The 115343-nt window shown below is 63.9% G+C and carries 90 protein-coding genes and 1 pseudogene (2 of these 91 running past the window's edge); 54 read left to right on the top strand and 37 right to left on the bottom strand.

The genetic code is table 11. From position 1 onward, the window contains the following. Together fusA and RP6297_RS22075 are read right to left on the bottom strand one after the other, a co-directional pair. On the bottom strand, positions 1 to 892 hold the 5' portion of the coding sequence (fusA, locus tag RP6297_RS22080; RefSeq protein WP_009241868.1) for an elongation factor G. It extends 1211 nt beyond the left edge of the window; the window shows 892 of its 2103 coding nt (coding positions 1-892); the start codon lies at positions 890 to 892; the stop codon falls past the left edge of the window. Between the two features lie 137 nt (positions 893 to 1029). Next, the gene (locus RP6297_RS22075; protein WP_009241867.1) at positions 1030 to 1752 is read right to left on the bottom strand and encodes a Crp/Fnr family transcriptional regulator; all 723 of its coding nucleotides are present in this window, start codon (positions 1750 to 1752) and stop codon (positions 1030 to 1032) included. A gap of 147 nt (positions 1753 to 1899) precedes the next feature. Between RP6297_RS22075 and RP6297_RS22070 the strand changes: the two genes are divergently transcribed. After that, entirely contained in the window at positions 1900 to 2433 is a 534-nt protein-coding gene (locus RP6297_RS22070; RefSeq protein WP_009241866.1) for an Mpo1 family 2-hydroxy fatty acid dioxygenase, read from the top strand. Positions 2434 to 2461: 28 nt separating this feature from the next. Here RP6297_RS22070 and RP6297_RS22065 read toward each other — a convergent pair whose 3' ends face one another. Together RP6297_RS22065 and fdxA are read right to left on the bottom strand one after the other, a co-directional pair. Further along, positions 2462 to 3283: a crotonase/enoyl-CoA hydratase family protein gene (locus tag RP6297_RS22065; protein WP_009241865.1), complete on the bottom strand. Its 822-nt coding sequence runs from the start codon at positions 3281 to 3283 to the stop codon at positions 2462 to 2464. 29 nt (positions 3284 to 3312) lie between these two features. Next, the gene (gene fdxA / locus RP6297_RS22060; protein WP_009241864.1) at positions 3313 to 3651 is read right to left on the bottom strand and encodes a ferredoxin FdxA; all 339 of its coding nucleotides are present in this window, start codon (positions 3649 to 3651) and stop codon (positions 3313 to 3315) included. Between the two features lie 211 nt (positions 3652 to 3862). Here fdxA and acnB point away from each other — a divergent pair, with 211 nt between their 5' ends. After that, positions 3863 to 6448 (top strand): bifunctional aconitate hydratase 2/2-methylisocitrate dehydratase, encoded by a 2586-nt coding sequence (acnB, locus tag RP6297_RS22055; protein WP_009241863.1) that lies wholly within the window; start codon positions 3863 to 3865, stop codon positions 6446 to 6448. A gap of 154 nt (positions 6449 to 6602) precedes the next feature. Here the strand turns inward: acnB and RP6297_RS22050 are convergent, their stop codons facing one another. Then, positions 6603 to 8306 carry a M30 family zinc metallopeptidase gene (locus tag RP6297_RS22050; protein ID WP_009241862.1) on the bottom strand — a complete coding sequence of 568 codons (1704 nt, stop codon included), beginning with the start codon at positions 8304 to 8306 and terminating at the stop codon, positions 6603 to 6605. A gap of 333 nt (positions 8307 to 8639) precedes the next feature. Between RP6297_RS22050 and RP6297_RS22045 the strand changes: the two genes are divergently transcribed. The 6 genes from RP6297_RS22045 to RP6297_RS22020 all read left to right on the top strand — a co-directional run bounded on the left by RP6297_RS22045 (position 8640) and on the right by RP6297_RS22020 (position 15726). Continuing rightward, positions 8640 to 9506 (top strand): LysR family transcriptional regulator, encoded by an 867-nt coding sequence (locus RP6297_RS22045; RefSeq protein ID WP_009241861.1) that lies wholly within the window; start codon positions 8640 to 8642, stop codon positions 9504 to 9506. A 78-nt stretch (positions 9507 to 9584) separates the two neighbouring features. Then, positions 9585 to 10727 (top strand): putative 2-aminoethylphosphonate ABC transporter ATP-binding protein, encoded by a 1143-nt coding sequence (locus RP6297_RS22040; RefSeq protein WP_009241860.1) that lies wholly within the window; start codon positions 9585 to 9587, stop codon positions 10725 to 10727. A 7-nt stretch (positions 10728 to 10734) separates the two neighbouring features. Further along, positions 10735 to 12498: a putative 2-aminoethylphosphonate ABC transporter permease subunit gene (locus tag RP6297_RS22035; RefSeq protein WP_009241859.1), complete on the top strand. Its 1764-nt coding sequence runs from the start codon at positions 10735 to 10737 to the stop codon at positions 12496 to 12498. Positions 12499 to 12542: 44 nt separating this feature from the next. Further along, entirely contained in the window at positions 12543 to 13421 is an 879-nt protein-coding gene (phnX, locus tag RP6297_RS22030) for a phosphonoacetaldehyde hydrolase (RefSeq protein ID WP_009241858.1), read from the top strand. A gap of 55 nt (positions 13422 to 13476) precedes the next feature. Further along, on the top strand, positions 13477 to 14502 hold the full coding sequence (locus RP6297_RS22025; protein ID WP_009241857.1) for a putative 2-aminoethylphosphonate ABC transporter substrate-binding protein: 1026 nt from the start codon (positions 13477 to 13479) through the stop codon (positions 14500 to 14502). Continuing rightward, positions 14503 to 15726 (top strand): TIGR03364 family FAD-dependent oxidoreductase, encoded by a 1224-nt coding sequence (locus tag RP6297_RS22020; RefSeq protein ID WP_009241856.1) that lies wholly within the window; start codon positions 14503 to 14505, stop codon positions 15724 to 15726. It begins immediately after the preceding gene. A gap of 60 nt (positions 15727 to 15786) precedes the next feature. Here RP6297_RS22020 and RP6297_RS22015 read toward each other — a convergent pair whose 3' ends face one another. Beyond that, positions 15787 to 16470: an HAD family hydrolase gene (locus RP6297_RS22015; protein ID WP_009241855.1), complete on the bottom strand. Its 684-nt coding sequence runs from the start codon at positions 16468 to 16470 to the stop codon at positions 15787 to 15789. A gap of 45 nt (positions 16471 to 16515) precedes the next feature. Then, positions 16516 to 17451, bottom strand: a complete 936-nt coding sequence (locus RP6297_RS22010) for a LysR substrate-binding domain-containing protein (protein ID WP_009241854.1) — start codon at positions 17449 to 17451, stop codon at positions 16516 to 16518. A gap of 237 nt (positions 17452 to 17688) precedes the next feature. On the opposite strand from RP6297_RS22010, the gene RP6297_RS22005 reads away from it, so the two are divergent. From RP6297_RS22005 to RP6297_RS21980, 6 genes are all read left to right on the top strand, one after another. Next, on the top strand, positions 17689 to 18108 hold the full coding sequence (locus tag RP6297_RS22005; protein ID WP_004633929.1) for a F0F1 ATP synthase subunit epsilon: 420 nt from the start codon (positions 17689 to 17691) through the stop codon (positions 18106 to 18108). Positions 18109 to 18366: 258 nt separating this feature from the next. Next, positions 18367 to 20382 carry a TonB-dependent receptor plug domain-containing protein gene (locus RP6297_RS22000; protein WP_009241853.1) on the top strand — a complete coding sequence of 672 codons (2016 nt, stop codon included), beginning with the start codon at positions 18367 to 18369 and terminating at the stop codon, positions 20380 to 20382. Then, positions 20379 to 20951 carry a YfiR family protein gene (locus RP6297_RS21995; protein WP_009241852.1) on the top strand — a complete coding sequence of 191 codons (573 nt, stop codon included), beginning with the start codon at positions 20379 to 20381 and terminating at the stop codon, positions 20949 to 20951. The genes RP6297_RS22000 and RP6297_RS21995 overlap by 4 nt, the downstream gene beginning before the upstream one ends. Further along, positions 20948 to 22960 carry a putative bifunctional diguanylate cyclase/phosphodiesterase gene (locus tag RP6297_RS21990; protein WP_009241851.1) on the top strand — a complete coding sequence of 671 codons (2013 nt, stop codon included), beginning with the start codon at positions 20948 to 20950 and terminating at the stop codon, positions 22958 to 22960. Before RP6297_RS21995 ends, RP6297_RS21990 begins: the two co-directional genes overlap by 4 nt. Before the next feature lie 72 nt (positions 22961 to 23032). Beyond that, a complete protein-coding gene (locus RP6297_RS21985; RefSeq protein WP_009241850.1) occupies positions 23033 to 23332 on the top strand; it encodes a type II toxin-antitoxin system MqsR family toxin in 300 nt (99 codons plus the stop codon). Between the two features lie 2 nt (positions 23333 to 23334). Then, entirely contained in the window at positions 23335 to 23736 is a 402-nt protein-coding gene (locus RP6297_RS21980) for a type II toxin-antitoxin system MqsA family antitoxin (RefSeq protein ID WP_009241849.1), read from the top strand. Positions 23737 to 23798: 62 nt separating this feature from the next. On the opposite strand, the gene RP6297_RS21975 is transcribed toward RP6297_RS21980, so the two are convergent. The 4 genes from RP6297_RS21975 to RP6297_RS21960 all read right to left on the bottom strand — a co-directional run bounded on the left by RP6297_RS21975 (position 23799) and on the right by RP6297_RS21960 (position 28655). Beyond that, positions 23799 to 24686 (bottom strand): EamA family transporter, encoded by an 888-nt coding sequence (locus tag RP6297_RS21975; protein ID WP_009241848.1) that lies wholly within the window; start codon positions 24684 to 24686, stop codon positions 23799 to 23801. A gap of 394 nt (positions 24687 to 25080) precedes the next feature. Beyond that, the gene (locus tag RP6297_RS21970) at positions 25081 to 26730 is read right to left on the bottom strand and encodes a rhodanese-related sulfurtransferase (protein WP_009241847.1); all 1650 of its coding nucleotides are present in this window, start codon (positions 26728 to 26730) and stop codon (positions 25081 to 25083) included. Further along, the gene (locus RP6297_RS21965; protein WP_004633942.1) at positions 26727 to 27386 is read right to left on the bottom strand and encodes a cysteine dioxygenase family protein; all 660 of its coding nucleotides are present in this window, start codon (positions 27384 to 27386) and stop codon (positions 26727 to 26729) included. The genes RP6297_RS21970 and RP6297_RS21965 overlap by 4 nt, the downstream gene beginning before the upstream one ends. A gap of 60 nt (positions 27387 to 27446) precedes the next feature. Further along, positions 27447 to 28655, bottom strand: a complete 1209-nt coding sequence (locus RP6297_RS21960; protein ID WP_037028908.1) for an acyl-CoA dehydrogenase family protein — start codon at positions 28653 to 28655, stop codon at positions 27447 to 27449. A gap of 197 nt (positions 28656 to 28852) precedes the next feature. On the opposite strand from RP6297_RS21960, the gene RP6297_RS21955 reads away from it, so the two are divergent. The 7 genes from RP6297_RS21955 to RP6297_RS21925 are packed head-to-tail and all read left to right on the top strand — an operon-like array spanning position 28853 to position 35882. Continuing rightward, positions 28853 to 29944, top strand: coding sequence for an LLM class flavin-dependent oxidoreductase (locus RP6297_RS21955; protein ID WP_009241845.1), 1092 nt, complete (start codon positions 28853 to 28855; stop codon positions 29942 to 29944). Positions 29945 to 29953: 9 nt separating this feature from the next. Further along, positions 29954 to 30793, top strand: coding sequence for a class II aldolase/adducin family protein (locus RP6297_RS21950; protein WP_009241844.1), 840 nt, complete (start codon positions 29954 to 29956; stop codon positions 30791 to 30793). A 58-nt stretch (positions 30794 to 30851) separates the two neighbouring features. Further along, the gene (locus tag RP6297_RS21945; RefSeq protein ID WP_009241843.1) at positions 30852 to 31859 is read left to right on the top strand and encodes an ABC transporter substrate-binding protein; all 1008 of its coding nucleotides are present in this window, start codon (positions 30852 to 30854) and stop codon (positions 31857 to 31859) included. 43 nt (positions 31860 to 31902) lie between these two features. After that, positions 31903 to 32940 carry an ABC transporter permease gene (locus RP6297_RS21940; RefSeq protein WP_009241842.1) on the top strand — a complete coding sequence of 346 codons (1038 nt, stop codon included), beginning with the start codon at positions 31903 to 31905 and terminating at the stop codon, positions 32938 to 32940. Beyond that, the gene (locus tag RP6297_RS21935; RefSeq protein ID WP_009241841.1) at positions 32934 to 33734 is read left to right on the top strand and encodes an ABC transporter ATP-binding protein; all 801 of its coding nucleotides are present in this window, start codon (positions 32934 to 32936) and stop codon (positions 33732 to 33734) included. The genes RP6297_RS21940 and RP6297_RS21935 overlap by 7 nt, the downstream gene beginning before the upstream one ends. Before the next feature lie 14 nt (positions 33735 to 33748). Continuing rightward, positions 33749 to 34915 carry a c-type cytochrome gene (locus RP6297_RS21930; RefSeq protein WP_009241840.1) on the top strand — a complete coding sequence of 389 codons (1167 nt, stop codon included), beginning with the start codon at positions 33749 to 33751 and terminating at the stop codon, positions 34913 to 34915. A gap of 25 nt (positions 34916 to 34940) precedes the next feature. Then, complete coding sequence (locus RP6297_RS21925) at positions 34941 to 35882, top strand: ABC transporter substrate-binding protein (RefSeq protein ID WP_009241839.1); 942 nt, start codon at positions 34941 to 34943, stop codon at positions 35880 to 35882. Here the strand turns inward: RP6297_RS21925 and RP6297_RS21920 are convergent. Further along, entirely contained in the window at positions 35879 to 36244 is a 366-nt protein-coding gene (locus RP6297_RS21920) for a hypothetical protein (RefSeq protein WP_009241838.1), read from the bottom strand. The genes RP6297_RS21925 and RP6297_RS21920 overlap by 4 nt on opposite strands. 55 nt (positions 36245 to 36299) lie before the next feature. Next, a complete protein-coding gene (locus RP6297_RS21915; protein WP_009241837.1) occupies positions 36300 to 37196 on the bottom strand; it encodes a LysR substrate-binding domain-containing protein in 897 nt (298 codons plus the stop codon). A gap of 338 nt (positions 37197 to 37534) precedes the next feature. Here RP6297_RS21915 and kdgD point away from each other — a divergent pair, with 338 nt between their 5' ends. From kdgD to RP6297_RS21870, 9 genes are all read left to right on the top strand, one after another. Next, positions 37535 to 38473, top strand: a complete 939-nt coding sequence (gene kdgD, locus RP6297_RS21910; protein ID WP_009241836.1) for a 5-dehydro-4-deoxyglucarate dehydratase — start codon at positions 37535 to 37537, stop codon at positions 38471 to 38473. A gap of 27 nt (positions 38474 to 38500) precedes the next feature. Next, complete coding sequence (locus RP6297_RS21905) at positions 38501 to 40072, top strand: aldehyde dehydrogenase (NADP(+)) (protein WP_009241835.1); 1572 nt, start codon at positions 38501 to 38503, stop codon at positions 40070 to 40072. Between the two features lie 100 nt (positions 40073 to 40172). Then, positions 40173 to 41525 (top strand): MFS transporter, encoded by a 1353-nt coding sequence (locus RP6297_RS21900; protein WP_009241834.1) that lies wholly within the window; start codon positions 40173 to 40175, stop codon positions 41523 to 41525. Positions 41526 to 41543: 18 nt separating this feature from the next. Then, a complete protein-coding gene (locus RP6297_RS21895) occupies positions 41544 to 42953 on the top strand; it encodes an enolase C-terminal domain-like protein (RefSeq protein ID WP_009241833.1) in 1410 nt (469 codons plus the stop codon). Between the two features lie 35 nt (positions 42954 to 42988). Next, positions 42989 to 44590, top strand: coding sequence for a galactarate dehydratase (garD, locus tag RP6297_RS21890; RefSeq protein WP_009241832.1), 1602 nt, complete (start codon positions 42989 to 42991; stop codon positions 44588 to 44590). 1 nt (position 44591) lies between these two features. Continuing rightward, the gene (locus RP6297_RS21885; RefSeq protein ID WP_009241831.1) at positions 44592 to 45437 is read left to right on the top strand and encodes an NAD-dependent epimerase/dehydratase family protein; all 846 of its coding nucleotides are present in this window, start codon (positions 44592 to 44594) and stop codon (positions 45435 to 45437) included. A gap of 4 nt (positions 45438 to 45441) precedes the next feature. Next, positions 45442 to 46344 carry an SMP-30/gluconolactonase/LRE family protein gene (locus tag RP6297_RS21880; protein ID WP_009241830.1) on the top strand — a complete coding sequence of 301 codons (903 nt, stop codon included), beginning with the start codon at positions 45442 to 45444 and terminating at the stop codon, positions 46342 to 46344. Positions 46345 to 46396: 52 nt separating this feature from the next. Beyond that, positions 46397 to 47698, top strand: a complete 1302-nt coding sequence (locus tag RP6297_RS21875) for an MFS transporter (RefSeq protein WP_009241829.1) — start codon at positions 46397 to 46399, stop codon at positions 47696 to 47698. Between the two features lie 149 nt (positions 47699 to 47847). Next, entirely contained in the window at positions 47848 to 50580 is a 2733-nt protein-coding gene (locus RP6297_RS21870) for an FtsK/SpoIIIE family DNA translocase (RefSeq protein ID WP_009241828.1), read from the top strand. A 26-nt stretch (positions 50581 to 50606) separates the two neighbouring features. Here RP6297_RS21870 and RP6297_RS21865 read toward each other — a convergent pair whose 3' ends face one another. The 9 genes from RP6297_RS21865 to tssJ all read right to left on the bottom strand — a co-directional run bounded on the left by RP6297_RS21865 (position 50607) and on the right by tssJ (position 61255). Beyond that, positions 50607 to 51125: a hypothetical protein gene (locus tag RP6297_RS21865; protein WP_009277645.1), complete on the bottom strand. Its 519-nt coding sequence runs from the start codon at positions 51123 to 51125 to the stop codon at positions 50607 to 50609. Beyond that, the gene (locus RP6297_RS21860; RefSeq protein ID WP_009241826.1) at positions 51122 to 51832 is read right to left on the bottom strand and encodes a hypothetical protein; all 711 of its coding nucleotides are present in this window, start codon (positions 51830 to 51832) and stop codon (positions 51122 to 51124) included. Before RP6297_RS21860 ends, RP6297_RS21865 begins: the two co-directional genes overlap by 4 nt. A 76-nt stretch (positions 51833 to 51908) precedes the next feature. Beyond that, complete coding sequence (locus tag RP6297_RS21855) at positions 51909 to 52967, bottom strand: hypothetical protein (protein ID WP_009241825.1); 1059 nt, start codon at positions 52965 to 52967, stop codon at positions 51909 to 51911. Positions 52968 to 53026: 59 nt separating this feature from the next. Continuing rightward, positions 53027 to 54094, bottom strand: coding sequence for an Imm71 family immunity protein (locus RP6297_RS21850; protein WP_009241824.1), 1068 nt, complete (start codon positions 54092 to 54094; stop codon positions 53027 to 53029). Then, entirely contained in the window at positions 54091 to 55632 is a 1542-nt protein-coding gene (locus RP6297_RS21845) for a hypothetical protein (protein ID WP_009241823.1), read from the bottom strand. Before RP6297_RS21845 ends, RP6297_RS21850 begins: the two co-directional genes overlap by 4 nt. 20 nt (positions 55633 to 55652) lie before the next feature. Further along, a complete protein-coding gene (locus tag RP6297_RS21840) occupies positions 55653 to 58448 on the bottom strand; it encodes a type VI secretion system Vgr family protein (protein ID WP_009241822.1) in 2796 nt (931 codons plus the stop codon). Between the two features lie 69 nt (positions 58449 to 58517). Next, positions 58518 to 59303, bottom strand: coding sequence for a type IVB secretion system protein IcmH/DotU (gene icmH / locus RP6297_RS21835; RefSeq protein ID WP_009241821.1), 786 nt, complete (start codon positions 59301 to 59303; stop codon positions 58518 to 58520). After that, positions 59300 to 60646, bottom strand: a complete 1347-nt coding sequence (gene tssK, locus RP6297_RS21830) for a type VI secretion system baseplate subunit TssK (RefSeq protein WP_009241820.1) — start codon at positions 60644 to 60646, stop codon at positions 59300 to 59302. The genes icmH and tssK overlap by 4 nt, the downstream gene beginning before the upstream one ends. 15 nt (positions 60647 to 60661) lie before the next feature. Further along, positions 60662 to 61255 carry a type VI secretion system lipoprotein TssJ gene (gene tssJ, locus RP6297_RS21825; RefSeq protein WP_223293326.1) on the bottom strand — a complete coding sequence of 198 codons (594 nt, stop codon included), beginning with the start codon at positions 61253 to 61255 and terminating at the stop codon, positions 60662 to 60664. A gap of 439 nt (positions 61256 to 61694) precedes the next feature. Here tssJ and RP6297_RS21820 point away from each other — a divergent pair, with 439 nt between their 5' ends. The 14 genes from RP6297_RS21820 to tssA all read left to right on the top strand — a co-directional run bounded on the left by RP6297_RS21820 (position 61695) and on the right by tssA (position 81220). Then, on the top strand, positions 61695 to 62324 hold the full coding sequence (locus RP6297_RS21820) for an outer membrane protein assembly factor BamD (RefSeq protein WP_009241818.1): 630 nt from the start codon (positions 61695 to 61697) through the stop codon (positions 62322 to 62324). A 35-nt stretch (positions 62325 to 62359) separates the two neighbouring features. After that, positions 62360 to 62872, top strand: a complete 513-nt coding sequence (gene tssB / locus RP6297_RS21815; RefSeq protein ID WP_009241817.1) for a type VI secretion system contractile sheath small subunit — start codon at positions 62360 to 62362, stop codon at positions 62870 to 62872. Next, a complete protein-coding gene (tssC, locus tag RP6297_RS21810; RefSeq protein WP_009241816.1) occupies positions 62865 to 64349 on the top strand; it encodes a type VI secretion system contractile sheath large subunit in 1485 nt (494 codons plus the stop codon). Before tssB ends, tssC begins: the two co-directional genes overlap by 8 nt. A gap of 105 nt (positions 64350 to 64454) precedes the next feature. Continuing rightward, positions 64455 to 64958, top strand: coding sequence for an Hcp family type VI secretion system effector (locus RP6297_RS21805; protein WP_009241815.1), 504 nt, complete (start codon positions 64455 to 64457; stop codon positions 64956 to 64958). 68 nt (positions 64959 to 65026) lie between these two features. Next, entirely contained in the window at positions 65027 to 65500 is a 474-nt protein-coding gene (gene tssE / locus RP6297_RS21800; RefSeq protein ID WP_009241814.1) for a type VI secretion system baseplate subunit TssE, read from the top strand. A gap of 78 nt (positions 65501 to 65578) precedes the next feature. Beyond that, the gene (gene tssF / locus RP6297_RS21795) at positions 65579 to 67429 is read left to right on the top strand and encodes a type VI secretion system baseplate subunit TssF (RefSeq protein WP_009241813.1); all 1851 of its coding nucleotides are present in this window, start codon (positions 65579 to 65581) and stop codon (positions 67427 to 67429) included. Then, positions 67393 to 68484: a type VI secretion system baseplate subunit TssG gene (gene tssG, locus RP6297_RS21790; RefSeq protein ID WP_009241812.1), complete on the top strand. Its 1092-nt coding sequence runs from the start codon at positions 67393 to 67395 to the stop codon at positions 68482 to 68484. Before tssF ends, tssG begins: the two co-directional genes overlap by 37 nt. A 39-nt stretch (positions 68485 to 68523) precedes the next feature. Continuing rightward, complete coding sequence (gene tssH / locus RP6297_RS21785; protein WP_009241811.1) at positions 68524 to 71247, top strand: type VI secretion system ATPase TssH; 2724 nt, start codon at positions 68524 to 68526, stop codon at positions 71245 to 71247. A 21-nt stretch (positions 71248 to 71268) separates the two neighbouring features. Beyond that, positions 71269 to 74028 (top strand): type VI secretion system Vgr family protein, encoded by a 2760-nt coding sequence (locus RP6297_RS21780; protein ID WP_009241810.1) that lies wholly within the window; start codon positions 71269 to 71271, stop codon positions 74026 to 74028. Continuing rightward, positions 74025 to 75161: a DUF4123 domain-containing protein gene (locus tag RP6297_RS21775; RefSeq protein ID WP_009277642.1), complete on the top strand. Its 1137-nt coding sequence runs from the start codon at positions 74025 to 74027 to the stop codon at positions 75159 to 75161. The genes RP6297_RS21780 and RP6297_RS21775 overlap by 4 nt, the downstream gene beginning before the upstream one ends. Before the next feature lie 12 nt (positions 75162 to 75173). After that, positions 75174 to 77810, top strand: a complete 2637-nt coding sequence (locus tag RP6297_RS21770; protein WP_009241808.1) for a T6SS effector BTH_I2691 family protein — start codon at positions 75174 to 75176, stop codon at positions 77808 to 77810. 10 nt (positions 77811 to 77820) lie between these two features. Next, complete coding sequence (locus RP6297_RS21765; protein ID WP_009241807.1) at positions 77821 to 78948, top strand: DUF6708 domain-containing protein; 1128 nt, start codon at positions 77821 to 77823, stop codon at positions 78946 to 78948. A 754-nt stretch (positions 78949 to 79702) separates the two neighbouring features. Further along, positions 79703 to 80110 (top strand): hypothetical protein, encoded by a 408-nt coding sequence (locus tag RP6297_RS21760; RefSeq protein ID WP_171924799.1) that lies wholly within the window; start codon positions 79703 to 79705, stop codon positions 80108 to 80110. A 33-nt stretch (positions 80111 to 80143) separates the two neighbouring features. Then, positions 80144 to 81220, top strand: coding sequence for a type VI secretion system protein TssA (gene tssA, locus RP6297_RS21755; RefSeq protein WP_009241805.1), 1077 nt, complete (start codon positions 80144 to 80146; stop codon positions 81218 to 81220). Positions 81221 to 81225: 5 nt separating this feature from the next. Here the strand turns inward: tssA and RP6297_RS21750 are convergent, their stop codons facing one another. The 7 genes from RP6297_RS21750 to RP6297_RS21720 are packed head-to-tail and all read right to left on the bottom strand — an operon-like array spanning position 81226 to position 91231. Next, positions 81226 to 82764 (bottom strand): TIGR04222 domain-containing membrane protein, encoded by a 1539-nt coding sequence (locus RP6297_RS21750; protein ID WP_009241804.1) that lies wholly within the window; start codon positions 82762 to 82764, stop codon positions 81226 to 81228. Further along, positions 82761 to 83579: an OmpA family protein gene (locus RP6297_RS21745; RefSeq protein WP_009241803.1), complete on the bottom strand. Its 819-nt coding sequence runs from the start codon at positions 83577 to 83579 to the stop codon at positions 82761 to 82763. The genes RP6297_RS21750 and RP6297_RS21745 overlap by 4 nt, the downstream gene beginning before the upstream one ends. 2 nt (positions 83580 to 83581) lie before the next feature. After that, positions 83582 to 84577, bottom strand: coding sequence for a type VI secretion system-associated protein TagF (gene tagF / locus RP6297_RS21740; protein ID WP_009241802.1), 996 nt, complete (start codon positions 84575 to 84577; stop codon positions 83582 to 83584). Next, the gene (gene tssM / locus RP6297_RS21735) at positions 84574 to 88524 is read right to left on the bottom strand and encodes a type VI secretion system membrane subunit TssM (RefSeq protein ID WP_009241801.1); all 3951 of its coding nucleotides are present in this window, start codon (positions 88522 to 88524) and stop codon (positions 84574 to 84576) included. Before tssM ends, tagF begins: the two co-directional genes overlap by 4 nt. Before the next feature lie 58 nt (positions 88525 to 88582). Beyond that, a complete protein-coding gene (locus RP6297_RS21730) occupies positions 88583 to 90067 on the bottom strand; it encodes a hypothetical protein (RefSeq protein ID WP_037028687.1) in 1485 nt (494 codons plus the stop codon). A gap of 11 nt (positions 90068 to 90078) precedes the next feature. Further along, complete coding sequence (locus RP6297_RS21725; protein WP_009241799.1) at positions 90079 to 90348, bottom strand: PAAR domain-containing protein; 270 nt, start codon at positions 90346 to 90348, stop codon at positions 90079 to 90081. A gap of 25 nt (positions 90349 to 90373) precedes the next feature. After that, positions 90374 to 91231 carry a M15 family metallopeptidase gene (locus RP6297_RS21720; RefSeq protein WP_009241798.1) on the bottom strand — a complete coding sequence of 286 codons (858 nt, stop codon included), beginning with the start codon at positions 91229 to 91231 and terminating at the stop codon, positions 90374 to 90376. A gap of 261 nt (positions 91232 to 91492) precedes the next feature. Here RP6297_RS21720 and RP6297_RS21715 point away from each other — a divergent pair, with 261 nt between their 5' ends. The 4 genes from RP6297_RS21715 (at position 91493) to RP6297_RS21700 (ending at position 98889) form a co-directional block, all read left to right on the top strand. Beyond that, positions 91493 to 92251: a hypothetical protein gene (locus RP6297_RS21715; RefSeq protein WP_009241797.1), complete on the top strand. Its 759-nt coding sequence runs from the start codon at positions 91493 to 91495 to the stop codon at positions 92249 to 92251. A 149-nt stretch (positions 92252 to 92400) separates the two neighbouring features. Further along, a complete protein-coding gene (locus RP6297_RS21710) occupies positions 92401 to 95253 on the top strand; it encodes a type VI secretion system Vgr family protein (RefSeq protein ID WP_009241796.1) in 2853 nt (950 codons plus the stop codon). 393 nt (positions 95254 to 95646) lie between these two features. After that, positions 95647 to 97554, top strand: coding sequence for a lysozyme family protein (locus tag RP6297_RS21705; RefSeq protein ID WP_223293299.1), 1908 nt, complete (start codon positions 95647 to 95649; stop codon positions 97552 to 97554). Between the two features lie 1059 nt (positions 97555 to 98613). Beyond that, on the top strand, positions 98614 to 98889 hold the full coding sequence (locus RP6297_RS21700) for a hypothetical protein (RefSeq protein ID WP_009241794.1): 276 nt from the start codon (positions 98614 to 98616) through the stop codon (positions 98887 to 98889). A gap of 40 nt (positions 98890 to 98929) precedes the next feature. Here the strand turns inward: RP6297_RS21700 and fliD are convergent, their stop codons facing one another. From fliD to RP6297_RS21670, 6 genes are all read right to left on the bottom strand, one after another. Further along, a complete protein-coding gene (gene fliD, locus RP6297_RS21695) occupies positions 98930 to 100966 on the bottom strand; it encodes a flagellar filament capping protein FliD (protein ID WP_009241793.1) in 2037 nt (678 codons plus the stop codon). Positions 100967 to 101162: 196 nt separating this feature from the next. Continuing rightward, complete coding sequence (uvrA, locus tag RP6297_RS21690; RefSeq protein ID WP_009241792.1) at positions 101163 to 107012, bottom strand: excinuclease ABC subunit UvrA; 5850 nt, start codon at positions 107010 to 107012, stop codon at positions 101163 to 101165. Between the two features lie 243 nt (positions 107013 to 107255). Continuing rightward, positions 107256 to 108149, bottom strand: a complete 894-nt coding sequence (locus RP6297_RS21685; RefSeq protein ID WP_009241791.1) for a class II glutamine amidotransferase — start codon at positions 108147 to 108149, stop codon at positions 107256 to 107258. A gap of 79 nt (positions 108150 to 108228) precedes the next feature. Beyond that, positions 108229 to 108546 carry a hypothetical protein gene (locus RP6297_RS21680; RefSeq protein ID WP_139181129.1) on the bottom strand — a complete coding sequence of 106 codons (318 nt, stop codon included), beginning with the start codon at positions 108544 to 108546 and terminating at the stop codon, positions 108229 to 108231. 59 nt (positions 108547 to 108605) lie between these two features. Next, entirely contained in the window at positions 108606 to 109061 is a 456-nt protein-coding gene (locus RP6297_RS21675; RefSeq protein WP_004633994.1) for a universal stress protein, read from the bottom strand. 80 nt (positions 109062 to 109141) lie between these two features. Next, entirely contained in the window at positions 109142 to 110152 is a 1011-nt protein-coding gene (locus RP6297_RS21670) for a zinc-dependent alcohol dehydrogenase family protein (RefSeq protein ID WP_009241790.1), read from the bottom strand. A gap of 153 nt (positions 110153 to 110305) precedes the next feature. Between RP6297_RS21670 and RP6297_RS21665 the strand changes: the two are divergent. After that, positions 110306 to 111433: pseudogene (locus tag RP6297_RS21665) on the top strand (MgtC/SapB family protein); the annotation flags it as partial. A gap of 99 nt (positions 111434 to 111532) precedes the next feature. On the opposite strand, the gene RP6297_RS21660 reads toward RP6297_RS21665, so the two are convergent. Both RP6297_RS21660 and RP6297_RS21655 read right to left on the bottom strand, forming a co-directional pair. Continuing rightward, positions 111533 to 111658, bottom strand: coding sequence for a YgaP-like transmembrane domain (locus RP6297_RS21660; RefSeq protein WP_370452732.1), 126 nt, complete (start codon positions 111656 to 111658; stop codon positions 111533 to 111535). An 89-nt stretch (positions 111659 to 111747) separates the two neighbouring features. Next, entirely contained in the window at positions 111748 to 112215 is a 468-nt protein-coding gene (locus RP6297_RS21655) for a CBS domain-containing protein (protein ID WP_004634000.1), read from the bottom strand. 286 nt (positions 112216 to 112501) lie between these two features. Here RP6297_RS21655 and RP6297_RS21650 point away from each other — a divergent pair, with 286 nt between their 5' ends. The 5 genes in view from RP6297_RS21650 to RP6297_RS21630 are tightly spaced (at most 47 nt apart) and all read left to right on the top strand, a layout consistent with a single transcriptional unit that may run on beyond the window. Then, complete coding sequence (locus tag RP6297_RS21650) at positions 112502 to 113002, top strand: universal stress protein (protein ID WP_009241788.1); 501 nt, start codon at positions 112502 to 112504, stop codon at positions 113000 to 113002. A 40-nt stretch (positions 113003 to 113042) separates the two neighbouring features. Continuing rightward, positions 113043 to 113882, top strand: a complete 840-nt coding sequence (locus tag RP6297_RS21645; RefSeq protein WP_004634004.1) for a universal stress protein — start codon at positions 113043 to 113045, stop codon at positions 113880 to 113882. Between the two features lie 33 nt (positions 113883 to 113915). Then, complete coding sequence (locus RP6297_RS21640) at positions 113916 to 114569, top strand: BON domain-containing protein (protein ID WP_009241787.1); 654 nt, start codon at positions 113916 to 113918, stop codon at positions 114567 to 114569. Between the two features lie 46 nt (positions 114570 to 114615). Further along, positions 114616 to 115146, top strand: coding sequence for a flavodoxin family protein (locus tag RP6297_RS21635; RefSeq protein WP_004634007.1), 531 nt, complete (start codon positions 114616 to 114618; stop codon positions 115144 to 115146). Between the two features lie 47 nt (positions 115147 to 115193). Beyond that, positions 115194 to 115343, top strand: partial view of a TraR/DksA family transcriptional regulator gene (locus RP6297_RS21630; protein WP_009241786.1) — the beginning only. Its footprint extends 213 nt past the window's final position; the window shows 150 of its 363 coding nt (coding positions 1-150); it begins with the start codon at positions 115194 to 115196; its stop codon lies off the right edge, out of view.

Genomic DNA, 115343 nt, shown 5'->3' with positions numbered 1-115343 from the left:
GGCCTTCGATGGCGGGAATGTCCACTGGCGAGGGCAGGTAATCGACCACCGCATCGAGCATCGCCTGCACGCCCTTGTTCTTGAAGGCGGAGCCGCACAGCATCGGCTGGATTTCGCCGGCGATGGTGCGTTTGCGCAGGGCGCGCTTGATCTCTTCCTCGGTCAGCTCTTCTCCGCCGAGGTATTTGTTGAGCAGTTCTTCATCCGCCTCTGCGGCGGCTTCGACCATCTTTTCGCGCCATTCCTGCGCGATGGGCAGCAGCGCCGGGTCGATGTCGGTGTACTCGAACTTCACGCCCTGCGAGGCATCGTCCCACAGGATCTCTTTCATCTTGACGAGGTCGACCACGCCGCGAAAGCCGTCTTCGGCGCCAACGGGAATCTGGATCGGCACGGGGTTGCCCTTCAGTCGCTCGCGCATCTGGCGCTCAACGCGGAAGAAATCCGCGCCAATGCGGTCCATCTTGTTGACGAACGCGATGCGCGGCACCTTGTATTTGTTGGCCTGGCGCCAGACGGTTTCCGACTGCGGCTGCACGCCGCCCACCGAGTCGTAGACCATGCAGGCGCCATCCAGCACGCGCATGGAGCGTTCCACTTCGATGGTGAAATCGACGTGGCCCGGGGTGTCGATGATGTTGATGCGGTGCTCGGGGTAGTTGCCGGCCATGCCACGCCACATGCAGTGCGTGGCCGCCGACGTGATGGTGATGCCGCGCTCCTGCTCCTGCTCCATCCAGTCCATCGTGGCCGCGCCGTCATGCACCTCGCCTATCTTGTGATTGACCCCGGTGTAGAACAGGATGCGCTCGGTCGTGGTGGTTTTGCCGGCGTCGATGTGCGCCGAGATGCCGATGTTGCGATAGCGCTCGATGGGGGTCTGGCGGGGCATGATGTTTCTCTTCCGTTGAAGGACACTCGCATCGCCAACTCCGCACCATGCGAAGGGCGAATGTGCGAGTGGGAACACATTATAGGATCGGTCCTATCCCATCGCATGTAGGGGTATTGGATGAAATTTCACCCCTTTCACATCTCATATCCGAGCTGGTGGAGGCGCGAAAAATCCAGCACTTCGATTTCTCCGTAAGCCAGCTTGAGGATGCCGCGTGCCTCGAAATCCTTCAAAACCTGGTTCACGGTCTGACGCGACAGAGACAGCAATTGCGCAAGCTGCTCCTGTGGCACGTGCAGCACACGCCGCGTGCCCAGGCGCAGGTCGCCGTAGCCGTCCGCCATCAGTAGCAGGCGCCGCGCCACACGTACGGGGGCGGGCAGGAGCGCGGTTTCTTCCAGCACGATGAATGTCAGGCGCAGCTTGTGAGTCAGCAGCAGGGCAAATGCATGCAGCAGCGCGGGCGAGCCATCCAGCAAGGCGATCAGCGCCGCCTGCGGCATATGCAGCAACGTCGTATGGCCGTCGGCGCGGGCGTCATGCGTGCGGGGCTGGCGGTCGAACACGCCGATTTCGCCAAACCAGTTGACCGGTTCCAGCACGGCCAGCAGGGCTTCCCGCCCGTCTGCGCTGGTGGCGCCGATCCGGATCGTGCCTTCCACCACGCAGTACAGGCCGTCGGGCGCGTCGCCACGCTGGAAGAGAAGTTCCCCGGCCCCCAGGCGCCGGACGGCGGCAATGTCGATCAAGGCGTCCTGCAGGGCCGCGTCAAGCGTGCCGAACCAGCTGCTGGCGTGCAGCCGTTCGCGGAAGGAGCGGGCGTCCAGCGTGCCGGAGCTGGCGACGGGGTGGTCCATGGGGGCGGCTGAAGAGCGCTTCGGAAACGTCGAATGTGTCGGCTACGCGACAGAGCGGCATGCCGTGCACTGACTAGGATGAAATGATCATAACGAGCGTGCGGCAGGAGCGTCCATGCTGCAAACGCACAAAATCCGGAGGCCCTCATGCGCACCCTGTCTGACCATCTTTCCAACTACGCCGCTTACCACCAGGACGGCCGCAATATCGCCACGCACTTTGTCGGCATTCCGGCGATTGTGCTGGCGGTTGCGGTGTTGCTGTCGCGGCCCGTGCTGGCAGACCTGTCTGGCGTGGCCGTAACACCGGCACTGCTCGTGCTGGCGCTGGCGACGCTGTTCTACCTGCGTTTGGACGCGATGTTCGGCGTGGTGATGTTTGCGCTGATTGCCGTGTGCGTGTGGGCGGGCAACCACGTGGCCGCACATTCGACGGCGGCCTGGTTGTCAGTGGGCATCGGCCTGTTCGTGATCGGCTGGATCATCCAGTTTGTCGGCCACTACTACGAAGGACGTAAGCCGGCGTTCGTCGACGATCTGGCGGGCTTGGTGATTGGGCCGCTGTTCCTGGTGGCCGAGACAGCGTTTGCCCTGGGTTTGCGCGCGAAGCTGCGTGACGAGGTGGTCAGCCGCTCGCACGCCATGCGCGCCGCGATGGCGGTCAAGCACGCCACCGCCTGAGCTGCCAGCCCCAGGCTATTTCTAATTTCTATTCAGACTTCGCGGCCGGTTGAAAAACCGGTGCGCGATTCTGCATGCCGGCCAGCACCGCCTCGCGCTGATTGTCCGTGCCGATCAGCCGGTCCTGCTCGACCGACTCGGCCAGCAGAATGGCAGCGGTGTCGCCGTCTTCCGCAACTCGCATCAAGCGCTTGCCGGCGCGGATGGCGTCGGGGCTCTTCAGCGCAATGTCGCGCGCTGCCGCCAGCGCCGCCGCGCGCGGATCGTCCACAACGTGCGTCGCCAGCCCCAGGGCGAACGCTTCTTCGCCGTTGACGACACGACCGCTGTAGATCAGCTCGCGCAGCCGATCCGGGCGGACCAGGCCGCGCGTGAGCGCCATGCCGCCCATGTCGGGCACCAGACCCCATTTGATTTCCATGACCGACAGGCGCGTGTCGGCCGCTACGTAGCGCACGTCGGCGCCCAGCGCGATCTGCAGACCGCCGCCGTAAGCGACACCATGCACTGCAGCCAGCACCGGCACCGGCAGATCACGCCATACCGTGCAGGCGTACTGCGGCAGATTGGCTGCCCCATGCGTGCGCTTGGCAAGACGGCCGGCGCTGATGTCCGAACCCGCATCGTTGCTGCCCAGGCTCGCCATGCTTCCCATGTCGAGGCCCGCGCAGAAGGCGCGCCCCTCTCCGGACAGCACTACGGCGCGCAGATCGGCCTCGTTCATCAGGCGTTTACCAACGGTCACGAGCGCTTCGAACATGGCCGGGTCGATGGCGTTCATTTTCTCGGGGCGGTTGAGCCGGACTTCAGCCACGCCGGCGTCGATGCTGAGCAGGATGCGGTCAGTCATGAAGAGGTGTTCTGTGCGAGAGAGTCGAATCAATCGGGAGCGATGACCAATGCATCGCGCTTGTCCTTCACCTGTGCCCAGTGCGCATGATCTTGCAGAGGCGCTTGCACCTTCGTCAGGCGGGGCCAGTCGGCGCGGCGCGAGAGCTGTGCATTCAGTGCAATGAAGTCCTGCTGATCGGCCGGCACTTCGGCAGCCGGATAAATCGCGCCCACCGGGCACTCCGGCACGCAGATCGAGCAATCGATGCATTCATCCGGATCAATCACCAGAAAATTCGGACCGGCATGGAAGCAGTCCATGGGACAGACGGCGACGCAGTCGGTGTATTTGCATTGGATGCAGGATTCGGTGACTACATATGGCATTGCGGGCGAGGGTGGGGACCGGTTGGGAACTCGCCCGCAATTATGCGGCATCGGATCCAAAGAGGACGGTTTGCCCGTTTAACTCTTATATAAGATATAAGACATTTGACCGTCTGGGGTATTGCGATTAGAATCGCGCCCAAGCGGCGCCCGGAACACCTTCGGGATGCCCGAAAAGATTCCCCTGTAACGTCATCTCAGCAGGTCTTCCATGCTTGAAAACTATCGCGCTCACGTGGCCGCTCGCGCCGCGCTCGGTATTCCCCCGTTGCCGCTGACGGCTCAACAGACCGCCGAACTGGTCGAACTGCTGACCAATCCGCCCGCTGGCGAAGAACAGACCCTGGTCGACCTGATCACCCATCGTGTGCCCGCAGGCGTGGACGAAGCCGCCCGGGTGAAGGCCGGCTTCCTGGCCGCCGTGGCCAAGGGCGAGACCGGCTGCGCGCTGATTTCGCGTGCCCACGCCACGGAGCTGCTCGGCACGATGCTGGGCGGCTACAACATCCAGCCGCTGATCGAACTGCTGTCTGACGCCGAAGTGGGCGCGGCGGCCGCAGAAGCGCTGAAAAAGACGTTGCTGATGTTCGACCAGTTCCACGATGTAAAGGAACTCGCCGACAAGGGCAACGCGAACGCGCGCGCCGTGCTGCAGAGCTGGGCTGATGCCGAGTGGTTCACGAGCCGTCCGGAAGTGCCGCAAAGCCTGACCATCACCGTGTTCAAGGTCACGGGCGAAACCAACACCGACGATCTGTCGCCGGCACCGGACGCCACCACCCGCCCGGACATCCCGCTGCACGCCCTGGCGATGCTGAAGAACGCACGCCCCGGCATCACGCCGGAAGAAGACGGCAAGCGCGGCCCGGTCAAGTTCATCGAATCGCTGAAGGAGAAGGGTCACCTAGTCGCCTACGTGGGCGACGTGGTCGGCACCGGCTCCTCGCGCAAGTCGGCCACCAACTCGGTGCTGTGGTTCACGGGCGAGGACATTCCGTACGTTCCGAACAAGCGCTTCGGCGGCGTGTGCCTGGGCGGCAAGATCGCCCCGATCTTCTACAACACGATGGAAGATGCCGGCGCGCTGCCGATCGAACTCGACGTGTCGCAAATGAACATGGGCGACGTGGTTGAACTGCGCCCATACGAAGGCAAGGCACTGAAGGACGGCAAGGTCATCGCTGAATTCCAGGTCAAGTCCGACGTGCTGTTCGACGAAGTGCGCGCCGGCGGCCGCATTCCGCTGATCATCGGCCGCGGTCTGACCGCCAAGGCCCGTGAAGCGCTGGGCCTCGCACCGTCGACGCTGTTCCGCCTGCCGCACCAGCCGGCCGACAGCGGCAAGGGCTTCTCGCTGGCGCAGAAGATGGTCGGTCGCGCATGCGGCCTGCCGGAAGGCCAAGGCATCCGCCCGGGCACGTACTGCGAACCGAAGATGACGTCGGTGGGCTCGCAAGACACCACGGGCCCGATGACCCGCGACGAACTGAAGGACCTCGCCTGCCTCGGCTTCTCGGCCGACCTGGTGATGCAGTCGTTCTGCCACACCGCCGCGTATCCGAAGCCGGTGGACGTGAAGACGCACCAGACGCTGCCGAACTTCATCAGCACGCGCGGCGGTGTCGCGCTGCGCCCCGGCGACGGCGTGATCCACTCGTGGCTGAACCGCATGCTCCTGCCCGACACCGTCGGCACCGGCGGCGACTCGCACACGCGCTTCCCGATCGGCATCAGCTTCCCGGCGGGTTCGGGCCTGGTCGCCTTCGCGGCAGCCACCGGCACGATGCCGCTGGACATGCCGGAATCGGTGCTCGTCCGCTTCAAGGGCAAGATGCAGCCGGGCGTCACGCTGCGTGATCTGGTCAACGCGATTCCGCTGTACGCGATCAAGCAAGGCATGCTGACGGTCGCCAAGCAAGGCAAGAAGAATATTTTCTCGGGCCGCATCCTCGAAATCGAAGGCCTGCCTGACCTGAAGGTCGAGCAAGCGTTCGAGCTGTCGGATGCATCGGCTGAGCGTTCGGCCGCAGGTTGCACGGTGCACCTCAACAAAGAGCCGATCATCGAATACCTGAACAGCAACATCACGCTGCTCAAGTGGATGATCGCGCAGGGCTATCAGGATGCCCGCAGCCTCCAGCGCCGCATCAAGGCGATGGAAGCATGGCTGGCTGATCCGCAACTGCTGCAACCGGATGCCGACGCCGAATACGCTGCCGTCATCGAGATCGACCTGGCCGACATCCACGAGCCGATCGTCGCATGCCCGAACGACCCGGACGACGTGAAGACGCTGTCCGACGTGGCTGGCGCGAAGATCGACGAAGTGTTCATCGGCTCGTGCATGACCAACATCGGTCACTTCCGTGCCGCGTCGAAGCTGCTGGAAGGCAAGCGCGACATTCCGGTCAAGCTGTGGGTGGCGCCGCCGACCAAGATGGACCAGAAGCAGCTGACCGAAGAAGGTCACTACGGCGTGTTCGGCACGGCCGGTGCGCGTACCGAAATGCCGGGCTGCTCGCTGTGCATGGGTAACCAGGCACAGGTGCGCGAAGGTGCGACGGTCATGTCGACGTCGACGCGTAACTTCCCGAACCGTCTGGGCAAGAACACGAACGTGTACCTTGGCTCGGCGGAACTGGCGGCGATCTGCTCACGCCTGGGCAAGATCCCGACCAAGGACGAGTACATGGCCGACATGGGCGTGCTCACCGCGAACGGCGACAAGATCTACCAGTACATGAACTTCGACCAGATCGAAGACTTCAAGGAAGTGGCCGACACCGTGCAGATGTAAACGCGTTGTCGTGACTGCGTCGGGTCCTACCTGACATAGTGAAGTGCAAAGGCGCCGGGGGTGGAATGCCCCCGGCGCCTTTTGTTTTGATGCTTCGCCGGATTCTGCCGCTGGCGGGAACCCGAAAGGGCCCGGCTGCCTAAGCCGCGTGGTGTCAATGGATGATGATCGACACCGTGGAATACGCCGGCACCGTGATCGTCTCGCTGTACGTGCCGGCCTTCGTGCCGCGCGCCACCGGGAACTGACCGAAGCCTTGCAGCGTGGCCGGCACGGACGTCGGCATGGAGCGCTGGCTGCTATAGCTCGGGCCATTCAGCGCAGGGATCGAGAACCCGCTGTCCGTGCGAGCCGGATACGCGAAGCCCGACGGGCTGCCCGGCACCGGAAGCAGCGCGACCGCCGTGCCCCAGCGGCCCGTTGCATCGCCCAGGCCTGCACCGCCGCCGGCCTGGATGGCGTTGTTCAGTACCGAAGTCGAATCCGTCGACGAGAAGTTCTGCAGCAGATTCGTGTAGTACGGAATGCCGTACTGGCGCAGCAGGAAGCCGCCCAGACTGCCCGAAATCGGATACCCGGGGCACGACGACGACAGCGACGGATCGAACGCCGTCAGCGAGCAGTCGAACGCGCTTTGCAGCCAAGCCGGGAAGCGGCTGTCGCGCACGTTGTTGAAGCCCGGATCGATCTGGCTGGAGAGCACGTCTTCCATTGTCATTGCCGTCATTTCTTCCAGCCACGTGCCATACATGTACTGCGAGCCGTGCAGCACGCCGCGCTGATAGAAGTTGGCCATGTGCGTGAATTCATGGCCGAGCGTCGAGATGACGGTGTTCAGACCGTCGTTGCCGCCCAGGTAGATGGTTTCCGAATCCACATAGAGCGACAGGGACTGGTTCGACAGCGGCTGCGAGCTGGTGGTGAAGTTGTTGCGCGCCCAGAAGTAGCCCACGCGGCCGTAGGCCTGGCCGTCGGGCTGGATGTTCAGCACCACGATGTCGAGCGCCTGGTTCGGATCGATCAGGCTGGCTGAGCTGGAGTAGCTACCCCACGGCTGGCCGACCAGCGAAGTGGCCAGCGTATAGACCGACTGCGTGCCCGAAGCGAACTTGGTGATGAGCGTGTTGATGATGCCGTCGCTGATCTTGCTGGAGCCGTATTCGGCGTTTTCCACCCACAGGTTGACGATGCGCCCGTCGGTGGCCGTGGCTTGCTGGCGCAGCGTGGCCGTGCGCACGGTGGCGGTGCCGTCCGGCTGCTGGTGGTTCCACGTGCGCTGTGTGCCGACGCTGGCCACCGACTGCGGGCGCAGCACCGTATTGTTGGAGGCGCCTTGCGTCTTGAGCGGGCCGGCGCCGGTGGCATAGCCGTCCAGCGCATGGATGTTGAAATCCGAAAGCTGCCGGTCGAACGCGGCGTTGGCGTCATTGCCTGCCACGTCGGCGGCAGTCTTGGGAACCGGCGTGCCGGTGGCGTTCAGCAGCCCCACGCCCGAGAGCGAGACGGACGGCATCGGCTGCGCCGCCGCACTCTGGTTGGTGTAGACGAGCGTCACGCTCTGGCCCGTGAGCCCCGCGATCGACACCGGAACCGTGCCGGCCGATCCGCCCGTGTTGGTCGCTTGCCACACGCCCACACCCGAGCCGGCGTAGGTATTGCCCAGTGCCCCGCAGTTTGACCCGCTGCATGCCGGTGCCACGGTGATATTGGCGGACGAGCTTTGCGTGGCTGCCGGGGTGGCCCCCGAACTGCCGCCACCGCCGCCTCCGCCACAAGCGGCCAGGGCGCCCGCTGCTGCCACCATCATCACGATGGTCCATTGCTTTGTGCCGCGTACGTTGTTGCTGCTGCGTTTCATCCACTTCTCTCCAAATCCGCAAATACCCGAATGCCCGAATGCCTGCGCGAGCGCGGCTCGTGACCGCCCAGACGCAACACGCGGACGGATTCTCAAGGTGAAGTGGCGGATTCGATCCGTGGAAATGACGGCTTCACAGCCCTCAATTCCCCCCAATGTGGGGGTGCGCAAAGTTTGCGTTGTCGAAAAGGTTGAAAAAGTCGTAGCTGCGGGATGTAGAAGCAGAAAACGGAGGAGGGCACTCGAAGCCACTCTGGCAACTGGGCCCGTCCGCTAGAATGAGCCGCCTGCTTATTCACCGCGCCATCCAGGCGCTCAATACGTCACCCGCTGATGCTCGTCGCGCAGCTCAAATCGTTCTTCATGGTCGCCCGCCTGGGCAGCATTACGCTGGCAGCCAAGCAGCTCGGCCTGTCGCAGCCGACCGTGACTTCGCAGATCCGCGCCCTGGAAGAGGCCTATGGCGTGGAGCTGTTCTACCGTGGCGGGCGACGGCTGACCCTGTCGGATGCCGGCGTGCGGCTGATGCCGCTGGTGGACCAGCTTGTGCGCCAGGAAACCGAGATCGATTTCTTCCTGCGCAACTCCGGCGATATGGGCTCGGGGCACCTGCGCATCGGCGCGACGGCGCCGTATTACGTGCTCGACATCGTGGATCGCTTCTGCAAGAGCCATCCCGGCATCGACGTGAGCATCGAAGCCGGCAATTCGGTGCAGATGCTCGAAGCGCTGCAGGAGTACCGCGTTGACGTGGCGTCGTCGTCGCAGCGCGTGGACGACGCGCGCTTTCTGCGCATTGAACTGGCACGCGATCCGCTGGTGCTGGTGGTGCATCGCAACCACGCGCTGGCCGACCGGACGAGCGTGCCAGTCAGCGCACTGTCGCAATGCCGGCTGCTGGTGCGCGAAGTGGGCTCGACCACCCGCGCCATGACCGAAACGATGATGGCTCAGGCAGGCGTCACGCCGGCTTCCACGGTGGAGATCGGCAGCCGGGAATCCATCCGCGAGGCCATCATGCGCAATCTGGGCGTGAGCGTCATCGCCCGCCAGGAAGTGCCGAGCCACGCGGATCTGCGTGTGCTGCCGTTCGAAGGCGGTGCGCCGGAGCTGAGCGAATACTTGTACTGCCTGCAGGATCGGCGCGAGGCGCGGTTGATTGCGGCCTTCCTGAGCGAAGTCCGGCCGGTTTCTTCATAGACCGGACCAAAATCCGGAAATGCGCGCATTGGCGTTTTTGGGGTAACTGCCACAAGGGGTACATGTCGGCTGGCTACAGTGACGACCGTTTTTGCCACTGTCCGCGCCCCCGTGCCCCTACCTCAGCCTGTCACCAGCCCGACCTCGGGTTCCGCCGCGCCGTTCCTTTCCGTGCGACACGTCTCGCGCCGCTTTGGCGCGTTCACGGCACTCGACGGTGTGTCGCTGGATGTTGCGCAGGGCGAATTCGTCTGCCTGCTGGGCCCCTCGGGCTGCGGCAAGACGACCCTGCTGCGCATCATTGCCGGGCTCGAGGCGCACGACGGCGGCCAGATCGTCGCCGGTGGCCGCGATATCTCCAACCTGCCGCCGCGCGAGCGCGACTACGGCATCGTCTTCCAGTCGTACGCGCTGTTTCCCAACCTGACGGTCGCGCAGAACGTCGGTTACGGGCTGGACACCAGCAACGGCAACCGTGCGCGCATGCAGGCGCGTGTCTCCGAGATGCTGGCCCTGGTCGGCCTGGCCGGCAGCGAGGCGAAATACCCGTCGCAGCTGTCGGGCGGTCAGCAGCAGCGCGTGGCACTGGCCCGCGCGCTGGCGCCCGCACCGTCCTTGTTGCTGCTGGACGAGCCGATGTCGGCGCTGGACGCCCAGGTGCGCGAACACCTGCGCATCGAGCTGCGCCGCCTGCAGCGCAAGCTGAACGTGACCACGCTGATGGTCACGCATGACCAGGACGAGGCCATGGCGATGGCCGATCGCATCGCCGTCATGTCGAACGGCCGCATTGAGCAGACCGGGTCGCCGACGGAGATCTATTCGCGCCCGGCCACCGCGTTTGTCGCCGGTTTTGTCGGCCAGGCCAACTGGCTGCCGCTGGAGCGCGCGGAAGACGGCTCGCCCACGCTGGCCGGCCAGCCGTTGCTGCTGGATCCGGCTTTCGCAGACAGCACATCGGCGCCGGGCCGCCTGTTCTGCCGCCCCGAAGCCGTCACGCTGCACCCCGACGACGACGCCCCCAACCGCCATCTCGCCCGCGTGGTCGACCAGATCTACCTTGGCAGCCGCACGCGCGTAACGCTGTCGATCGATGGCCTGGCCGATGCACCGCTGGTGGCCGAAGTGGCATCGAGCGCGCTGCAAGCCGGCCGCAACGGCCTGGGCGACAGCAAGCTCTGGATCGCCCTGGAGCGCGACGGCCTGCGCGTGTATGCCTGAGGCCACGATGTCGATGCTGCCCCCCGAGACCAACGTGGTTGCGGCCACGCAATCCGAACCGGTTCGCGCTGCGGGCCGGCCGTTCTGGCGTACCGATGCGCCGGTGCTCACCGGCATGAAGCTCGGCTGGCTGCTGTTGCTGACCATCGGCTTGCTGTTGCCCACGGCGATGATGCTGTTGCAGGCCACGGGCCTTGTCGCCAGCGCCCGCAGCACAGACGAGCATGGCCTCGCGCTGGTTGCCCACGTGGTGCAGCGGCCGAATTTCCTGGCCATGGTGGGGCGCACGCTCGCCGTATCCAGCGCCGTGGCCGCCATTGTGGTGCCGCTGGCGTTTGCCCTGGCGTATGCGGTGCAGCGCACGCGCATGCCGTTGCGCGGCACGCTGCGCACGCTGGCGATGCTGCCGCTGTTTGCGCCGTCGCTGCTGCCGGGCATTGCGCTGGTCTACCTGTTCGGCAACCAGGGCCTGTTCAAGGCATGGATGAACGGCAGCAACATCTACGGCTTCTGGGGCATCGTGCTCGGCGAGGTGTTTTATACCTTTCCGTATGCGTTGATGCTGCTGCTGGCGACGCTCACGCTGGCGGACGGCCGGCTGTATGACGCCGCCCGAGCCATGGGCGCAAGCCCGTGGCGCACGTTCCGCACGGTCACGCTGCCCGGCGCGCGCTACGGCTTGTTTGGCGCCTTTGCGCTGGTCTTCACGCTGGTCGCGACCGACTTTGGCGTGCCGACCGTGGTGGGCGGCAGCTACCAGGTGTTGGCTGTGGAAGCCTACAAGGCCGTGGTGGGGCAGCAGCAGTTTGCGCGCGGTGCCGTGATCGGCCTGATGCTGCTGCTGCCGGCGCTGCTGACCTTTGCAGTAGAGCGCCTCGTGCAGCGTCGCCAGCACGCCGCGCTGGCCAGCCGCGCGCAGCCCTATCATCCGCAGCCTGATCGCCTGCGTGACGGACTTTTCCTCTTGCTGAGCGTGCTGGTGGTCGGCGGAATTCTGCTGATGCTTGCCACAGCCGTCGGGGCATCGCTGGTGAAGCTCTGGCCGTACAACCTCGAACTGTCGCTGCGCAACTACGACTTCGACAATATGGACGGCGGCGGCTGGCTCGCATATCGCAACAGCCTGAAGCTGGCCGCGCTGACGACCTTGTTCGGTACCGCACTGATCTTCACCGGCGCATGGCTGGTCGAAAAGACGCGCGCCGCAGGATGGCTGCAATCGGGGCTGCATTCGGCCATCCGGTTTGCCGTGCTACTGCCGATGGCGGTGCCCGGCCTCGTGCTCGGTCTGGGCTACGTGTTTTTCTTCAACCATCCGGCCAATCCGCTCAACGGCCTGTATGGCGGCATGGCGCTGATGGTGCTCTGCACGATCATGCACTGCGCCACGGCGGCGCACCTCACGTCGGTGGCGTCGCTGGGGCAACTCGATCCGGTATTCGAGGCGGTGTCGGCCTCGCTCAAGGTGTCGGCGCTGCGCACTTACTGGCGAGTGACGCTGCCGATGTGCCTGCCGGCCGTGCTGTCGTGCGCGCGCTATCTGTTCGTGTCGGCCATGACCACTGTGTCGGCGGTGATCTTCCTCTACAGCCCGGACACCGTCCTCGCCTCCGTGGCCGTGCTGAACATGGACGACGCCGGCGACATCGGCCCTGCGGCGGCCATGTCCACTCTCATTCTCGTCACGTCGATCGTCGTATCGCTGCTGCTGGAGCTGGCCATGCGCGGCGTCGTGCGCCGCACGCAGGCTTGGCGCACGGCGACGCATTGAATTCGTAGTCTGTAACAGCAATAAAGCAGAAAGGAAGCAAGCACATGGGTGATTCCTCCCCAATCACGACGCGCCAGGCAGGCGCAGACCGCCTCAACCCCGGCGGCACGCCGTTGCGCCTGGAAGCCGCCGTGCTCGACTGGGCCGGCACCGTGGTGGACTTTGGCTCGTTTGCGCCCACGCAGATCTTCGTCGAAGCGTTTGCCGAGTTTGGCGTCGCCATCACGTTGGACGAAGCCCGCGGCCCGATGGGCCTGGGCAAGTGGGACCACATCCGCACGCTGTGCAACGACGGCGCCATCGCCGCGCGTTTCTCGCTCGCGCATGGCCGCATGCCCACCGATGACGATGTCACGGCTATCTACAACCGCTTCATGCCGTTGCAGATCGAAAAGGTCGGCGCGCATTCCGCCATGATTCCGGGCGCACTGGACACCGTCGCCGCGCTGCGCGAAGCGGGTTTGAAGATCGGCACGTGCTCCGGTTACCCGCGCGTGGTGATGGACCGCGTGATCGATCTGGCTGCCAAGGCCGGCTATACGCCCGACTGCGTGGTTGCTTGCGACGAAGTGCCCCGCGCCCGCCCATGGCCCGCGCAGGCACTGCGCTGCGTGGTCGACCTTGCGATTGGCGATGTGGCCGCCTGCGTGAAGGTCGACGACACCGTGCCCGGCATCGAAGAGGGCCGCCGCGCCGGCATGTGGACCGTTGCGCTGCTGATGTCGGGCAACGCGCTTGGCCTGCCGTACGAGCAGTACACCGCGCTGTCTGCGGACGAGCGTGCGCGCCATCGCGTTGCCATCTCCGCCGGCTTTGCCGCCTGCCGCCCGCATTACGAGATCGACACGATTGCCGATCTGCCCGAAGTCGTGGCCGACATCAACCGCCGCCTCGCGCGCGGTGAGCGCCCGCAGTGCATTTGAGTTTGTTGTCCTGTTTGTTGTCTTGTCCCCTGCATCACACCATATCGAGGAAACCATGACCGCACGTCTTTCCCTGCTGGCCGCCGCAATCACGTCGGCAACGATGGCGTTTGCCACGTCGGCGTTCGCCAAGACCACGCTGACCGTGTACACGGCGCTGGAAGCTGACCAAGTGAAGGCGTACCAGGACGCCTTCGAGAAGGCCAATCCGGACATCGAAATCAAGTGGGTGCGCGACTCCACCGGCGTCGTCACCGCCAAGCTGCTGGCCGAGAAGAACAACCCGCGCGCCGACGTGGTGTGGGGCCTGGCCGCATCGAGCCTCGCCATCCTGGACAAGGAAGGCATGCTGACGCCTTACGCACCGGCCGATCTGGCGAAGATCGGTGCGACTTACCGCGACAAGGCCAACCCGCCGGCATGGGTAGGCATGGATGCCTGGGGCGCCGCCATCTGCTTCAACACCGTCGAAGCACAGAAGCAGAATCTGCCGAAGCCGACGTCGTGGGCCGACCTGACCAAGCCCGTCTATGCCGGCAAGATCGTCATGCCGAACCCGGCTTCGTCGGGCACCGGTTACCTGGACGTCAGCGCCTGGCTGCAGATGATGGGCGAGCAGAAGGGCTGGGCCTACATGGACGCGCTGCACCAGAACATCGGCCAGTACACGCACTCGGGCTCCAAGCCTTGCAAGATGGCAGCCTCGGGCGAGTTCCCGATCGGTATCGCATTTGAATACCGCGCAGTGAAATCGAAGAAGGAAGGCGCCCCGATCGATATCGTGTTGCCGTCGGAAGGCCTGGGTTGGGACGTGGAGGCGACCGGCATCATGAAGGGCACCAAGAACCTTGAAGCGGCCAAGAAGCTGGCTGACTTCTCGGCAAGCCCGGCTGCCATGGCGCTGTACGAGAAGAACTTTGCCGTGGTTGCCACGCCGGGCTTCTCCAAGCCGGATCCGCTGCTGCCGGCCGACTACGAGAAGCATCTGATCAAGAACGACTTTGCATGGGCCAGCGCCAACCGCGATCGCATCCTGGCCGAGTGGACGAAGCGCTACGACGGCAAGTCGGAGAAGAAGTAAGTGATTGAAGCTCCCGCAACTTCCGGGGGCCTGGATGCCAGCACCGACGTCGCGATTGTCGGGGCTGGCATTCTGGGCTTGGCGCATGCGGCCGCTGCCGTCAAACGCGGCCTGCGCGTGACGGTGTTCGAGCGCAGCGATATTGCCGTTGGCGCATCCATCCGCAATTTCGGTCAAATGCTGGTGACTGGCCAGCCGCCCGGCATCATGCTGGACCTTGCGCGCGAAAGCCGCGCGCTGTATCTCGACTGGGCCGACAAGGCCGGCATCTTTGCGCGAGCGAACGGTGCGTTGCTGTTTGCCCGCAATGCCGCAGAAGAAGACGTGCTGGACGAGTTCATGGCAACGCGTGCACCGGCCTTCGGCTACAACGTGAAGCTGCTGCGCAGCGCAGACCTAGCAAATCTCTACGATGGCCGTTTCCTGCGCCACCGCGCGGCGCTTCAGGGCGTCGACGATTTGCAGCTCTATTCGCGCGAAGCCATTCCGGCGTTGGCGTCGTGGCTTGCCAAGCAAGGCGTGCGTTTCCATTTCGGGACGCTGGTGCGCCATGTGGAAGGCGGCCGGCTGGAGACGACCGCTGGCGTGTGCAACGCCCAGCGTGTGGTTGTCTGCAGCGGTCACGATTACCAGACGCTGTGTGCTGACCAGCTTCGCACGCTGCAACCGCAGGTTTGCCGCCTGCAGATGCTGCGCGTCACGCCCGAAGACGGCTTCCGCCTGGAACACGCCGTGCTGACCGGCTTGTCATGCACGCACTACGGTGCCTTTGCAGACTTGCCGACCGCCCAGGCGCTGGCCATGCAGATCGAGCATCAGCGCCCGGAGCTGGCGCGTCATGGCATTCACCTGTTGGTGAGCCCGACGCCCTATGGTGACTGGATCGTTGGCGATTCGCACGACTACGGCCAGGACGCGCGCCCGTTCAATGCCGAATCGGTCGACAACATCTTGCTGGATCTCGCACGTGACACCTTTGGAGCCAAGCTGCGCGTGGTAGAGCGTTGGCAGGGCGTATACGGCGCGAAGTGCCGTGTGCCGGGCAGCGGCGCATTCTCCATTACCCGCGTGGATGACCGCACCACAGTCGCGCTGATGCACAGCGGCATTGGCATGAGCGTCGGACCGGCGCTCGCGCATCGGCATATGGATGCGCTCGTCGACGGCACCGAGCTGCCGCAATGGACGCCGCCGGCAAGCACGCCCGCAGCAGTGCCTGCCTGACGGAGCGTCGTTCACCAATAAGACGCCCGCACGGTTCACGCCGCGCGGGCGTTCTTGTTTTCAGGCAGGAAAGAGTTCGACGATGGGCCAGCCGCGCGATTCGGCCACGGCACGCAAAGTGCTGTCGGGGCTCACGGCCACCGGATGCGAAACGGCCTCGAGCAGCGGCAGGTCGTTGCGTGAATCGCTGTAGAACACGGTGCGCGTGAAATCCGTCATGCGCTGGCCGCGCTGTGCGAGCCATTCCGTGACGCGCACGATCTTGCCCGCGCCAAACGTGGCCGTGCCGAGCGGGTTACCCGTGAAGGCGCCATCGCTCTGGCCGTTGAGGGTCTCGCCTTCCACCGCCAGCAGATGTGGCACGTTGAACGCGGCGGCAATCGGCTCGGCCAGGTAGCGGTGCGTGGCGGTGACGATGCAGCAAAGATCGCCGGCGCGCAGGTGTGTATCGACCAGTTGCCGTGCGCTCGGCAGCACGGCGGGCGTGATGACTTCGCGCACGAACGTCGCACGCCAGGCGTCGAGCCGCGTGCGCGGGTGCTGGGCCAGCAGGCCGAGCGAGAAGCGCGCGTGTCGCGCAAAGTCGAGCGTGCCGTCGCGGTATTCCCGCATCCAGCGTTCGTTGGCTTGCTCGAACTCGTTTCGGTCCACCGCGCCCTGGGCGACCAGAAAGCGGCCCCATTCGTATTCGCTGTCAATGGGCAGCAGGGTGTGGTCCAGATCGAACAGGGCAAGCGATTGCATACAGCGGGCGGGCAGGGGCGGTTGAAAAACCGCGAGGTTACGGCCCTAGCGCGTCGCGGCTGTGTCCATCGCCATAACTTTGGCGATGAACGCATCGGCCTTTTTCGTCGGTGCCGGGGCACGCTGCGGGTCCAGGCAGTCGAGGAACGCTCGCACCAGACGTGCGTCCTTGCGCTCCTTCAGGAAGTACAGGTATTCGTGGATGACCGGCGCGTTGCCGGAAAACGGCAGCACGCGCACATCGGGCCGGCGCGGTGCCTCACGCGCGGGCACGATGCTGCACCCCAGCCCCCGGCTGATTGCTTCGTAGATGGCTTCCCGGCTGCCGATGATGCTCGTGCTGGCGGGCTCGATGCCGGCTGCGGTGAACGCGTCTTCGGTAACGCGGCGGGTGACGGAGCCCGGCTCGCGCATCAGCAATTGGCAGCCGGCAACGTCGTCCAGCGTGATGCCCGGGCGGCGTGCAAGTGGATGATCCAACGGCACCACCAGCACCATCGTGTCTTCGGCCAGCGTGATGCGATGCAGGCGTTCGTCGTCCACGGCGTGAGAGGAAACGGCCAGGTCGATACGTACTTCGGAGAGTGCCTCGAGCATCTGCTGCGAGTTGCCAAACTCGATCGTGATTTCGATCGTTGGATGGCGCGTTCGGAACGCCGCCACGCTGGGCAGGATGTAGTAAGGGCCCGTTGCGCCCACGCGCAGGTTGCCGGTGCGCAGATCGCCGGCATTGCGCAGGAGAAAATCGACGTCGCCTTCTTGCTGCGCGAGGCGCTCGACGATGGGCATGAGGCTCACGCCCAGATCGGACAGGTCCAGCCGGCTGCCGCGGCGGTGAAACAGTTCCACGCCGTACATCTCTTCCAGTTGGCGGATGCGTCCGGTCACGGTCGGCTGCGACAGGCGCAGGCGCTTGGCGGCCGACGTGACGCTGCCCTGGCGCGCTACTTCGAAGAAGGACATCAATAGATCGGCCAGCATGCTTGTGTTTCCCTGATATGTCTTTTCTTGATCGTCAGGCGCCCAGTCTAGGCAGCGTTTGTGACGCTACATGCGGTAAGACCTTACGGTCAGCCATGGACAGGCGCGCGGGCGGCGGCGATTGCCACGCGCAAGTCAACGTGGCGTGGGTCACATCGAAAAGGAAGGGCGCGCGAGGACGGCGCGGGCGCACATCGTGCTACCGTGTCCACCTATGCGCGTAATAGAGGAGAGACCATGCCGGTGCTGAAGGTCGACGTCGTCACGGCAGAAGAACGGCTGTACGAAGGCAATGCCAAGTTTGTGGTGATCCCCGGCACCGAGGGCGAACTGGGCATCTTGCCCGGCCATGAACGTCTGCTGACGCGCATGCGCCCGGGCAGTGTCCGCGTTACGCAGGAGAACAACGAAGAAGTGATCCTCTTTGTAGCCGGCGGCTTTGTGGACGTGCAACCGGAGCAGGTGATCGTGCTGGCAGACACCGCCGTGCGCGCACACGACCTGGATGAGGCGAAAGCGCAGCAGGCCCGCAAGGCGGCCGAGGAGCTTATGCAGAACAGCCAAAGCAAATTCGACTACGCACGCGCGCAGGCGGAGCTGGCCGAAGCCGTCGCGCAACTGGCCGCCATCGAGCGTTTGCGCAAGCGCCGCCGCTGAGGCTTGGCCATCACAAGAAAGGGGCCATGCTGCCCTGCACCACAACGGCGCTGACGTGTCGTCCCACCACGGGTGGGGTAAAGAACCGCGCCGGTTCTCCGTTTTAGAGCAGAACGATCGAATTTCCCGCCGAACGTCGCCCCACAGACGTGATCGGTTCCGCCGGTTCTGCTGATGTCGCCCCTTGTTGTGATTGCCCGTGCGCTTGGGCCTGGTTGCTTGAAACATCCGAGTGCAGAGCATTTGTTCTCGTTGCCAATGCGCTTGCCGTGGGCGCTGCTCGACCCGAGCCGAATTGCGCAAATGTTTGCGGTGGCGGTTACGTCGCTTTCCACGACAGCGCTGGCCCAAACAGACGCGACAGACCTGACCGCGTTGCCTATCGAACAACTCATGCAGGTGCAGGTCGTCACGGGCGCATCCAAGTACGCGCAAGCCGCGAATGAGGCGCCCGCCAACGTTTCGGTCATTACCGCGGCGGACATCAAAGCCTATGGCTGGCGCACGCTGGCCGACATCCTGGGGAGCCTTCCAGGGCTCTACACCAACTACGATCGCAGCTACAACACGCTTGGGGCGCGCGGCTTTCTACGGGCGGGCGACTACGACACCCGCTTCCTGTTGCTGATCGACGGTCATCGCACCAACGATCCGATCTTCGATCAGGCGGCCGTCGGCACCGAAGCCATCCTCAACGTCGACCTGATCGAGCGGGTGGAGTACGTGCCCGGAGCGGGCTCGGCGGTGTACGGGTCGAACGCGCTGTTCGGTGTGATCAACATCATCACCAAGCGCGGCCGTGACATCGACGGCGTGCAGGCCAGTGGATCGACCGGCAGCGCCAATGCGCGCGATGCCCGCCTGACGTGGGGCAAGCGAGCCGAGAACGGTGCCGAGTGGCTGCTGTCGGCCAGCGTGAGCGATGCCCCGGGCCGCGACCTGTACTTTGCCGAGTTCAATCAGCCCGGCGTGAGTGACGGTGTGGCCCGCGGCATGGATTTCGACCGCGCCAAGCGTCTGTTCGCCAAGGGCAGTTTCGGCGAGTTCGGGATGACCTTCGGCTACGTCGATCGGACGAAGGGCGTGCCGACTGCGCCGTACAACCAGAGCTTCAACGACCCGCGCTCGCGCGCTGTCGACACGCGGCAGATATTCAACGGCACCTGGCAACACGCACTGGACGACACGACCGACGTGTCCGCGCGGCTGTTCTGGGGGCGGTATGCGTCGCTGGGCGATTACACGTACAACCCGCCCCCGGCCGGTATCAACCGCGATGTGTTCGATACCGGGTGGTACGGCACGGAACTCAAGCTCGTGACGCGCCGTATCGAACGCCACACGCTGGTCATGGGTACCGAGCTGCAGCGCGACTACCGTGATGCAATGCGTAATTTCGATACGGTGCCCTACGTCAGTTACCTGGACGACCATCGCACCAACAACCGCGTGGGCGTATATGTGCAGGACCAATTCATGCTGCACCCGGACTGGCTGTTGGATACGGGCCTGCGCTACGACCATACGAGCTTCACGCCGGGCATCTTCAGCCCACGTGTGGGCCTGATCTGGCATGCCGCCCCAACGACCACCGTCAAGGCGATCTACGGCATGGCCTATCGCGCGCCGAACGATTACGAATTGAATTATCAGAGCAGCGCGCCCGGCGGCCAGCAGGCTACCCACGGGCTGTCGGCCGAACGCATCCGTACGTATGAAGCGGTCGTCGAGCAACAAGTGGCTGTGGGCGGCAAGGCGACGTTGTCGGTGTTTCAGAACAACGTTTCCAACCAGATCAGCCAGAGCGAAGACCCGAACACCGGGCTGCTCTACTTCAGCAACGTGGCGCGCGTGCGCACGCAGGGCGCAGAACTCGGCTACGAGCAGACCTGGCCGGGCGGCACGCGCCTGCGCACCAGCTACAGTTTCCAGCGTTCCGAAGTCATCGACACCGGCCAGACGCTGGCCAATTCGCCGCGTCACATGCTCAAGGTCAATGCCACCACGCCCGTGTGGCGTGACGACTGGCGCGCAGGGATCGAGGCGCGATACATCAGTAATCGGCTGACGACAACGGGCCAAGTGGGCGGTTACTGGATCGCCAACCTGACCTTGCTGGCGGCGCAGCTGGCACCCAATCTGGAGATGTCGGCCAGCGTCTACAACCTGTTCGATCGGCGCTATGCCGATCCGGCCGGGCCTGAGCAACCGCAGTCGTCGATCCAGCAGGATGGGCGTGCCTTTCGCGTGAAATTGACTTACACCTTCCGATGAACAGCCCGCACGGCAGCGTCCGACGCGCACGAAGACCCAGCCCGCGCAGGTTCTGCGCGGTGCTCGGTGCCGTGCTGGCGGGCGTGGCATGCATGGGCGCCACGCAGGCGCAGATGCAGGCCAGCGAGGTGCAGGTCAAGGCGGCATTCATCTATAACTTTGCGCTGTTCACCAACTGGCCGGCCGACGTCATGCAGGCCGATGCCCCCATGGTGGTATGCGTAACCGCCCAGCACCCGTTGCAGGCGGCCTTGGAAAAACTGACAGGAAAACCCGTGCGCGGACACCGCCTGGAAATCCGAAAGATCAACGACGGCACCGTTGCCGGCTGCCATGTCCTGGTGTTCGATACGCGCGCCTCGAACGGTGTGCGCGTCGATCCGGCCACGCCCGTGCTGACGGTGTCCGACAGCCCAAAGAGCGCGCGTGCACCCGGCACCCCCGAACCGATGATCGCCCTGACGCTGCATGACGACCGCGTGGTCTTCGACATCGATGCAGTGGCGGCACGGCAGGCCCGTCTTCAGATCAGCTCGCAACTGCTGCGCCTGGCGAGGAGCGTGCAATGAACGAGTCCATCACAACCTCTCCGCCGCGGCTGGGCCACTCGGTGGTGCGGGCCAACATGGCCGGTGCCGGTGCGGCGCTGACCATTGCCGGCTTTCTGCTCATCGTGTTCCAGTTCATTGCGCTGCATGCGGCGCTGGTGCGCGACGTGCACGTGCAGGCGCGCATCGTCGGTGCCAACAGCGTGGCCGCGCTGCTCTTCAACGACCGTCATGCGGCAGAAGAAACCCTGGCTGCGCTGGAGGCATCGCCGCCACTGCGCGCAGCTGGCATCTTCAGCGCACTGCGCAAGCCGTTGGCGTTGTACCAGCATGGCGACGCTGCGCAGGTGCGCGCCCCCGATGCCGCCATGCTGCGCGAGTCCGATGTGTCGACGCTCACCACGCTCGAAGTGGTCGAGCCGGTGGAGTCGGAACGCCGCGTGATCGGCTATGTGGTGGTGCGTTCCAGCCTGAGCGAGCTATACATGCAACTGCTCGGCTATGCCGTGTTGACCGTATCGGTCGGCATCGGTGCAATGGGCCTTGCGTATCTGGTGATCGCCCGTATGCGCCGCGCCGTGCTGCAGGCAGAGGCGCATCTGGATTACCTCGCCCACATCGATTCAGTGACCGAACTGCCGAACCGGCACGCCTTCAACGAACGCCTGCAGGTATCGCTCAAGCGCGCGGGCCAGGCCGGCGCGGTGGGACTGCTGCTGCTGGATCTGGACAACTTCAAGGTCGTCAACGACACGCTGGGCCACAACAACGGCGACCGCCTGCTGCGCCAGGTCGCACGGCGGCTGAATGACGTGATCGAGCAGGCCAACCTGCGCGCCGTGCTGTGCCGCATCGGCGGAGACGAGTTCGCGGTGATCGCAGAACTGTCGGGGCGTGCGCAGATTGCCGCGACGGAAGCCGCAACGCTGGCCGACGGGTTGGCCAAGCGCATTCTTGCCGCGCTGGCGGCGCCGTTTGCACTCGACCTGCACCAGATCTACGTGACGGCCAGCGTGGGCGTGAGCCTGTATCCGCATGACGCGCGCGACGTGCAGGCCCTGACGCGCAACGCCGACACGGCGATGTATCACGCCAAGAACCACGGCAAGAATGCGTCGGCGAGCTTCACATCGGAGATGGACCAACAGGCGCGCCGCCGCCTGCGTGTAGAGGCCGACCTGCGACGCGCGCTCGACCGCGACGAACTGCTGCTGGCCTACCAGCCGCAGGTGCGACTGCGCACGGAAGGTGCACACGATGCGGTGATCTCCAAGGCAAACGTCTACGGTGTCGAGGCGCTGGTGCGCTGGCGCCATCCGGAGATCGGCCTGATCGGCCCCGGCGAGTTCATCGCAGTGGCGGAAGAGACCGGCCTGATCGTGCCGCTGGGCCTGTGGGTGCTGCGTACAGCGTGCCAACAAGCCGTGCGCTGGATGCGTGAAGAAGGCATCACGCTGCGAGTGGCCGTCAACCTGTCGGCGCGGCAGACACGCGACCCTGCGCTCGTGGAAAACGTCATGGACGTGCTGCGCGAAACCGGCCTGCCGCCGCATCAGCTCGAACTCGAAATTACCGAGAGCGTACTGATGGAAGACATCGAGGCCAACATTGCGCTGCTCGAATCCCTGCACGCGGCCGGCATCAGTCTGTCGATCGACGATTTCGGCACCGGGTATTCGTCGCTGGCGTATCTGCAGCGTTTCCCGATCCAGAAACTCAAGATCGACCGCAGCTTCGTGCAGCGCATGCCCGGCGACGGCGAGGCCATTGCCGGCGCGGTGATCGCCATGGCGCACAGCCTGCGCATGCAGGTGGTGGCCGAAGGCGTGGAAGACCCCGAGCAGCTCGCTTTGCTGCGCGACGCTGGCTGCGACCTGGGCCAGGGCTACCTGTTCTCGCGCCCGCAGCAAGCCGACGCGTTGCTGGCGTGGCTCAACCGGCTGGACAGCGCCGAGGACGAAGGCAGCGCAGCGTTTGCTGACGGTGAGGCGGCGCCGAGCACGTCGTTGCCGTCGTCGTTGGCGGGGTAACTTCTCTCGCGGAAGACGGTTTTCGGAATTAACCCATTTGGTACAATAACCAACTAGGTTAAGTTGGCGTGCATGGAAAAACGTACGCCGCACGCCAAGCTGTCGCTCATTCGTGAATTGATTCGATCGGGCAGCGTGCGCGCGACACGCAGCGCATACGAGGGGGCACTCGAACTCGGCATTACGGATCTGGCGGGCATGTGCGCAGTCGTCATGACGCTGACGCCCCACAGCTTTTACAAGAGCATGACGACCCATGCCGACCACCGCGTGTGGCAAGACGTCTATCACACAAAGGCGCGTGGGCAAGACGTCTACCTGAAGCTGACCGTGGTTGATGGCGTGCTGATCGTTTCCTTCAAGGAGCTTTGACCATGAAATGCCCGAGCTGCGGTGCCGCCGAGCTGGTCCATGACACACGCGATGTGCCGTACGCCTACAAGGGGGAGACCACCGTCATCCCCTCCGTGACTGGAGAGTTCTGCCCTGCATGCGACGAGATCGTGCTCGAACGCGAGCAGGGCGACCGGTATGGCGAACTGGTGTCGGCCTTTCAGCGCCAGGTGAATGCCACCTATGTTGACCCGGCCTACATTGCGGCGGTGCGGCGCAAACTGAATCTGGACCAGCGCGAGGCCGCCGAGATTTTTGGTGGCGGCGTCAATGCGTTCTCGCGCTATGAGACCGGGAAGACGAAACCGTCTCTGGCGCTGGTGAAACTCTTGAAGCTTCTCGATCACCACCCCGATTTGCTGGCTGAAATCAAGACAGCTTGATCGCGCTCCAAAGAAAAAGCCCGCCAATGTGCGGGCTCTTTTTCGGCCACCATCGGGCACGTTCAAGCAGCAGCCCGCCGCGCCGCGCGCGTTGCGCCGGCTGTCAGCACCACCACGGCCGCGAGGATGATGCCCGTTGCGCCCAGCGTCTGCGGTGCGACGACTTCATCGGCCAGCCATGCGCCCATCAGCAGGGCGATGGGCGGGTTCACATATACATAGCTTGTCGCCATGACGGTGGACACGCGTTCCACCAGCGCCATGTAGGCCGTGAACGCGATGGCCGAGCCGAACACCACAAGGTAGCCCCACGCAAGCGTGGCATGCGTGCCGATGTGGCTGGGCCACGTTTCGCCGGTGAGGAGGCTGAGCACGACGAGTGCCACGCCCCCAAAGGCCATCTCCAATACGAAAGCCGTCATGCCCTTGGGCATGTCGATGCGCTTGGAGAGCTGCGAGCCGAACGACCATGACGCAATGGCGGTGGTCAGCGCGAGCACGCCGACCGTGCTGGCCTGAAATTCCGCTCCGCGAAACAGCACCGCAATCCCGATGCTGCCCAGCGCAATCGCGCCAATTTCATACGCCCGCAGGCGGCCGCCGGCCAGCAGCGTCCACAGCGTGGAGAACAGCGGCATGGACGCGATCATCACCGTGGTCGCACCCGACGAGATGGTCTGCTCGGCCACCGCCGTCATGCCCATGCCGCCCACCAGCATGAACGCGCCGATCAACGCGCAGTTGCGGACCTGGCGCAAGGTCGGCCGTTCTTCGGGCCGCTTGCGCTGTCGCAGGATGACCAGCGGGGCGAGCAGCACCGCCGCAGCCAAAAAGCGCGAGCCCATCATCAGAAAGGGCGGCAGATCGGTCAGCGCAAAACGGATGGCGAGATACGTTGTGCCCCACACCACGTAGGTGATGAGCAGGCACAGGGCGATGAAGGGGGACATGACGGAACCTCTGGGAGGAAGTCCCGATGCTACGCAAGGCGGCCTTATGCGCAAAACGAGTTTTGTTATCACTCGTTGTGAACATTGTTAGCAAGCAAGTGAGCTGAGGCGTGTGTGGAGTTTGGAACTCCAATCATGGGGTTCCAGACCTCGCGTTCCCGGTTATGAACCCGGCGTGCGGGGTTTGGAACCCCATGCACGGCGTTCAGAACCTCAATGTTGGCGTTCGCACTACGAGTTATCGAGGTTCTGAACGCCACCCGTCACGTTCCGAACGCCAACGGTGCGGTTCGGAACCTCAAGCGTGGCGTCCGGAACCTCAAGCGTGGAGTGTTGGAACTTCAAGTGTCGAGTTCAGAACGCCAAGCGTGACGTTCCGAACCTTGGCGGCCAGTTAGATGACCCGGAAACCGTGCGTTCCGTCGCGCCGCAGCTGCTCGACCAGCCCGAACTCCCAGTCCAGATAGGCCTGCATCGCGGTACGCGGCGCGCTCGTGCCTTCGTACGGGCGGCGATAGCGGTCGATGCGGTCTGAGGCAAGGCGGGTCTCGCCGGCTTCAACGGGCAGGCCGGCCGCCACCCAGGCTGCGGTGCCGCCGTCGAGCACCCAGACCTCGGCATGCGTCAGCTTGGCGAGGTCGGCGGCGGCAAAGCGGGCGAGCTGGCTGGAACCGCACGTCAGCACATAGCGGCGTGCGGCCGGGATGCGTTCCAGCGCGGCGGGCAAGTCTGAACGTACGGCAAACCACGCGCCCGGAATATGCCGCGCAACGTAGTTGGCGCTGCGTGTGACGTCGATGACGGCGGTGTCGCCCGCTTCGAGCCAGCCTGCCAGAGCGCGGGCGTCAACGGTGCGCACGGCGGGGGGCGGCGGGGCAGGTGTCTGCCACGTCCCGGTCACGCTGCGCTCGCTCGCGTCGACCGGATCGACGACATAAACCTCCCAGCCCATCTGTGCGAGCCACGAGGCGGACATGTCGGCGCGCACGCCGTCGTCATCGGCCAGCACGATGCGCGCGCCGCGCACGGCGGCGGTGTGATCGGTTTCCTGCACGAGCTGGCCGCCGGGCGCGCTGGCAAAGCCGGGCAGGTGGCCGGCGGCGTATTCCTCGGGCGTGCGCACGTCGAGCTTGTAGACCGTGCGGTCCGGGGTCTCCAGTTTGGCAACGTCAGCCAGCGCAATACGCGGCACGTTGGCGCGTTCAGCCACGGCGCGCGCATCGGCCTGTGCCTGCGCGCGTGTTTCGACAGACACCTCCTGCAGGTGACGACGGCTGGCGCCATGGTCGAGCACCTGATCGGCCAGCAGCCAGCCGATGGTGCCATTGCGCAGTGCCGCCACCGGGTTGGGGATGCCGGCATTCACGAGCGATTGCGTGCCGATGATGCTGCGCGTGCGTCCCGCGCAATTGACGATGACCTGCGTGGTCGGGTCCGGTGCCAGCTCGCGGATGCGCAACACCAGCTCGGCACCCGGCACGCTCGTCGCCGTGGGGATGCTCATGGTCTGAAACTCTTCATAGCGGCGCGAATCGACGATCACCACGTCGCGCCTGGCATCAAGCAGCGCCTTGACTTCCTGCGCGCTGAGCGACGGCGTGTGGCGGTGTGCCTCCACGTATTCGCCAAAGGATTTGCTCGGCACGTTCACGTCCTGGAACACTTCGCCGCCGGCTGCGCGCCAGCCATCGAGTTCGCCTTCGAGCAGGTACACGCGCGTATAGCCGAGTTCAGCCAGCTTGGCCGCCGCGCGCGGGGCGAGGTCCACGCCATCGTGCACGCCGTACAGCACGATCAACGTATCGCGGCGCGGAATGCGCGACCACGCTTCCAGCTCCAGCCGGGAGAGCGGGAGGTTGGCTGCCCACAGCGGATGCGCCTGGGCATACGGGTCTTCCTCGCGGACGTCGACCAGCGCGATCTCCTTGCGGGCCAGCAGGGCGGCGCGCACGTCGGCATACGCCAGCGTCGGGACGTGGGTTTCGGCCAGCGGTGCAGCGACCGGCGATTCGATGGCGTCGATAGCGTCGATGATGGTGCTCATGATGCGGGCGTGTCCTTGGAACGGTCCCAGAGATTGGGCAGATGGGTATTCGAATAGCCGGAGACGAACGGCTTGCGCTCGCCGTCTTCCGTATAGACGGAGCGGTGGATGCCGCCGATGTTACCGCCGTAGACGTGGATGCTGATCGACGTGCGGTCGTCAAAGGCGTTGTGCACGCGGTGGATGTCACCCACGCGCGGCGAGACGTGCTCCACCGCGCCGGGCTCCAGGCGGATCGCCGGGCCGTCGGGTTGGGGTTTGCCTTGGGCGTCGAGCTTGAACGGCTGCGAGTATTCGGCGCCGCGCAGCATGCCGATCAGACCCCACGTGGTGTGGTCGTGAATGGGTGTGCGCTGGCCCGGGCCCCAGACAAAGCTGACGATGGAAAAGCGCTCGCCGGAATCGGCATGCAGGAGGAACTGCTGGAAGTGCTCGGGGTGCGGCTGGGCGTATTCAGCGGGCAACCAGTCGTCGCGGGCGACAAGCGCACTGAGCAGGGCGCCGGCGCGCGAGAGGATTTCGGCTTCGGTCGGTTGCTGATCCAGCAGGCGCGACAGCGCCGTCACGAACTCACGCAGCGGCGCGATGGACTGTGTTTGTGCGGGTGCCGCAGAGGAAGCAGCAGCGGAAACAGTGGCGAGTACGGGCGTGCTCATCGACAGGTTCCTGATGTGGGATTTTTGGGCATCTTGCTGGACTTGGTTGGCGGCGTCCAGCTAAACCCCGAGCGCAGTACGGCCGGCTGCCAGCAGGATGGAGTCGTTCTGCGGCGTGTGAATGCGGCTGCACAGCACATCGCGATAGTGGCGCTCGAGCGGGTTGTGGCGCGACAGCCCGTGATTGCCGGACACCTGCAGCGCCAACTCCACGGCGCGGATCGCGTTGGTGGTGACGGTGTACTTGAGCAGCCCGCTGTCAGTGATGGAAAGCGGCGCGCCCGCATCGGCGGCTTCGGCTGCATGATCGAGCAGCACGCGGTTGGTTTGCAGCGCGGCGGCAACCTCGCCCACCACTTCCTGCATGCGCGGCAGCGTGGCCAGCGGCCCGCCCAGGTTGGCCGGTGCCCGCGTGTTCAGAAACTGGATGAGCCAGTCGCGCGCGGCCTGCGCCACGGCGTCGTACAGGCTGCCGAGCAGCACGTTCATCCAGGCTTGCTGGTCGAGTTGCGCGCCCGTGTCGGCTTGCGCGGCACTGTGCGCTGCCCATTCCGAAGCAGGGCGGATATCGACGGCGTGGTCGAGCGGAATCTCCACATCTTCGAGGATGACGTCGTGGCTGCCCGAGGCGCGCAGGCCGAGGTGGTTCCAGGTTTCTTCGATGCGGATACCTGGTGTTTCCGGCAACGGACGCGGCACGAGAAAGATCCCCACGCGCGGCTCGGCCTCATCGGTGCGGCCCCACACGGACAGCCAGCGCAGGGCAGGGCTGCCGGTGCTGTAAAGCTTGCGGCCCCGGATGCGCCAGTTGTTGCCCACACGCGTTGCCACTGTGGCGGGCAAACCGCCGCGTGCGGGCGTGCCGAGGTCGGGCTCCACGCGCAGCGCGTTGATCAGCGCGCCTTCATTCAGCGCAGTCGCAAACACCTGTTGCCTGACATGCGCGGGCCAGCGTGTATCGGCACGCGCAATGGCGCGGTGCTGTAGGTACGTCATGGTCAGCACCAGCGCGGTGGCTGCATCGGCATGCGCGATGGACGCAATGATCTGGCGTGCCGTTTTCAGGCCCGCGCCGCCACCGCCATGCGTTTGCGGAATGACCTGCGCGATCAACCCCGAAGCATGCAGCAACGCAAAGTTTTCGTGCGGAAAGCTGCCCTGCAGATCGTGCTGTGCGGCGGACGCGGCCAGCTGCGGAGCAATGGTGGCCAGCACTTCGGCAAGCCGGTCGGGCGGCGTTGGCAGACGATGCAAGGGAGCAGGCGACATGGCGATGCAATGTGCGAAGCAGGTGACATTGGCGCACAGCGTATCCGGGTTGCCAGCCGTCACGAACGACCTATGCCGTATATGCAGCGTTGAAATTATTCGTTAGTGCAATGCAGGTGGTGACGTAACTTCATTCGCATTCATGGCGGGGCGCAATGCCTCGCAAGTCTTCTAACGATATGCGGAACGGAGCCAGCATGAGCGTCGATTTCATCGGCATGATCCAGAGCCAGAAGCAGTCGGAAATTCACCCGCCCGATCCGAACGGGCCCGTGATCGACCGCGATTACGTGCGTGCCTTTGCCCAGGCGCATGAGCAGGCAGGCTTTGACCGCATTCTGGTGCCGCATCACTCGACGGGCCCGTCGGCCACGCTCACGATTTCGTATGCAGCGGCGTTGACGGAGCGCATTCACTTCATGCTCGCGCACCGGCCCGGGTTTACCAATCCGACGCTGGCTGCGCGCCAGATCGCCACGCTGGACCAGTTCACCGGTGGCCGCCTGGGCGTGCACTTTATCTCGGGCGGGTCCGACAGCGAGCAACGTCGCGATGGCGACTACCTCGACCACGACCAGCGCTACGCGCGCACAGCCGAATATCTCGGCATCCTGCGGCGCATCTGGACAGAATCGAAGCCGTTCGACCACGAGGGCGCTTTCTATCGCTTCGAGCAAGGCTTCTCCGAGGTGAAGCCCGCGCAAAAGCCCCATGTGCCGATCTACTTCGGTGGTGCTTCGGACGTGGCCGTCGAGGTGGCCGGCAAGCATGCCGACGTGTATGCGCTGTGGGGTGAATCGCTCGACCAGGTGCGCGATCTGACAACGCGCGTGCGGGCCGAAGCCGCCAAGCACGGGCGCAGCATCCGGTTCTCGGTGTCGTTCCGCCCGATCCTGGCGGAAACGGAAGACGCCGCCTGGGCACGGGCAGAGAGCATCCTTGAGCGGACGCGCGCGCTGCGTGTGCAGCAGGGCTACAGCCGAGGCGGCCCGCAACAGAGCGAGGGCGCACGCCGCCTGCTCGCGGCTGCCGAACAAGGCGAGCGCGTCGACAAACGTTTGTGGACGGCTATCGCCAAGGAAACCGGCGGACGCTCCAATTCCACTGCGCTCGTCGGCACGCCGGAGCAGGTGGCCGATGCGCTGCTCGACTACTACGACCTGGGCGTCACCACCTTCCTGATCCGCGGTTTTGATCCGCTGGAAGACGTGGTGGATTACGGTCGCACGCTCATCCCGCGTGTGCGCGAGCTGGTCGCGCAGCGTGATGCGCAGCGCAAGGCCGCATGAGGCACGGGCATGAGCGCAGTCTTCTCCATCGAGCGCCCGGCATCGTCCACGCTCAAGCTGAACAGCACGCCGCAGCAGAAGTTCTGGTTTGATCCGCCCGCCACGCGGCCGACGCTCGAGGCCGAGCGGCGCCATCGGCAGGAGCGGCTTGCGGGGGCGTTCCGCCTGTTTGCGCGGCACGGCTTCGACCTCGGGCTGGCGGGGCACATCACCGCACGCGACCCGGAGTTGACGGACCACTTCTGGGTCAACCCGCTGGGGGTGCATTTCTCGCGCATCAAGGTGTCGGACCTCCTGCTCGTGAACGCGCGTGGCGAGACCGTCATCGGCAACCGGCCGCTGAACAAGGCGGCGTTTGCGATTCATGCGGCGATTCACGAAGCGCATCCGCACATCGTGGCTGCGGCGCACACCCATTCGACCTACGGCAAGGCGTGGTCGACCCTGGGCCGGCCGCTGGATCCGCTCACGCAGGACGCATGCTCGTTCTATGAAGATCACGCGCTGTTCGACGACTTCACCGGCATGGTGGTCGATTCCAGCGAAGGCGAGCGCATTGCGCATGCGCTCACCAAGCCCGACGGCGGCACGCACAAGGGCGTGATCCTGAAGAACCACGGCATCCTCACGGCAGGCCCGACGGTGGAAGCCGCAGCGTGGTGGTACATCGCGCTGGACAACGCTGCCCACACGCAACTGCTTGCCGAAGCCGCGGGCACGCCGCAGCCCATCGATGCCGCCACCGCGCGCCACACCCACAGCCAGGTGGGCGGCCAGGAGGGTGCGCTGCACGCGTTCGAAAGCCTTTACGCCGGCCTGGTCGCGGCCGAGCCGGACGTGCTCGATTAAGCCGTCGCCTGACAGAACAGATCGAACACATCGAACACATCATCACGGGGAGCATTCAATGAGCGAAGAGACCGCGGGCATCTCGCGCCGCAAGATATTGCACGCAGCGGCCGCCACGGCGCTGGCCGCACCGGCATTGATCCTGGGCCGCAAGGCCTACTCGCAACAGCGCAAGCTGACGTTTGCGTGGAACCAGAACTCGTTTTGCCTGACGCCCATCGTGGTAGCGCAGGAACGCGGCTTCTTCGAAAAGAACGGACTGCACGTCGATCTGATCAACTACAGCGGCTCGACCGATCAACTGCTCGAATCCATCGCCACAGGCAAGGCGGACGCTGCAGTCGGCATGATCCACCGCTGGCTCAAGCCGCTGGAGGCGGGCTTTGACGTGAAGATCATCGGCAGCTCGCATGGCGGTTGTGTGCGGCTTGTGGGTTCCAAGGCGGCAGGCGTCACCAGCCTGGCGGCGCTCAGGGGAAAGACCGTGGGTGTGAGCGATCTTGCCGCGCCGGGCAAGCACTTCTTCACCATCCTGCTGGCCAAGAACGGGATTGACCCGGACAAGGACATCACCTGGCGCCAGTACCCGGCCGACCTGCTGGGCGTGGCGGTGGATAAAGGCGAGATCCAGGCGATTGCCGACGGCGATCCGAACCTCTACCTGCTGGAGAAACGTACGAACGGCGCGTATGTGGAACTGGCCACGAACCTCTCCGGTGAATACGCACGCAAGGTCTGCTGTGTCATCGGCGCACGGGGCGAACTGGTGCGCAATGACCGTCCGGCAGCATCAGCACTGGCGCGTTCGATTGTGCAGGCCACGGACTTCGTCAACGAGAACCCGAATGAGGCCGCCAAGGTGTTTGCCAAGTATTCGCCCAAGGTGGCACTGGACGACTTGCGCAAGCTCTACGCCACGCTCACGTACACGCATCACCCGACCGGCATCGACCTGCGCGACGAGATCGCCTTCTACGCGGAAGACTTCCGCCGCATCGGCGTCATCAAGAAGACCACCGATCCGCAGCGCCTTGCGCAGCACGTGTACGTGAATGTGCTGGCCTGACACACGGCACATGAGCAGATGAGCACATGAGGAACACATCGACATGAGCACCATCCCGCAAACACTGGAGGCGCCGGCCCCGCTGTCCAACCCATTTGCCGATGCCGTCGAGCGCGGAGGCGCATGGCGCACCGGCGCCGTGGCCGCATTGGCTTGGGCCGCCTTCGGCCTGCTGACGTGGCGCTGGCCCAACCACGTGGTCGGCTTCAGCGACTGGGCGTTCACGGCGGAGCTGGGCGTTGCCGCGTTGATCGTTGGCATTGCGCTGTTCGTGGTGGCGTTGGCGGCGGGCCATGTGTCCCCGTTGCGGCCCGTGCAGGAAGCGCTGCAGCCAGCCGGGCCGTGGTTGATCGCCGTGCCTGTGGTGCTGGCCTTGTGGGAGGTGCTGACCGCCAAGTCCGGTGCATTGCCCACACCGTTCTTTGCGCCGCCGCAGGCATTGATCGAGGTCTATTCGGAAGACTGGCCGCGTCTGGGCGACAGCGTGCTGAATACGCTCAAGTTGCTCGGCATTGGCTATCTGCTTGGTGCGTTGACGGGCTTTCTGGTGGGCGTGTCGATCGGCTGGTCGCGCGCGGTGGGCTACTGGGTGCATCCGGTGCTGCGCATTCTCGGGCCGTTGCCGGCGACGGCGCTGTTGCCGATCACGTTCTACTTCTTCCCGTCGAGCTATTCGGCGGCGGCTTTCCTGATCGCCCTGGCTGCCGGCTTTCCCGTGGCGGTGCTCACGTGGTCCGGCGTGGCGGGCGTGAGCAAAAGCTACTACGACGTAGCGCGAACGCTGGGCGCATCCAACGCGTTCCTCGTACTGCGTGTGGCGATTCCGGCAGCCCTGCCGCAGGTGTTCGTGGGGCTGTTCATGGGGCTGGGCGCGTCGTTCACGGTGCTGGTGACGGCGGAGATGATGGGCGTGAAGTCGGGCCTCGGCTGGTACCTGACCTGGGCGCAAGGCTGGGCATCGTACGTCAACATGTATGCCGCGCTGATCGTCATGGCGCTGCTGTTCTCGAGCATCATCACGCTGCTCTTCAAGGTGCGTGACCGCGCGCTGGTCTGGCAGAAGGGGACGCTGAAATGGTAGCCGTGCTCGAACGCGAGGCGCCGCCGCCTGCGGCCGCTGTCGGCGCACGCATCGACGTGCAGGGCGTCAGCCACTGGTTTGGCAGCCGCGCCAATCCGCTGCAGGTGCTCGACGGTGTGAGCCTGACCATACAGCGCGGTGAATTCGTGGCGCTGCTTGGGCCAAGCGGTTGCGGCAAGTCCACCCTGCTGCGCCTGATCGCGGGGCTGGAACCGCCCACGCATGGTCGCATCCTGCAGGACGACAAGCCCATCAGCGAGCCCGACCCATCTCGTGTGGTGGTTTTCCAGGACCCGACGCTCTATCCGTGGCGCCGCGTGTGGGACAACGTTGCGCTGGGTCTGCAAGCGCGCGGCGTGCTCAATGCAGAGCGTGACCGCGTGAACGACGCGCTGGAACGCGTGGGCCTGGGCGGCTTTCATCGGGCGTTTCCGCATGAGCTGTCGGGCGGCATGGCGCAACGTGTGGCGCTGGCGCGTGCGCTGGTCAACGATCCGCAGTTGCTGGTGCTGGACGAGCCGCTGGGCAAGCTGGATTCACTCACGCGGCTGGCCATGCAGAGCGAGCTGGTGACGCTGTGGCAACGCGCCCGCTTCTCGACCGTGCTGGTGACGCACGATGTGGAGGAGGCGCTGTTCCTGGCGCAGCGTGTGGTCATTTTCAGCCCGCGTCCGGCGCGCATCACGGCGGAACTGACGGTGGACCTGCCTTACCCGCGCCATCGCGGCGACCCGCGCTTGAGCGCATTGCGGCACGAGGCACTCGGTCATCTCGGCTTGGGTGAGACCTGGTAGATGGCGGCACCATCATGAGCGGACCGGAAGCGACGGTCTGGCTCAACGCATTGCTTGGCTTTCTGCAATGGGCGCAGCACGGCGTGCTGGTGCTGCTGCACACGCTTGGGCTGACAGGCGAGGCGCACGGGCAGCCAGCATGGCCGTGGGACGTGCGCATCGCGGGCGAAACCCTGTTGATTGACCTTGGGCAAGCGCGGCAGCTTGGCCTGACGCTGATTGCCTTGATGCTCGCGTTGGTGGCCGTCGTGATCGCCGTGCTCGTGCGGCGGTGGCGGCCGGTGTCATCCGGCGTCGCGGCGGGCCTGCTTGTGGTGGCGCCGTGGCCGTCGGCGGTTGTGCTCGCGCCCGCCGTGCCGACGAGTTTCCATGTCAGCCCGACGGCATTTTCGGTGGCATCCATCACGCAGGGCACGCGCATCTACAACGCGGTCTGTGCAAGCTGCCACGGCGCAGATGGCCGAGGCGAAGGCCCCTTGGCAGCCACGCCCAGGCGCTGGCCGCCCACGGTGGTCGGCCCATTGCTTGGCCGTCATCCCGATGGCGAACTGTTCTGGCACATCGCTCACGGCATGGTCGATACACAAGGCGCGTCCACCATGCCTGCATTTGCCGATCGATTGAGCGACGCCGATATCTGGGCGGTGCTCGACGCGATGAAGGTGCTGGCAGCGAGTGGTGGCGTGCGTGCCGGCGGCTGGCCACTACCTGTGGCGCTGCCGGCGCTGCCCGTGCGTTGCGGGGATGCGCCGACTCAATCCTTGGCGACGTGGCGCAACGGCCAACGCGTGAGGGTGGTGGCGGTGGATGCGGCATCGAGAGCCGGCATCCCGCTGGAAGACCCGCGTTTCCAGACATTGCTCATCACGCCGGATGGCACGTTGCCACCGCCAACCCGCGCGTTTGAGGCGCGCTGTGTGGCTGAAGGTGCCGACGCCTGGAGCGTCTTCGCCACCATTGCCGGTGCCGCGCCGCAAGCGTTCTCCGGCACGCAGTTGCTGGCCGACCGCAACGGGTGGTTGCGCGCACGCGGCGCACCGGGCACCACGTGGTCCGATGCTGACTTCCTGTGCACCTCGGCCGCCCGCGGAACCGCCCGCAGCACAAGCGGCCTCGACGCCTTGATCGCCCGCATGGACGCCGAACCGGTGCGCTATGTGAAAGGCGGTTTCATTCATTGACCCTCGACCGCATCGCTCCATCACCATGCCGCAACATCGACGACGTTTTCTGCAATCCACGCTGGCACTCGCTGCCGCGCCTGCCTTGTCCATCGCGCAACCCCGCATCGTGCTCAAGGCTGGTGACCAGAAGGGCGGACTGCGCGCGCTGCTCGAAGCCGCCGACGCGCTCAAAGGCGTGTCGTACGACATCCAATGGACCGAATTTCCGGCGGCCGCACCGCTGGCCGAAGCGCTCAATGCAGGCGCCGTCGACTTGGGCCCCATTGGGGATGCACCAGCCATCTTTGCCCTGGCGGCGGGCACACGGATCAAACTGATCGGCGCCAACCGATCCGACCCATACGGCACGGCGGTGCTGGTGCGGCCGGACTCTCCGCTGAACACCGCCGCGGATCTGAAAGGCAAGTCGATCGGCACAAACCGCGGGTCGATCGGGCATTTCGTGGCGCTCAAGGCGTTGGAATCTGCAGGGCTGGGCCCGGACGACGCCAACTTCCGTTTTCTGCCGCCTGCGGATGCCAAGCTTGCGCTGGTCAACGGTTCGATCGATGCGTGGTCAACGTGGGAGCCTTACACCGCGATGGCCGAAACGGCCAAGCACGCGCGCGTGCTGGTCAACGGACGCGGGTTGTGGTCGGGACTCAGCTACCTGGCGGCGACCGACGCGGCTCTGGCCGCCAAGCGCGACGCACTGGGCGATTTCCTGCAGCGCGTGGTGCGCGCGCAGGTGTGGTCGTATCAGCATGTCGATAGCTTTTCAGTCACGCTGGCCCGCATCATCGGCATTGCGCCGGAGGCCGCGCGGCTGCAGTTTGCGCGGCGGCAGACCGTGTGGCGCGCCATCGATCCGCAGCTCATTGCCGAGCAGCAGCGCACGGCCGATTTCTACGTGAAGGTGGGTCTGCTCAAACAGCGGCTGGAAGTGGCCACCACGTTTGACACGGGGTTTCCGCTGGTTGCCTAGCGGGCGTTGCCCGAATGGGATTCCGCGCTCGGCCGCGAGCCGCCATGCGGGCCCGCCGTACCCGGCGCTTCTGCGACGTTCTTGGGCAGGTTGGCGACCGGCGTGACGGCGTCTGGCGCGTTGTTGCCGCCCTTGCCAAAGCGCGCCGCCAGACGGTCCTGCACTGCGGTCAGCTGGGCCTGCTCCTGTGCTTTCTGGGCGCGCTCGGTCTCGGCCTGCCGGGCAGCGGCGGCTTGCTCAGCCGGCGTGGGCGGCGGCAGTTTGCCGTGGGCGGGATGCGGCAAAGCAACCACCGTCAGGCCTATTGCCGCCGCGGCGAGCCACAGGGCGGTGCGTGGAATGTTCTGGGGTGTTTTCGGCATGGCGGTCTCCGGGTCGGGATCGCCATGGCTTCAGCAAATGCGGTGCCGGGTGAATTCAGCGCCCCTCGGCAAGAGTGTTGTGCAGCACCGTCTTGAGCAGGTTGAACACGGGGTTGTCGTTGTCCTTGCGATAGGCCATCCACAGTTCAACCGGCTTGGCCGGCGTGGTGCGTACCGGGCGATAGACGACGCCCTCGAAGTGCAGCATGGCCGCCGCTGCGGGAATGAGCGCTACGCCGATGCCGGCACGCACCAGCGCCAGCATCGAGTGGATCTGGCTGACGTATTCAACGATGTCGGGCAGCACCTCCGCGCGCTCCAGCAGGCTGCTGACCATCTGGTGGAAATAGCGCGCCTCGTATGGGGAATACATCAGCAGCGGCTGGCCCTCGCAGTCGCGCAGGCTGGGGCGTTGCGGCCAACTGTCGGCCACGGCTTCCGGAAGGGCGATCACCAGCGCTTCCTGCGAGCACGGCACGGCAATCAGCTCGCCGTGCTCCACCGGCGGGCGCAGCAGGCCCACGTCGATCTCGCGCGCATCCAGCGCCGAGAGCTGCGCGCCGCTCACCATCTCCTTGAGCGTCAGCCGCACGCCCGGTGAAGCCGCCCGCACGGCGCTCACCAGCGAAGGCAACTTCCCATAGCCGACCGACGCGGTAAAGCCGATCGCCAATTGCCCGGCAGCCCCCGTCGCCACGCGCCGGGCCGTGGCCGCAGCTTCGTCCGCCAAGCGCAGGATGCGAGACGCATCGGGTAGAAAACTGCGCCCGGCCGCCGTCAGCTTGACCGAGCGGCTGTTGCGTTCCAGCAGTGCCGTACCGACCTGATGTTCGAGCAGCCGCACCTGGCGCGACAGCGGCGGCTGGGTCATGTGCAGGCGTTCTGCCGCGCGCCCAAAGTGCAGCTCTTCGGCCACGGCAACAAAGCAGCGGAGTTGGCTGAGTTCAAACATCGATTCAAAAACTGTATGGATAGAGTCAGTGCTTATCTTGAATCGGAAAGATCGCCGATGCAAGAATCGGCTCGGTCTTAGCGCATCGGCGCGGCAAATAGCGGACTTTCACTTTGGGCATGCGCTTTTTACGTGGAGGCCGAGGGCGCCGTGTGACGCGGCGATGAGCCGGCGCAGCCAGCCGCCACGTGCAGCCGCAGCATCCCCATCGTCGACTCAGGGAAGACCCTGTATCAATACAAATTCTGTATTAATCGAGTTATTAGTTGGCTTGGACTTGAATCGATCCCGATGCAAGAATTCGCTCACCAACAACACGCATTCATCACGAGCGAGACATGTCCCGATACAGCCCTAAAGAATTTGCCCAACAGATTGGCTCCGGTCTGCTGTCCTTTCCGATCACGCACTTCAAGGCGTCGGATCTGTCGTTCGACGAGGCCGCGTATCGCGCCAACCTCAGCTGGCTGTTCAGCCACGAGGCCGCCGGCCTGTTTGCCGCGGGCGGCACGGGCGAATTCTTCTCGCTCACCGCAGCCGAGACGGACCGCGTGGTGCGTGCTGCCGTGGCTGAAACCGCCGGCAAGATTCCGGTGATCGCCCCGGCCGGCCGCGGCACGGCCGAATCGATCGAATACAGCAAAGCCGCAGAAGCTGCCGGCGCCGACGGCATCCTGCTGCTGCCGCCGTACCTGACCGAAGCCTCTGCCGACGGCGTGGCCGCTCACGTGGAGCAGGTCTGCAAATCGACCAAGCTCGGCGTGATCGTCTACAACCGCGCCAACCAGGTCCTCGACGAGAACCACCTGGAACGCCTGGCAGACCGCTGCCCGAACCTGGTCGGCTTCAAGGATGGCGTGGGCGATCTGGAACTGATGACGCGCATTTACGCCCGCCTGGGCGACCGCTTTACCTATGTCGGCGGCCTGCCGACGGCCGAAACCTTTGCGCTGCCGTACCTGACGATGGGCGTGACGACGTATTCGTCGGCCATCTTCAACTTCGTGCCCAAGTTCGCGCTAGAGTTCTACGCCGCCGTGCGCGCGTTCGACAATGCCAAGGTCTACAAGATGCTCAACGAGTTCGTGCTGCCGTACATCCAGCTGCGCAACCGTAAGCGCGGCTATGCGGTGTCGATCGTCAAGGCCGGTATGAAGGTCATCGGCCGTGACGCAGGTCCGGTCCGTGCTCCGTTGACCGACCTGACCGACGCCGAGATTGCAGAACTGTCGGCGTTGGTGTCGCGCGTTGCCGAAGTGGAAAAGCTGGCGGCCTGAGCGCAACCGAAAACACAAGGAATCCTTATGCAACTGAGCGGCGAACTGTTGTTGGGTGCTGCCCGCGTGGCGGGTGGTGCCGGCAAGGTTCGCGCCATGAACCCCGCCACCGGGGAATGGCTCGAACCTGAATTCACCCTGGCCTCCAAGGCCGAGGCCGCGCGTGCCGCTGAACTGGCCGCCGCGGCTTTTGACGTTTACCGCGAAACCGCGCCGGAAACCCGTGCAGCCTTTCTGGAAGCCATCGCCAGCCAGATCGAAGCGCTGGGCGATGCCTTGATCGAGCGCGCGATGGCCGAATCGGCATTGCCGCGTCCGCGCCTGGAAGGCGAGCGCGGCCGCACGTGCAATCAGCTGCGCTTGTTTGCAAGCGTGGTGCGTGCCGGTGATGCCGTGGGCGCACGCCTGGATTCGGCTCTGCCCGAACGCAAGCCGTTGCCGCGCTCGGACCTGCGCATGCGCCGCATTGCGCTGGGGCCCGTCGCCGTGTTCGGCGCGAGCAACTTCCCGCTGGCGTTTTCGGTGGCGGGTGGAGATACCGCGTCGGCGCTGGCCGCCGGTTGCCCGGTGGTCGTGAAGGCGCATCCGGCACACCCGGGTACGTCCGAACTCGTGGGCCGCGCCATTCAAGCGGCGGTGGCGCAGTGTGGGCTGCCGGAAGGCGTGTTCTCGCTCATCCTGGCGGACAACGATGTGGCGGGCGCACTGGTGGCGGATCCGCATATTCAGGCAGTGGGCTTTACAGGCTCGCGTGCAGGCGGTCAGGCGCTGCTGCGCATTGCGCAGGCGCGTCCGCAGCCGATTCCGGTATATGGCGAGTTGAGCGCCATCAACCCCGTATTCCTGCTGCCCGATGCACTGGCCAAGCGTGCTGCTGCGCTGGGTCAGCAGTACGTGGCGTCGCTGACGATGGGTGCGGGCCAGTTCTGTACGAACCCGGGCCTGCTGCTCGCCATCGACGGGCCGGAGCTGGATGCCTTTGAGGCGGCCGCCGCTGCGGCCATGGGCGGCGTGGCTGCGCAGCCGATGCTCACCGCAGGCATCCACAGCGCCTACACACGTGGCGTCGACAAGCTGGCCTCCGAGGCCAACGTGCGCTGCGTTGCACGCGGCCAAGACAGCGACGAACCCAACCGCGGGCAAGCCGGCTTCTACATCACCGATGCGAAGAGCTTCCAGGCGCAACCGGCGTTGCACGACGAGATCTTCGGCGCCACCGGCCTCGTCGTGCGCTGCCGCGATGCGGACGAGTTGCGGGCGCTTGCCGAATCGCTTGAAGGCCAGCTGACGGCCACGCTGCATCTGGATGCGGGCGACACGGCGATCGCGCGTTCGCTGCTGCCGATTCTGGAACGCAAGGCGGGGCGCATTCTGGCCAATGGCTGGCCAACCGGTGTTGAGGTGTGCCACGCCATGGTGCACGGCGGGCCGTGGCCGGCAACGACGGATGCACGCACGACTTCGGTCGGCACGGCGGCCATCGAACGCTTCCTGCGCCCGGTGTGCTACCAGGATCTGCCGGCCGAACTGTTGCCCGAAGCGCTGCAAGACGGCAACCCGCTGAAGCTCCGCCGTCTGGTGGATGGAAGCTGGGCGTGAAGCCGTAGCAGTCGATTAGAAAAAAACAACACGCCGGGCCGCACAGGACCCGGCGACTTGATCCTGCCGGCACGGCTGGTGCCGGCGCAAGGAGGAGACGATGGACATCAAGGCCCCCGCAGTGGGAGCGCAGGCCGTGCCGCGCACTGAGCGCATGAGCCGCGTGCGTTTCGTGATCCTCGCGATGCTGTTTATCGTGACGACCATCAATTACGCCGATCGGGCGACCATCTCCATTGCCGGCTCGGCCATGCAGAAGGAACTCGGCATCGATGCCGTGTCGCTTGGCTACATTTTTTCGGCGTTCGGCTGGGCTTATGTGATCGCGCAGATTCCGGGCGGCTGGCTGCTCGACCGCTTCGGTTCGAAACGCGTTTACACGTTCAGCATTCTGCTGTGGTCGGTCTTCACGCTGGCGCAGGGAGCGATCGGCTTCTTTACCGGCGCCGCCGCCATCGCCATGGTGTTCTGCCTGCGCTTTCTGGTGGGCGCAGCCGAGGCGCCGTCCTTCCCAGCGAACAGCCGCATCGTGGCGGCGTGGTTTCCGGCCAACGAGCGGGGCACCGCAGCGGCCATCTTCAACTCTGCGCAGTACGCAGCCACGGTGGTGTTTGCCCCGCTGATGGCGTGGCTGGTGCACGCGTTCGGCTGGCATCACGTGTTTATCGTGATGGGCGTGATCGGCATCGTCATGGCGGTCGTGTGGAGAACCTTCGTGCACGAACCGAAGGACCACCCGGGCGTCAACCGTGCCGAAATCGAATACATCGAAGCCGGCGGCGGCCTGGTGAACATGGACCGCGCGGGTGTGGCCAAGACCGAGGGCCCGAAGCTCGGCTACGTGAAGCAGCTCCTGCAGAACCGCATGCTGATGGGTGTGTACATCGCGCAGTACTGCATCAATGCGCTTACGTACTTTTTCATCACGTGGTTCCCGGTGTATCTGGTGCAGGCGCGCGGCATGTCGATCCTGAAGGCGGGCTTCGTTGCGTCGATCCCGGCGGTGTGCGGCTTCCTGGGCGGCATTCTGGGCGGGATCATCTCAGACGCGCTGCTTCGGCGTGGTGCCTCGCTTTCGGTGGCGCGCAAGGTGCCCATCGTGCTGGGCATGCTGCTCTCCATGACCATGGTGATCTGCAACTACGTCGACGCGCAGGCCATCGTGGTGGCGGTGATGGCGCTGTCGTTCTTCGGCAAGGGCCTCGGTGCGCTGGGCTGGGCGGTGAACTCCGATACGGCGCCCAAGCAGATCGCCGGCTTGTCGGGCGCGCTGATGAACACGTTCGGCAACCTGTCGAGCATCACCACGCCCATCGCCATCGGTTACATCGTCAACACCACGGGGTCGTTCAACGGTGCGCTGGTGTACGTGGGGATCCACGCGCTGGTCGCCATCGTCTGCTACCTGTTCATGGTGGGCGAGATCAAGCGTGTGGAACTGAAGCCGCTGTAAGCCACGGGAGCCTCGTAAGTGACGTTGCAATCGATCGAGTCCGGCGCACGCACGCACACACCTCGGGTGACGGAGATGCAGGTGATTCCCGTCGCGGGCCACGACAGCATGCTGCTGAACCTGTGCGGCGCGCATGCTCCGTTCTTTACGCGCAATCTCGTGATCCTGAAGGACAACGCCGGGCGTACCGGCGTGGGCGAGGTGCCGGGCGGGGAGGGCATCCGCCAAGCGCTGGAGCGTGTGATTCCGCTGGTGGTCGGTCAATCGATCGGCCGTACCAATGGCGTGCTGAACAACGTTCGCCGCGCGCTGGCCGGTGGCGGCGATGCCGCGCATCAAGCGACAGTGCACCAGGTCACCTCCGCTTCGGAAGCGGCCGTGCTGCGCCAGCCGCACGAGATCAACCTGCGCATGGACAACGTCATCACGGCGGTGGAAGCGGCGCTGCTCGATCTGCTTGGCCAGTTTCTGGAGGTGCCGGTGGCAGAGCTGCTCGGTGCCGGGCAGCAGCGCGATAGCGCCCCGATGCTCGCGTACCTGTTCTACGTGGGCGACCGTCGCAAGACCGATCTGCCGTATCTGGATGGCGCGAACGCCACCGACGACTGGCTGCGCCTGCGCCACGAAGCCGCGATGACGCCCGACGCCATCGCGCGCCTGGCCGAAGCCGCCACCGCGCGTTACGGTTTTGCCGATTTCAAGCTCAAGGGCGGCGTGATGCACGGTGCCGACGAGATGGAAGCGATTGCCGCCATCAAGGCGCGCTTTCCGCACGCCCGGGTCACGCTGGACCCGAACGGCGCGTGGTCGCTTAACGAGGCAATTGCGCTGTGCAAGGGCCAAGGCCATCTGCTGGCCTATGCCGAAGACCCGTGCGGCCCCGAAGCCGGCTATTCGGGCCGCGAGGTGATGGCCGAGTTCAAGCGCGCCACCGGCATCCCGACGGCCACCAACATGATCGCGACCGACTGGCGTCAGATGGGCCATGCCGTGCAGCTGCAGGCAGTCGATATTCCGTTGGCCGATCCGCATTTCTGGACCATGCAAGGCTCCGTGCGCGTCGCGCAGCTGTGCGACGCGTGGGGCCTGACGTGGGGCTCGCATTCCAACAACCACTTCGATGTGTCGCTGGCCATGTTCACGCATGTGGCCGCCGCCGCACCGGGCAACATCACGGCCATCGATACGCATTGGATCTGGCAGGAGGCCGAGGAGCGCCTGACGCGCGAGCCGCCGCGCATCCAGGGCGGCCACGTGGCCGTGCCGGAGCGCCCGGGCCTCGGCATCGAAATCGACATGGAGCGCGTCATGGCGGCCCATACGCTGTACAAGACCCTGGGCCCTGGCGCGCGTGACGACGCCATGGCCATGCAATACCTCGTGCCGGGCTGGACGTATGACCCGAAACGTCCGAGCCTGGGACGTTGAAGCCAAACCCGTTTGAATCAATCACGGAGTCTGTGATGTCTGAACCGACGCTGGCCCCTGAGGCCGGCAACGCAACTGAAAAGGCGCTGACGATTCGCGTGCACGACGGTGACAACGTCGCCATCGTCGTCAACGCACGCGGCCTGCCCGCCGGCACGGCACTGGCCGATGGCACGGTGCTCGTCGAAGGCGTGCCGCAAGGCCACAAGGTGGCGCTTGTCGACTTGGCTGAAGGCGACGCGATCATCCGCTACAACGAGGTGATCGGTTACGCCGTGAAGCCGCTGCCGCGCGGTAGCTGGGTCAATGAGCACGCCGTGAAGCTGCCGTCCGCCCCCGCGCTGGACGAACTGCCGCTGGCCACGCGGCCGGACCCGAAGCTGGCAAAGCTGGAGGGCTATACCTTCGAGGGCTATCGCAATGCTGATGGCACGGTCGGCACGAAGAACGTGCTCGGCATCATGACCAGCGTGCAGTGCGTGGCGGGCGTGACGGATTACGTCGTGGGCCGCATCAAGCGCGAACTGTTGCCGCGTTTCCCGAACGTTGACGATGTGGTGGCGCTCAACCACGTGTACGGTTGCGGCGTCGCCATCAACGCGCCGGCCGCCATCGTGCCGATCCGCACGCTGCAGAACTTGGCGCTCAATCCGAACTTTGGCGGCGAGATCATGGTGATCGGCCTGGGCTGCGAAAAGCTTGTGCCCGAACGCCTTGTGCCGGAAAAGCTCGCGCCGGGTGGCCGCATTCCGATCGAAGTGGCCGGCACGGCGGATTCGCCGGTGCTGCGTCTGCAGGACGAAGCCTTTGACGGCTTCATCGGCATGACAGATGCCATCATGGAGATGGCCGAGCGCCGCCTGGAACACCTGAACAAGCGCCAGCGCGAAACCTGTCCGGCATCCGATCTCGTGGTCGGGGTGCAGTGCGGCGGCAGCGATGCGTTTTCGGGCGTGACAGCCAACCCGGCGGTGGGCTTTGCGGCCGACCTGATCGTGCGTGCAGGCGGCACGGTGATGTTCTCGGAAGTGACCGAGGTGCGTGACGCCATTCATCTGCTCACGCCGCGCGCCATTAATGAAGACGTCGGCCGTGCGCTACTGCGCGAGATGGCCTGGTACGACGATTACTTGAGCGGCGGCCAGACTGACCGCAGTGCCAACCCGTCGCCGGGCAACAAGAAGGGCGGCCTGTCGAACGTGGTGGAAAAGGCGCTTGGATCGATCGTCAAGTCGGGCAGCACGCCCATCGTCGATGTGCTTGGCCCGGGTGAGAAAGTGCGTCGCAAGGGCCTGATCTTTGCTGCGACGCCCGCCAGCGATTTCGTGTGCGGCACGTTGCAGCTGGCCTCCGGCATGAACCTGCAGGTGTTCACGACCGGCCGCGGCACGCCGTATGGCCTGGCCATGGCGCCGGTCATCAAAGTGTCGACGCGCAAGGCGCTGTCCGAGCGCTGGCATGACCTGATCGACCTCGACGCCGGCCGCATCGCCACAGGCGAAGCGAGCATTGCCGACATCGGCTGGGAGCTGTTCCACCTGATTCTTGACGTGGCGAGCGGCCGCAAGCAAGTTTGCGCCGACAAGCTGGGTCTGCATAATGCGCTGGCCCTGTTCAACCCCGCCCCGGTGACCTGATATGACCACTGAAGTCCACGTTCAAACCGACCCGCTCGCGGGTGTGACCACGCGTTGCCACCGCCTGCTGCTAACGGGCGCCGGCGGCAACCTCGGCAAGGTGCTGCGCGAGCGTCTGCCCAAATACGCTGATTCTTTGCGCTTGTCTGATATATCAAATCTGGGCGAAGCACGCACCGGCGAGGAGATCGTACCGTGCAACCTGGCTGATGCGAAAGCCGTCGATGCGCTTGTCGCCGGTACGGATGCGATCGTGCATCTGGGCGGCGTATCGGTCGAGCGGCCGTTTGAAGAAATCCTGCCGGCCAATATCGCAGGCACCTACAACCTGTACGAGGCGGCACGTCGTCATGGCGTGCGCCGCATCGTGTTTGCCAGCTCGAACCACACCATCGGCTTCTACAAGCAGGGCGAGGTAATCGACAGCGCCGTGCCCACCAAGCCCGATGGCTACTACGGGTTGAGCAAGGTGTTTGGCGAACAGCTCGCCAGCTTCTATTTCGATCGCTATGGCATCGAGACGGTTGCCATCCGCATCGGCTCTTCGTTTGCCGAAGCGAAGGACCGCCGCATGCTCGTCACCTGGCTCGGGTACGACGACCTCGAACAGCTCATCCGCCGCGCGCTGTTCGTGCCGAACGTGGGCTTTACCGTGGTCTACGGCATGTCGAACAACCGCGACCGCTGGTGGGACAACCGCCACGCCGCGCACCTCGGCTACACACCTACGCAGACGAGCGAGATCTTCCGCGCGCAGGTCGAAGCGCAGCCGCCGCTGCCTGCCGATGATCCGGCTGCGCAGTATCAAGGCGGTGCATTTGTCAAAGCCGGCCCGTTCGGAGACTGACGCAATGCACCTGAACGTAGAGCCGGCAGTCGAGCGGATTGGCAACATGCAATGCGGTGTCGGCGAAAGCCCCGTCTGGCACGCGGGTGAGCAGGCGCTGTACTGGACGGACATTCCGGGGCGCACGCTGTGGCGCTGGAACTTCTTCTCCGGCCAGGCCAACAGCTGGCCGCTGCCCGAGATGGCCGGCTGTATTGCCATGGCGCCCAACGGCTGGGCGATGGCGATGGAAACGGGCATCTTTCTCGCGCCACCGCCCAGCCCCGGCATCGAGCTTGGGCCCCTGCAGCGCCTCGCCACGGTGGCGTACGCGCGCCCCGACATGCGTTTCAACGACGGTCGCTGCGATCGCCAAGGCCGGTTTTGGGCCGGCACGATGGTGCTGGACACCTCGCTTGGCCTGCCGCTCGGCAAGCTGTATCGCCTGGATGCGGCGGCCGCTCGCACTGGGCGCGTTGATGCCGTCATCGACGACCTGATCGTCCCGAACGGCCTGGCCTTCAGCCCCGACGGCAAGACGATGTATCTGTCGGATTCGCACGCAAGCCGCCAGACGGTCTGGGCCTTCGATTACGACATCGACACCGGCACGCCGTACAACCGGCGCGTTTTCATCGACATGAACGCACACCCGGGGCGTCCGGATGGCGCTGCCGTGGACGCCGATGGTTGCTACTGGATCTGCGGCAACGATGCTGGCTTCGTGCACCGCTTCACGCCGGACGGCCGCCTTGATCGAAGCATCGCCATTCCTACGTCCAAACCGGCCATGTGCGCATTCGGCGGCCCCGGGCTGGACACCCTGTTCGTGACGTCGATCCGCATCGGCGACGACCCGCTCTCGGGCGCCACGTTTGCCGTGCGCCCGGGCGTGACTGGATTGCCGGAACCCGTCCTGCACCTCTGAAACCGAGTACGCCCCGCACACAAGAAGAACCGGGGGCTTTAGGAGACAACACATGAAACCCATCAAAGGCTTGCGCTGGTGGATCATCGGCCTCGTACTCAGCGGCCTGATCATGAACTACCTGGCGCGCAATGCGCTGGCGGTGGCGGCGCCTGAAGTCAACAAGGTGCTGAACATCAGCACGCAGCAGTACGGCTACATCGTCGCGGCATTCCAGGCCGCCTACATGGTGATGCAACCTGTGGCGGGCTATGTGCTCGATGTGCTGGGCACGAAGCTGGGTTTTGCACTGTTTGCGGGGGCGTGGTCGGTGGTCTGCCTGCTGCATAGCACGGCAGGCGGTTGGCTGTCGCTGGCCGCGTTCCGCGCGATGCTCGGGATGACGGAGGCAGCGGGTTTTCCGTCTGCGCTACGGGCGACATCGGAGTGGTTCCCTGCAAAAGAGCGGTCGATTGCAACCGGCTGGTTCAACATCGGGTCGTCCGTGGGCGCGGTGGTGGCGCCGCCACTGGTGGTCTGGTGCATTCTGCATGGCAACTGGCGCTTTGCTTTTGCCGTGATCGGCGGGATGGGGCTCGTGTGGAGCGTGCTGTGGTTCCTGCTGTACCGCGTGCCGGCCAAGCACCACCGCTTATCCGACGAAGAGCGGGAATACATCCGTGCCGGCCAGGAAACGCCGGATGACTACGCGGATGCGCCCAAGCCGTCGTGGGGCAGCATCGTCAGTGGCCGGCGCTTCTGGGGCATCGCCATCCCGCGCTTTCTGTCGGAGCCGGCGTGGCAGACGTTCAATTACTGGATTCCGCTCTACATGGCCACCGAGCGCCATATGAACCTGAAGGAGATCGCGCTGTTTGCGTGGCTGCCGTTCCTGGCGGCGGACGTTGGCTGTGTGCTGGGCGGCTATCTGGCGCCGTGGTTCCAGAAGCGGTTCTCGGTATCGCTTGTCACGTCTCGCAAGCTGGTAATGGTGACGGGTTGCCTCTGCATGATCGGCCCGGCCTGCATTGGGTTGGCGACGAGTCCCTACACGGCGATTGCGCTGTTCTGCGTGGGCGGCTTTGCGCACCAGACGCTTTCTGGCGCGCTGTACACGCTCACGTCGGACATGTTCGGCAAGCATGAAGTCGGCACGGCGGTGGGGCTGGCGGGCATGTCGGGTTACATGGGCGGCATGCTGTTCTCGCTGGCAGTTGGCACGCTGGCAACCACCATCGGCTACAACCCGCTGTTCGTGGCGCTGGCCGTGTTTGACATCGTGGCGGCCATCCTCGTGTGGACGATGCTCAACGACAAGCAGACACACCCCGTGCCGATGCGCCCCGGCGGGACGGCGCCTAGTACTGCGGCCTGATTTCTGTTGCCGCAGACGCGCCGATCACGCCACTGCGTCGGACACGTTGCGCTGAAACGTGTTGCCAGAACGCCCGGCCGCGTGTTTTTGGCCGGGCGATTCTCATGGCGGTGGCGCGCCCCGCTACAATCGCGGCCTGGCATTTGTAGATGGCGTTTGAAATGGTGCTTGGCTGGTTTGGCATTTCCACCGTGTGGCTGCTGCCGCTGGTGTGGCGGTATGTGACGCGCGCGCTGGCGGGGGAGCGGGACTTCCTCAAAGGTCGAGGCACCGTGCGGCTCTGGCTGGTGACGCTCGTCGCGCTGAGCGCCAGCGCCGCGCTTGAAGCCTTGACTTCTGGCGCCGACCCGCAGGACAAGGCCGGCGGAGCCGCCGGGCGCGCATTGTCTTCGCTGTTTTCTCACATGCTGGGCTGGACTGGCGCGTTCCTCCTGATGCTCGGGGTGCTCATCTGGGTCGCCCCAATGGTGTTCGGGCGATCGTGGGGCCAGGTGTTGAACCGCCGTCGCAGTGTGCATACCGAGACGTCTGCCGAGCCAGAAACCCGCCACGACGAACCCGTTGACGATGGTTTGAAGCCGACCGCGCTCGGCCTTGGCGGAGCAGGGGAGGCGCGTTGGAGTGGTAACACTGGGGCCGCGCAGCCGGCCATGCGACACCGTGGCATCGAAGCCGTTTCTGCACGCCGCCAGCCCGCATGGCAGCCGCCCCCGCGCACGCGCCCCTCACCGCCGCAACCGGGCGAGATCTGGCCGCTGCTCGACGCAAAGAAGGGCGCGCCGACAGACGCATCCCCAACCGTGAAGACGCAGCCCTTGGCGCCGCCCACTCCGCCGCAGACGCCCCCGCCGCGCCCAAAACTGCGCGCCACCATCGTCAGCAGCCCGTTCCATCAACCGCAACTGGGTTTGCAGACGCAGGCTCCCGTGCCAGTCCCGGCGGCCCCTGCGCCGCAGGCTAAGCCCGCTGCAGAGCCGGTTGTCCTGACCGAGCCGACGGTGCCTGAGTTGGTGGAGGCGAAAGCCGCCGTCGCAGAAACTCCAACCGTCGACCTGGATGCCGTACGCCAGGAAGCCGAGGCGCTCCTGGCTGAACTGCGCGGCCTGATGTCGCCCGCCGTAACGACGCTTGCCCAAGAGGTTGTCGAGCCGATCGCGCAAGCAGAAGCCGCACCGATTGTCGAAGCACTGTCCGAGGTGGAAGCGCTACCCGCAGCACCGGCCATCGAGCCGGCCGTGCAGCCGGAAGTCGCGCCTGTCTTGCCTGCGCCTAAGCCGCGCATCGTCTTGCCGGCCGTGGTGGGGGAAGTGGTGTCGCGCGCCGCAGCACCGGCCGTCGCCGCAGCGCCTGCGCCTGGGCCCGCTCCGGCGACCGCACCTGCAGTACAACGCATCGTGGAATACCGCCTGCCCGGTGCCGCATTGCTGACCGCCGCATCGCCGAGCGCGGAAGCCGTCTCCGCCGAGCACCTGGAAGAGACCAGCAACCTGATCGCGCAGCGTCTGGCGGAGTTCAAAGTTCCGGTGACGGTCGTTGGCGCATCTGCCGGGCCAGTCATCACGCGGTTCGAGGTTGACCCGGCGATTGGCGTGCGCGGCGCGCAGGTTGTGGGGCTGATGAAAGACCTGGCGCGTGCGCTGGGCGTGACGTCCATCCGGGTCGTCGAGACCATCCCCGGCAAGACATGCATGGGGCTGGAGCTGCCCAACGCCCGCCGCGAAATGATCCGCCTGTCGGAAGTCGTGAACGCGGCGGATTTCCAGTCGCACGGGTCGCACCTCGTGCTGGCCATGGGCAAGGACATCACCGGCAACCCCGTGGTGACGGATCTCGCACGCGCCCCGCACCTGCTGGTGGCGGGCACGACGGGCTCCGGCAAGTCGGTGGCCGTCAACGCGATGATCCTGTCGATGCTGTACAAGGCCACGCCCGACGACGTGCGCATGATCATGATCGACCCGAAGATGCTGGAACTCTCCGTGTACGAGGGCATTCCGCATCTGCTCGCGCCGGTGGTCACGGATATGAAGCAGGCCGCGCACGCGCTCAACTGGTGCGTGGGCGAAATGGAAAAGCGCTACCGTCTGATGTCTGCATTGGGCGTGCGCAACCTGGCCGGCTACAACCAGAAGATCCGCGCAGCGGAGCAGGCCGGCCGCAAGGTGCCGAATCCGTTCTCGCTCACGCCCGATGCGCCCGAGCCGCTGTCAACGCTGCCGCTGATCGTGGTCGTCATCGACGAACTGGCCGACCTGATGATGGTGGCCGGCAAGAAGATCGAAGAGCTGATCGCGCGCCTTGCGCAAAAGGCTCGTGCCGCAGGCATCCATCTGATTCTGGCGACGCAGCGCCCGTCGGTGGACGTCATCACCGGTCTGATCAAGGCGAACATTCCGACGCGCGTGGCGTTCCAGGTGTCCTCCAAGATCGACTCGCGCACGATTCTTGACCAGATGGGCGCCGAATCGCTGCTCGGCCAGGGCGACATGCTGTTCCTGCCGCCGGGCACCGGGTATCCGCAGCGCGTGCACGGCGCGTTCGTCGCCGATGAGGAAGTGCATCGCGTGGTCGAACACTGGAAGCAGTTTGGCGAGCCCGAATACGACGAAGCCATCCTCGCCGGTGATCCGGGTGAAGCTGCCGCGAGCGGCGATTTGTTTGGTGGCGATAGCGGCGATGCAGAAGCCGATCCGCTCTACGACGAGGCCGCGGCGTTCGTGCTCAACACGCGCCGCGCGTCGATTTCCTCCGTGCAGCGGCAACTGCGCATCGGCTACAACCGTGCCGCGCGGCTCATCGAACAGATGGAAGCGGCGGGGCTGGTGTCGCCGATGGGGCGGAATGGGCAGCGTGAGGTGTTGGCGCCAGGTGGTGGAGAGTAGTTGATTGCCGCTTGAACGGCTGACGGCTATGGCGCGACGTACTCAATGTATAAGACCCACTCGCCGGCATTCAGGGGGACTGCGATCGCGCGTTTGGCGGCCTGGCGCGTCAACGCTCTGATGTTGTACGCCGTACCGTCTGGCGCGGCTGCTCGCTGCAATGCGTCTTTCTCTCCCTCGGAAAGCCAGGCACGCAGGAACGCTTCCGGAACTGCGGCCGCTTCACCAATGCGGGGCTGATTTGCGATGATCGCGTTGTCGGGCCCCTGTGGCCGGATCGCAGCGATCAGGGCAACGTAGTCCGTCGGCCCTGGTACGCCTTCGTCGTTGCGCTCTGGAAGGGTGGCTATCTCGAAGCGGGCAGCCGCGGGAGGCATGCTGAGGTGGATGTGCTGCGAAAGTGCTGTCACGTTGGTGTTAGGGCGTGGATCGTCTCGCGTGCAGCCTGCAATGGCGACTGCGATGCAGAAGAGCCCCAGTAATCGCGAAAGGCCTCTCTTACTCATTTCGCTTTGCACGCCGGTGTCGCAGCAGGGCACGGTCAAGTGCCCGCCGTGACAGCCAATGATTGCCGCCACTGCTCAAGTTGTGCCTCGCCTTCCTCGTCCAATTTCCCCACCAGAGTTCCATACCAATCGACGATCTTGTCGTTCGGCATGCTTGCTTTGAGAACGGGCAGGGTGTTTTCCAGAAAGCTCGGGAAAAACGGAATGCCGCGCACGTACAGGAAATGCGAATCCGTGATGCGCACGCGCGCGTAGACATCGCGCAGCCAATCCAGATACGGCAATGCCTCGGCCATGTGACCGCTCTGCGTGAGCGACGAGATGAACTGCGTGCGAGCCGTGACGCTGGACATCTCGTGCGTCTGCTCGTTGATCTCGTCGAACTTCATCAACCACGCCTCGCCGCGTTTCAGTTCGCCGCACATGACGGACGTCGTCGCAAGCTGCAGTGCGTTGTGTGCGCTGGGTTCCTGTTCGAACAACGCAAGCCAGTAAGGAAAGGCCTCGGGATAGCGGCGCATGTCCGAATAGGCAAGCGCGCATAGGCGGTTGGCGTCGGCGTGGCGATCGGCGTACGGCGCAGCAGCGGAGATGGCAGCTTCGTGCTGGCCTTGCTGGTAGGCCTCCAAGGCGGGGGCGAGTTCGGGGGCGATGTCGGGCGAGGTGTCGTCGTCTTTCGGCGGTGGTGGCGGCTTGGCGACCTGGTCTTTGGTGTTTCGGCCGAATAGTTTTTTCAGTATGCCCATGGTGTTTTGTTGCTGGTGCTGGTGCTGGGGCGGGCGCCCGAATTGCGGGGGGCTGCAACCCACATTTCCCCAGCGTTTACAGCTTCGGATCAGATTGATCGCTATCCCACTGCCAGATCGTCGAACCGTAGTCCGATACAACCTCTGGCATCAGGGTTCCTTGCGAGAAGAACCGGCGAGAGCCTGATTTGGCTGGCGTTATCCAGTAGCCGCTCTTTGTGCAGGGGTGGCCTGCTTCACAACGCAAATGCAGATGGGGCAGCGACGTAGGTTGAGCAACGGGCTGGGATACGAAGTGCCAAGTCGTATCTACTGCTTCCGTTACAGGTGACCCCATCGCTATGGCTTCATATTCTGCAGCCATCTCCTCGTCGTATCCAGAGAAAGGGTTATTCAATTCCAATCCCTTTATTCGATAGGCGGGCTGCATGGGGTGGCCCTCAACGCAGAATGCAAGGCTAAAGTCAGTTGCGCCGTCTAACCATTGTCTGGGAACCCATACGCCGGTACGAGGACAGCGGTCACCCGGGTGGACTTGCTCACCAAAATCGATAACGTGCTTCGGATACGGCTTAGGTGGCGAAATGATTCCGTATTCTTCGACACGTTGGATCGCTCCAGCCGTGTCGCCCGGATCGCCGTCATCCCGGTCAAGATAAATTCGATCCTGCCCAATGGAGTGGCGGTTTAACCAGTGAATCCCTTTTGTTAAGTTGTTCCGCAAAACAGTGCTGCCCGTGCCGCAAACGTAGCTAAGCTGTGAAAATTTGCTGTCCCAACGCTTACACTCTTCATCGCTCATCCAGCCGAGAGGTTGCTCGATTATCCCGCGATAGTCTGTGGAAGGCGTATCGAGGATATCGATCATGGGCATGTAGTCTCCCCCGTTCTTGACGAAGCCGATACCACGCCGGATGTTCTCAGCATGGGTGAGATAGCGCGACACCCAATAATCGAGGCGAGCTGCACCGTGCAGCCCCCGTCCAGTAATGAAAAGATTGTGCAACTGTGCAAACTCTTCGCACAGACGTGCACACACTTCGTAGTACGGGATCGACGTGGTTTGATAGAGAAACCACGCATCTTGGTCAAGGTTGCGCGGTAAGTTGTAAGGCTTCAGATTTATCGAACTCATTGAATGTCGTCGGGTGAGCGACGAGTCAGCCGGTTGTCGCTTTAAGGCGATAAAGCTGGTTACGCCCGCGCGAGCGTCCAACGAGATTTTCTTCCCTGATGCATCGGTAAGATTTCTCCGGCTTGGAGTATGACGCTGGCTTGCAGGTCATTTTCGGCCAGCCAGCGGCCCGCCTGGGGTGCTGGTTGCCCGCTTTCAGCGCAGATGAGCGGGTCGGGTGTAGCAGACACAGTAGAAGAAACCTCTTGTTGTGCTGAATCTGGCTTCAGGAAGACGTAATCCCGCTCCTCGATGGGGATGGTGCCATCCTCGTAGCGGGTATCGCGCCAAAGAAGGCGCCACGTGGTCGGCAAACCGCGTTCTTCTGCGTAGGCGGCCATGTTGGGGGCATTTGAGCCGCCGTGCAGATAGCTCATTGTGCCGACGATGGGAAACGACCCTTTGGGCTGTTCGTCGTTTCGGAACAAGCTGAACAATTTGGGCTTGGGGGCATCGACGGGTTCCCAAATACCCGAATAGGGCGTCATCTTTCCGCTGTAGACCAGCACGTCCTCTTTGGGGTCCGGCACATCAGGCAGGGGATTCGGAAACACCATCTGATTGAGTTTCGCCCTGAGGTAATCGTTGCAGAATGTGTGGGTTTCCGTATCGAGATAGCGAGGCTCAAGAATGTCGGGGGCGCACTCGCCCCAAGCCGCACACAGGTTCACGAATGTTTGATGAAACTGAGTCCAGCCAGGGGTATTGCTTTCATCGCGTTGCAGTGTTTCCCCGTCCTCCATGCGGAATAGCATCTTCTCCCAATACGTGGGTAAACGGTCGGCCATGGCCAGCTCGCCATTAGCATCAAATTTGAAGATGCGTTTGTCGCCTTTCTTGAGGCGAAGCACCGCCTCTTCGCAATGCGCTAAACCGTTGAGAATGAGTCTGTAATCTGCAGCAGGCCCCGTCGGTTCTGTGGCCCGTCGGGCACACTCTTCGGTCGCTTGAGCCCAAGCCTGATAGAAACCGAAGATACGGTTCCATGCTGTAAATGAACTGATCTGCTTGAGCCAGTAAAAAATCTGCTTGCGCTCGTGTTCGGTCGGCAGCGTAACGCCGCCTTGCGTGACTCGATTCGTGCTCATGGGGTAACTACGACTTCGTGGTTGTCTTTGGAGGCTTCTTCATGTTCAGCCACTTTGGCAGTATGCACGGTGCGGCTGCCGGGGCGCCAGAGGTAACCCCAGATGCCGTTAGCATCAGTCCAACCGGTGGGCCGTATGTGGAATATCATGCCACTGACCGGATCGGTCAGTGTCATGGGCTTTCCGCTTGCGACGACTTGCTCGCCATGGGCCACGAGTTGTTCTGCGAGGGCCTTGTCGAGATAGAAGTAAGCCTGCGTTGCGCCACCCGGTAGGTATTGTCCGGGCAGTTTGGTGCCAGCCTGCTCCGACACGGTGCCGACTGCCGCTTTAGGCCCGACTTTGCCTTCAATTCTGCCGGTCACCAGGAAGCCGTCACGATTGAACTCGTCGAGCACGCCGAACATTTCTCGCCACTCCCGGGCGTTTTTTGGGGCAGACCCCAACCCCCACCATGCGCCGCCGGCTTTGCTGGGACCGATATCTATGCCATGGGTGACACCGCCCGGCCCAAAAAGCCGGAAGATCTCCTCTCCCTGTTTTAATTCCCGATTGACGATGCGGCCGCTGTAGGCGGCGACTTGCTCCAGTTGGCCGTTTTTGTCGACACGCTTGGTAAGGTCTGGGTATTCGGGTTCGGTCTTGTAGACGTGAGCGTACTTGTCAGGGCGTCCAGCTGGAGCCTCATTCTGTTTCCAGCCCCCGCGAGCTGAACGAGTCGGTAGCGCTCCATCTTCCACCAGCCGGGCTTCGTCTGCTTTCGTTGCGACACGCTCGCCGGTCGCGGCTTCATGTAGTGCAACGCGGCTGGTGGTTTCTCCCCCTGAGCGGACGTACGCCTGCAATTCGCGCAACTCCTGATCCAGTTCCTTGATGGCCTTGGGAATCATCTCACTCCCTTTGGCTTTGATTACCGCAAGGCCGTTGCGCAGGGCATCAATTCGCTGGGCGAGGCTCGCCGGGATCATGGAGCCCGCTTTGGCTTTGATCAGCTGTAGCGCGATGTCGAGCACATCCATCAGCGCACCAAAGCGGTCCATGACTTTCGCTTGATACTCCGCAAACCGGAGTTTCAGCAACCACTGCTCCGCGTTCTTGACACCGATACGATTCAGGAACGCAATGATTTCCTGCGCGCCCTCCATGAGCTTTGCGGCACGTGCCGCGCCTGTCAGCAAAGCGGCTTCCTTGAACACTTTGATTAGGATCCGACCAACGCCTTTCACTACGCCGCCGATCACGGGTATCAAAGCGAAGACGAGAACGACCAGCAGTATCCACTCGAAGATTTCGTCCCGTTTTTTGGGGTCGTTGATCAAGCCCATGATCACAGCGATCAGATCGCGTACCGCAGTGCCATCGCCCACCAAGGGAATCATGCCGATCACGGCATCGACGAGGATTTGTGAGAAGGTCGCCTTTTCGTTGAAGGCTCCTTGGACCATACCCCAGGTCCAATCGGCGACGTCGGCACAAATGGATTTGAACTTGCTTAAGCTCAGGCCACCCGGCGCCTGTGCGGTATCAGAAGAAGACATGACGTGCGGACAGAGGAAGCTTAGGCGGAAGGGGTTGGCGTGTTGCTCGCCGACAAGTACTTATCGACGAGCTTGGAAAGCTTGCTGTCCGATGGATTCGGATCGTGATTAGGCATCGGCGTCTTGTCTTTGCGCTCAAAGGCACCTGGCATGGGGCCGTAGCTGACTTGCACACTGCCAGGAGGTACGTTTTCCAACGTCGCGCGACCTTGGCTATCCAAAATGCCTTGCCGCTCCGATCCATCTGCAAATTTGGCGAAGTACTTGGCGCCAGCTAGGCCCTGACCGTCGTGATATGTGTGTTCAAGCAGCACGGTTGACGGGGGTAAAACACCCACCGGCAACGCCGGCAACGCCGCCGCCTGCCCCCCAGGCCCCTCAAACGGATGCCCAGCCCCCTTCACCGACAGCAACCCCGACGTCTCAAACGTCACCGCATTCCCTTCCAGCCGGATCAATGAATCCCCGCCATGCAGCACGATGTTCTGTTGCGCGAGGATCTCGACCGAATCGGCCGACGAGGTAACGGTAACGGCCTTGTCTGCCAGCACTGCCAACGCATCGGTATGCGCCTGGATCGACACCGGCCCGCCTTCGGCAATCGCGCGGATGCCGTTGCGCTGGGCGAACAGGCTCACGCCCTTTGCAGCCGCGGCGGCGATGACGTTGCCAGCGGCGAGGTGCCAGTCGGCCTGCGCGGTGCCGTGCAGATGCCGGCCCGCGTAGACGGTGGTCGTGGCCTGCGAGGCGAGCGCGATGCTGGAGGGCGATTCGGTCACCAGCAGCGGCTGGCCGAATTTATCGACGGGCTGCTGTGAATCCTGGCCATTGACGTTGCTGGGGTACTTGCCGTCCTGTGCAGGGTCGAGCGCCTTGTCGATCGGCTCGAACGCTTCGTTGGCCGCCAAGGGCAGCGCTTGCTGGCTCGCGGCGGCATCCGACAAGCGCTGTGCCGTCTTCTGCGCGGCGGTGAGCTGCCCGCGCGCTTCGTGGGCGTCGAGCAGCGTGCAGACGGCTTGCGCGCATGCGGTGGTCGAGAGCAGCAGGCCTGCGCCGGCACGGACCACCGCCCAAGCATCGGTGCGCAGTTCGGCGCCGGTGCCGCGCCACGTGCCGCGGTCTCCGCCCGTGGCGCCGTGCGAGGTGACATAGCCGAGATTGAGCTGGCTGTTGGCGGTGGAGCTTGCCAGGCGCGTGCGTAACTGGCCAGGGTGATCGTCGACGACCCACTGGTTGTAGCCGTCGCCTCCGAGGCCCTGCGAATGCCAGCCGGACAGGGCTTGCCCAAGCGGCGCATCGGCAGGGGCCCAGGGCAGGGCGTCCTGCGTGTTGTGCAACTGCATGGCGATCATCGGGCGGTCGATGTCGCCGTCGATAAACGTCAGCAGGACCTGCGTGCCGGCGCGCGGCAGGTGATTGCCGCCCCAGTTCGGGCCCGCGCTGGCGCTGGCCACGCGCACCCAGGCGGTGACTTGCGAGCGGTCGCTGTTGGACGGATCGGAAAACGCATTGACCTCCGGCGCGCGCAGCCACGGGAAACGCACGCGCACGCGATGGTCGCGGTCGGTGGTGAGCGGCGCGCCGTCGTCGGCAATGACCACGGCAGCCTGGCCTTCAGGCGCCGTCGGGCGGCGTCGATAGGGCGGCACGATGGACGCCTCGGCCGGTACGGCGACGAAACGATTGCGGTAGCTGCCCGATTCGATCTCGGTGGTGGAGAGCAAGCGTGCGATGTCGGCGCCGAGGTTGTTGGCGGCTTCGTGTTCCACCTGCAGCGTGACGAACTCGCTGTGCTTGCTGTCGAAATGCTGCGTGAGCGTGAAGCGCTGGCCGGCGCCCAATTGGCGCACGCTGCCTTGGCCTTCGTAGCGCAGGTACGCGCCTTCGTGTGCCTGCATGCGCAGTTGCGCTGCGCGGCTGGCCTCTTGCGTATTCGAATATTGATACGAGCCCGAGGCTTCAAAACGTTCCAGCGTAGGCAGTTCGCCGCCGGGGTCGCTGGCGCTGGCTTGGGCGCTGGTCGCGGCCAGTGCCTTGTAGTCCCACGAGGCGAGCGTCACTGCATTGGTGCCCACGCTGTGCGCGTGCGAGAAACGCTCGATCGCGTCTTCGCTTTCGGTGGCGTCAACGCGATGGAAGCGGATCTGCGGCTGCGGGCAAGCCGGACGTTGCGCATCGTTGTCGAAGATGACGACGGTGTGACGCGACTGCGTGCTGCCTTGCTGTTGCTTGTCGTCGCTTTGCTCGTGCTCGATGCGGAACGACAGGCCTTCCTCGGCCAGCAGGCGCATCACGAACGCGTAGTCGGTTTCGCGGTATTGGCAGCAAATCGATCGTTTGGCGCACGGCTGTGTGGTCGCAATCTTGTAATGCGCGGTGGGGTATTCGCTGAAGACGTCTTCGATGATCTCGAGCGCGGTCTTGTCCTGGTAGACGAAGCAGTCGCTGCGTGTGCGCAGGCGGTCAAGCCAAGGCACGACGCGCAGCCGGTAGCGTGCGAGGCCGCCGTCACCGCCGAGCGATGCGCAATCGGCCACGTAACCGTGCCACGCGCGTCGCTTGCCGTCGCCTTGCATCAGGCGCAGCGTGACTTCCTGCGAGGCCAGCTTGGCCGTGTCCAGATGCGCCGACGGGCTCAGGCAATCGATATGCAGGACGAAAGAGGCCGACACCGCCTCGGTGGCGGTAAAGCGCTCCACGACAAGGTTGTCGGAAGCAAGCGCCGTCTCCAGCGTGATCTGGCGGGTCTGCTGCCCGAGCAGCGCGCCCAGGACGGCTTGTGGCACGGCGGCCGGCAGGTTGGACAAAGGCTTCATCGGAACAGCGTCGCGCTGGGTTCGTGTTGCGGTTCAGCAGAAGGATGGGCACGCGGCCCATCGTGGCCATCACGGCAGCGAAATCGTCAGGTGCGAGAAGCGCGGCCCGAGCTTGATGACCTGCGAATAGCCTTCCAGCGTTTCGTTAGTCTTGGCGTTCAGCGTGTGCGACAGCCCGAGGAAGCCCAGCAGCCCGATCAGCGCAAACACGGCGCCGAAAATCCACAGCGGCGTTTCGCGCTTGAGCATGTGCGCGACCTTGTCGGGCAGCGGCCAGTGCGGTGCAAACGCGGCACGCTTGCCCTTGATGGCAGAAATCTCGTCACCCAGGCGTGCGGTCAGGTAGGCCAGCTTCTCCGGCCCTTCGAGGATGTACTTGCCGCGAAAGCCCAGCAGCAGGCACATGTGGAAGACCTCCAGCGCCTGCAGGCGCGGTGCACCGTGCGCACGCAGTTCTTCGAGCTTGACGAAGAAGGTCTCGCCGGCGAGCTGTTCGCCAAACAGAACGAGCTGCAGCGGGCGGCGCTCCCAGGCCGGGCGGATCGCAAAGTTGGACGACAGGATGGTTTCGTCCACCGCGGCGCAGAAGGCGTACTTGGCGTCGAACACGTCTTCAGCCGACACGTTCAGGCGCTTGGCGCCGCGGTCGAAATCGTCGAGGAAGGCGCGTACGCGCGAGAGGAAATCTTCTGCGCTGGTCGGCTGCTGGCCATTGCGCAACTGGAACAGCATGAAGAAACCGTCGTACAGCAAGTCGAGCAGCGTGCGGGCGTGCGTGTTGGATTCACGTGCATCCGCCGCAGCGGTTGCCGGTGCCGAACCGCCAAACAGCGAAGGGGTGGAGGTAGCGCTCATGAAGTCACCGCGATCAGTTCAAGTTTGAGTTCCCGGATGCCGGCCGGGGCATAGATGGTGAGGGTCTGCGCCTGCAGCATGCGTTCGTACAGCATGCCGCGCGCTTCAACGGCGAAGTAGCACGCGCCTGGGCGCACCGGAATGGCGGGCGGCACTTGCGGCGTATAGGTGAGCGGCACGCCAGGCATGGACGACAGCACGAGCTTTTCCACGTCGTCGGGGGCGCCGACCTTGAAGCGCGCCGGAATCGCTTCCACCAGCTCGGCGGCGGGCATGTCTGCCGACACCGACAGGTAGAAGCTGGTCTGGTCGTCGATCTTGCCGGAGTCGATGCGGCCGAGGTGGAACGACGGGCGCGTCTCTTCGAGCGCAATCGCAAAGTAGCGCGTGGAGATGACGGTATCGAGCAGCTCGCGCACGATCGTGTCGAGCTTGGCAAACACCGGGCCCGGGTTGTCGTGATCGTAGGCGGGCAGGTCGGCCAGCGTGTAGCTCTTGGTGAACGTCATCAAGGCGCCCGCCAGGCGCAGCATTTCCTGGAACAGGCGCTCAGGGTGCAGGTCCGGGTGGTGATACAGGTGCGACAGCGCCGCGAAGGCCGCATTGGCCGTATGCAGCAGCCAGAACGAGGCAATGTCGCCGGAGCGGAATTCGATGATGTTCTTGGTCGGCTCGCGGTGGAAACCGTACAGCGCATTCACCTTGGCCTGCAGTGCATCGAGCAGCCGGCGCAGGCGCTGATACAGCACAGCCGAGGCGTTGATCGCCATGCTCGGCGCGACAAAGTTCTCGTCCAGCTCAAAACCACCGGTGCCGGTGCGCCGCACGCGCACCACGGGCAGCGAGATGAACTGCTCGCGCGGTTCCGTCTCGGCAATCAGCTTGACCGACTTCTTCAGATACGTGATGGCGGCGGGCTCGGCCTCCGTATAGAGGTCGGCCGTTTCCTCCTCCGCACCAACAAAGCGCGATACCGATGCGCCTTCGATCTGCTCGCGGTAATTGCCGCCGTTGTCTTGCAGCGGATACAGGGCGATATGGAACGTCAGCTCCGACACGCCGGCAGGAACCGCGTCGAGCACCAGCGGCGGCGGAAGCGCATCGGCCTGCGGCGCGAAGTACAGCTCGCCGTCCGGAAAGAACAGCGACAGCTCGACCACGCGCAGCACGCCGCTGGCCAGCGCATCGGTATCGAAGCGTGCATGGCGGATACCCCATGCATACGGCTGGATGACTTGCGCAGTCGCATGCAGGCGGGACTCGTGATACGCGTCCTGACGCTGGAAATGCTGCGGGCGCAGGAACAGCCCTTCGCCCCAGAGAATCTTTGCGGAGTAACTCACTTTGGCCCTTGTTGTTCAGCTACCGCACACCGCGGGGGAGAGCAGGTTGAGATCGGTCAGCGGTGTGGCGCCAGCCGGGGTGGTCAGCGTGCCGGATGTCACCGTCATGGCGCAGGCGTGCAGCCCGATCACGATGCCCGACTTCTCGTTCTTCTCGGTGTTGAAGGCAAACTTCCAGCGCTGCGACGCGGGGCTGCGGAACAGCGCCACGACGCCCAGCGTGGTGGCTTCGCGCAAAACTTTCTCGGTGAAGTCGTAACGCTGGCCCGGGATCAGCGTCATCTCACGCACGTTGACGAGGTCGGCGCCCAGCGTTTGTTTCTCACGCGCCGGGTCGATGAAGGTGTCATACGGCGCCTGCAGGAAGCTGGTCGGGTCCTTCAACGAATACAGGCGCACCACCACCGCAACCGGGCGGCGGTCGTTGGCAGCGTTCAGGTTGTTGCCGGCCGTCATCTTGAGCGGCACTTCACGCGGCGGCTTTTGCGCATCGGGCACGTTCGACGATTTGAGCCCCATCGCTTCCAGCGCGCCGTTGGCCGCACCCGCCAGCACGCTTGCGCCGGTGGAGCAGGCGGCCAGCGCGACCACGCTCGCGCTCACCAGCATCAGCTTGAGCGCCGCCGCAAGATGGTGCTTCAGAGACCGCTTGAGAAGGCCGCCGCAGCCCGGCTGCCTCGCCGCTTGCTCCCAAGCGGCATCGAATTTCATCATCTTCATGCCTGATTTCTGAATTATTTAATTCTCTTTGTTTGACTGCCGCGAGGCCCGTTCGGCTAAAGGAGGCTGTTGAATTGTTTCGGTTCCTTAATAAAGGAAAACAGAAGAATGTTTCGGTTTCTTAATAATCGAAGATCGTTGCCGGGCGCCGCTCTAAGGTACTGAATACAAAGGATGTTTCGGTTTCTTAATAATCCGTTTTTGGTTGTCAACGGCAACGAGCGGAGTGTACTATTTCGCGCCAGTCGAGACCAACATTTAACTCGCCAATTCCGGCGAATTTGACTGGGTATCGACACACCGCTTTGAAACTTTGAAGAGTCTCGCCGTGGCCAAATCCTCGTCTATTTCCGTTCTCCGTTCCTTCATCGTGCTGTCTGCTGTCGCCGCTCTGTTTGCAGGCTGCTCGACCACCAACCCCGGACCCCAAACCGACGAGGCCTTCGGCCAGAGCATGTCGGAGGCGGAAGCTGCGGCCAAGGGCGGCCAGCAAGACAAGGCGATTGATCTGTACCAGCAGATCGCCAAGCAGAACCCGACCCGTGACGAGCCGTGGGTGCGCATTGCGCAGATCCAGTTCGGCGCCGAGAAATATCCGCAGGCCATCCTGGCTGCCGAAGAAGCCCTGCAGCGTGACAACGCAGATCGCCAGGCGAAGAGCATCCTGGCGGTGAGCGGCCTGCGCGTGGCGCGCCGTTCGCTGCAGGAGCTGCGTGCCGACAGCGCGCTGGCCGGCGACGTCAAGACCGACGCGCAGGTGCTTGCCAAGATGCTGCGCGACACGCTGGGCGAACAGGTTCTGTTCCCGGGCGAGCAGACGGCCAAGCAGCCGGTGCGCCGCCCCGCGCGTGTTGTCCGCCGTGCAGCGCCGGCCGCCGAGCACGGCACCACGGCTGCACCCGCAGCCACCACCGGTGCTGCCAGCGGCAGCGCAGACCCGTTCGGCGCACTGCGTTAAGCACAGCGCTGGTTCCGCATTCCTGGAGGAACGTGATGGCCAAGAAAGAAAGCGTACAGAAGCGTCTGCAGAAGGTGCGTCCGCCGCGCGTGCAGCTGACGTATGACGTCGAGATCGGCGACGCAATCGAGACGAAGGAACTGCCATTCGTGGTGGGCGTGGTGGCAGACCTGTCGGGCCAATCCGAAGTGCAGCAGCCCAAGCTTCGCGACCGCAAGTTCGTCAACATCGACCGCGACAACTTTGACGAAGTGATGAAGGGCGTGGAGCCGCGCGCGGCGTTCCAGGTGCCGAACACGCTGACGGAAGACGGTGGCCGCTTTGGCGTCGACCTGAAGTTCCGTTCGCTTGAGGACTTCAGCCCCGAAGCCGTTGTCGAGCAGGTCGAGCCCCTGCGCAAGCTGCTCGAAGCGCGCTCCAAGCTGGCTGACCTGCGCAACAAGATGGCCGGTAACGACAAGCTCGAAGACCTGCTGTCGGAAGTGCTGAAGAACACCGAAAACGCGAAGAAGCTGGGCGCCAAGCAAAACGGGGGCGAGGATGCTTGAGAACCAATCCGCTGCGCAAGGCGCCTCGGTTGCGGAAGAGGTGAGCCTGCTCGACAGCATCGTCGAGCAAAGCCGCGTCGCCAAGTCCGACTCCGAGCGCGCGCGCGCAAAAGACATCATCGGCGAGCTGGCAAGCCAGGTGCTGAGCGGCACCGTGGTGGTGTCCGACAATCTGTCGGCCACGCTCGATGCACGTGTGGCCGAGTTGGACCGCCTGATCTCGCAGCAACTGAGCGCGATCATGCACGCGCCGGAATTCCAGAAGCTGGAATCCACCTGGCGCGGTCTGCACTACCTCGTCAAGGAAACGAGCACTGGCCAGACGATCAAGATCAAGGCGCTCAACGCGACCAAGCGTGACCTGACGAAGGACTTCAAGACCGCCATCGAGTTCGACCAGAGCGCGCTGTTCAAGAAGGTCTACGAAGAGGAATTCGGCACCTTCGGCGGGGCCCCGTTCGGCGCGCTGATCGGCGACTACGAAATCACGCGTCAGCCCGAAGACATGTACTTCATCGAGCAGATGGCGCACGTGGCTGCGGCTTCGCACGCACCGTTCATTGCCTCGTCGTCGCCGGAGCTGCTGGGCCTGGAATCGTTTGCCGACCTGGGCAAGCCGCGCGACCTGGCGAAGGTGTTCGACACGGTCGAATACGCCAAGTGGAAGTCGTTCCGTGACTCGGAAGATTCGCGCTACGTCGGTCTGACGTTGCCGCGCTTCTTGGGCCGTCTGCCGTACAACCCGAAGGACGGCACCGTGGTCGAGAGCTTCAACTTTGTTGAAGACGTGGATGGCACCGATCACAGCAAGTACCTGTGGTGCAACGCCGCCTGGGCGTTCGGCGCGCGCCTGACCGCGGCGTTTGACGACTTCGGCTGGTGCGCTGCCATCCGCGGTGTGGAAGGTGGCGGCCTGGTCGAAGACCTGCCGACGCACACCTTCAAGACCGACGACGGCGAAATCGCACTCAAGTGCCCGACTGAAATCGCCATCACCGACCGCCGCGAGAAGGAACTGAGCGACCTCGGCTTCATCCCGCTCGTGCATTGCAAGAACACGGATTACGCCGCGTTCTTCGCTGCACAGTCGGCGCAGAAGGCGAAGAAGTACGACTCCGACAGCGCCAACGCCAATGCGGTGCTGTCTGCGCAGCTGCAGTACATCTTCTCGGTATCGCGCGTGGCGCATTACCTGAAGGCGATGATGCGCGACAAGATCGGCAGCTTTGCCTCGGCCAAGAACGTTGAGACGTTCCTGAACCGCTGGATCTCGCAGTACGTGCTGCTGGACGACAACGCCACGCAAGAACAGAAGGCGCAATTCCCGCTGCGCGAGGCGTCGATCCAGGTGGCGGAGGTGCCGGGCAAGCCGGGCACGTATCGCTCGGTGGCGTTCCTGCGGCCGCACTTCCAGCTCGATGAACTGTCGATCTCGCTGCGCCTCGTGGCGGATCTGCCCAAGTCGGCCAACTCGTAATTCCTGACCGGACTCTCCCCGGGGGGGAATGTTCGGGCATAACCACCCGTTACGCTCGTTACCCATTGCAGTACCAACAACCAATCTATTGAAGAGGGTCTCTGTATGAAGGATATCTACGTCAAGTTCGACAGCCCGGCAATCAAGGGGGAGTCGCAAGACAAGGATCACAAGGACTGGATCGAAATCAACAGCTGGTCGCAGGCCATCAGCCAACCGCGTTCGGCCACAGCTTCGACCGCCGGCGGCCACACGGCTGAGCGTTGCGAGCACCGCGACATGGTCTTCACGAAGGATCTGGACGTCGTCAGCCCGCTGCTGTACCAGCACGCTTCGGGCGGCACGACCTTCGGTGAAGTGACCATCGAATTCTTCCGCGCAGACGGCGAAGGCAACCGCGTGAAGTACCTCGAAGTCAAGCTGAAGAACGCCATCCTGAGCGAAGTCGATTCGCAAGTGGTGGCCCAGGGCATCCCGACCGACACGTTCAGCCTGCGCTACGCCGCTGTGCAATGGAAGTACACGCAGCAGAAGAGCGCCGGCGGCCAAGGCGGCAATTCGCAAGGCGCCTGGAGCCTCACCAAGAACGACAAGACCTACTCGGTTTAACGTTTGGTGTTCTCCTGATGACAAGGGCCGCAGCCGCCGTGCTGCGGCATCTTGTTTTCTAGCAGCATATGAAAGGCTTCGAACCCAGCCTGCTCGACAAGCTCTTCGACGACGAGCCGCATGCGCCCATGCCCACGGCATTGCGCCAGCTCTCGCTTGAAGAACTCAAGAGCACCGTGGCACGCGACATTGAATCCTTGCTCAACACGCGCATCGTGTTGGAAGAAGAGGATTTGCACGGCTTGCCCGAATGCAAGCGGTCGCTGCTTACGTATGGCCTGAACGATTTTTCCGGCCTGAGCCTGGCCAGTTTCTACGACCGCAACTACATCTGCCAGTCGCTCACCAAGGCGATCGAGCGGCACGAGCCGCGTTTGCAGCATGTGAATGTGTCGCTGGAAATCAATGAACGCGCGACCAATGCCTTGTGCTTTGGGATCAGCGCAGTGCTGCTGGTGGGGCCCGCACGCGAGCCCGTGAGTTTTGACGCCATGCTGCAACCGTCGACGCTGCGGTATTCCGTGTCACGCGGACGCGGCTGAGACTGCTCGGACCTGCACAACGCACCACTCGCAACACGCTGAAGCACCCGCAGGACCGCCACCGGACCGCCACGAAGAATGGAAGAGCTGCTGCCCTATTACGAACGAGAACTGGCCTTCCTGCGCCGGTACTCGCGCGACTTCGCCGAGCGGTATCCGAAGATCGCCGGCCGCCTCGCCATGTCGGGCGACGGCTGCGACGATCCGCATGTCGAGCGGATGATCGAATCGTTTGCCTTCCTGACCGCACGGGTCAGCAAGAAGCTCGACGACGACTACCCCGAATTTACCGAGGCGCTGCTGGAAGTGCTGTATCCGCACTACCTGCGGCCCTTTCCATCGTGTTCCGTGGCGCATTTCGATGTCCGCGGCGTCGCGGCGCAACTGAGCGCGCCGGTCACGATTGCGCGCGGCACGTTCCTCACCACACGCATGGTGCGCAAGGTCGAATGCCGCTTCCGCACCGCATACGACGTCACGTTTGCGCCGGTGCGCGTTGCCGCGGCGACGTTCGAGCGCGCGGTGTCTGCGCCGGCCGCTGTGCAACTGCCCAAAGGCGCGACCGGCTCGATCGCCATCACGCTGGAATACGTGGGCGAGCGCGGCGGTTTCGAATCGCTGCCGCTGGACAAGCTGCGTGTCTACATGGACGGCGAGCCGTCCTTCGTGGCTGCGCTAGGGGATGCGCTGTTCCTGCACACGGCGGCCGGATATGTGGAAGCCGAACGCGCAGGCGTGTGGAAGCGTCTGATTTCCGTGCCGTTGCACGAAGTCGGTTTTACAGAAGACGAATCCCTGATCGATTGCCCGGCACGCTCGCACCCGGCCTATCGGCTGTTGACCGAGCACTTCAGCTTTGCCGAGAAATTCAACTTTTTCGACATCGACCTGGCCGCATTGCGACGTGGCCTGACGCCGGGTGTGCCGGTGCGCCGTCTGACGTTGCATCTGGTGCTGAAAGACGTGCGCAGCGATTCGCACGCCGCGCGTCTGCTCGAGAACTTGCAGCCCGAGCACCTGCGCCTGCATTGCACGCCCGTGGTCAATCTGTTCCAGCAGAAGGCCGATCCGATTCGCATCGAACATACGGCCAGCGCTTATCCGGTCGTGGCAGACAGCCGGCGCGCGCACGGCTTTGATATCTACTCCATCGACAACGTGCAACTGGTGCGTGAAACCACGGCGCACGAGAAGGTGACGGAGTTCCGGCCGTTCTACTCCCTGCATCACGGCGAGGAGCCCGGCCGCGCGGGGCATTACTGGCTGGCACGCCGCAACGAACTGATCGCACAGCGCAGCCCGGGTTTCGAAACGGAAATCTCCATCGTCGATACGCAGTTCGACCCCGCCAGCCCGCAGACCGACACGCTGAGCCTGACCGTCACCTGCACGAACCGTGATTTGCCTTCGACGCTGGCGTTTGGCCAGCCGGATGGCGATCTGTCGATGGAAGGCAGTTCCATCGCCCGCAACATCACCTTCCTGCGCAAGCCGACGCCGTCGATGCGGTTTGGCGGCGGGCGCGCGGCGCAGTGGCGGTTGATCTCGTTGCTGGCGCTCAACCATCTGTCGCTTGTGCAGAACGGTCTGCCGACGCTGAAAGAGATGCTGCGCCTGCACGACCTGCCGCGCAATGCGATCTCGGCGCGGCAGATCGAAGGCATCGTCGCGCTCGATTACCAACCGGCGACGCAGTGGCTGGCCGGCAAGCCGTTCGCCACCTTCGTGCGCGGCTTGGAGGTTCGCCTCACGCTGGATGAAGACGCCTTTGTTGGCACCGGCATGCACCGGTTCATCCGTGTGCTGGACCACTTCTTCGGCCTGTACGTCCACATGAACAGCTTTGTGCAGTTGATTGCGGTCTCGCGCCGCACCGGCAAGGAATTGGTCAAATGCGCACCCCGCAGCGGCGAATCGATCCTGGTGTGATCCGGCGGCTGCTCCAGCAGCCGCACCGGTACCAGTTCTTCCAGGCCGTGCGCCTGCTGGAGCAGCTGTTTGCGCGCGAAGGCGGCATGGCGCCCGAGCAGGCACTGGCCACGCGCCTGAGCTTTCGCAACACGCTGTCGCTGTCGTTTCCGCCCAGCGAGCTGCAGCATATCGAGGCTGAGGGCATTACCGCCGAGATGCTCGAAACCGACGCCGCGTTCATCGCTGCACTGGAAGAGGGCGCGCTCGATTCGCTGGCGATCACGCCCACGTTCTTCGGCATGCTGGGCGGCCAAGGTGCCTTGCCGCTGCGCTACACCGAAATCGTGGCCGAGCGCGAAAGCCTCTGGCGCGACCGCGCTGCACGTGCGTTCTTCGACATCTTCTCGAACCGGGCAACGGCGCTGTTCTACCTGGCGTGGAAGAAATACCGCCTGCCGTTCCAGTACGAAGTCGACAGCACCAAGCATTACCTGCCGCTGCTGCTGTCGCTGGCGGGGGCGGCTGACAAGACGCTGCGCCGCGATCTTTCCACCACGCCGGGGCCCATCCTGGACGAAGCGCTGGCCGGTTATGCCACGGCGATCCGGCATCGGCCAGTGTCTGCGGCATACCTGCAGCGCATGCTGTCGGATTACTTCCAGGCGCCGATGCGGGTTGAGCAGTTTGTGGGCGGGTGGTATCGCGTGCCGGCGTCGCAGTACACGCGGCTGGGCAGCACCAACAACGCGCTGGGCGCCACGGCGTTGGCGGGCGGGCGGGTGTGGCAGCGCGACCTGCGCGTGCGCCTGTGGGTCGGGCCGCTCGAGCGTGCGCAATACCGCAATTTTCTGCCGGGTGCATCAGGTGCGCTGGCGCTGCGCAAGATGTTGACCATCCTGTGCGGCACCACGCTCGAGTTCGAAATCAAGCTGATCCTGCGCCAGCAGGACGTGACCGGCAGCACGCTGGACAACAGCAACGACGGGCGCCTGGGCTGGGACACCTTCCTGTGTTCCCGCCCCGCGCAGCAGGACCGCAGCGATGCGCAATACACGCTCGCGCCGCTGCATTGATACCGACACATTCATCGATTCTTCCGGAGCGCTGCCGCCATGGCCATCCCACTCAAAACCCTGATCGCCAAGCTGAATGCGACGAGCCGGCAAGCCGCCGAGCGCGCCGCTTCGCTGTGCATGGCGCGCGGCAACTACGAGGTCGATCTCGAGCACCTGTTCCTCGCGTTGTTGGAGAATCGCCGCAGCGACTTTGCCGTGGCCGCCCGCGCCAGCGGCATCGACCTGGTCGCGCTGCAACGTGACCTGGAAGCCGAGATCGGCCGCTTCCAGACCGGCAATACGCGCACGCCGGCGTTCTCGCCGTATCTACCGAAACTGTTCGAGCATGGCTGGCTGATCGCCTCGCTCGATTCTCAAATCACGCGCATCCGCTCGGGCCATCTGCTGCTGGCGCTGCTGACCGAGCCCAGCCTGTCGGCGCTTGCGCAACGGGGCTCGCGCCTGTTCGGGCAGATTGAAGCCGATCGCTTGAAGCACGACTTCGATCGGCTGACCGCCGGTTCGGACGAACAAGAGCAGGCGGTCGACATTGCCGACGACGGAGCAGACGCTTCGCAAGGCGAAGGCAGCAAGCCCGCCGCGGCGCTGACGTCCACACCCGCGCTGGACCAGTTCACCGTGGACCTGACCCAGTCCGCACGCGATGGCCGCATCGACCCCGTGATCGGCCGCGATGCCGAGATCCGCCAGGTGATCGACATCCTGATGCGTCGTCGCCAGAACAACCCGATCCTCACCGGCGAAGCCGGCGTGGGCAAGACCGCCGTGGTCGAAGGCCTGGCCCTGCGCGTTGCCGCCAACGATGTGCCGCCGCCGCTGCAAGGCGTGACGCTGCGCACGCTCGACATGGGGCTCCTGCAGGCAGGCGCCAGCGTCAAGGGCGAATTTGAGAACCGCCTGAAGAACGTGATCGACGAGGTGAAGAAGAGCCCGAAGCCGATCATCCTGTTCATCGACGAGGCGCATACCATCATTGGCGCAGGCGGGCAGGCCGGGCAGAACGATGCGGCGAACCTGCTCAAGCCCGCACTTGCACGCGGCGAGTTGCGCACGATTGCGGCCACCACGTGGAGCGAATACAAGAAGTACTTCGAAAAAGATGCCGCACTGGCGCGCCGCTTCCAGGTCGTGAAGGTGGAAGAGCCGAGCGAACCGCTGGCGGCTGCCATGCTGCGCGGCATGGCCGGGCTGATGGAGCGCCACTTTGGTGTGCGCGTGCTGGACGAGGCGATAACCGAGGCCGTGCGCTTGTCGCATCGCTATATCAGCGGCCGCCAGCTGCCGGACAAGGCCGTCAGCGTGCTGGATACGGCGTGCGCCAAGGTGGCGCTGGGCCAGAGCGCCACGCCCGGCGCCATTGAAGACGACCAAAAAGCGCTCGAACGTCTGCAGGGCGAAATCAATGCGCTGGAGCGCGAGCAAAGCGCCGGTGCCGAGCACGACGCGCGCCTGAAGGCGCTGAACGAGCAGCACACGGAGCTGGAACAGCGCGTCGCGCAGAACACCGAACGTCTGGCGCAAGAGCGCGCGCTGGTCGGCCGCATTCAGGCGCTGCGCGAGACGCGCGAAATCGGTAGCGCCCAAGCCGGCGAGGAAGACGCTCTTCCCGTGGCCGCCAACAGCGACGTCGTCTCGATACCCAAGCGCAAACGCGTCGCCGACAAAACGGACGAACAGGACGAACTGGCCAAGCTGCTCGCCGAGCTGCGCGCGCTGCAGGGCGAATCGCCCATGGTGCCGCTGCAGGTGGATGGCCATGTCGTGTCGGAAATCGTGTCGGCCTGGACGGGCATTCCGCTGGGCCGCATGGTCAAGGACGAACTGCGCACGGTGCTGAACCTCAAGCCGCTGCTGGCCGCCCGCGTGATCGGGCAGGACCACGCGCTGGATGCCATCGCGCAGCGCGTGCGTACCGCCACCGCCAACCTGGAAGACCCGAACAAGCCGCGCGGCGTGTTCCTGTTTGCTGGCCCCTCGGGCGTTGGTAAGACGGAAACAGCGCTGGCACTGGCCGACATTCTCTACGGCGGTGAACGCAAGCTCATCACCATCAACATGAGCGAGTACCAGGAGGCGCACAGCGTGTCGGGCCTCAAGGGCTCGCCGCCGGGTTATGTCGGTTATGGCGAAGGCGGTGTGCTGACCGAAGCCGTGCGTCGCAACCCGTACAGCGTCGTGCTGCTCGATGAAGTCGAAAAGGCCCACCCGGACGTGCTGGAGATGTTCTTCCAGGTCTTCGACAAGGGCGAGATGGATGACGCTGAAGGCCGCCCGATCGACTTCCGCAACACCATCATCATCCTCACGTCGAACGTCGGCTCGCAGGCCATCATGCAGGCGTGCCTGAACAAGCCTGCTGAAGAGTTGCCCGACACCGATGCGCTGGCAGAGCTGCTGCGCCCGACGCTCTACAAGGCGTTCAAGCCCGCATTCCTGGGGCGCATGAAGGTGGTGCCGTATTACCCGATTTCCGACGATGTGCTGGCCGAGATCATCACGCTCAAGCTGGGCCGCATCCGCGATCGCGTGGCCATCAACCACAAGGCGACGTTCCAGTGGGACAACGCGCTCGTTGAATCGGTGCTCGCACGCTGCACGGAAGTCGATGCCGGCGCCCGCGCGGTCGACCACATCCTGAACGGCACGCTGCTGCCGCAGATTGCCGAATCGGTGCTGACGCGCATGGCCGAAGGCGGCAGCGTCGAGAAGATCAAGGTCGGCGTCGGCAAGAACGGCGAGTTCAAGTACCGCATCAACTAAGTCGCTTCGCTGGAGCACATCATGGTCTCTCCGACCGAGTTGGCAAACCTGCTACGTGCGTCGTTCTCCCAGGCCGACCGGCTGCTGCGCCTGGAAACGCCGCTGGGGCCGAACGCGCTTCTGCCTGAAAAGGTGAACGTTGCTGAGCACATCGACGCAGGCGGCTTCCGAGTGGAACTGACGGCGCTGTCCGACAACGCGGACATCGATTCGGCCAAGCTGCTCGGCCAGCCCGTGCGGCTTGACTTGCTGACCCAGCAGAGCCGAAGCGCACTGCGGCCGTTCCATGGCCACGTGACGCGCTTCGAGCAGGTGGGGGCCAACGGTGGCCTGGTGCGCTATCGGCTGGTGATCGAACCGTGGCTCGCCTTCCTGCGCCATCGGCAAGACAGCTTCCTGTTCCAGGACATGTCGGTCATCGAGGTGATCGACAGCCTGTTTGGCGACTACCAGGGCCAAGGCCGCCTCGTGCCCGCCTGGCGCTGGGCCCTGCGCGACAGCGCGGTCTACACGCGCCGCAGCGTCATCACGCAATACGACGAAAGCGACTTCGATTTCGTCACGCGGCTGCTGGCCGAAGAAGGGCTGTTCTATTTCTTCGAGCACGAAGCCAAAGACGGCGATGCACTGGGCGTGCACCGCATGGTCATTGCAGATTCGAATGACGTTTTTGCCGACAACGCACAGGCGAGCATCCGCTTTGGCCGCGCAGATGCCACCGCCACCGAAGACGTGATCGACCGCTGGCAAGGCGCCCGCCGTTGGCAGACCAATGCCGTATCGATTGCCAGTTGGGACTACCGCGCCAACGCCAAGCGCACTGCTCAGCTCGGTGCGCAGCAGCAAAGCAACGACGGCCCGCAGCTCACGCTACAAGACACCGATTACCCCGGTCAGTACTGGTTTGAAGACAACAACCAGGCACAGCGCGTCGCGCGGCTGATGATGGAAGCGCTGGAGCTGCGCGACAAGCAGTTCGACGGCGAAGGTACGGCCCGCACATTGGCGACCGGCACGCGCTTCCAGTTGCTCGATCACTTCGATCATGACGATGGCGAGCAGCGCTTCGCTGTGCTGGCCGTCACCCACCAGGCGCGCAACAACTTTAACGACCGCTTCGGCCAGGTGCTGACCGAAACACTGGGCGCGCTGCGCGGCGGCGATGTGCTGGTCGCAGGCAGCAACCGCGGCGCAGGCGACGACGCGCCGTTCTATCGGAACCACTTCACTGTCGTGCGCGACAACGTGCCCGTGCGCCCGCAGCAGAGCGACGAGCAAGGCCGCGCGCTGCATCCACGCCCGACCGTCAACGGCAGCCAGACCGCGTTGGTGGTGGGTGCGGAAGGGCCCGTGCACACCGATCGGGACCATCGGATCAAAGTGCAGTTTCATTGGCAACGCGGCGCTCGGTCGGCCAGCCGCCAATCGCATCCGGCCGGCGACGACAACGCGCGCGCCAGCGCAGGTCTTGGCGCATGGGTGCGCGTGACGGCGCCCGTGGCCGGCCCGAACTGGGGCGGCGTGGCACTGCCGCGCGTCGGCCAGGAGGTGCTGGTCGAATTCCTGCAAGGCGACATCGATCGGCCCGTTGTGGTAGGCGCCGCCTACAACGGCAGCGGCCAGACCGACGCGCAATACAACCAGAACCAGGCTGGCGCAGCCGGCGCCACCGGCAACGCGCCGGCGTGGTTTGCCGGCGACAGCAAGAGCCAGGGTGCCTATGCCCACAACGCCGTGCTGTCCGGCATCAAGACGCAGGCGCTGGCCGGCAGCCAGTCGGGCTCGTCGGGTTACAACCAGTTAGTCTTTGACGATTCCGAAGGGCAGGGCCGCACGCAGCTCAGCACCACGCAGGCGGCAAGCGGCCTCGTGCTCGGCCATCACAAGGAACAGATCGATAGCGCGCGGCAGGCCGATCTAGGCCACGGAGCAGCGCTCGCGACCGACGACAGCGGCGCCGTGCGCGCCGGTGCCGGCCTGCTGCTCACCGCGCACAGCGCGAGCACCAGCGCCTCGCTGCAGGACAGCGAAGCTGCCGCCAGCCAGATCGAAGCCGCGAGCGACCTCGCCGAATCCCTCGCCGACGCAGCGCAGAAGCAGAAAGCCGGCCTGGCCGACGAACGCGCCGCCAAGGAACTCCCCGCGCTCAAGCAACTGCGCCACACCACCGAAGTGCTGCGCCACGCCGAAAGCGCAGGTGAAGGCGCGCAGGCCGTTGCCTACAGCGAACCGCATCTGCAAGTCTCGGCGCCCAAGGGCATCGTCACCACAACACCGGCCGATGCAGTGCTGGTCGCGGGCACGCAGGCCACGTTGATCGCCAAGCAAGACGCCAACGTCGCCGCGGGCGGCAATCTCTCAGTGGCGGTGGCGGAGGGGCTAAGCCTCTATGCGCACGGCAAATCGCTCGGGCAGGCCGGGGATGCGACACCGGGCATCGCCATGCATGCCGCAAGCGGCAAGGTCGGACTTTCGAGCCTGAAGGGCGAGACCCATCTGGTGGCCGAGAAGGCCGTGACGGTCGCCTCCACGCAGGGCAATGTCACTGCTGAGGCGAAGCAGCACGTGCTCGTCAATGCGGCCGGGGCGCAGATCAAGGTGACGAATGGAACGATTGAGTTGCATGCGCCTGGGATGGTGACGTTTAAGGGGGCGGGGCATCGGTTTGTGGGGCCGGGCGGGGCGGGCGGAGATAACAGCCTGGCGCAGGGCAAATTGAAGGGATGCAGTGTCCAGGAAGATAGCGCTGCCGCGAGCGGCGCGGGCTCGGTGTCGCGGTGAACGGCTTGACCCAGGACATGACGAATCGCATGTTGGCCGATTTAGCAGATGTGATGTTGAACGCCACCGCAGCAGAGAAAGAGGTTCCGGCTCACGATTACCTGGCTCGGTGCAGGGAGTTGGCGGCCGGCTATCGCATGCTGCAACAACAGGCCTCTCACGACCGTCCATTGCGCGCGTATTTGCTGCTTGACGCTTGGGAAGGTAATCCCCTTGCAGCCGATTTATCCGAACAGTGGCCCGAGACGATCAGCGAGAGGGAAGCCGTTCCCGATAGCTTTTACGCGGGCCGAGAGGACGAGGCGCCTTGCCTTGTGCCGTTCCCCGACCACTTGTTGCTCGATGCAGATTCCGACAATCTGCCCCAGGCGCGCGTGCGAGACGCGCTGGCTCGTTGGCTTGAGGAGGCTAGCAAGGAGGCGGGTCAACGATTGGCGAGGCAGTACTTCTGCGCTGTCCTGTTTAGTCCAGAGTCGGCTACGCGGCTTGCCCAGCATCTTGCTCAGCTGGGATTGCAATACGTACCGCGAAGTCACACGGCAAGACTGTTTCGCTATCAGGATCCGCGTGTCATGCAACGTGTCTGGCCGAGGCTGTCGACAGAGCAGCAGAACGTGTGGCTGGGACAAACGCAGGCGTGGTGGTCATTGACGCAACCATGGGGCCCCATGCCAGATTTGTCTGCAAGAGAAGATAGCGCCTCTCCCGCGCCGACCTGGTTCAAAGCGCAGAGAAACGTTTCGTCTGATACGCAAACCGTCGTGCCCCCGCTTAACCGTCTGATGAACGCGGACCAGTGGCAGACAGCCCATTCGTCGCCGATTGGGAATCGCATATGGGCAAGGTTGGCACGGCGAGGGGTCTCGGCTCAAAAACAGCCGGACGCGGCAAGCATGACCCGGTTGTTAAGCAAGGGACAGGAGCTGGGGTTGGTGGACTCCAATCTGCAGGACTTCATCTGGTGCAGCTGGCGACCGATTCTGCAAAGCGCACGCGACAGCGCGGCCGGCTTACCGATTGATTGGGACAGCCCATGGTGGCGCGACGTGCTTGCACGTGTTTTGCAAGCGCTGCGTAACGATCCCGAAGCAGGCTTTGCCAGCCTGTTTGAAGACTACGAGCAATTTGCATGAGGAAGCATTTCCATGGCCGCTGAAAAAGTCTGTGCAACGCCGTGCAGCAACTGCGATCGCAAGGGGCTGCCTATCTTGTTCACGCGATACGCAGTTGCTTACAGCGCTCAGAAGGCAAACATGGCGTTGCTCAAGCAACTGAGTCCCGCTGGGCAACTACAGGCCAAACCTGCTGGTGTTGCGATCGGAACGGCGGTTTATAACGTACGCTTGCTCCGTGCGGGCTATCTGTACGTTCACGTTGACCGAGGCCCTCTCATCTGCACCGACGATGAATGGAAGGGCTATGTGGTGCATCCACAAGGGTATCTGACCGAGTTCGATGTGTTTGTGCCCGGGAAAACGGCACCGAAGATCGCTTGTGCGCGCGACTCCAGGCAAGCGAACAACAGCATGGTGTGGATCCGAGATGCGAAGCGAGTGAAGAAGCTCTGGTATCTGTTTAGCCCAGATCCGATTGACTATGAGCATTTCAAAAACGTGATTTCTGCCAATCCTGCCGCGTACATGAAATCGTTCGATGTGGCAGGCTGGGCAAACGGCAACACGAGTCAGCCCGACACGACGCAACCAGGACTGCTCAATGGGCAAGTGGCCGAGTTTGCTGCGTTGGCGAACCCCAAGTTAATAGATGCGCTTGATCCTTTGCTGTATGGCTTGATGGGCAGTACGCCGCAGGAACGCGGCTGGGGCGATTACCAGGAGGAGGTTTCGACTCCGAAGATGACGCTGGACGGTTACGCTTCAGGTTTTGATGAAACAACTACGGTTATGCGGACTGGCCCGACTTATGAGAAGGCCCATGCAGCCCGTCTGAAGCAAATGGCTGCGTTCTTGCAGCAGAACCACGGTGCGGTAGTTGCGTGTGATGATGCGATGGGTATCACACAGGAGTTGGGCCACTTGCAAGGCGAGGCGCAGACCGTCTACACAGCATGGCAGGCGAGAAGCTCTCCAGGGTTTGATAGCAGTGTCAGCAATGAATGGGTGTACCAAACGGCCATAGGTGCACAAGGCTTGCGTGATCTTGTAAAGAAAGGAGCGATCCAAAAAGCTAGCGAGCATATTGATAATTGGAACAAGATGCGGCGCCCCGCAGGGGTGTTCTATGCAGACAAGGCGACACGCGCTAGGGAGGAGGCCATTCGCGAAGCGGCGATTGCCCGCAACCAGCAAGCCGAGCGAGATCGGGCAGCCGCAGCGGGCGATGCAGAGTTCAAAGAGTTGTTTGATTCGACTTCCGCTGCAACGATTATTGCGGCCCAAGGCAGTGAGTACAACAACGTGCAGGCGTTGCGCGAGAACCTGGGGCGCGACCAGGTTGCCTGGCTCGACTCGGCGTCGCTCAAGCAAGCGATTGCGCTATATAGCCCGAAAGACACGGCAGTCAACCAGCCGGGGGGCGGCGCGGCTCTGAGTTTGGAGTTAGCGCACTGCATGAGCGGAACGGAGTCCAACAAGGCGGGCAAGGCCTGGCTCGCGAAAGTAGATCTATGGGATGACAACGTGCTCGGCAAGACGCTGTCTTTCAATAATGTGCCTTATCGCCAGCAGATGAAGGGGCTGACGCAGGAATCGCCTCCTGCACAGGCTCTGCCAAATGCTGAACCAACGACAAGTCTTGCTGACGCTATCACGGACAAGTTGAAGCCATTTGCCGCCCGAGTTTCGCTGGGGGACAAGGCGCTGGGCTTTATGGAAGCTTTTCCGAATATCAGCGAGAGCGCCGCGCTGCGCAAGTTTGCTTGGCCGCTGCATATCGCGTCGCTCATGAGTGTGAAGATGATGAAGACTGTTCAAGGTCTTCCAGTCCCGCAGGTCGAGGCTAAGCTGACCAGGTATCTCGTATCGCTTGGTCTAACTACACTCGGCCGAACAGCGGCCCAGTACGCCGGGACGCTGTCTCAAGCAAACCGAGACCGACTGCGAAACGCCGAACGAGGCCTTTCCAATGCAGCAAACCGGGCTGATGCCTTCAAAGCGGCTCCGAATGCGCGCGCTGCCGCGCTGGCGGGTTTGTTGGATGTGAGTTTTGCGATCATCAAGGGCACCCAATTCCAGACGAAAATGGATGTCCGAACCGGGACGGAGTTGGTCGGCAATATTCTGCAAGGTATCGGAAGCTTGGCGGATTGGAGGGCTAAGGCTTATGAGGAGACCGTATTCAAGGGAATTGAAGGTCGCAACCTGTTCGCAACGCCTGGCATGCAGGCGACATTCGATGAGTTGCAAGCCCTTCAACTCAAGGGACTAAGGCTGACGGCGTTCAAATTCCTGCTGCCCGCTGCGCTCATCTCGGCATTTTTTGATGGGATTGATGCTTGGACGTCGGGGCAACGAGGAAACTATGCAGTGATGGCGGCTCAGATCGCAAGCGTGGCTGGTACGGTTTTCACCGTTGTAAGCACTGGCGTTGCCGTTTTTGCAATAGGAAACGCCTCGTTGCTGGCGGTAGCTGCTGTACTGGGTCTGATCGGCGCGGTTCTTACTGTCGTGGCGGTCATTGCAGTTCTGCTTCTCAAAGAGGACGACTGGATTACTTGGCTGCGCGACAACCCACTGAGCTTGAAGCGGAAGGGAAAAAAGCCAATACACAACAATCTAGGCGACACGCTTCAGAAGTTGGCGAACGCGCAGTCTGGAATTTAGGTGGGAAAAAATGTTTGTACGTGAAAACGCCTACGCGCGAAAAAAAAGTCGCTCCTCTGAGCAAGGTCGCAAGTACCTCAATGTTGACGGGCAGCGCCAATGGCGTGTTGACGAGCCCAGCGATGCGGAGGGCGTGAGCCTCCCGGGTAGATGCATTTTTGCGCAAAACGATGCGTACCTCGAAATATGCAATCCAGGATGGGATCTGCAGTGGCGAGCAGGCATTGGAAACTTTTTTGTCGTGATTCCAGCGTTGTTAATGATATGGTGGTGGTTTGGTTTCGCCATTTATCCATTGATATCGGATGGAGTTATTTTCTTTTTTGTGAAAACATCTTTAGGGGATGGAGACAAGGTTCTGTTGTGGATGGGGTGGCTTCTTTTCTTCCCATTGGCTATTGGATGCGGATTCTTGTTATACCTGTGGTTCTTCGTCGGCGGAATGCGCACTGCATTCTTCACGCTGGCGCGTGGAAGAATTCGATTTAATCGACTGAAAAGAAAGATATACGTATTGCGACCACGCTATTGCGGCGGCAATGTGGTGATCGACTGGGACAAGGTCGTCGCATTGCTGAAACCCGAGGGTGTTCGACGGGGGGATAAGGAGACTGTTCAGGCGATAGCGCTATATCGCCCTCCCTCTCACGGGGGCGGAAGTGATTCCGATGAGGACGCGATCTTTGTCGGGCCGACTTTGCCGTTCAGGGATCTGCAAGCGGCTGGCATGTGGGAATACATTCGTCGCTACATGGAGGAGGGCCCTACGGTCGACCAGATTCCGCCAAACGCGCCGTCGAACTACAAGCAGATTCCGCGTTATCTGCCGCAGGAATATACGACGTACTGCGGTAAGCCCAGTTGGCGTCAGTACATCTTGGAGCAGAAGCCTGGCTTCATGGAGGCGTCTTGCCACATGATGAGCCAGATGACATGTGCGTGGCCCCGGTTTCCTAAAGAATGGGGGAGTGATTCGGGCCTGGGCGAGCCAGAAGATCACCCGGTACAAACGGGCGCTGTAATGACCGCGATGGTGTATCGGGCGCAGGGTCGCTTGTCTGCAGAAGATAATCTCGAGTTCTTGCGGCGCTGGGGCACGCACGATGCATTGAACGAGGCATTGTCTAAAGCCGTTTAGCCGTATGCCTATGCACCTAGGATTCTGGAGGCGCGGTTGCGATGGCGGGCCACCGAAAAGCACCGTAGCTCCTTAGCGACAAGCCGCCTACGCATCCGAGCCCCCGACATGCGCCTCTGAACTGCGCATTCCAGCCGTGGACCTCGCAATGCAAGTGTCAAACAGCGGCATTCCACTGCCAGAGGTCCAATATTTCGACCTCTGACGGGCATGGCCGACGGTCTGAGCCCTGGCGTGGGAGCCTCAATGCTGCACGTTTCGTTGCACGAAGGCGGAAGGCCGCTCTCGGAGGTCCGATGGGCCGGTTGTTTTAGAGCGGAGTGTGGACCGTTGTGCCCCGACGGCCGTTCTTTGAGGCCGATGTTCCGCTGTCGTACTGCCAAAGAAAAGGGACTCCAGGGCAACGCAGCAGGCAAAGACAGCGGACTTCGGCGCTTCACATCGGAAATCCGGGGAGCGCTCTGCCTCAGGCAAGCTCAGGCAGAGCGGAGAACGATGATGAGTGGTCGAGATGACGGGAAATGCATCGAAGCTGCAGCCGCAGAGCCCCTACTGGTATGAAGACTTGCCCGGCCCAACCGTGCCGCTCAAGTCCAGCGACAAGAATGACCAACTAAACCTCGCCTTGACCTCAATTACGATGGGCCCGTCCACACATGAAGATTTAGAAACAATCCCCCCAACCGCCCCAAGCCTGCGTAGCATCTCCACCGTCCGCCCCGCGCGTCCGGACGTCACATTCACGCACGCTGATATGAACGCTCTGCTCCGCCTCGCCGCCGCTTGTGCTGGGGTCGCGTTGCTCGTCACGCCCGCCTTCGCCCAGGACGACACCCCGTTGCAGGTTTCGTACCGCCAGGTGCTGACCGAATATTTCAAGGACGCGCCGACCGCGTCAAAGAAATACGACGGTCGCCGCCTGGTTTTCAAGGGCCAGGTCTATCCGTTGTCCGACGACAGCCTGAACACGCTGGCCGTGACGGAAGACCTGAAGGTGGGCGCGCCGTTCCAGGACGATCAGCGTGACGCGCTCAAGGCGCTGTTTCCCGATCACAAGCTTGCGGCGTACAAGCCCAGCAAGGACATCACGCTGGACTGCTTGAACCGGCACTTCGTTGGCCTGACGCTGGCGCTGGCGGATTGCCGCGTCGGCAAGCCCTGATTTTCGTATTGCATTCCGGTTTCGTTTTCGATCATGGCCACTCTTCCGTTTGACCAATTGCTCGCTCCGCTGCCCGGGGCACAACCGTGCGGCGAAGACATGCTCTTCTCTGCAGAATTCGACAGCATCCAGGATGCGCGCCGGTTTGATGACCCGTCACTCGATCAAGGTGAGTGGGTCACGGAGATCAAGGAAGCGGATTGGCGCGCCGTCATCGCCGAAAGCACGTCGCTGCTGCAGAACCGCACGAAGGATCTGCGCCTGGCCGCATGGTTGGCCGAGGCGTTGTCGAAGGAGTGTGGCTTTGCCGGCCTGCGCGAGGGCTACGAATTGATCGCCGGATTGTGCGAGCAGTTCTGGGAGCACCTCTATCCGCTGCCGGAAGCCGACGATCCTGAAGCGCGCACGGGCAGCATGGCCTGGCTTGCCACGCGTTCGAGCCAGCTCATTCGCGAGGTGCCGCTGGTGGAGGCGGGCAAGGGCGGCTATAGCTTGATCGATTGGGAAGTCGCGACCAGCCTGGTCGAAGCCATCCGCCGCGATCCGGAACAGGCCGACGAGCTGTCGCGCGGAAAAATCACGCTGGAGCAGTTTGAATCCGCACGGCGCGCCACGCCGCCTGCCTTCTACAAGACGCTGCACGATGATGTGGTTGGCTGTGGCGCCGCGCTGTTGCGGTTGGAATCCGTTCTGGATGCACGGGCAGGGGACCACGCGCCGAGTTTCCGCCCCGCGCGCGAAGCCTTGCAAGCGGTGCGCGCGTTGGTGGAGCGCTTCGGTGGCAAGCCGGAGCCCAAGCCAACCGCCGTGGAAGCGAAGGGTGTTCCTCAACAGACGGCGCAGTCTGCCCCCGGCACCGTCATCGAGACGGTAGTTTCCGGCCCCATCCGCACGCGCGCCCAGGCGTTGAACCAGCTGCGCGATGTGGCTGAGTTCTTCCGCCAGACCGAGCCGCACAGCCCCGTTGCCTACCTCGCCGCACGTGCTGCAAAGTGGGGCGACATGCCGCTGCACGCCTGGCTGCGCACGGTGGTCAAGGACGATGCGACGCTGTCGCAGATCGAGGAGCTGCTGGGCCTGGGCGATCCGCCCTCGGAAAGCGCCAGCTGAGCCGGCTAACTGCTCGAACAACCACCGCAGCCGCTGGATCCGCAGCTACTCGAGCTGCAGCTGCTGGAGCCATTGCTGCTTGAGCTGCAGTTGCTCGACGTGTCGCCTCCGGAGCCGCCGGAACTGGCGCCGGCGGGTGGTCCCATCATCGATCGGTATCCGGCCCATGCTGTGTTGGCCAGCACGCTGGTGCCGCCAAACGCAGTCAACCACAGTAGATCGTGCGTCGACAAACCTGAACGTGGCCCCTGCTGGCCGCGCTGCCGATAAACATCGAGCGCCGCGTTGGCCCCCGCGGTGGGGCCGGCACGGCCCACGCCGATCAGCCGCGCCGTCACCCACCAGTAGACGATTCCAAACAGCGCCATCTCCATCAGCAGCCACATCACCGGGCGCCCTCGCGACAAGCCCACAGAGACCTTCATCACACCGAGCCACAGCGTCGCCAGCACAATGGCCCAGGCTGCGAGCGTCGTTCCGCGCATCGCGCCGCGGGTCCACATCCATCCCTCGCTGCGTAGCCGGTCTGTCATATCGGGTGCGTCGTCGACGAGCCGATCCCGGAAGTTCGGCCATGGCGAGCGCTGCTGCGTTTGCCGGGCGAGCCATGTCCATGCGTTGACGTCGCGCTCTGGGGGGCGGTCCTGGTTCGCGACCACGTAGGTGTCGCAGTCTCGTTTTTTCTTTGCTGGAGGGACGATGCGGATCGCTCCTGCATCCAGCAACGTCAAGGCCGCAACCTGCGCCATTCGCGTCGCATCGCCGGCGATCAGCGCGGCTTCGGCAGGTGTCAGCTGACGCGGTACGCTGCCACCCGCGGCCCCCCAGGGGTTCCGGCTGTAGGCAGCGCGATGCAGGCCCCGGATCAGCAGACACGCCATCACGCACACACTCAGATAGAACGCGAGAAAGCGTGGCCCTGAATAGCTCAGCACATGAACATCCGAGGCGACATTCGTGGTGATTGCGATGAGGCTGACGCCGATCACAAGCCATACGGATGGCATGAATGAGCGCGCTGTGGATGCGGGCGGCGGCATGACCGGATCCGGCGCATGCCGTGTGGGGACGATGGTTTCCGACGCCTGGGCAGCCTCGGGCTGCTCCGGCCGCGGCCAGACATCGGCCGGCGGCTCCTCGCCGAACGTGCGCCGATAGCTTTCCAGTGTTTGCGCGTAATGCTGCGCGTAGGCGTCGTCTTCGTCCGGCGCGCCAATCCCAGGCGCATGATGCAGCGGCGCGCGCAGTACTTCGCCGCAGAACACCGTCCAATACTCTTTCGAATATTGCAGATGGAGATGCCAGGCGGCATCGATGGATTCGGAAGGTGTGACGGGGTGCCCAGCAAAGACCGCCAGATACGCGAAGCGCTTGTATTCCTCGATGACGGTCAGCGTATATAAACGCGACCACCCTTCAGTCTCCGCCAGACGTTGGCTGTAAGGGACCGGCGCGTCAGGCGCATCGGGCGAGTATTGGCTCAGCCGAAGCAGGCAGGCCTGGCGATCTGCGTCGGTCGGCGCTGCCGGATCTTTCTGCGTCACTTGCTCGCCCGAAACTCGATCCGCCGATTCCGCGAGCGGCCTTCATCGGTGTTGTTGGCCGCCACGGGCTGATCCGGCCCCACGCCCATCGCGGTCAGCGTGCCTTGCTCGGCGCCCTTGGCGATCAGGTAGTTCTTGACCGTCTCGGCGCGCGCCTGGCTCAGGTTGAGGTTCAACGCGCGGCTGCCGGAGTTGTCGGTGTGGCCGACGATTTCGATCTTGCGGCCGTTCAGGCGCGGCAGCACGGCGGCCATTTCATCCAGAATCGCGCGGCCCTTGGGCGTGAGCGTGGCGCTACCGGTTTCGAACTCGATGATGCGGTTGGCCAGCGTCTGGTCCAGCAGCCCTTGCTCGGACACCGCCGCCACGCGCAGCCCGTTCTTGATCGTGTAGCTCTGGCCGAGCGCCGTCGCCATGTCGCTCGTCAGCTGTTGGCGTTGCGCCTCGTTGCCGACGTCGCCATGCAGGGAGACCTGCGTGCCGTCGATGTTGAGCTGCCCGCGGTTCACCTGCTTGATGGCCGGCGACAGGATCTTCTGCACATTGGCCGACCAGTTGGGCGGCGACACCACGTTGCCCACTTCGATCTGGTCGACCACGTTGGCGCTGCCGTACAACTCGCGCAGCTTGGCCAGCACGGTCGCCTTGGTGGCTTCGTCCGGCACCATGCCGCCGGCCACGACCTGGCCAGGCACAGGCGCGGCATCGCCCGCTGCGGCATGCGCGGGCAGGGCACTTGCCAGGCAGGCCAGCATGGCGGCGTTCGTCACCAGTGTTGCAGGCCGGAAGCCGCGCTTGATTGCATCCAGACCCATGTTCATTCTCCGATGAAGACTTCGCGGAAGGTATCGACCGCCACGCGCAGCGACAGCTGCGGTTGATCCAGGTAACTCACGAACTTGGCCAAGCCGTAATCTCCGCTGACGTGCTGGTCGACCCATTCCGGATCGTCGATGTTGATGTTCTGTTCGGCATACGCCAGTGGGGACATCACACTGTGCAACGTGCGTGACGAGGCGCCGTTGAAGCCGATGACCAACCGCTCGGCGCCATTGATATCGCCCAGGAACAGCGACAGTTCGAAGTCCGCCCGCTGCAGGAAGCGCGACACCAGCTCCAGCCAGAAACTCGCGACCAGGCTGCGATAGAGCGGGTCTGCCGGCAGCGGTAGCGTGAGCCCTTTCTCAAGCCGCGACGAGCCATTGGCCATCACAGGTTGGAGCAGCGTGCCGAGCGCGAGCAGGGTGCGGCGCAGACGGATGTTGTGGCCTTCCGAGCGCAGCATCTGCTCGAGGCCGGCAACGGTCTGGAAGTCGATGAAATCCGAAAAGCTCGCGTCGTGCGACTGCGTGCTGGTGCCGCCCGTGCCAGTCTCCACGCCGTGCTGCCCTTCGGCCAGCAGGCGCAGGCCTTCAGTGGCGTCGGTGGCGGTGCCGAGCGAGAGCATCTGCTGGCCGGCCCGCGTCCACAGGCGAGCGAGCGCAATCGGGCTGCGCGCGATGAAGTTGATCGGGCGCTCGACCTCCATGGCCGCTGCCGTCAGGAACGGAAAGCGGCGCGACGACAGATCGCTGCTGGCCATGAGCGTGCCCGCAATGGCGAGCTTGCTCTGCGAGCCGAGAAACGCAAACTGCACCGGCTTCCAACTGTCATAGGTCGACTTCCAGTCCGGGGCTTCGGCCAGCAATTCCATGCCTTGCGCCAGCCAGCGGTCCAGCGTGTCGAGCAGCTGGACGTTGTTGGCGCTCTTGACGAAGTCACCGCGAGACGGAAGCTTGCCGAAGTACGAAAGCTGCAACTGGGTCTGGCTCATTGCGCCGTCCCTCCTTGCTCTTCCGTGATGTTGTGGCGTGCGGCCTGTGTAGACGCGGCCGCTTGCGCGGCAGGCGCCGTGCCTGCGGGCGCTGCCGGAGCAGGCGGCGTCAGGGTGTTCTGCGGTGCCGATGCATCGGCAATCGACGTCGGCAGGCGCAAGCCGCGCAGGCCTTGGCCCTGCGGCGAATCCGATGCCGTCGTGCCACCGGCCTGCGGGCTGCTGATGATGCGCAGGCTGATCGATACGGTCAGGTTGTCCTTCGTCCAGGACAAATCGAATGCGCCGTCCGGACGACGCTTGCGTTGCGCCGTCGCAATCAGGCGCTCCAGGCCGAAGCGGCCGGGCTCGTTGAGCAGCTCCACCGTGCGGCCGTCAAACGTGGTGGCCGTCACGCGCGCACCCGGGGTGCCTTGCGGATTCGGCCACACGAAGTTGGCCCACTGCGGCGGCGTGTTGCGATAGCGCAGTTGCTGCCCGTCGATCTCGATCGTGTATTCGGTGGCGCCTTGCGACGGCACCGGCAGGATCTGGAACACCGTCTGCGGCGCTGCGGCTGCGGCACCGCCAGCACCACCGGCGGCGCCACCCGTGAGCGGCGCGATCCAGCGTGTGAAGCCCGTGGTGAACTCGGGCACAAACGCAATGCCCAGGTCGCCCCACGTGCGGGAGGCGATCATGTCGCCACGGCGCACCGACAGCGGACCGATCGTCGTGCTGGCGAACTTGGCGATTGCGCCGTCCGGGCCGAACACCTGGCCGATCTCAGCCGCGCTGGCCTCGATCTTGGCGTTGGGTGCAAACGGATACTTGTCTGCCAGCGTGGTGGCGAACGGCTGATACACCTGGGCGTTCCAGACCTTGTTCACTTCCGTCGTGGCCGGGCGGATCGCCACCGCGTACGACTGCAGCAGCGGACGCACCAGCAGCGGACGCAGCGTCGCGCGCTCGCTGTCGGTCATGCCGGTCAGCATCTGCTCATCCACGTACTTGAGCGTGTCGGCCAGTTCCGACCCGTTGCCGTCCAGTGTCTGCTGCATCAGCTGGCGCGCACCCGGCCCCGGGTCGCCCTGATTCTTGATCTGGTTGAAGCGCGTGCGCACCTTGGAGAGTGAATCCATGTAGCCGCGCAGCAGCGACTTGTCGTCGCGCATGACTACCACGCGTGCCAGCCCCGAAAATTCCTTGCCCACCGGGCCCATCGGAATAGCGCCGGCATCGGCATTGCCGCCCACGTCCAGGTTGACGTTCACCTGCGACGGCGTCTGGCGCGCAAACAGCTGCTTGAACCATCCCAGCACGCCGGACTTGGCCTGCTTCAGGCCGGCGTTGAACATCGACGGGTTGTCCCACGACGTCTGCTCGTATGCGGTGTCGAGCACCTTGCGGATCGGCGAGTTGGTTGGATCGCCCAGCAAGTTCATGCCGGTGACGGCCTGATCGAAGCTGGAGAAATCCTGGATCGCCACGCCTTGCATGAAGCGTTGCCATTCGCGCGCGTATTCGGTCTTGTACATCGTGACCAGCGCCTTCTGGATCTGCTCGGGGCTGCCTTCCAGCGTGAGGTCGTCGCGCGCGGCAACGTTCAGCACCCAGTCCTTGGTCTGCAGTTCCTTGTTGGCCGCTTCCTTGATGGCGGGCTGCACGTAGCCCAGCCACGCTTCCTTGGTGAACGTGCCGGGCACGGCGTAGCTGCCCGCAACCAGGCCGGCACCGGTATCGCCGACGATGCGTGCGACCGTCATCGGGGCGTAGCGCGTGGAGGCGCGGGCCTTGATCTCGGCGTACGCACGTTCGCGTGCGGGCATGCCGCGCACCACGCGGCGCAGGTTCTCACGCGTCTGGTCGACCAGCGAGAGGTTGCCTTCCAGCAGCGGCCAGTTGTCGTCGTTCACGCGGGCCAGGAAGAACGACAGGTTGCGCTCCGCCGAGCGGATCATCTGCTCGCGCGGCATGTTGCGCCGGTTGTCTTCCAGCCAGCCGCGCCAGAATCGCGTGATCTGATCGGTCAAGTGCGCGACTTCCACGTGGCGCTTGTCCGACAGCATCAGGTAGGTCTTGAGCGCGTTGTAGCCGTCTTCCACGTTGGTGGGGGAGGCGTCGGTGTAGCGCTTGGCACCGGTCGATGCCGTGGCCTGGTTTGGCGCGGCAGGCGCGTTGGCCGCGGCACCCGAGGCACCCGAAGCACCGCCCACGGTGGCGGTGGCCGTCGTCACGGACGTGGTCATCACAGCGCCGGTTTCCGGCGGGCGCACCATCGGTGCTAACTGATCCGGATGCGCGTTGACTTCTGCCAGGAAGGTTTCGATCGCGCCCCCCACGGGCTTGAGCATGACCTGACGCAGGCCGTTGTAGTACTCGTCGAGCAGCTTGTGCTGCAGCGTGTCGCCCTGGTACAGGCCGAGCGACAGCGCCAGCGGGTGGTCGTTGCGATACCGGTCGAGCTGCTCGATCCGGTCTTGCAGGATGTCGAGTGCCTCCAGGCGAGCCTGGAGGTCTACCCGGTTCTGCTGCATCTTCACGATCTTGTCGAGGTCGGCCTGCACGTTGGCAGTGAGGGTGCGATTGCCCATGTACGACCACGTCCAACCGCCGAGCATCACACCCAGCGCGAGCACCAGCGCAAAGAAGGTGGCGATGCGCAGGCGCGTCTTGGCGGGGCTGGCGAATTGCCGCACCGTCTGCTTGTCGGCAAAGATCACCTTCGAGAACAGGTCGCGAAGGAAGAAGCCGTTCTTGGAGAACACCTCGCGCGGGCGTGCGGCACCGTCCATCGACAGGCCAAAGCGGCGCGCAATGCGCTCGGCCGACACGCTATTGGTGGCACCTTCCTGCAGCGCGCTGGTGAAGTAGAAGCCGCGGAACACCGGCTTGTACTGGAACGGGTTCTCATCGAACAGCGTCATCAGGAACGCGCGCAGCGTCGGCTTGATCGACGCAAACTCCAGCGGGAAGCTCAGCAGCCCCGGCGAGAGCTTGTTGTTCCGGTGCAGCGCAATTTGCGCAACGCTGATCTCCTTCAGCCCGTCGCACAGCTCGTCAAAGCGCTGGTCGAACACGGCCGCCACGTCGGGCTTTGAATCCGGCTCGAAGGGCAGAGTGGCGCCCCAAACGCGGTCACGCTCCTGCTTCTCGCTGTCTCCAAAGAATTCGGTAAAGCCGGTGATCAGGTCGGCCTTCGTGAACATCACGTACACCGGCGCAAACACTTCCAGGCGTTCCGTCAGTTCCTGAACGCGCTGGCGCAGGTTCTTGGCCAGGTTGATGGCGAATTCGGGGCGGTTTTGCGTGAGTTCCGACACGCTCACCGTCACGACGATGCCGTTGATGGGCGCCTTGGGGCGATAGCGCTTGAGCAGGTCCAGAAAGCCGAGCCACTCGCGGCGGTCTTCTTCGTGCACCGAATAACGGCCGGCCGTGTCGAGCAGGATGCCTTCGGTGGTGAAGAACCAGTCGCAGTTACGCGTGCCGCCGATGCCCTGGATGACCGCGCCGCCCTTGTCGGCAAACGGAAACTGCAGGCCGGAATTGAGCACGGCCGTGCTTTTGCCCGCCGCCGGGTTGCCGATCACGATGTACCAGGGCAGCTCGTACAGCGCCGCGCTGCCCGACATCTGCCCGAGCTTGGAGCGTTTGATGGTCTTGACGGCTTCTGCCAAGCGCACGCGCAGGGCTTCCACTTCTTCGCGCTTGTCTGGTGTGGCGGTCTTGTCGGCGGTGGCCTGTTCCAGCACGCCTTCGAGCTTGTTGCTGGCCTGACGCGCACGCCAGCGCTTCCACAGATACGTCAGCAGCCACAAGGCGAGCAGCACACCCAGCGCGATGCCGACCCAGACCAGGCCAACCTCGAAGGTCTGCGCCATCAGCAGCAGGAAGATGGTCAGCACGATCACGCCAAGAATGGATAGCGTGCGTGAGTTGGTCAGGAAGTTCAGGAAGCGTTGCATGTTGCCTTCGGCTCGGGAACAGACGGAATCGGAATCAAACTCGAAATCTGGAACAAGGTCAGGTCAGGCTGGGCACCACCGCAATGGCGCCGCGCTGCTGGATGTCGTTGGCGGTAATCGCCAGCACCGGCTTGCCGGTCTGCTGGCTCAACTGGTGCGCCACCACCACCGACAGCAGCGGCCCCGCAGCGCCCACATAGCCGCAGGGCGTGCCGACGGGCAGCAGATCTGCGGCAAGGTCCAGCGCGGGGAAACGTTCGGAAAACACGCGAGCCACCTCGACGGTGCGTACGGGATGCATGCCGGTGTCTGAAACGACGCCGGCAACGGTGATGGGTTCGGCAGGCGAATCGCCCTCCGCGGTTTCGGCCTTCTCGGCGGGTGCCGCGTCCTGCTTGGCCTTGACCGGTGCGGCGGCCAAGGTGTCGAGTACGTGGCCCACGGCGTCGCCCAGCGCCTGCAATTGCGGCTGACCGCGATCGGGCGTTGGCGATTCCAGCCGCGCCACGCCGGCGCGCGTGATCGTGAACGCCTCCGTTGCCGCGGCGTCGCCGTCCAGCGCGGGTGGCAGCAGGCTCTGCGCCATCGCCGGCGCGCACAGCAGCACGCCCGCAGCGGCTTCGCCCGGCACGCGGCCATGCTGCCGATTGGCTTCGAACAACTGCTCGTGCTGCATCAGTTGTTCGACCGCGCTGGGGCCCACCAGCGAATCCGCCACCACCACCATGCGCAGCACGCGCTCGTCGCTGGCGCGGTTGACGCTTTGCGTGGCGCGATCGAGCAACAGCAGCGCATCGGCATCGCCCTTCGCGGTGATGGGCTCCAGCGTCAAACGGTCTGCCGGCCAGATCAACGCGATGCGCCGGCGCAGCCAGCCATCAGCGGCGGCTTGATGCTGCGGCGTCCACTCGCGGGGGAGCAGTGCGGTGATGATCAGGCGCGTGGTTTCCGGCTCGGTCGTTTCCGGGGCGTGCGCAACGGCGTGTGCCGCGAGTTCTTCGGCCACCTGGCCCGCCAGCGAAAGGGCGCGCAGGCGTTCATCCAGCCAGTCGACATCGGGATGTTGCTCAGCCAGTTCGGCACGCAGGTCTTCGATGTCGATGCCTTCCACTTGCGCGGCAAAGATCGGCTGGCCGAAGCCTTGCACATCGGTCAACCCGGGTTGCGTATTGGCTTGCACGGCCTCGACCACTGAAGCGGCATCGCCGCCGGCCGGCGCACGCAGGGCGCTGGCGAGCAGCACGGCGCGCCATTGGCGCGTGGCGTCTTGCGGGTCGGCGGTTTTGGCGTCGGTGCCTGTTGCGGCCGGGGTGGCCGCCGCCAGCTCGCGGCCCGCGACCACATTGGAGCGGATGCCGTCCAGCGCACGCTTGATGACCCAATAGCCGACGATCATGCCGACCGGCAGCAACAGCAGGTAGGTCAGGATGTCGGCGGTGGTGGGCATGCGGTTGGCGGACTGCCACCACACGATGACGGCAATCCACACCACCACGAAGACAGCCAGCAGCGTCAGCCCGGACCGGAAGAGTCTTGCAACCATGTCGTGCCCGTTCAGATGCTGCCGGTGTTGCCCTGGCTGGACAGGAGCGTGGCGCCGCAGGCGGTTTTGTCGCCGTGGCGCGCCGCCTGCTTGCCGTCGATGATGACGTTCGGGTCGCCCGTCAAGATCACGGTCGTGCCGCCGTGGCCCCTCTTCGGGCACGTCACCTTGTCGCCCACGCAGGCGATGCCCTTGCCGCCGGTGCTGGTGTTGCCCGACGCGGTGATCACCACGCCGCCGTGGTCCGTCTTGTCACCCAGCAGGATGAAGGGCCGTGTCATTGCATGCTCCCCATGTGTCCTATCGTCATTGCCTTGGTGCGGGCTGTTTGCCGAGCACGCCCTTGCGGCGCAGTTCGACGTGGCCCAGGTCCATCATCTTCCAGCGGCCGCCCCACACGAGGCCGACCGACTCAGCCGTCTGCCCGTACAGTTCGTAGCCGCGCATCGCCCACGGGTCTTTCTCGCTGATGACCAGCTTGCCGTCGCGGAAGAACGCGTTATCCGCCGCCAAGCCGTACTGGTGATAGCTCTGGAACGCCGTGGCCTGCGTGACATTGCTGCCCATCGCCGCCAGCTTCACTTGCCGCTCGGGGCTTCGGTAGCCTTCGAGCAGCGCCATTTCGTAACCGTGTTCGTCGCGCATGATCTTGTAGACCAGCAGCAGACGCTGACGGAAATCCGCATCGAGCAGGTTCCAGTCGCGGCTCGCATCGCGGATGGCCGGGCGGATCTGCTCGACTTCACGCGTGGTGAACACCTCGGGCGGCAAGGGCGGCGGCGGGATCAGCCGTTCGCCATTGAGCAGCGCCGAGATGTGCGGATCCGGCTCGCGCACCTGGTCATCATCGAACTCGAACGACTGCTGCTCACGCAGCGCCAGCGCCAGCATGGGTGGCACCGACAGCACACCCAGCGCACCGAGCAACAGCATCCGCCGCCGTACCACGAACTGCTTGAACGCCGATACGCCCGACGTTGCGTTGTCTACCGACTCGCGCAACGACCCTGCGGAGCGCGCGCCCACCACCGCCGCCCCTGTGCTCACGCGCTGCCACTGCGCACGCAGCAACGCCGCGCAGCGCTGCCGTACCGACGGCAGCAGCAGCACGGCAGCCACCACCACCATGGCAACGAAGTAGAGAACAAGAGCGAGAAAAACCATACTCACCTGCGGAGCGTGCGCGCCTACGTCAATTCATCCAGATTTATATCTGTATTTACAACGCTAAATTATTAATAAACGGTAATAATCCAGCGCCCGCTACACATAAATATTAAGGAACGATAAAGAAAATACTGCAATCTGCGCCAATCATTTGTCTTTCGGCAAGGCCAGACTTAGAATCAGCAGCCACCACCGGAATCGGCGCTTGTTTGTAATCCATACGTTCGCCGCGCATTCTATTTCAATTCTGGACCCGTGATGAGTAATAACGGCGATTTGAAACAAGAAGGGCCCCCAACGCTCTTCAATTCTGAATCCGAGACCGATGAGGCCGGGCATACGCGCATCCTGGCGAGCCTGGAGGGCCGCGTTGCGGCCAACGGCAAGGCACCGAAAAAGTCGGGGCGGCGCTACGGCGTTGCGGCGGCAGTTGTCGTACTGGCCGCCGGTGTCGGGGCCTGGATCATGCTGAACCCAAGCGGCGAACCTGCGCCCGCACAGGTGGCTGAGCAAGCTGCGCCAGCGGCCGCTCAACCGGCCGCAGCCACGCAAGCGGCGGCTGCGGAGGCTACTCAGACGGCCGCTGCGGCGCCTGTTGCCTCCGCGAGCGAACCCGTGGCGGAAGTGCAGGCAGCCACCATCGTCAATGTTCCGGCGGGCGAAGACCACGCCACCGAGAAGAGCGTCAAGGCGCCGGTTGCAAGCGTGCCCGCCAAGGAAGCGCATGCCGAGGCGCCGGCCACGCACACCCTGGCGGCAAGGTCCTCAGGCACCCCGGCCAATACCGACGAAGGCAAGACGGCAACCGCCAAGCTGGTCGCCAAATCGACGAATACACCATTTAAGGCGTTGCAGCAGCCAACAAAGCCCAAGGCGCAATCCACTGCCAAAACCGCCAAGAACCGAAAAGGCACTTTGGCGCCCGATGATCCTGATGCCGATCTGCTGGCCGCATTGCTTGCGCCACAGAATGCTGCCAATAAGGCCGCCAATTCACCCACTTACAAAGGGCAATAGCCGCCCGGCTATCCGGTTGGTCGTTTTTACAATCGGGTAATTGAGCGGAGGCAAGTGCGATGCTCGACATTGCGCTGCCTCGTAAATGCCCGCGCGGGTCTCACGAAAATCGTCCGTGATACGCCACGCGTTGCAGCACCGGACAGCGAATGGACGCCACGACCCTTCTTCAGAACCTCTTCGCACCCACGCGCCGCCTCTATACGCTCGAAGGCGAAGGGCCGCTTGCGGACCTTGCGGTGGAAGCCTGGCTCGGTCGCGAGGCGCTGTCCGAGCTGTTTGAGTGGCGCGTGGTGGCCGTGAGCGCCAATGCGCGCATCGCACTGAAATCATTGCTGGGCCAGCGGGTCACGCTGGTCACGACGCTGGCCGATGGCACGCAGACCAAGCGCTCGGGCTTGATTCGCCTGGCCGAGAAGCTCGGCGCGGACGGCAGCCTCACGCGCTATCGCTTGACGGTGGTGCCGTGGTTCTGGCTGACCACGCAGCAGCGCCACAGCCAGGTGTTCCAGAACCGGCCGCTCGCGGACATCATTGAGCAGATGCTGTCGCCGTACGAGCCGTACGCCTCGTGGCGCTACGCGGCCGGTGCCGAAGCACGCATGAGCGATTTCGGTACACGCGCGCACATCGCCCAGTTTCGCGAGACCGACTACCACTTCGTCACGCGCCTGCTGGCCGAAGCGGGGCTCGGCTTCACCACGGTGGAAGACGACCAGGCGCACGGCGGCCACACGCTGGTGATTTTTGCCGACAGCACGCAGCTGCCGGAAGATGCGGAGTCCGCATCGGCGGGCGGTATCCGTTTCCACCGCGCACACAGCCTGGAAGAGCGCGACGCCATCCAGCAACTCGCCTGCCACAGCCGCACAACGGTAGGCGGCGTCGCGGTGGCCGCGTGGGACCCGGAAGGCAAGCAGAACGCTCGAGCCCATGCGCCTGCCCGCTTCGCCACCAGCGCGGGCAGCCCGGATGCGTATCTGTCGATCAGCCCATCGCTTGCACCGGATTCCGCCAATGCCCAGCGCATTGCCGAGCAGGTCATGGAAAGCCTGGAGGCTCGCGCGCTGCTGTTTTCCGGGCGTGGCACGGTCCGCACGTTGCGCAGCGGCACACGCCTCCAGGTGGTGGATTGCCCGCACCTGCCGCAGGACGTGGAAGGCGCCTATCCGTTGTTGATGGATCTGGTCGAGCACTGCGGCATCAACAACCTGACCGTCGATACGCACAATGCGCTCAGCCAGCGTTTGGGCGGGCTCGACGCCGCGCTGGAATTCGATACGCCGCCCAGCGCGCCGGAATCCGGCCCGGGCGTTTTTGGTTTCCAGGAAGCAGAAGGCCCCGTCGAGCGCAACACGCCGACCGACGATCTGCTCAAGGCCGCACGGACGCACGGCTACGCTGGCCTGTTCCGCGCGAGCGACGCACGCCGGCCCTGGCGCCCCGCCGTGACAGAACCGGACTGCGGCCGGCTGTACGCCGCCCCCACCGCGCAAGGCGTGCACAGCGCCATCGTGGTCGGCCCGGACGGCCAGACCCAAGCCGGCGGAGACGGCGAGCACCATGCCAGCCCCGCAGGTGAAATCCGCGTGCGCTTTCCGTGGCAACAAGGCGAGCGCGCGGATGACCGCAGCAGCCGCTGGGTGCGTGTTGCGCAGCGGCAGGCCGGTTCCGGTATGGGCTGGCAATGGCTGCCGCGCATTGGGCAGGAAGTGCTCGTCAAGTTCAGCGAAGACGACATCGACCAGCCCATCGTGGTCGGCTCGCTGTACAACGGCCAGGGCGAGGCAGGCATCGCGCCAACGCCGGGCGGGCAGGGCGCATCCGACCAAAGCGACAGCACGGCCCTCTACAAGCAAGGCAGCGACAGCGCCGCGAGTGCGCAAGGCAACCTGGCTGGCGGCCACAGCCCCGCCTGGCATGGCATGGGCACCGAGGCCGAAGGCCACCGCAACGCGGCTGCTCACACAGGCTTCAAGAGCGCGGAACACGGCGGCAGCGGTTACAACCAACTCGTCTTTGACGACAGCGATGGACAGCTGCGCACGCAGCTCGCCACCACGCAGCAATTCAGCCAGCTCAACCTCGGCCATCTCGTCCATCAGCAAGACAACCGGCGCGGCAGTTTCCGCGGCCAGGGCTTCGAGTTGCGCACCGATGGCCACGCCGCCGTGCGCGGCCAAGCCGGTCTGCTGCTGACCACCTACCGCGACGCCAGCAGCGGCAAAGCCGTGCCCACCGGCGACAACGCTGCCGGCATTGCGCTGATCAAGCAAGCCAAGGAATTGACGTCATCGCTCGGCCAAGGCGCGGTCACGCATCAGACCGCCGCGCTCGACACCGCCAAGAACGACGACGCTCCGCTGGCCAGGCAAGCCAAGGCGGTGGCCGGCATGGTCGACGGCAAGGCGCTCGACGCCGCCAAGCAAGACGCCAGCGCCGGCAACACTGTCACGCAAGGCAAGGTGCCGCATCAGAGCGAGGCCATTGCCCACCTGGCGGGCCGCGCGGGCCTCGTCATGGTGGCGGGGCAAGACCTGCAGCTCGCCAACGGCGAAAGCATCGCGCTGGGCAGCGGCCAAGACACCAACCTCGCCATCGGCAAACAGGCGCGCATGCATGCCGGCCAGGCGATTGGCGTGGCTGCCGGTTTGTCGAAGGCGGGTGATAACAACATCGGCCTGCAGCTCACCGCAGGGCAAGACAACATCGACGTGCAAGCCCAGCACGACGTGCTCAAGCTGATGGCCAAGCAGGACCTGAAGCTGGTGTCGGCCAATATGAATGTGGATTTTGCCGCCGCCAAGCGCATCCGCATCGCCACGGCGGGCGGGGCGTCGATCACGCTGGAAGGTGGGAATATCACCGTGGAGTGTGCTGGGGCGATTACGTATAAGGCGGCGCAGCGGACGTTTCAGAGGCCGACTCGCACAGATCGAGACTTGCCGTTGTTTCCGCAGACGCCGCTTTCGACCAAAAAGCGCTATCCGTTCTCTGTTTGAATCGAGTTTTGCAAGATGCTTATTAGTCCGCCATTTCTTCCGCCGAGAGCCGCCGACCAGACTGAAGACCAATGGCTTGAAGCAGCAATGCCCGGGGGCGAGCCCGGAAACGGTGCATATCCAGTTAGCTACAACTTGGGATGGCATGGGGGCTTGCACCTGACGGCGCCGCCGCGAGGCAATAGTGGCGTGGAACTCGTTCGCGCAATCGCCGATGGCACTGTCGTCTATCGCCGCGGATCCGCTGAGCCGCCCGCCCCGCCAGAGGAAAACGCACCTCTCAACTATCGCGGTAGGACTAGTGACGGGGTAGTTGTCATCAGACACGAAACGGAAATCGGGGTGGCCACTACGGGAAACGCGCCTACACGAGTTGTCTTTTTTTCCATCTATATGCACCTGCATACGGTACGTAGTACGGTACAGCAGGGCCGTCGAATCTATCGTAAGGACGAACTTGGGCAAGCGGGCTATATCGGTGGACGCCCGAATCAGATTCACTTTGAGATCGTCTGCGACGATACCAATCTGCGACAGCTCATCGGCCGTGTTAGCGGGGACGTTCCATTAGCCGGAGATGGCCGTAGCGACGCTATATTCGGCGAACTTTATTTTCATCTCGCTGCTGACACACAGGTTTTTCCGCAACACCCGCCATTGAATCAACCTTCACCCCCAGGAGGAACGCCACTCGGGGAAGAGGTCTTTGTTGGTGTGCGGTATGCAGAAGGAGATGGCGCGCAAGGAGCGCGTGGGCACGCATATGTAACCACTTATCGATTGACGGGGCTCCCTTTAGGCGATGCGGTCACAGAAGCTGAAGCCGAGTACAACCGTAAGCGTGACGCGACTCAAATCTGTGATGCGTATCCAGCGAATGCTCGTCCAAGTCCCAGTGCTGTGTACGAATTGCTGCGTTTCGGTCGAGTAATAGGTCCTGACGCATTGAGCCCTACAGACGTTCCACACTGGAGGAAAATTCGAACGCCGACCGGCACCGGATGGGTAAACCTTAATGCCCAAGGTGTGCGCAAGTTTAGCGATGCGGACTTCCCTCACTGGAGGGGGTGGCGCCTTGTCGAGGACGCACAAGGCGGTGACAGTCTATGTAGCGATCCGGCAATTCTTCGCGAGTTGGATGGGGACCATGACGACACCATTACAGCAGAGGAAGCACACACGAGGTTAGATAGCCCCGAAGTAAAAGCTTTGCTCAAGAAGCTGATTTGCAAGTTTCCGACGGAGTGGGAGGCTGCCACGATTGAGGCAAGGTGGGGCTGGTTGAAGCAAGCCAGCCCAACCAATCCCGAACCGATGACGGAAGAACAATTTCAGGCGCTGCGCGCTCATATCGAGGCTCTCGCTTTTTGGCAGCAAGCGAATTTGCAAGTGCCGCAATATGACGCGCAGGGACAACCGTCTGGAGGGCAACCACTGCCGAATGCGCATTGGCGATTCGATCCGCGTGAATTCGTTCGAATATTTAGAAGGTGCGGGTGGTTGAATGCCGATGAGATGGCAAGATGTTTTCCACGCAGATTGCTTCATCTGACTGGAACACAGTTCGTCCCTCACTCAACCACATGGAATGTTGCTCATGCGCGTTCTATTGCGTGGGTTTTGCCGTTCAATCAGGCGACGAGAAAATATGGTTTGTCGATATCACGGCAGCGTTTATTGCATTTCTTCGCGCATGTAATACCGGAGACGGGGAATCTGCATTTTGTTAAAGAAATTAATGGTGAGTCAAAAACGTATACTCCTTATTATGGGCGCGGCCTAATTCAGTTGACGCATCTCGAAAATTATTTGCCGTATGGAAGATTCCGAAAATTTCCGGCAACTGTAACGACAGGCCAGTTTTCCGGACTAGGCTGGGATCCCGATGTCTTTATTGCGCGCAACAACGAGGGTGATCACAATGCCTACAATTGCGCTGACAGTGCTTGTTTCTACGTTGCGACTCGAGCGGGAATGCTTAGTCATATGGATGCTGGTGTTGGCCAAGACAATGCCGTCGTTGTAAGTAAAGATGTGAATGGTAATGTAAGTATTGAGAACCTAAATGGTCTCGATGCGAGGTTGCAGGCCGTGCTGTACCTGCGTAATGCGCTCCTTGATGATGTCTTTCCAGACCAAATGCTTCCCTTAACCTTCGAATGGAGGCGGAACACACAAAAGGAGCCCGTGTTTGATGCTCAAGGGAACCCGGTAATGGTTGGCAATCCTCCTCATCAGAAGAAGAAATTTTACCCAACGCAACACACTATTTCAGTATCATTGGAATTGCAGAGACCATAGAGCTTTCCCGTGAAAAAATTTATTTTTGCTTTTATCCTTGTGACACCCATGGTGGCACACGCAGATATATCCAGCGAGATCATGTGTTTTGAGTCTGGTGGGATAGAATCGGTAAATTTCGAAATCAAAACTTACTACGACGCATCGGCTAAATTTTCGTTTGGATTTGTTCGGTATCGGAACTCAAAGAAAACAATCCCCATCGTTCTTAATAGGTCGATAAGTGAAACTCTTGACAAGAATATGCCGGATCAGACTACGAATACGTGGACCGAGGTATATGATGGAAAAGTGACTGGCGAATATGAAATGATTTCCCAGGGGACTGGCGTGTCGTCCATGGTTTATACGAGAAAACAGGGGAATAAGAAGATTGCATTTTTTCTCAATGCTGATGCTATAACTTTGAGCGGTTGCCAGTGGTAGATTTTTATGTTCGAAAATTAGAAAAATTAAGAGAGAGCTTGTCATCGTGAAATGCAACAATGGCTCGCGCCGAATTTGCCTCGCGATGCTGGCCCTGCAAACGGTAGCGATTCAGAAAGGGTTTGCGAATGAGCTGGTTTGCAGCAGTGCTGTCGGATCAGTACCTGCGAGGTTTGGCTAGACTTGAGATCGACGGTCAGACTCTGGTGATCGGTGCCAACGATGAGCGCGTTTTTGAAGCGCCATGCGATCGACGTTCAAGCCTTGTGGGCAGCGCGCTGCTAGACATTCAAGTGCCCCTTGCAGTGCGCTGGCAGACGCTGGATGACCCGGCACGCTGGCACGAGGCAAGCGTGAGCGTTCCGGCCTTTCAGGGGCCGATATCGCGGGACATGCAAGCATCTCTCCGTAACGTTCCGTTGTATTTTTGGATGGCGGCGTCGTTGCGGCGGAGCAGTTCGAGACACAGAGTCTTGTCGGGGGATGTCAGAGAACGGTCTCCACGGGTGTCCCTGCAGGCATAGGCGCTGACCGGATTTATGACAACACCAACCTGAACAACATTGACGCGCTTTCCAGATGACTGGGCGACGTCGTTGTGAATTCACCCCTAAAACAACCTCACTCTCTCAAATGAACCTGCAATACAAACTCGCCGTAGCCCTCCTCACCACCGCCTGGATGACCGCAGGCATCTGCGCCCAGCACACCTCCACCGTGCCGGCATCAGGCAATGCCCCGCAAAGCGGAATCAACAAGGTCGTGCACGCAAAGAAACACGGCAAGCGTGCGAAGAACGCCCGTGCGCGCAAGGGTGCTCCGGTGGCGAGCGATGGCGATGCAGAAGTGCTCGCCCAGGTGCTGGGTTCCGATAGCAAGAATCCGCTGTGGGGGAAGCCGCAGCAGTAACTAAGCGGTTGGCTGCAGCGGAGGCGCACTCAAGGCACCTTTAGCCCCCCGTCCGCTGCTTCTGCAATATCGCCAACTGCGTCGTCAGGTAAGTGCTCGTATTCGTCATGCTGGCCACCATCTTCGATAGCGCATTGAACTGTGTGTAATACAGCGCCTGCTTGGCATCGAGCTGTTTCTGCATCAGATCGATTTCCTTGCCGAGCGAGGTGATGGAGTTGTTGATGGCGTCGCTGGCGTTCTGCACCATGCCGTTGTTCGACAGCAAGTTGCCTGACACGGTGTGCAGCAGCGCCGCGTAGCCACGCTGCACGGTGACGGTGCCGCGGTCGCCCAATGCACCGCCCGTCACTTGCACCGTCAGGCCATCCACGGCCGAGCCGCTGGCACCGTACAGGTTCTGGCCCGAACCCGTGGTGGCAGCGCCGTTGATGGTGCCTTGCACATCGCGACCGGCCGTGGCCGTTGGGCTGCCGCCCAGCAGCGACGCGGCGCCATTCCCTGACACCGACACCGTCGATACCGAGCCGTATTGCTTGTCGGTCAGCGTCAGCACGCCATTGGCATCGGTGCCGATGGCGACTTCCACCTTGGCTCGCTGCAAGTCGGGCGACGCGTTGACCTGGCTTTGAATCTGCGCGGCCAGGCTCGACGCGGTGTAGCTGCCGGCCGGCACCTTGATGTTGGTCGTGATGCCGCTGAGCGTGACCGACAGGCTGTCGTTCACGCCGCTCTGGATGGTCGTGTTAGCGGCCGCCGAGCCCTTGAGCGAGCCCTGCGTCGCCAGTTGAGTGACGTTGACGGCATAACTGCCGGCTTGCGTTGTCGTTGAAAACGACGCGACCTTCAGCAGCGAATCCGTTGCCGTGCCGGTGCCGGCAAACAGGGCCGCCACCTGGCTGGGCGATTTCTTCAGGGCCGCGGACAGCTTGGGGTCGTCAATCGACAGCGTCCCTTCCTTGTCCATCGTTACGCCGATGCTGCCGAGCGACTGGAACGCGCCGTTGCCGATGCCCTGGCCCAGCACGTCGGTCAGCTGGTTGACCATCGCCTTGGTGCTGACGTCGCCGGCCAGCGCGCCGTTGTTGGCGGCGTTCGCGGTATCGAATTTGGTCAACGCGTTGAGCTGGATGCGCAGCGCGTTGTACGCCTTGACGAAGTTCAGCACCGACTGGCTTGCCTGGCCCGCGTCGCTGCCCACCGTCACGTTCGTGCTGCCGGTCTTGGCGAGCGTGAACGACGTGCCGTCCACCACATCCGTCAGTGTGTTGGTGGCGCTTTGCACGCTGATGCCGTTGACAGTGACAAGCGCGTTGCGGCCTGTGGCGACCTCCGTCATGTTCTGCGTGCCGGCGGGGTCGTGGCTCAGCAGGGATTGCAGTGCCGAGTCTCCCGAGACGGCAATCTTCATTTCCGAATTGGCGCCGCCTGCGGTGGACGTCAGCACCAGCCGGTAGGGCGAATCGCTGCCGTCGTTGACGATGCTGGCCGAGACACCCACGTTGGCGTTGTTGATCGCATCGCGAATGCCGGCGAGCGTGTTGTTCGACGGGTCGATGGTGATCGAGCCGCCGGCTTGGTTCCCGTTCTGCGTGAAGGTGGCGCCGGTGTATTTGCCGTTTGCAAAGCTGCCGCCCGAGACGCTGCCGAATGAAAAGGTGAGCGTGGTCGGCGTGCCGCCGCCGATGGGCGTCTTGCTCGACGTCTGCCCGGCGGCCGACAGTACCTGCGCCTGCGCAAGCTGCATCACGTTGACTTGATACGTGCCGGCCGGCGCCGTGTTGGACAGCGAGGCCGTGAGGATCGAGGTGTCGTGCCCGCTGGCCTTGTTGCCGGTGAATGTGTCCGGGTTGTTCAGGGCCGCCATCGCGGTCTGGAAGGTCGACAGCGCGCTTTTGAGCGAGCCGACTGCCGACAGTTGCGTCTGAAAGGCCTTTTGCTGCGTCTGCCGCAGCGTCATGCCCTTGCTTTCCGCCTGGATCAGCTTCGTGACAAGGGTGTTGACGTCGATGTTCGTCCCGATACCCGGAATGGAGATTGGCGGAACGTAGTTGTTGCTCGTGGACGAGGTGGCCATGGTCGGACGCGCGCAAACGCTTTCTTCACAATCTCCACAATGTGACGGCTGCGCGGCGTCCTTCTTTAGGGCAAACCCAGCTCCGACAGGCTTTCTGTCCGGGTTTGCTCAGGAAAGCGAAAGGATTGCTGGCGCCACATGAAGCTGCGCACCACGCCGACGGTCTCCACCGGTGCGGAGACCGCCGCGCGCCACGCTAGACCGTCTCGCCTTCCTTGCTCGGATCGACCTGCTTGCCGCGCGCCAGCACCGGCACCAACGCTGCGCCGGTATGGCTGGCCGCCACGCGCGTCAACGCCTCCGGCCCGCAAGCCGCGACGATCGTGCCCCCTTCGTCGCCGCCTTCGGGGCCGAGATCGAGGATCCAGTCCGCCTCGGCAATCACGTCGAGGTCGTGCTCGATCACGATCACGCTGTGGCCGCCGTCCGCCAGGCGATGCAGCACGCGAATGAGCTTGGCCACGTCGGCCATGTGCAGACCCACGGTCGGTTCGTCCAGCACGTACAGCGTATGCGGCGCCTTCTGGCCCCGGCGCGTCACGTCATCGCGCACCTTGGACAGTTCGGTGACGAGCTTGATGCGCTGCGCCTCGCCGCCGGACAGCGTGGGCGAGGGCTGGCCGAGCGTCAGGTAGCCGAGGCCGACGTCCTTCATCAACTGCAGCGGGTGGGCGATGCTGTTCATCGCGCCGAAAAACTCGACCGCTTCGTCGATCTCCATGGTCAGCACATCGCCGATGTTCTTGCCGCGCCAGGTGACGGCCAGCGTTTCTGCATTGAAGCGCTGACCGTGGCAGACGTCACAGCCGACCTTCACGTCCGGCAGGAAGCTCATGGCGATGGTGCGCACGCCCTGGCCTTCGCAGGCGGGGCAGCGGCCGTCGCCGGTGTTGAACGAGAAGCGCGAGGCCGTGTAGCCGCGTGCCCGTGCTTCGAGCGTGTCGGCAAAGAGCTTGCGGATGGTGTCCCATACGCCGATGTACGTGGCGGGGCAGGAGCGGGGTGTCTTGCCGATCGGCGTCTGGTCGACTTCCAGCACGCGGTCGATGGTTTCCCAGCCGGTGACGCTGTCGCAGCCGTGCCAGTCGTGTTTGACGTCGAGCTTGCGCGGCATCTTCGCCTCAGGCGTCTCAGCCTGCGCGGCCTTGCGTGCACGGCGGGTTGCCGGCGAAGACAGCACCGAACGGCCGACCGCATCGAGCAGATTCGTCATCAACACATCGCGCGCCAGCGTCGATTTGCCCGAGCCGGAAACGCCCGTAATCGCCACCAGACGCGACAGCGGCATCGTTGCGGTCACGTTGCGCAGGTTGTGCAGCTTGGCACCGTGCACCGTCAGCCATTGCTCCGGCACGGCTTGCTTGCCGGCACGCGGCGCAACCACCTGGCGGCGCGGCTGCAGCGGGTGCTCGATCGGCTGCGACAGGAACCGGCCCGTGAGCGAGTCAGGCTGGGCTGCCAGGTCTGCCACGCCGCCTTGCGCGACGAGCGTGCCGCCGCGCTTGCCGGCGCCCGGGCCGATGTCGATGATGTGGTCGGCTCGGCGGATCGTGTCTTCATCGTGTTCCACCACCACCAGCGTGTTGCCCTTGTCGCCCAGCTTGCGCAGCGCGTCCAGCAGGATCTGGTTGTCGCGTGGATGCAGGCCGATGGTCGGCTCGTCCAGCACGTAGCACACGCCTTGCAGGTTGCTGCCGAGCTGCGCGGCCAGGCGGATGCGCTGCGCTTCGCCGCCCGACAGGCTCGGCGCCGCGCGATCCAGGCTCAGGTAGCCCAGGCCGACCTCTTCCAGGAACGACAGGCGGCTGTGAATCTCGGCCACCACATCGCGGGCGATGTCGGCATCCCGGCCGGTCAGATCCAGGCCCTCGACCCAGCGGCGGGTCTGGCTGACCGTCCACTGCGCAATGTCGACGATGGGCTTGTCGGCAAAGGTGACGGCGCGTGCCGTCGGGTTCAGGCGCGTGCCGTGGCAGTCCGGGCAGGGCAGGTCGGTCATGCCTTCAGGATCGACTTCCTCTGAAGGAAGCGTCTGCTCGCGGCCGCGATCGTCGCCGCCGAGCACGGTGTCGTCAAACGCGGCACGCTGTTCGCGCGTGAGCGCCAACCCGGTGCCGACGCAGCTCGGGCACCAGCCGTGCTTGCTGTTGTACGAGAACATGCGCGGATCCAGCTCGGGGTAGCTGGTGCCGCAGGTTGAGCACGCGCGCTTGGTCGAAAACACTTTCACGTTGCCGACGTGCGCCGTGCCGCCGTTGTGCATGGCGTGCTGCAGGCCATCCAGCGGCGCGAGCACGTGCATGATGCCCTTGCCATATTCCAGCGCCTGCTCCAGCAACGCACGCAGCGCGGCTTCGTTTTCCGGCGAGACAACGATGTCGCCCACAGGCAGTTCCAGCGTGTGCTCGCGGAAGCGGTCCAGGCGCGGCCACGGGTCGACGCTCAGGAATTCGCCGTCGACGCGCAGATGCGTATAGCCGCGCGCCTTGGCCCATTTGGCCAGGTCGGTATAGACGCCCTTGCGGTTCACGACCAACGGCGCGAGCAGGCCGATGTGCTGGCCGCGATGGTCGCGCATGAGCTGGGCAAAGATCGCCTCCGGGCTTTGCGCCGACACCGGCGTGCCGTCGTGGATGCAGTGCTGCACGCCCAGCTTCACATACAGCAGCCGCAGGAAGTGCCACACCTCGGACGTGGTCGCCACCGTGCTCTTACGGCCGCCGCGCGACAGGCGCTGCTCAATGGCCACCGTGGGCGGAATGCCATACACGGCATCGACTTCCGGCCGCCCCGCCGGTTGCACGATGGAGCGTGCATAGGCATTGAGCGATTCAAGATAGCGGCGTTGCCCCTCGTGGAACAGGATGTCGAACGCCAGCGTCGACTTGCCCGAACCCGATACGCCCGTCACGACGTTGAATTTGCCGTGCGGAATGTCGACGTTCAGGCCCTTCAAGTTGTGCTCGTGCGCGTGGACGATGCGCACGACGTTTTCACCCTGGACTTCCGCCAGCGCAGCGCGCTTGGCGCGGCGCTCGGCCAGTGCCGTCTGCAGCGGCACGCCTTCGATGGCTTCCGGCTTGCCGACGCTGGCTTCGTATTGCTTGAGCGCGGCGCCGGTGTGCGATGCAGCGCAGTCTTTGACCTGCGCAGGCGTGCCGGCGCAGACCAGCAGGCCGCCGGCGTCGCCGCCTTCAGGGCCGAGGTCAATGATCCAATCCGCCGCACGTACCACGTCGAGGTTGTGTTCGATCACGATCAGCGAATGCCCGGCGTCGAGTAGCTTGCCGAACGCCCGCATCAGCTTGGCGATGTCGTCAAAGTGCAGGCCCGTGGTGGGCTCGTCGAACATGAACAGGCGGCCGGCGTTGGCGGGCACATCCTGCTTGACGCGCTTGCGCGCCGCGGCCTGGGCAGCCTGTGCGGCTTCGGCAAGGAAACCGGCCAGCTTCAGGCGTTGCGCCTCGCCGCCGGAAAGCGTCGGCACCGGCTGGCCAAGCTTCACGTATTCCAGGCCCACGTCGACGATCGGTTGCAGCACGCGCAGCACGTCGGCGTCCTCGGCGAACACGCTGGCGGCTTCGCTCACCGTCAGCTCCAGCACATCGGCCACCGACAGCGAGCGCCCGGCACGCGGGATCTTCACTTCCAAGATCTCGGCCCGATAGCGCGTGCCGTCACAGTCCGGGCAGCGCAGGTAGATGTCGGACAGGAACTGCATCTCGACGTGCTCGAAGCCCGAGCCGCCGCAGGTCGGGCAACGGCCGTCGCCCGAGTTGAAGCTGAACGTGCCGGCCGTGTAGCCGCGCTGCAGCGCCATCGGCGCCTTGGCGAACAGCTTGCGGATTTCATCGAACGCGCCAACGTAGCTGGCGGGGTTGGAACGCGCGGTCTTGCCGATGGGGGATTGGTCAACGAACACTACGTCGCTGATCTGATCGGCACCGCGCAAGGCGCGGAATGCGCCGGGCGATTCCGTTGCCTTGCCGAAGTGGCGCGCCAGCGCCGGGTGCAGCACGTCCTGGATCAAGGTCGATTTGCCCGAGCCGGACACGCCGGTCACGCACACCAGGCGCTGCAGCGGGATCTCGACCGTGACATCGCGCAGGTTGTGTTCCGACGCGCCTTCGAGCACCAGCCGCGGCGTGGCGTCGATGACGGGGCGCGCCTGCCAGTCGGTCGCATCGGCCACGCGCCGCTGCCCCGACAGATACGCGCCTGTGAGCGTATCGGCCTGGCGGATCGACGCCGGCGTGCCGTCGAAAACGATGTTGCCGCCGCGCTCGCCCGGGCCGGGGCCCATGTCGATCAGGCGGTCGGCTGCCAGCATCACCGAAGGGTCGTGCTCAACCACCACCAGCGTGTTGCCCGCGTCGCGCAGGCGCTGCATGGCTTCGACAATGCGGTCCAGATCGCGCGGGTGCAGGCCGATGCTGGGTTCATCCAGCACGAACAGCGTGTTGACGAGCGATGTGCCCAGCGCCGTCGTCAGGTTGATCCGCTGCACTTCGCCGCCCGAGAGCGTGCGGCTCTGGCGGTCGAGCGTCAGATAGCCGATGCCGACGTCGCACAGATAGGCCAGGCGCGTGCGCACCTCGTCCAGCAGCAGCTTGAGCGCGTCGTCGAGCAACGTGGACGGCAGTGTCAGTTCATCGAAGAAACGGCGGATGCGCTCGATGGGCAGCAGCATCAGGTCGTGCACGGTCAGGCCGGGCAGGGCTTCCAGCTGGGCGCGGCTCCAGGCCACGCCGCGCGGCATGAAACGGTGTTCGGGCGCGAGCACGGCGTCGGCGTTTTCCTTGGTGCCAAGGCGCCATTGCATCGATTCGGTTTTCAGGCGGGCGCCGCCGCAGGTTTCGCAGGTCGTGTAGCTGCGGTACTTGGAGAGCAGCACGCGGATGTGCATCTTGTACGCCTTCGACTCCAGGTAGTCGAAGAAGCGGCGCACGCCGTACCACTGCTTGTTCCAGCCGCCACGCTTGAAGGCCGGGTCTCCATTGATGACCCAGTTGCGCTGGGCTTCGGTCATCTCTGCCCACGGCGTGCCGCGCGGGATGTCGGCTGCGGCGGCATAGCGCATCAGATCGTCCTGGCATTCCTTCCAGGCCGGCGTCTGCATCGGCTTGATGGCACCGTCGCGCAGCGTCTTGCGCTCGTCCGGAATCACCAGCCCAAGATCGACGCCGATGACGCGACCGAAACCGCGGCAGGCGTCGCACGCGCCGTAGGCGGAATTGAACGAGAAGAGCGCCGGCTGCGGGTCTGCATAGCGCAGGTCGCTTTCGGGGCAGTGCAGGCCGGTGGAAAAGCGCCAGATCGCGGGCTCCGCGCCCTCATCGGCCGGCAAGACGTACACGCTGACGCGTCCGCCGCCGCGCTTGAGTGACGACTCGATGGCCTCCAGCGCGCGGGCACGCTCGGTGCCCTGCAGGCGGAAGCGGTCGGCCACCACATCAAGCAGCTTGCGCTTGCCCGTGGAGGACTCCACCACGCGCTCGGCCTGCACGCGCGTATAGCCGCTGACCGACAGCCATTGCGTGACTTCTTCGGGGCTCGTATTGGCGGGCAGCTCGACGGGAAAGGTCACCACCAGGCGTGGATCGCCTTCGCGCGTGCGCGAGAGCAGCTCGTCGTAGATCGTTTCCGGCGTGTCGTGGCGCACCGGCAGGGCGGTGTCGCGGTCGAACAGCTGGGCGGCGCGCGCAAACAGCAGCTTCAGGTGATCGTTCAGTTCCGTCATCGTGCCGACCGTCGAGCGTGAGCTGCGCACCGGGTTGGTCTGGTCGATGGCGATAGCGGGCGGCACGCCTTCGACGTGCTCGACCTGCGGCCGGTCCATGCGGTCCAGAAACTGGCGCGCGTAGGCACTGAAGGTCTCGACGTAGCGGCGCTGGCCTTCGGCGTAGAGCGTGTCGAAAACGAGGCTGGACTTGCCGGACCCCGACGGCCCGGTCACGACGGTCATTTCACCCGTGCGCAGGTCCAGATCGAGGTTTTTGAGATTGTGCTGACGGGCTCCGCGCAGGCGAATGACACCGGAGGACATGGAGGGCGTTCCTTGGAGCTTGGAGGTAAGGGGGCATGCCGGCGGGGCTAAAGCATCGGCCGCTGCGCCGGCAATCAGAATTCGAGCCGTAAACTGTAGCGGATTATCAAGATCCGGTTTGTCTACGGAACAAGTTGTGGGCGGGAGCCTAACGCAGGGCTCCTGACAGCGTTTTGTCAGGAGGTTTCAGCGGAGGGGCAGAAAAGCACGGGGTGATGCCTGTATCACCCCGGCTGGGGCGCATCAGCCGGCTTCGCGCCCGTAAGACGCTTGATTGGCCGGCAGGTCAAAGCCCGTGGGGCCGGGCTTGCGCGGCACAAAACGGTGGTGCTCGACCACGCCGCCCTTGACGATGACGACGGTCTCTTCGGGAATCTCCGCCCACGCGCCCGGCAAGTCGACAAGCGGTTCGGACAGCACAAGGAAGGCGTCGTCGCCCGCGTCTTCAATGGCGGCGCTGTCAGGATAGAGCTGGTGCAGATGCTTGAACGACGTGCTGTGGAACAGCGAGCGCGATTCGCCCTCGCTGGAGTAGCGCGCAGCCACGATCTGAACGCCGTCCGTCGCGCAGACCGTCATGTTCAGCGGGTATTCGACGCCGTGGCGGCGGCCGATGTCTTCGATCAGCCCGACCATCTGTTCGAGCGCGCCGCGCGGGTCGCGGTCGAGCCCGAACGACAGCGCCAGGAAAAACATGATCTCGGAGTCGGTCGAACCTTCGATCCAGCGGAACAGTTCGGGCGCCACTTCCATCATCAGCGCGCGGCGGAGCAACGGGTATTCGCGGATCAACCCGTTGTGCGCAAAAAGCCACCGGCCGTAGCGGAACGGATGGCAATTGGTCTCTTGCGCCGGGGTGTCGGTGGCCGCGCGCACGTGCGCGATGAACATCGACGAGCGGATGGCGCGGGCGGCTTCACGCAGGTTGGTGTCGTTCCACGCGGGGTGCAGGCAGCGGTATCGGAAGGGCACCTCAGAGTAGCGGCCGTACCAGCCGATGCCGAAACCGTCACCGTTGGTGGTTGTCTCGCCGCCAAGGCGGGAGCGCAGACTCTGGTCGATCAACGAGTGCCGCGGCCGGAACAGCACTGTCTCCATCTGAATGGGATTGCCTGAATACGCCAGCCAGCGACACATGATGCGTTTGCCTATAAGGGATTCCTTGAAAGGTGAGTCTATGCAATGCGTTTGTGAATGCACAAGCAAATCCCGACCCTCATCCGGCCATGGTTCGGGCGGCTTCGCGGCCTTGAGGGTCACGTCTGTCACCTGTTTTTGGGCTGGCTTCACGCACGATAGACAGCTCGCGAATCCGCACGGGCTCGGCGCAGCGGGCCCCTGCACGGGCTGTGCGGACTTGTCGGGCGAGCGTCCAGCGCGTGTCTCGGAAGTGCTCGGTTCGGGCCCGGGCCCGCAGGTTCAGCACGGCAATACTGTCGTCAAAACGCATCACCATGGCCAGCGGTGCGGGGTCGGTCAGCGGTTTGAGGGCCTCACCCAGCCGGCGGATCGGATTGCGCGTGTCGTTGTGCACAGAATGGCAGCCGAGTGCCCCCGAACACACACGCGAGGGCAGCGCTCAATGGGTGTTCTTTATTCCTCGACCTCACTACGCACCATCAATACCGGCTTGTTGGTCTTGCGGACCACGCCTTCGGCCACGCTGCCGAGCACCAGATGCTTGAGCCCACGCCGGCCATGTGTGCCGAGCACGATCAGGTCGGTTGCGGTCTCGTTGGCTTCTGCGACGATCGTTGCGGAGATCTGCCCGGGCGCAATGGAGTTCTCGAGCAGCTTGGTCGAATGTTTGACGCCTGCGGCATCCAGCTTCTTCGATACCTCGGCAAGCGTGTCACGGCCGTAGCCGGCGACCTGCTTGGCGTAAGCAATCGAGTCAGATCCAACCATGTCGAAGGTGATATCGCTGCTATCGGCAACGAAGAGGGCTTCGACTTCCGCGCCCGTCGCCTTGCTGACCACAATGGCTTGGTGCAGCGCGAGGTAGGACGCGTGGCTGCCGTCGACGGCGAGCAGGATTCGTTGGTACATGGTGGTCTCCAAGGCGTTGCGCAGTCGGGCACCGCGTGTAACCAGCGTAGACAGCGTGGCGCGTGGACTGTTGATGCGCGTCAAAGGTCTTTCGACGGCACCTGCAGGACGGCAGCGCCCGCCACGCGTCCGGCGCGGAGGTCTTCCAAGGCGGTATTGGCGTCTTGCAGCGGATAGGGCGTGACGTGCACCCGCAACGGGACTTCTGCAGCGATGCGCATGAGCGCGAGTCCATCGGCCCTCGTCAGGTTTGCGACGGAAACAAGCTTGCGCTCTTCCCATAGCAACCGGTACGGAAATGCCGGGATGTCGCTCATGTGAATGCCGCCGCAAACCACCGAGCCGCCCTTGACCACGGCCTGCAGCGCCTGCGGCACGAGCGCGCCGATGGGCGCGAAGATCAACGCGGCGTCGAGCGGTTCCGGTGCGGAGGCATCGCTGGCGCCTGCCCAACTGGCACCGGTGTCCAGCGCAAGTTGTTGAGCCGCAGTGTCATCGGTGCGGGTGAAGGCGAAGACCTCGCGCTGCTCCGCCACGGCGATCTGCGTGATGAGGTGGGCCGCTGCGCCAAAGCCGTAGATGCCGATCCTGCGTGCATCGCCGGCCATGCGCAGCGTGCGGTAGCCGATCAGCCCCGCACAGAGCAGCGGCGCGGCGTGGGCGTCGTCGTACCGCGCGGGAATCGGCAGGCAGTACCGCGCGTCGCAAACGGCGTATTGAGCATAGCCGCCATCGCGCGTGTAGCCGGTGAAGGCAGGGTGGTCACACAGATTTTCGCGCCCGTGCAGGCAGTACGGGCAGACGCCGCATGTCCAGCCGAGCCACGGTACGCCAACGCGCTCGCCCGGGGTGGGCGCCGTCACGCCTTTGCCGCATGACTCGACGATGCCTACGATTTCGTGGCCGGGAATCAGGGAGGGTTTCGGTGTGGTCAGTTCACCGTCTACGATATGGAGGTCCGTACGGCAGACGCCACACGCGGACACCGCGATCCGGACCTCACCGGGCCCAGGCGTGGGCATAGGCACATCACGCCAGACCAATGGCTTTCCGGCACCTTCCATCACCATGGCCCGCATCGATTCAGGCATCGCTGTCTCCGAGGTTGGCGTGTCTGATCAGTATGGAACAGTGCTGTGGAACGACCGCCCGGCAGTCGACCAACGACTGCGCCAGATCAATCGGAAAGCGTTGCCGCGCGCAATACTGAACAGGTCAACGCAACAGCCATTCGACTCCACTGAATGTCTTCATTGCTGTCTTTCTCGGTTGCCCTGGGTGTGGGGCTGGCGATCGGCCTTGAGCGCGAGCGGAGTCATGCCGACAGCGCAGAGCTGCCAGCGGGCATGCGAACGTTTGCGATCGGGGCGCTGGCGGGTGCCATCGCGGCAAGCCTGCCGATACCGTTTGCCGTGCCCACGGTGCTGCTGACGGTCGCGGTGTTGGCGGCGGTCGGTTATCACCATTCGGCCAATGTCGATCCTGGCGTGACGACGGAATTCGCACTGGTCGCGACCACGCTGTTAGGCGCCTATGCCGTGAGCGAGCCCGAAATGACGGCTGGCCTCGGCACGGTCCTACTTGTCCTGCTCTATGCCAAAGCGGGTTTGCATCGGTTTGCCCGCACGGTCATCACCCAGCGTGAACTCGCCGATCTGCTGATCCTTGCCGTGGCGGCATTGCTGATCTGGCCCGCGGTTCCAGACCGGAACTTGGGGCCGCTGAACGCCTGGAACCCGCACACGTTGTGGCTGGTTGTGCTGCTTGTCATGCTGACAGGCAACACGGGCCATTTTGCTGCGCGATGGTTTGGAGAGCGGATCGGCTTGCCGCTGGCCGGCTTGTTCAGCGGGTTTGCATCGAGCGTGGCCACGATCACGGCCGTGGCAGCACGCGTGCGGCGGGACCATCGCCCCGTTGATGGTGCGGTTGCCGCGGCGCTGCTGTCCAATGTCGCCACGCTGGTGCAGATGCTGCTGCTGATCGCTGCCATCAACATCGACTTGTTGCGCGTGCTGGCGGCTCCGCTGGCGGTGGGCATGATCGCGACCGTGGCATGGTCGGCGCTCTGGATATGGCGCGCCAACGAGCCGCTCCAGGAGGCGCCGGAGAGTTCGGTGTCATCCATCAACTGGCGCGTCGCAATCGGCTTTGCGTTGTGGACGGCTGCCTTGCTGCTTGCCGCAGCTGCCGCGCGCACATGGTTCGGGACAGCGGCGGTGGTGGCTGTCACCGTGTTTGGGGCGTTTGCCGATGTCCATGCCGCGACCGCTTCCATCGCAACGCAGGTTGCCAGCCACACGTTGCAGACGCCGACGGCCGGCGCACTGGTGATGCTTGCGCTGACAGCCAACACGTTCTCGAAGATTGTCGTGGCCATCAGCGGAGGCCGTGCTTTTGCCGGTAAGGTCACCGCTGGTCTGCTGACCATGCTTCTGTCCAGCTGGGCGGTGTTCGCGCTTGTCGCCTGGTCAATGCCGCCCAATGCCCAGCACCCAATAGAGCGGGCACATGCGGATCAGGCCGGTCACCAGAGGGATCAGCCCCAGCCAGCCAACCCATGCTGGCACCTTGCCAAAAAATGCCAGCAGGATCATCGCGATGCCGATCAGGATGCGGACGGCGCGGTCCGCGGTTCCAACATTGTTAAACATGACAGCGCTCCTGAAGAACGGTGGGTGAACACTTAGAGAATCAAATCGGACGGCGCGTGCTGGCGGGACTGGCCAGCGTTGTCGCGACCGAGAATGCCGGCCAGCAAGGTCCATTCGCCACCCATTGCGCGGATGGTGTCGTCCAGGCTGAGCATGCCCACCAGCCGTTGCTGACGATCGACCACCGCCAGACGGTGCAGGCCGTGGCTCAGCATCGAGCGCAAGGCTTCGCTGATCACGGCGTCATCGTGGATGGTCAGAAGGCCGCGCGTCATGACTTCCGATACGGCGGTCTGGCTGCAGTCGCTGCGGCTGGCAAGGCCGTGCACCACCATATCCCGGTCTGTCACGATGCCCACCACTCGAGAACCCCCAGCGGCGTGTTCCGTGACAAGCAGCGCCCGGGCGCTTTCGTCCCGCATCAACCGGGCGGCTTGCTGCAGCGTCGCCGTCGCCTGGACGTGAACGATGCGGTGGGAACAAATTTCATCGACCCTCATGCTGAACTCCGATGCGCGTACGTTTTCACTATAAGAACGGGCCGGTGTCAAAGGTTGATCCCGCACAAGGTGCCATGCGCTTTCCATGACTGCACCCCGGGGGCAGCGGATTGCGGACGAGTCTATCGAGCGTTGCGCGCTGGCTCTTGAGGCAGATCAATTGGCATTGCGTGAGGCTGCAGCGAGCCAAACGCTGATGTAAATCAAGGGGTGATCCGCTTGGTGGTCCAACATGGAATTCAGCAACCCCGATTGGGGATGACGACGGATTCGATGGAGGCACATCATGTACGACAGGATTCTGGTAGCGGTGGATGGCAGCCCGACGGCAGAGCGGGCGCTGGACGAGGCAATCCAGCTTGCACAAAAGCTCGGCTCGGAGTTGGTCATCGCCCACGTGATCGATAACTCGTACCTGATGTACGACGTTGGCTATATCGATGTCGGCGCCTTTACCGAGGCCTTGGTCAAACAAGGCAATCAAATCGTTGCCGACGCGCGTGCCAAGGCCGAAAAGGCAGGTGTGCACGTCCATAGCGTCGTGGTTGACGACCCGATCGGCACTTTCGATATCGGCACTGCCATTGAACAGGCGGCACACAACGTCGGCGCCCAAGCGCTGGTGCTGGGCACGCACGGGCGTCGCGGCTTCCAACGGTTGTTCCTCGGCAGCGTCGCCGAGAGCGTTGTGCGCCGGAGCACACTGCCGGTGCTGCTCGTCCGCGCGGAGCCGACGGAAACGTCGCACGCGCCTACCGAACCGCTGAGCAACGCCGTCATTGCCTAGTCCGGTAGCGCATCTTCTGACACGACTTCGGGATCTGACCATGAGCTATGCCAGTGTGATGGTGCATCTGGACCGCAGCGAACGCGCCATGCACCGCCTTGACCTTGCGGCCCAGTATGCCCAGGCGCACGGCGCCAAACTCGTCGGCATCTATGCGAGCTTTGCGCCAAGCCTCAGCTGGTTCTACATGATGGAGAACGCTGCGCACTATCTGGAGGAAGACCGCATCCGGCGCGACAGCATCCGGGATGCGGTGCACGCGCGCTTTCGCCTGGCGACGGAGAAGCTTGCGGTGGAAACGGAGTGGCGAGCAGTGGAAGGCGACCCCGTGGCTCTCGTACTTCGTGAAGCGCGTGAGACCGATCTTCTCGTCGTCGGGCAACGGAACCACGATGAACCGGATGAATTCATTGCCGGCGACTTTGTGGAGACCCTGATCCTGGAGTCGGGCCGCCCCGTGCTGGTTGTGCCGTATGCGGGCAACTTCACCGCATTGCCGCAGCGCGTGCTGGTGGCCTGGAGCGGCGGACGCGAATCGGCCCGTGCGCTGCACGATGCCATGCCGATGATGACGGGCACCAATGTGCACGTGCTGCAGATCACAAGCACGCAGCCAAAGCACTGGGCCGAGGAAACCACGGTGGGTCAGGTGGCGCGTGCGCTGAATGCGCGCGGTATTCATACAACGGTGGAAGAGACCGATTGCGCAGATTCCGATGCCGCCGTGGGTGAGTTGCTGCTCTCGCGAGCGGCCGACTTCAATGCCGATCTGATCGTGATGGGGGCCTACGGGCACAGCCGCCTGCGCGAACTCGTACTGGGCGGGGTGACGCGCACCCTGCTGAACACGATGACCGTGCCGGTGCTGATGTCGCACTGAGCCTCGACCTCAATTGAACCTGAGGAGATCACGATGAAGAACGATATCCAGCTCAAGCACGATGTCGAGGAAGAATTGCAATGGGACCCGGCGGTGGATGCCAGTCGCTTTGCCGTGCAGGCCAAGGATGGCGTCGTCACGCTCTCCGGCGGCGTCGACACGTTCGCCGACAAGCATGCCGCGGAAGAAGCGATCCGGCGTGTTGCCGGCGTGACCGCGCTTGTCATCCATGTGGATGTGCGGATGCCGCCGGATATGGAGCGCCCGGATGGCGAGATTGCGCAGGCGATCAGCAGCGCGTTGCATTGGAATGCATCGGTGCCGCCGGATGCTGTCCAGATCACTGTCGAGGGCGGCGCCGTGACGCTGCGCGGTGAAGTCGACCAGGACTTCCAGCGCCGTGCGGCGCTGGACACGGTGCGCAGAGTGCGCGGCGTGAAATCCGTGGCCAATGCGCTGACATTGCGCGCCGCCTCGGGCCCCGCGGACCTGAGCGATCGCATTGCAAAGGCACTGCAACGCCTGGCTGCAGTTGACGCGTCGCGCCTGAATGTTTCCGTGGCGGACGGGACGGTGACCTTGTACGGTCCGCTGCGCAACCTCAACGAGTGCCGTGCCGCCCGTGAGGCCGCATGGGATGCACCAGGCGTGCGCGCCGTCGTCGACCAGATGTGGGTTGGTTCCTAGAGGCAATCCGCCATTTCCACTGCTTTCGAAATCCCTGGAGTACGAGATGGAAAAGAAGCTGATCGTGTACTACTCGCGCACCGGAACGGCACGTCAGGTGGCCGAGCAGATGGCTGCGCAGAGCGGATGGCAGCTTGCCGAGGTGACGGACGAGCATCCGCGCGCCGGCTTCCTGGGAGATGCGCGCTGCGTCCTCGAAACGGTATTCCATGCGCGCGCCAAGTATCGCTATGAAGGTCCGCCGCTTGATGATGTCGAACACGTCATCGTGATCGCGCCCATCTGGATGGGCCACCTGGCTTCGCCCATGCGGGACTTCCTGGCTGACCAATTGCCGGGGTCCACGCACCTGTCCGTGATTTGCGTCATGGCGGCCCGCGGGGCATTCCGTGCTGTTGAAGAAATCATGCGCATCACGGCCACCATTCCGGCGCCGGTGCTGGCGCTGTTCCAGCGCGACGTGCTCAGCGGGTTGTCGCAGGAAGAGATCGCGGGTTTTATCGAACAGGTGAAGACTGCAGGCCGGTGGGAGCAATCAAGGCAACGTCCGGCCTGGCTGTCGCCAACGGAAGCCTGAGGCCGAACCTACCGCTCGGACGTTGAATCCATTGAAGGAGACGGGGCATGAGCCGCTTTACCGAGGCGCAATGGAAACGGCTGAGGAGCTTGCTCGACGAACAGGAAGCACGCGTGCGGCGCCAGTTGTCGGCGCTGGGCGCATCCACTGCGCCGGTGCCGCGTGAAGCGCCGTTTGAAAACGCGGATCTTGCCGAT

The organism is Ralstonia pickettii, from assembly GCF_016466415.2.
Classification (GTDB): Bacteria; Pseudomonadota; Gammaproteobacteria; order Burkholderiales; family Burkholderiaceae; genus Ralstonia; species Ralstonia pickettii.
Note: the sequence above shows the minus strand (reverse complement) of the source record. Positions and strands in the feature narration are given on the sequence as shown.

Bases quoted from the DNA above. Each gene is read 5' to 3' on its own strand.
- garD (WP_009241832.1), top strand. From the start codon at position 42,989: ATGTCTGAACCGACGCTGGCCCCTGAGGCCGGCAACGCAACTGAAAAG.
- RP6297_RS21745 (WP_009241803.1), bottom strand. From the start codon at position 83,579: ATGGGTCTGGATGCAATCAAGCGCGGCTTCCGGCCTGCAACACTGGTG.
- RP6297_RS21990 (WP_009241851.1), top strand. From the start codon at position 20,948: ATGAACGAGTCCATCACAACCTCTCCGCCGCGGCTGGGCCACTCGGTG.
- RP6297_RS21960 (WP_037028908.1), bottom strand. From the start codon at position 28,655: ATGTCGCCTGCTCCCTTGCATCGTCTGCCAACGCCGCCCGACCGGCTT.
- RP6297_RS21700 (WP_009241794.1), top strand. From the start codon at position 98,614: ATGAACCTGCAATACAAACTCGCCGTAGCCCTCCTCACCACCGCCTGG.
- RP6297_RS21645 (WP_004634004.1), top strand. From the start codon at position 113,043: ATGAGCTATGCCAGTGTGATGGTGCATCTGGACCGCAGCGAACGCGCC.
- RP6297_RS21855 (WP_009241825.1), bottom strand. From the start codon at position 52,967: ATGAGTTCGATAAATCTGAAGCCTTACAACTTACCGCGCAACCTTGAC.
- RP6297_RS21875 (WP_009241829.1), top strand. From the start codon at position 46,397: ATGAAACCCATCAAAGGCTTGCGCTGGTGGATCATCGGCCTCGTACTC.
- RP6297_RS21915 (WP_009241837.1), bottom strand. From the start codon at position 37,196: ATGTTTGAACTCAGCCAACTCCGCTGCTTTGTTGCCGTGGCCGAAGAG.
- RP6297_RS21845 (WP_009241823.1), bottom strand. From the start codon at position 55,632: ATGTCTTCTTCTGATACCGCACAGGCGCCGGGTGGCCTGAGCTTAAGC.
- tssE (WP_009241814.1), top strand. From the start codon at position 65,027: ATGAAAGGCTTCGAACCCAGCCTGCTCGACAAGCTCTTCGACGACGAG.
- RP6297_RS21995 (WP_009241852.1), top strand. From the start codon at position 20,379: ATGAACAGCCCGCACGGCAGCGTCCGACGCGCACGAAGACCCAGCCCG.
- RP6297_RS21900 (WP_009241834.1), top strand. From the start codon at position 40,173: ATGGACATCAAGGCCCCCGCAGTGGGAGCGCAGGCCGTGCCGCGCACT.
- RP6297_RS21715 (WP_009241797.1), top strand. From the start codon at position 91,493: ATGAGTAATAACGGCGATTTGAAACAAGAAGGGCCCCCAACGCTCTTC.
- RP6297_RS22035 (WP_009241859.1), top strand. From the start codon at position 10,735: ATGTCGATGCTGCCCCCCGAGACCAACGTGGTTGCGGCCACGCAATCC.
- RP6297_RS21940 (WP_009241842.1), top strand. From the start codon at position 31,903: ATGAGCACCATCCCGCAAACACTGGAGGCGCCGGCCCCGCTGTCCAAC.
- kdgD (WP_009241836.1), top strand. From the start codon at position 37,535: ATGTCCCGATACAGCCCTAAAGAATTTGCCCAACAGATTGGCTCCGGT.
- RP6297_RS22010 (WP_009241854.1), bottom strand. From the start codon at position 17,451: ATGCTGGCCGATCTATTGATGTCCTTCTTCGAAGTAGCGCGCCAGGGC.
- RP6297_RS21870 (WP_009241828.1), top strand. From the start codon at position 47,848: ATGGCGTTTGAAATGGTGCTTGGCTGGTTTGGCATTTCCACCGTGTGG.
- uvrA (WP_009241792.1), bottom strand. From the start codon at position 107,012: ATGTCCTCCGGTGTCATTCGCCTGCGCGGAGCCCGTCAGCACAATCTC.
- tssC (WP_009241816.1), top strand. From the start codon at position 62,865: ATGCTTGAGAACCAATCCGCTGCGCAAGGCGCCTCGGTTGCGGAAGAG.
- RP6297_RS21780 (WP_009241810.1), top strand. From the start codon at position 71,269: ATGGTCTCTCCGACCGAGTTGGCAAACCTGCTACGTGCGTCGTTCTCC.
- RP6297_RS21720 (WP_009241798.1), bottom strand. From the start codon at position 91,231: ATGGTTTTTCTCGCTCTTGTTCTCTACTTCGTTGCCATGGTGGTGGTG.
- tssA (WP_009241805.1), top strand. From the start codon at position 80,144: ATGGCCACTCTTCCGTTTGACCAATTGCTCGCTCCGCTGCCCGGGGCA.
- RP6297_RS22015 (WP_009241855.1), bottom strand. From the start codon at position 16,470: ATGCAATCGCTTGCCCTGTTCGATCTGGACCACACCCTGCTGCCCATT.
- RP6297_RS21760 (WP_171924799.1), top strand. From the start codon at position 79,703: ATGAACGCTCTGCTCCGCCTCGCCGCCGCTTGTGCTGGGGTCGCGTTG.
- RP6297_RS21970 (WP_009241847.1), bottom strand. From the start codon at position 26,730: ATGAGCACCATCATCGACGCTATCGACGCCATCGAATCGCCGGTCGCT.
- tagF (WP_009241802.1), bottom strand. From the start codon at position 84,577: ATGAGCCAGACCCAGTTGCAGCTTTCGTACTTCGGCAAGCTTCCGTCT.
- tssB (WP_009241817.1), top strand. From the start codon at position 62,360: ATGGCCAAGAAAGAAAGCGTACAGAAGCGTCTGCAGAAGGTGCGTCCG.
- RP6297_RS22070 (WP_009241866.1), top strand. From the start codon at position 1,900: ATGCGCACCCTGTCTGACCATCTTTCCAACTACGCCGCTTACCACCAG.
- RP6297_RS21920 (WP_009241838.1), bottom strand. From the start codon at position 36,244: ATGCCGAAAACACCCCAGAACATTCCACGCACCGCCCTGTGGCTCGCC.
- tssG (WP_009241812.1), top strand. From the start codon at position 67,393: ATGCGCACCCCGCAGCGGCGAATCGATCCTGGTGTGATCCGGCGGCTG.
- RP6297_RS22075 (WP_009241867.1), bottom strand. From the start codon at position 1,752: ATGGACCACCCCGTCGCCAGCTCCGGCACGCTGGACGCCCGCTCCTTC.
- RP6297_RS21980 (WP_009241849.1), top strand. From the start codon at position 23,335: ATGAAATGCCCGAGCTGCGGTGCCGCCGAGCTGGTCCATGACACACGC.
- RP6297_RS22065 (WP_009241865.1), bottom strand. From the start codon at position 3,283: ATGACTGACCGCATCCTGCTCAGCATCGACGCCGGCGTGGCTGAAGTC.
- RP6297_RS21675 (WP_004633994.1), bottom strand. From the start codon at position 109,061: ATGTACCAACGAATCCTGCTCGCCGTCGACGGCAGCCACGCGTCCTAC.
- RP6297_RS21770 (WP_009241808.1), top strand. From the start codon at position 75,174: ATGGCCGCTGAAAAAGTCTGTGCAACGCCGTGCAGCAACTGCGATCGC.
- RP6297_RS21965 (WP_004633942.1), bottom strand. From the start codon at position 27,386: ATGAGCACGCCCGTACTCGCCACTGTTTCCGCTGCTGCTTCCTCTGCG.
- RP6297_RS21955 (WP_009241845.1), top strand. From the start codon at position 28,853: ATGAGCGTCGATTTCATCGGCATGATCCAGAGCCAGAAGCAGTCGGAA.
- RP6297_RS21660 (WP_370452732.1), bottom strand. From the start codon at position 111,658: ATGATCCTGCTGGCATTTTTTGGCAAGGTGCCAGCATGGGTTGGCTGG.
- RP6297_RS21885 (WP_009241831.1), top strand. From the start codon at position 44,592: ATGACCACTGAAGTCCACGTTCAAACCGACCCGCTCGCGGGTGTGACC.
- RP6297_RS22025 (WP_009241857.1), top strand. From the start codon at position 13,477: ATGACCGCACGTCTTTCCCTGCTGGCCGCCGCAATCACGTCGGCAACG.
- RP6297_RS21805 (WP_009241815.1), top strand. From the start codon at position 64,455: ATGAAGGATATCTACGTCAAGTTCGACAGCCCGGCAATCAAGGGGGAG.
- RP6297_RS21985 (WP_009241850.1), top strand. From the start codon at position 23,033: ATGGAAAAACGTACGCCGCACGCCAAGCTGTCGCTCATTCGTGAATTG.
- RP6297_RS22050 (WP_009241862.1), bottom strand. From the start codon at position 8,306: ATGAAACGCAGCAGCAACAACGTACGCGGCACAAAGCAATGGACCATC.
- RP6297_RS21880 (WP_009241830.1), top strand. From the start codon at position 45,442: ATGCACCTGAACGTAGAGCCGGCAGTCGAGCGGATTGGCAACATGCAA.
- RP6297_RS21765 (WP_009241807.1), top strand. From the start codon at position 77,821: ATGTTTGTACGTGAAAACGCCTACGCGCGAAAAAAAAGTCGCTCCTCT.
- RP6297_RS21905 (WP_009241835.1), top strand. From the start codon at position 38,501: ATGCAACTGAGCGGCGAACTGTTGTTGGGTGCTGCCCGCGTGGCGGGT.
- RP6297_RS21975 (WP_009241848.1), bottom strand. From the start codon at position 24,686: ATGTCCCCCTTCATCGCCCTGTGCCTGCTCATCACCTACGTGGTGTGG.
- RP6297_RS21705 (WP_223293299.1), top strand. From the start codon at position 95,647: ATGCACCTGCATACGGTACGTAGTACGGTACAGCAGGGCCGTCGAATC.
- RP6297_RS21670 (WP_009241790.1), bottom strand. From the start codon at position 110,152: ATGCCTGAATCGATGCGGGCCATGGTGATGGAAGGTGCCGGAAAGCCA.
- RP6297_RS21850 (WP_009241824.1), bottom strand. From the start codon at position 54,094: ATGAGCACGAATCGAGTCACGCAAGGCGGCGTTACGCTGCCGACCGAA.
- RP6297_RS21650 (WP_009241788.1), top strand. From the start codon at position 112,502: ATGTACGACAGGATTCTGGTAGCGGTGGATGGCAGCCCGACGGCAGAG.
- tssJ (WP_223293326.1), bottom strand. From the start codon at position 61,255: ATGCTGGTGAGCGCGAGCGTGGTCGCGCTGGCCGCCTGCTCCACCGGC.
- RP6297_RS21725 (WP_009241799.1), bottom strand. From the start codon at position 90,348: ATGACACGGCCCTTCATCCTGCTGGGTGACAAGACGGACCACGGCGGC.
- RP6297_RS21935 (WP_009241841.1), top strand. From the start codon at position 32,934: ATGGTAGCCGTGCTCGAACGCGAGGCGCCGCCGCCTGCGGCCGCTGTC.
- RP6297_RS21685 (WP_009241791.1), bottom strand. From the start codon at position 108,149: ATGTGTCGCTGGCTGGCGTATTCAGGCAATCCCATTCAGATGGAGACA.
- icmH (WP_009241821.1), bottom strand. From the start codon at position 59,303: ATGAGCGCTACCTCCACCCCTTCGCTGTTTGGCGGTTCGGCACCGGCA.
- RP6297_RS21640 (WP_009241787.1), top strand. From the start codon at position 113,916: ATGAAGAACGATATCCAGCTCAAGCACGATGTCGAGGAAGAATTGCAA.
- tssM (WP_009241801.1), bottom strand. From the start codon at position 88,524: ATGCAACGCTTCCTGAACTTCCTGACCAACTCACGCACGCTATCCATT.
- RP6297_RS21655 (WP_004634000.1), bottom strand. From the start codon at position 112,215: ATGAGGGTCGATGAAATTTGTTCCCACCGCATCGTTCACGTCCAGGCG.
- RP6297_RS21925 (WP_009241839.1), top strand. From the start codon at position 34,941: ATGCCGCAACATCGACGACGTTTTCTGCAATCCACGCTGGCACTCGCT.
- tssH (WP_009241811.1), top strand. From the start codon at position 68,524: ATGGCCATCCCACTCAAAACCCTGATCGCCAAGCTGAATGCGACGAGC.
- RP6297_RS21635 (WP_004634007.1), top strand. From the start codon at position 114,616: ATGGAAAAGAAGCTGATCGTGTACTACTCGCGCACCGGAACGGCACGT.
- fliD (WP_009241793.1), bottom strand. From the start codon at position 100,966: ATGGCCACCTCGTCCACGAGCAACAACTACGTTCCGCCAATCTCCATT.
- RP6297_RS22005 (WP_004633929.1), top strand. From the start codon at position 17,689: ATGCCGGTGCTGAAGGTCGACGTCGTCACGGCAGAAGAACGGCTGTAC.
- tssF (WP_009241813.1), top strand. From the start codon at position 65,579: ATGGAAGAGCTGCTGCCCTATTACGAACGAGAACTGGCCTTCCTGCGC.
- RP6297_RS22045 (WP_009241861.1), top strand. From the start codon at position 8,640: ATGCTCGTCGCGCAGCTCAAATCGTTCTTCATGGTCGCCCGCCTGGGC.
- phnX (WP_009241858.1), top strand. From the start codon at position 12,543: ATGGGTGATTCCTCCCCAATCACGACGCGCCAGGCAGGCGCAGACCGC.
- RP6297_RS21840 (WP_009241822.1), bottom strand. From the start codon at position 58,448: ATGAAGCCTTTGTCCAACCTGCCGGCCGCCGTGCCACAAGCCGTCCTG.
- fdxA (WP_009241864.1), bottom strand. From the start codon at position 3,651: ATGCCATATGTAGTCACCGAATCCTGCATCCAATGCAAATACACCGAC.
- RP6297_RS21730 (WP_037028687.1), bottom strand. From the start codon at position 90,067: ATGGTTGCAAGACTCTTCCGGTCCGGGCTGACGCTGCTGGCTGTCTTC.
- RP6297_RS21930 (WP_009241840.1), top strand. From the start codon at position 33,749: ATGAGCGGACCGGAAGCGACGGTCTGGCTCAACGCATTGCTTGGCTTT.
- acnB (WP_009241863.1), top strand. From the start codon at position 3,863: ATGCTTGAAAACTATCGCGCTCACGTGGCCGCTCGCGCCGCGCTCGGT.
- RP6297_RS21860 (WP_009241826.1), bottom strand. From the start codon at position 51,832: ATGGGCATACTGAAAAAACTATTCGGCCGAAACACCAAAGACCAGGTC.
- RP6297_RS21710 (WP_009241796.1), top strand. From the start codon at position 92,401: ATGGACGCCACGACCCTTCTTCAGAACCTCTTCGCACCCACGCGCCGC.
- RP6297_RS22000 (WP_009241853.1), top strand. From the start codon at position 18,367: ATGCGCTTGCCGTGGGCGCTGCTCGACCCGAGCCGAATTGCGCAAATG.
- RP6297_RS21945 (WP_009241843.1), top strand. From the start codon at position 30,852: ATGAGCGAAGAGACCGCGGGCATCTCGCGCCGCAAGATATTGCACGCA.
- RP6297_RS21950 (WP_009241844.1), top strand. From the start codon at position 29,954: ATGAGCGCAGTCTTCTCCATCGAGCGCCCGGCATCGTCCACGCTCAAG.